At 64.7% G+C, this 115,071-nt stretch carries 93 protein-coding genes and 2 tRNA genes (2 of these 95 running past the window's edge); 53 read left to right on the top strand and 42 right to left on the bottom strand.

The window, feature by feature from the left end; all coding sequences use genetic code 11:
• On the bottom strand, positions 1-2,634 hold the 5' portion of the coding sequence (locus tag H3H51_RS01985) for a bifunctional diguanylate cyclase/phosphodiesterase (protein ID WP_183087336.1). Its footprint begins 69 nt before the window's first position; the window shows 2,634 of its 2,703 coding nt (coding positions 1-2,634); it begins with the start codon at positions 2,632-2,634; its stop codon lies beyond the left edge, outside the window.
• A 79-nt stretch (positions 2,635-2,713) separates the two neighbouring features.
• Between H3H51_RS01985 and H3H51_RS01980 the strand changes: the two genes are divergently transcribed.
• The gene (locus tag H3H51_RS01980) at positions 2,714-3,244 is read left to right on the top strand and encodes a hypothetical protein (RefSeq protein WP_235981268.1); all 531 of its coding nucleotides are present in this window, start codon (positions 2,714-2,716) and stop codon (positions 3,242-3,244) included.
• Between the two features lie 451 nt (positions 3,245-3,695).
• Here H3H51_RS01980 and aceF read toward each other — a convergent pair whose 3' ends face one another.
• Positions 3,696-5,360 carry a dihydrolipoyllysine-residue acetyltransferase gene (gene aceF, locus H3H51_RS01975; RefSeq protein ID WP_183087335.1) on the bottom strand — a complete coding sequence of 555 codons (1,665 nt, stop codon included), beginning with the start codon at positions 5,358-5,360 and terminating at the stop codon, positions 3,696-3,698.
• An 11-nt stretch (positions 5,361-5,371) separates the two neighbouring features.
• Complete coding sequence (gene aceE / locus H3H51_RS01970; RefSeq protein ID WP_183087334.1) at positions 5,372-8,017, bottom strand: pyruvate dehydrogenase (acetyl-transferring), homodimeric type; 2,646 nt, start codon at positions 8,015-8,017, stop codon at positions 5,372-5,374.
• 242 nt (positions 8,018-8,259) lie between these two features.
• On the opposite strand from aceE, the gene glnE reads away from it, so the two are divergent.
• The 13 genes from glnE (at position 8,260) to H3H51_RS01905 (ending at position 24,123) form a co-directional block, all read left to right on the top strand.
• Positions 8,260-11,166 (top strand): bifunctional [glutamate--ammonia ligase]-adenylyl-L-tyrosine phosphorylase/[glutamate--ammonia-ligase] adenylyltransferase, encoded by a 2,907-nt coding sequence (glnE, locus tag H3H51_RS01965; protein WP_183087333.1) that lies wholly within the window; start codon positions 8,260-8,262, stop codon positions 11,164-11,166.
• A 60-nt stretch (positions 11,167-11,226) separates the two neighbouring features.
• Complete coding sequence (locus tag H3H51_RS01960; protein WP_183087332.1) at positions 11,227-12,150, top strand: branched-chain amino acid transaminase; 924 nt, start codon at positions 11,227-11,229, stop codon at positions 12,148-12,150.
• A gap of 115 nt (positions 12,151-12,265) precedes the next feature.
• A complete protein-coding gene (waaF, locus tag H3H51_RS01955) occupies positions 12,266-13,300 on the top strand; it encodes a lipopolysaccharide heptosyltransferase II (RefSeq protein ID WP_183087331.1) in 1,035 nt (344 codons plus the stop codon).
• 1 nt (position 13,301) lies between these two features.
• The gene (gene waaC / locus H3H51_RS01950; RefSeq protein ID WP_183087330.1) at positions 13,302-14,303 is read left to right on the top strand and encodes a lipopolysaccharide heptosyltransferase I; all 1,002 of its coding nucleotides are present in this window, start codon (positions 13,302-13,304) and stop codon (positions 14,301-14,303) included.
• A complete protein-coding gene (locus H3H51_RS01945) occupies positions 14,303-15,424 on the top strand; it encodes a glycosyltransferase family 4 protein (RefSeq protein WP_183087329.1) in 1,122 nt (373 codons plus the stop codon). Before waaC ends, H3H51_RS01945 begins: the two co-directional genes overlap by 1 nt.
• 139 nt (positions 15,425-15,563) lie before the next feature.
• Positions 15,564-16,379, top strand: a complete 816-nt coding sequence (rfaP, locus tag H3H51_RS01940) for a lipopolysaccharide core heptose(I) kinase RfaP (RefSeq protein WP_183087328.1) — start codon at positions 15,564-15,566, stop codon at positions 16,377-16,379.
• Positions 16,376-17,113, top strand: coding sequence for a lipopolysaccharide kinase InaA family protein (locus H3H51_RS01935; protein WP_183087327.1), 738 nt, complete (start codon positions 16,376-16,378; stop codon positions 17,111-17,113). Before rfaP ends, H3H51_RS01935 begins: the two co-directional genes overlap by 4 nt.
• Entirely contained in the window at positions 17,110-17,853 is a 744-nt protein-coding gene (locus tag H3H51_RS01930) for a lipopolysaccharide kinase InaA family protein (protein ID WP_183087326.1), read from the top strand. Before H3H51_RS01935 ends, H3H51_RS01930 begins: the two co-directional genes overlap by 4 nt.
• Positions 17,853-19,274: a lipopolysaccharide kinase InaA family protein gene (locus H3H51_RS01925; protein ID WP_183087325.1), complete on the top strand. Its 1,422-nt coding sequence runs from the start codon at positions 17,853-17,855 to the stop codon at positions 19,272-19,274. Before H3H51_RS01930 ends, H3H51_RS01925 begins: the two co-directional genes overlap by 1 nt.
• A 198-nt stretch (positions 19,275-19,472) precedes the next feature.
• Positions 19,473-21,227 carry a carbamoyltransferase family protein gene (locus H3H51_RS01920; RefSeq protein WP_183087324.1) on the top strand — a complete coding sequence of 585 codons (1,755 nt, stop codon included), beginning with the start codon at positions 19,473-19,475 and terminating at the stop codon, positions 21,225-21,227.
• Entirely contained in the window at positions 21,214-22,134 is a 921-nt protein-coding gene (locus H3H51_RS01915) for a glycosyltransferase family 2 protein (RefSeq protein WP_183087323.1), read from the top strand. Before H3H51_RS01920 ends, H3H51_RS01915 begins: the two co-directional genes overlap by 14 nt.
• On the top strand, positions 22,134-23,270 hold the full coding sequence (locus H3H51_RS01910) for a glycosyltransferase (protein WP_183087322.1): 1,137 nt from the start codon (positions 22,134-22,136) through the stop codon (positions 23,268-23,270). The genes H3H51_RS01915 and H3H51_RS01910 overlap by 1 nt, the downstream gene beginning before the upstream one ends.
• On the top strand, positions 23,263-24,123 hold the full coding sequence (locus H3H51_RS01905) for a glycosyltransferase (protein WP_407926453.1): 861 nt from the start codon (positions 23,263-23,265) through the stop codon (positions 24,121-24,123). The genes H3H51_RS01910 and H3H51_RS01905 overlap by 8 nt, the downstream gene beginning before the upstream one ends.
• On the opposite strand, the gene H3H51_RS01900 is transcribed toward H3H51_RS01905, so the two are convergent.
• The 3 genes from H3H51_RS01900 to H3H51_RS01890 are packed head-to-tail and all read right to left on the bottom strand — an operon-like array spanning position 24,109 to position 26,578.
• A complete protein-coding gene (locus H3H51_RS01900) occupies positions 24,109-24,732 on the bottom strand; it encodes a CatB-related O-acetyltransferase (protein WP_183087320.1) in 624 nt (207 codons plus the stop codon). The two genes, H3H51_RS01905 and H3H51_RS01900, sit on opposite strands and share 15 nt — an antisense overlap.
• Positions 24,729-25,397, bottom strand: coding sequence for a lipopolysaccharide kinase InaA family protein (locus H3H51_RS01895; RefSeq protein WP_183087319.1), 669 nt, complete (start codon positions 25,395-25,397; stop codon positions 24,729-24,731). Before H3H51_RS01895 ends, H3H51_RS01900 begins: the two co-directional genes overlap by 4 nt.
• Positions 25,394-26,578: an O-antigen ligase family protein gene (locus tag H3H51_RS01890; protein ID WP_235981267.1), complete on the bottom strand. Its 1,185-nt coding sequence runs from the start codon at positions 26,576-26,578 to the stop codon at positions 25,394-25,396. Before H3H51_RS01890 ends, H3H51_RS01895 begins: the two co-directional genes overlap by 4 nt.
• Before the next feature lie 111 nt (positions 26,579-26,689).
• Here H3H51_RS01890 and msbA point away from each other — a divergent pair, with 111 nt between their 5' ends.
• Positions 26,690-28,516 carry a lipid A export permease/ATP-binding protein MsbA gene (gene msbA, locus H3H51_RS01885; protein WP_183087318.1) on the top strand — a complete coding sequence of 609 codons (1,827 nt, stop codon included), beginning with the start codon at positions 26,690-26,692 and terminating at the stop codon, positions 28,514-28,516.
• 37 nt (positions 28,517-28,553) lie between these two features.
• Complete coding sequence (hldE, locus tag H3H51_RS01880) at positions 28,554-29,981, top strand: bifunctional D-glycero-beta-D-manno-heptose-7-phosphate kinase/D-glycero-beta-D-manno-heptose 1-phosphate adenylyltransferase HldE (RefSeq protein WP_183087317.1); 1,428 nt, start codon at positions 28,554-28,556, stop codon at positions 29,979-29,981.
• Positions 29,982-30,026: 45 nt separating this feature from the next.
• On the opposite strand, the gene H3H51_RS01875 is transcribed toward hldE, so the two are convergent.
• The 4 genes from H3H51_RS01875 to H3H51_RS01860 form a co-directional block, all read right to left on the bottom strand.
• On the bottom strand, positions 30,027-30,932 hold the full coding sequence (locus H3H51_RS01875; RefSeq protein WP_183087316.1) for a metal ABC transporter ATPase: 906 nt from the start codon (positions 30,930-30,932) through the stop codon (positions 30,027-30,029).
• A 187-nt stretch (positions 30,933-31,119) separates the two neighbouring features.
• Entirely contained in the window at positions 31,120-31,938 is an 819-nt protein-coding gene (locus H3H51_RS01870) for an aldo/keto reductase (protein ID WP_183087315.1), read from the bottom strand.
• Positions 31,935-33,110, bottom strand: a complete 1,176-nt coding sequence (locus H3H51_RS01865) for an NAD(P)/FAD-dependent oxidoreductase (protein ID WP_183087314.1) — start codon at positions 33,108-33,110, stop codon at positions 31,935-31,937. Before H3H51_RS01865 ends, H3H51_RS01870 begins: the two co-directional genes overlap by 4 nt.
• Positions 33,111-33,163: 53 nt before the next feature.
• A complete protein-coding gene (locus tag H3H51_RS01860) occupies positions 33,164-33,496 on the bottom strand; it encodes a DMT family transporter (protein ID WP_183087313.1) in 333 nt (110 codons plus the stop codon).
• A gap of 84 nt (positions 33,497-33,580) precedes the next feature.
• On the opposite strand from H3H51_RS01860, the gene H3H51_RS01855 reads away from it, so the two are divergent.
• On the top strand, positions 33,581-34,465 hold the full coding sequence (locus H3H51_RS01855) for a LysR family transcriptional regulator (protein WP_183087312.1): 885 nt from the start codon (positions 33,581-33,583) through the stop codon (positions 34,463-34,465).
• A 33-nt stretch (positions 34,466-34,498) separates the two neighbouring features.
• Positions 34,499-35,779 (top strand): lipid IV(A) 3-deoxy-D-manno-octulosonic acid transferase, encoded by a 1,281-nt coding sequence (gene waaA, locus H3H51_RS01850; RefSeq protein ID WP_183087311.1) that lies wholly within the window; start codon positions 34,499-34,501, stop codon positions 35,777-35,779.
• Here the strand turns inward: waaA and H3H51_RS01845 are convergent.
• Both H3H51_RS01845 and H3H51_RS01840 read right to left on the bottom strand, forming a co-directional pair.
• Positions 35,735-36,292, bottom strand: coding sequence for a metal-dependent hydrolase (locus H3H51_RS01845; RefSeq protein WP_183087310.1), 558 nt, complete (start codon positions 36,290-36,292; stop codon positions 35,735-35,737). The two genes, waaA and H3H51_RS01845, sit on opposite strands and share 45 nt — an antisense overlap.
• Positions 36,289-37,806: a histidine kinase gene (locus tag H3H51_RS01840; protein ID WP_183087309.1), complete on the bottom strand. Its 1,518-nt coding sequence runs from the start codon at positions 37,804-37,806 to the stop codon at positions 36,289-36,291. The genes H3H51_RS01845 and H3H51_RS01840 overlap by 4 nt, the downstream gene beginning before the upstream one ends.
• A gap of 168 nt (positions 37,807-37,974) precedes the next feature.
• Between H3H51_RS01840 and serB the strand changes: the two genes are divergently transcribed.
• Complete coding sequence (serB, locus tag H3H51_RS01835) at positions 37,975-39,189, top strand: phosphoserine phosphatase SerB (protein ID WP_183087308.1); 1,215 nt, start codon at positions 37,975-37,977, stop codon at positions 39,187-39,189.
• A gap of 54 nt (positions 39,190-39,243) precedes the next feature.
• Here serB and H3H51_RS01830 read toward each other — a convergent pair whose 3' ends face one another.
• The 6 genes from H3H51_RS01830 to H3H51_RS01805 all read right to left on the bottom strand — a co-directional run bounded on the left by H3H51_RS01830 (position 39,244) and on the right by H3H51_RS01805 (position 47,587).
• Complete coding sequence (locus H3H51_RS01830; protein ID WP_183087307.1) at positions 39,244-41,313, bottom strand: EAL domain-containing response regulator; 2,070 nt, start codon at positions 41,311-41,313, stop codon at positions 39,244-39,246.
• Positions 41,314-41,382: 69 nt separating this feature from the next.
• Complete coding sequence (locus H3H51_RS01825; protein WP_183087306.1) at positions 41,383-43,197, bottom strand: molecular chaperone; 1,815 nt, start codon at positions 43,195-43,197, stop codon at positions 41,383-41,385.
• Between the two features lie 151 nt (positions 43,198-43,348).
• Positions 43,349-44,320 carry an HPP family protein gene (locus tag H3H51_RS01820; RefSeq protein ID WP_183087305.1) on the bottom strand — a complete coding sequence of 324 codons (972 nt, stop codon included), beginning with the start codon at positions 44,318-44,320 and terminating at the stop codon, positions 43,349-43,351.
• Positions 44,320-45,180, bottom strand: a complete 861-nt coding sequence (gene asd, locus H3H51_RS01815) for an archaetidylserine decarboxylase (protein WP_183087304.1) — start codon at positions 45,178-45,180, stop codon at positions 44,320-44,322. The genes H3H51_RS01820 and asd overlap by 1 nt, the downstream gene beginning before the upstream one ends.
• A 19-nt stretch (positions 45,181-45,199) precedes the next feature.
• Positions 45,200-46,015, bottom strand: a complete 816-nt coding sequence (locus H3H51_RS01810; RefSeq protein WP_183087303.1) for a rhodanese-like domain-containing protein — start codon at positions 46,013-46,015, stop codon at positions 45,200-45,202.
• 51 nt (positions 46,016-46,066) lie between these two features.
• A complete protein-coding gene (locus H3H51_RS01805; RefSeq protein ID WP_183087302.1) occupies positions 46,067-47,587 on the bottom strand; it encodes an HDOD domain-containing protein in 1,521 nt (506 codons plus the stop codon).
• Between the two features lie 120 nt (positions 47,588-47,707).
• On the opposite strand from H3H51_RS01805, the gene motA reads away from it, so the two are divergent.
• Complete coding sequence (gene motA, locus H3H51_RS01800; protein WP_183087301.1) at positions 47,708-48,559, top strand: flagellar motor stator protein MotA; 852 nt, start codon at positions 47,708-47,710, stop codon at positions 48,557-48,559.
• 5 nt (positions 48,560-48,564) lie between these two features.
• Entirely contained in the window at positions 48,565-49,614 is a 1,050-nt protein-coding gene (gene motB / locus H3H51_RS01795; protein WP_183087300.1) for a flagellar motor protein MotB, read from the top strand.
• A 61-nt stretch (positions 49,615-49,675) separates the two neighbouring features.
• Here the strand turns inward: motB and rsgA are convergent, their stop codons facing one another.
• Entirely contained in the window at positions 49,676-50,707 is a 1,032-nt protein-coding gene (gene rsgA, locus H3H51_RS01790) for a small ribosomal subunit biogenesis GTPase RsgA (protein ID WP_183087299.1), read from the bottom strand.
• 104 nt (positions 50,708-50,811) lie between these two features.
• Between rsgA and H3H51_RS01785 the strand changes: the two genes are divergently transcribed.
• Together H3H51_RS01785 and orn are read left to right on the top strand one after the other, a co-directional pair.
• Positions 50,812-51,582, top strand: a complete 771-nt coding sequence (locus H3H51_RS01785) for a class I SAM-dependent methyltransferase (RefSeq protein WP_183087298.1) — start codon at positions 50,812-50,814, stop codon at positions 51,580-51,582.
• Between the two features lie 38 nt (positions 51,583-51,620).
• Positions 51,621-52,166, top strand: a complete 546-nt coding sequence (gene orn, locus H3H51_RS01780; RefSeq protein ID WP_183087297.1) for an oligoribonuclease — start codon at positions 51,621-51,623, stop codon at positions 52,164-52,166.
• 70 nt (positions 52,167-52,236) lie between these two features.
• Here the strand turns inward: orn and queG are convergent, their stop codons facing one another.
• On the bottom strand, positions 52,237-53,301 hold the full coding sequence (gene queG / locus H3H51_RS01775; RefSeq protein WP_183087296.1) for a tRNA epoxyqueuosine(34) reductase QueG: 1,065 nt from the start codon (positions 53,299-53,301) through the stop codon (positions 52,237-52,239).
• A gap of 64 nt (positions 53,302-53,365) precedes the next feature.
• Between queG and H3H51_RS01770 the strand changes: the two genes are divergently transcribed.
• From H3H51_RS01770 to H3H51_RS01710, 13 genes are all read left to right on the top strand, one after another.
• Positions 53,366-54,865: an NAD(P)H-hydrate dehydratase gene (locus tag H3H51_RS01770; RefSeq protein ID WP_220790800.1), complete on the top strand. Its 1,500-nt coding sequence runs from the start codon at positions 53,366-53,368 to the stop codon at positions 54,863-54,865.
• Positions 54,853-55,308, top strand: a complete 456-nt coding sequence (gene tsaE, locus H3H51_RS01765) for a tRNA (adenosine(37)-N6)-threonylcarbamoyltransferase complex ATPase subunit type 1 TsaE (RefSeq protein WP_183087295.1) — start codon at positions 54,853-54,855, stop codon at positions 55,306-55,308. The genes H3H51_RS01770 and tsaE overlap by 13 nt, the downstream gene beginning before the upstream one ends.
• A 16-nt stretch (positions 55,309-55,324) precedes the next feature.
• Positions 55,325-56,788, top strand: a complete 1,464-nt coding sequence (locus tag H3H51_RS01760) for an N-acetylmuramoyl-L-alanine amidase (protein ID WP_183087294.1) — start codon at positions 55,325-55,327, stop codon at positions 56,786-56,788.
• The gene (mutL, locus tag H3H51_RS01755) at positions 56,785-58,662 is read left to right on the top strand and encodes a DNA mismatch repair endonuclease MutL (RefSeq protein ID WP_183087293.1); all 1,878 of its coding nucleotides are present in this window, start codon (positions 56,785-56,787) and stop codon (positions 58,660-58,662) included. The genes H3H51_RS01760 and mutL overlap by 4 nt, the downstream gene beginning before the upstream one ends.
• Positions 58,663-58,696: 34 nt before the next feature.
• A complete protein-coding gene (gene miaA, locus H3H51_RS01750; RefSeq protein WP_183088009.1) occupies positions 58,697-59,665 on the top strand; it encodes a tRNA (adenosine(37)-N6)-dimethylallyltransferase MiaA in 969 nt (322 codons plus the stop codon).
• Positions 59,666-59,769: 104 nt separating this feature from the next.
• Positions 59,770-60,024, top strand: coding sequence for an RNA chaperone Hfq (hfq, locus tag H3H51_RS01745; RefSeq protein ID WP_183087292.1), 255 nt, complete (start codon positions 59,770-59,772; stop codon positions 60,022-60,024).
• 12 nt (positions 60,025-60,036) lie between these two features.
• Complete coding sequence (hflX, locus tag H3H51_RS01740) at positions 60,037-61,338, top strand: ribosome rescue GTPase HflX (RefSeq protein ID WP_183087291.1); 1,302 nt, start codon at positions 60,037-60,039, stop codon at positions 61,336-61,338.
• Between the two features lie 96 nt (positions 61,339-61,434).
• Positions 61,435-62,577: an FtsH protease activity modulator HflK gene (hflK, locus tag H3H51_RS01735; RefSeq protein ID WP_183087290.1), complete on the top strand. Its 1,143-nt coding sequence runs from the start codon at positions 61,435-61,437 to the stop codon at positions 62,575-62,577.
• Positions 62,577-63,446: a protease modulator HflC gene (gene hflC, locus H3H51_RS01730; protein WP_183087289.1), complete on the top strand. Its 870-nt coding sequence runs from the start codon at positions 62,577-62,579 to the stop codon at positions 63,444-63,446. Before hflK ends, hflC begins: the two co-directional genes overlap by 1 nt.
• Before the next feature lie 111 nt (positions 63,447-63,557).
• The gene (locus H3H51_RS01725; RefSeq protein ID WP_183088008.1) at positions 63,558-63,743 is read left to right on the top strand and encodes a DUF2065 domain-containing protein; all 186 of its coding nucleotides are present in this window, start codon (positions 63,558-63,560) and stop codon (positions 63,741-63,743) included.
• A 35-nt stretch (positions 63,744-63,778) separates the two neighbouring features.
• A complete protein-coding gene (locus H3H51_RS01720) occupies positions 63,779-64,966 on the top strand; it encodes an ATP phosphoribosyltransferase regulatory subunit (protein WP_183087288.1) in 1,188 nt (395 codons plus the stop codon).
• Between the two features lie 55 nt (positions 64,967-65,021).
• Positions 65,022-66,317, top strand: a complete 1,296-nt coding sequence (locus H3H51_RS01715) for an adenylosuccinate synthase (protein WP_183087287.1) — start codon at positions 65,022-65,024, stop codon at positions 66,315-66,317.
• Positions 66,318-66,468: 151 nt separating this feature from the next.
• Positions 66,469-68,403: a methyl-accepting chemotaxis protein gene (locus H3H51_RS01710; RefSeq protein WP_183087286.1), complete on the top strand. Its 1,935-nt coding sequence runs from the start codon at positions 66,469-66,471 to the stop codon at positions 68,401-68,403.
• A 99-nt stretch (positions 68,404-68,502) separates the two neighbouring features.
• Here the strand turns inward: H3H51_RS01710 and H3H51_RS01705 are convergent.
• Positions 68,503-68,589, bottom strand: a tRNA-Leu gene (locus tag H3H51_RS01705).
• A gap of 108 nt (positions 68,590-68,697) precedes the next feature.
• A tRNA-Leu gene (locus tag H3H51_RS01700) sits at positions 68,698-68,784 on the bottom strand.
• Between the two features lie 208 nt (positions 68,785-68,992).
• On the opposite strand from H3H51_RS01700, the gene rnr reads away from it, so the two are divergent.
• The 8 genes from rnr (at position 68,993) to alr (ending at position 77,406) form a co-directional block, all read left to right on the top strand.
• Positions 68,993-71,560, top strand: a complete 2,568-nt coding sequence (gene rnr / locus H3H51_RS01695; RefSeq protein WP_183087285.1) for a ribonuclease R — start codon at positions 68,993-68,995, stop codon at positions 71,558-71,560.
• On the top strand, positions 71,557-72,303 hold the full coding sequence (gene rlmB / locus H3H51_RS01690) for a 23S rRNA (guanosine(2251)-2'-O)-methyltransferase RlmB (protein WP_183087284.1): 747 nt from the start codon (positions 71,557-71,559) through the stop codon (positions 72,301-72,303). Before rnr ends, rlmB begins: the two co-directional genes overlap by 4 nt.
• A gap of 254 nt (positions 72,304-72,557) precedes the next feature.
• Positions 72,558-72,980, top strand: a complete 423-nt coding sequence (gene rpsF, locus H3H51_RS01685) for a 30S ribosomal protein S6 (protein WP_183087283.1) — start codon at positions 72,558-72,560, stop codon at positions 72,978-72,980.
• Positions 72,981-73,008: 28 nt separating this feature from the next.
• Positions 73,009-73,239: a 30S ribosomal protein S18 gene (gene rpsR, locus H3H51_RS01680; RefSeq protein WP_021701047.1), complete on the top strand. Its 231-nt coding sequence runs from the start codon at positions 73,009-73,011 to the stop codon at positions 73,237-73,239.
• 36 nt (positions 73,240-73,275) lie between these two features.
• Entirely contained in the window at positions 73,276-74,157 is an 882-nt protein-coding gene (locus H3H51_RS01675) for a hypothetical protein (RefSeq protein ID WP_183087282.1), read from the top strand.
• Positions 74,158-74,179: 22 nt separating this feature from the next.
• The gene (rplI, locus tag H3H51_RS01670; protein WP_183087281.1) at positions 74,180-74,626 is read left to right on the top strand and encodes a 50S ribosomal protein L9; all 447 of its coding nucleotides are present in this window, start codon (positions 74,180-74,182) and stop codon (positions 74,624-74,626) included.
• A gap of 169 nt (positions 74,627-74,795) precedes the next feature.
• Entirely contained in the window at positions 74,796-76,190 is a 1,395-nt protein-coding gene (gene dnaB, locus H3H51_RS01665; protein ID WP_183087280.1) for a replicative DNA helicase, read from the top strand.
• Positions 76,191-76,329: 139 nt separating this feature from the next.
• Positions 76,330-77,406, top strand: a complete 1,077-nt coding sequence (gene alr / locus H3H51_RS01660) for an alanine racemase (RefSeq protein WP_183087279.1) — start codon at positions 76,330-76,332, stop codon at positions 77,404-77,406.
• Positions 77,407-77,415: 9 nt separating this feature from the next.
• Here alr and H3H51_RS01655 read toward each other — a convergent pair whose 3' ends face one another.
• Positions 77,416-79,329, bottom strand: a complete 1,914-nt coding sequence (locus H3H51_RS01655) for a sensor domain-containing diguanylate cyclase (RefSeq protein ID WP_407926452.1) — start codon at positions 79,327-79,329, stop codon at positions 77,416-77,418.
• A gap of 182 nt (positions 79,330-79,511) precedes the next feature.
• Here H3H51_RS01655 and H3H51_RS01650 point away from each other — a divergent pair, with 182 nt between their 5' ends.
• The 4 genes from H3H51_RS01650 to H3H51_RS01635 all read left to right on the top strand — a co-directional run bounded on the left by H3H51_RS01650 (position 79,512) and on the right by H3H51_RS01635 (position 89,109).
• On the top strand, positions 79,512-81,809 hold the full coding sequence (locus tag H3H51_RS01650; RefSeq protein WP_183088006.1) for a YgiQ family radical SAM protein: 2,298 nt from the start codon (positions 79,512-79,514) through the stop codon (positions 81,807-81,809).
• 453 nt (positions 81,810-82,262) lie between these two features.
• Positions 82,263-85,568 (top strand): transglutaminase family protein, encoded by a 3,306-nt coding sequence (locus tag H3H51_RS01645; protein WP_183087278.1) that lies wholly within the window; start codon positions 82,263-82,265, stop codon positions 85,566-85,568.
• Positions 85,569-85,690: 122 nt separating this feature from the next.
• Positions 85,691-88,198, top strand: coding sequence for a circularly permuted type 2 ATP-grasp protein (locus H3H51_RS01640; RefSeq protein WP_183087277.1), 2,508 nt, complete (start codon positions 85,691-85,693; stop codon positions 88,196-88,198).
• Entirely contained in the window at positions 88,195-89,109 is a 915-nt protein-coding gene (locus H3H51_RS01635) for a transglutaminase family protein (RefSeq protein ID WP_183087276.1), read from the top strand. The genes H3H51_RS01640 and H3H51_RS01635 overlap by 4 nt, the downstream gene beginning before the upstream one ends.
• Positions 89,110-89,295: 186 nt before the next feature.
• On the opposite strand, the gene H3H51_RS01630 is transcribed toward H3H51_RS01635, so the two are convergent.
• The 15 genes from H3H51_RS01630 to H3H51_RS01560 form a co-directional block, all read right to left on the bottom strand.
• Entirely contained in the window at positions 89,296-90,387 is a 1,092-nt protein-coding gene (locus H3H51_RS01630; protein ID WP_183087275.1) for an endonuclease NucS domain-containing protein, read from the bottom strand.
• A gap of 37 nt (positions 90,388-90,424) precedes the next feature.
• Positions 90,425-92,128 (bottom strand): restriction endonuclease subunit S, encoded by a 1,704-nt coding sequence (locus H3H51_RS01625; protein WP_183087274.1) that lies wholly within the window; start codon positions 92,126-92,128, stop codon positions 90,425-90,427.
• Entirely contained in the window at positions 92,125-93,594 is a 1,470-nt protein-coding gene (locus H3H51_RS01620; protein ID WP_183087273.1) for a type I restriction-modification system subunit M, read from the bottom strand. The genes H3H51_RS01625 and H3H51_RS01620 overlap by 4 nt, the downstream gene beginning before the upstream one ends.
• Before the next feature lie 11 nt (positions 93,595-93,605).
• Positions 93,606-94,331, bottom strand: coding sequence for a hypothetical protein (locus H3H51_RS01615; protein ID WP_183087272.1), 726 nt, complete (start codon positions 94,329-94,331; stop codon positions 93,606-93,608).
• Positions 94,321-94,881 (bottom strand): MarR family transcriptional regulator, encoded by a 561-nt coding sequence (locus H3H51_RS01610; protein WP_328803608.1) that lies wholly within the window; start codon positions 94,879-94,881, stop codon positions 94,321-94,323. The genes H3H51_RS01615 and H3H51_RS01610 overlap by 11 nt, the downstream gene beginning before the upstream one ends.
• 78 nt (positions 94,882-94,959) lie before the next feature.
• Complete coding sequence (gene hsdR / locus H3H51_RS01605; RefSeq protein WP_183087271.1) at positions 94,960-97,338, bottom strand: EcoAI/FtnUII family type I restriction enzme subunit R; 2,379 nt, start codon at positions 97,336-97,338, stop codon at positions 94,960-94,962.
• A gap of 151 nt (positions 97,339-97,489) precedes the next feature.
• A complete protein-coding gene (ppa, locus tag H3H51_RS01600; protein ID WP_183087270.1) occupies positions 97,490-98,017 on the bottom strand; it encodes an inorganic diphosphatase in 528 nt (175 codons plus the stop codon).
• A 77-nt stretch (positions 98,018-98,094) separates the two neighbouring features.
• A complete protein-coding gene (locus H3H51_RS01595; RefSeq protein ID WP_183087269.1) occupies positions 98,095-98,934 on the bottom strand; it encodes a M90 family metallopeptidase in 840 nt (279 codons plus the stop codon).
• Between the two features lie 4 nt (positions 98,935-98,938).
• Entirely contained in the window at positions 98,939-99,598 is a 660-nt protein-coding gene (locus tag H3H51_RS01590) for a DedA family protein (RefSeq protein ID WP_183087268.1), read from the bottom strand.
• 108 nt (positions 99,599-99,706) lie between these two features.
• Positions 99,707-100,162, bottom strand: coding sequence for a GNAT family N-acetyltransferase (locus H3H51_RS01585; protein WP_183087267.1), 456 nt, complete (start codon positions 100,160-100,162; stop codon positions 99,707-99,709).
• Between the two features lie 161 nt (positions 100,163-100,323).
• Positions 100,324-101,844, bottom strand: coding sequence for an acetaldehyde dehydrogenase ExaC (gene exaC, locus H3H51_RS01580; protein ID WP_183087266.1), 1,521 nt, complete (start codon positions 101,842-101,844; stop codon positions 100,324-100,326).
• A gap of 120 nt (positions 101,845-101,964) precedes the next feature.
• A complete protein-coding gene (locus tag H3H51_RS01575; RefSeq protein WP_183087265.1) occupies positions 101,965-103,125 on the bottom strand; it encodes an iron-containing alcohol dehydrogenase in 1,161 nt (386 codons plus the stop codon).
• A 13-nt stretch (positions 103,126-103,138) separates the two neighbouring features.
• Positions 103,139-104,527 (bottom strand): aldehyde dehydrogenase family protein, encoded by a 1,389-nt coding sequence (locus tag H3H51_RS01570; RefSeq protein ID WP_183087264.1) that lies wholly within the window; start codon positions 104,525-104,527, stop codon positions 103,139-103,141.
• 32 nt (positions 104,528-104,559) lie between these two features.
• Positions 104,560-105,927, bottom strand: coding sequence for a glutamine synthetase family protein (locus H3H51_RS01565; RefSeq protein WP_183087263.1), 1,368 nt, complete (start codon positions 105,925-105,927; stop codon positions 104,560-104,562).
• Between the two features lie 134 nt (positions 105,928-106,061).
• Entirely contained in the window at positions 106,062-107,546 is a 1,485-nt protein-coding gene (locus H3H51_RS01560) for an amino acid permease (RefSeq protein WP_183087262.1), read from the bottom strand.
• 461 nt (positions 107,547-108,007) lie between these two features.
• On the opposite strand from H3H51_RS01560, the gene mpl reads away from it, so the two are divergent.
• The 3 genes from mpl to H3H51_RS01545 all read left to right on the top strand — a co-directional run bounded on the left by mpl (position 108,008) and on the right by H3H51_RS01545 (position 110,465).
• The gene (gene mpl, locus H3H51_RS01555) at positions 108,008-109,360 is read left to right on the top strand and encodes a UDP-N-acetylmuramate:L-alanyl-gamma-D-glutamyl-meso-diaminopimelate ligase (RefSeq protein ID WP_183087261.1); all 1,353 of its coding nucleotides are present in this window, start codon (positions 108,008-108,010) and stop codon (positions 109,358-109,360) included.
• 129 nt (positions 109,361-109,489) lie between these two features.
• Positions 109,490-110,119, top strand: coding sequence for a flavin prenyltransferase UbiX (gene ubiX, locus H3H51_RS01550; protein WP_183087260.1), 630 nt, complete (start codon positions 109,490-109,492; stop codon positions 110,117-110,119).
• Positions 110,120-110,192: 73 nt separating this feature from the next.
• On the top strand, positions 110,193-110,465 hold the full coding sequence (locus H3H51_RS01545; protein WP_183087259.1) for a YceK/YidQ family lipoprotein: 273 nt from the start codon (positions 110,193-110,195) through the stop codon (positions 110,463-110,465).
• Between the two features lie 33 nt (positions 110,466-110,498).
• On the opposite strand, the gene H3H51_RS01540 is transcribed toward H3H51_RS01545, so the two are convergent.
• From H3H51_RS01540 to H3H51_RS01525, 4 genes are all read right to left on the bottom strand, one after another.
• Positions 110,499-111,110, bottom strand: coding sequence for a class I SAM-dependent methyltransferase (locus tag H3H51_RS01540; protein WP_183087258.1), 612 nt, complete (start codon positions 111,108-111,110; stop codon positions 110,499-110,501).
• Between the two features lie 3 nt (positions 111,111-111,113).
• A complete protein-coding gene (locus H3H51_RS01535; RefSeq protein WP_183087257.1) occupies positions 111,114-111,755 on the bottom strand; it encodes an oxidoreductase in 642 nt (213 codons plus the stop codon).
• A 67-nt stretch (positions 111,756-111,822) separates the two neighbouring features.
• The gene (locus H3H51_RS01530) at positions 111,823-113,547 is read right to left on the bottom strand and encodes a C13 family peptidase (protein WP_183088004.1); all 1,725 of its coding nucleotides are present in this window, start codon (positions 113,545-113,547) and stop codon (positions 111,823-111,825) included.
• A gap of 83 nt (positions 113,548-113,630) precedes the next feature.
• Positions 113,631-114,086, bottom strand: coding sequence for a MaoC family dehydratase (locus tag H3H51_RS01525; protein ID WP_183087256.1), 456 nt, complete (start codon positions 114,084-114,086; stop codon positions 113,631-113,633).
• A 162-nt stretch (positions 114,087-114,248) separates the two neighbouring features.
• Here H3H51_RS01525 and H3H51_RS01520 point away from each other — a divergent pair, with 162 nt between their 5' ends.
• Positions 114,249-114,611, top strand: a complete 363-nt coding sequence (locus H3H51_RS01520) for a CidA/LrgA family protein (RefSeq protein WP_183087255.1) — start codon at positions 114,249-114,251, stop codon at positions 114,609-114,611.
• Positions 114,608-115,071 carry the 5' portion of an LrgB family protein gene (locus H3H51_RS01515; protein WP_183087254.1) on the top strand. Its footprint extends 253 nt past the window's final position, so 464 of the gene's 717 nt are visible here — the first part of the coding sequence; it begins with the start codon at positions 114,608-114,610; the stop codon falls past the right edge of the window. Before H3H51_RS01520 ends, H3H51_RS01515 begins: the two co-directional genes overlap by 4 nt.

Raw genomic sequence — 115,071 nt, 5'->3', positions numbered from 1 at the left:
GTCGAACAGGAAACCCTGGCCGACGTCGCAATGGTGCTTGCGCAGGAAGGCCAGCTGGGCCGCCGTCTCGATGCCTTCGGCGACCACCTTGAGGCGCAGGTTGTGGGCCATGGCGATCACTGCGGCGGTGATTTCCATGTCGTCCTGGTTCTCGGGGATGTCCTTGATGAAGCTGCGGTCGATCTTGATTACGTCGATCGGGAATTTCTTCAGGTAGCTGAGCGACGAGTAGCCAGTGCCGAAGTCGTCCATCGCCAGGGTCAGGCCCAGGGCCTTGAGCCGTGCGACCTGCTGGCGGGTGTCGTCGCTGCCTTCGAGCAGCAGGCTTTCGGTGAGCTCCAGCTCCAGCAGGTGCGGCGGCATCTGCTCCTCGTCGAGGATTGCGGCGATCGAGCCGACCAGGTCGGGGTCGGTGAACTGCTTGGGCGACAGGTTGATCGCCACCTGCACCTGGCCCATGCCGCGTGCGGCCAGCTCCTGGCTGGCGCGGCAGGCCTGGCGCGCGACCCATTTGCCGATCGGGATGATCAGGCCGGTTTCCTCGGCGACGCTGATGAACTGGTCCGGGCTGATCATGCCCTTGTCCGGGTGCTGCCAGCGCAGCAGGGCTTCGAGGCCGGTGAGCTGGCCGGTCTTGAGGCACAGCTTGGGCTGGTAGTAGACCTCCAGCTCGTTCTGGGTCAGTGCGCGGCGCAGGTTGTTCTCGACGAACAGCTTGTAATGCGCCTCGGCATTCAGCGCCTCGGTGAACAGCTGGACCTGGTTCTTGCCGTTGGCCTTGGCCTTGTGCAGCGCCAGGCCGGCGTGCTTCATCAGGGTGTGCGGGTCGGCGCCGTGCTCGGGCGCGCAGGCCACTCCGACCGAGCCGGTGACGTTGATCAGCTGGTTGTCGACGAACAGCGGCTTGTCCAGGGTCTGCAGGATTTCCGCCGCCAGGCGCAGGCCGCCCTGTTCGTCGGCGCCGTCGAGCAGTACGGCGAATTCGTTGCTGGCGAAGCGCGCCAGGCAGGTGTTGCGCTTGAGGCTGTTGCGCAGGCGCCGCGCCAGGCTCATCAGCAGCTTGTCGCCGGTCTGGTGGCCGAGGCTGTCGTTGATCCGCTTGAAGTTGTCGATGTCCACCAGCAGCAGGCAGAAGCCCTGGCCATTGGCGCGGGTGAAACGCTCTTCCAGGCTGCGGATGAAGTACGGGCGGTTGCCCAGCCCGGTGAGGTTGTCGTTGTAGGCCAGGCGCTCGATGCGCTGCTGGGCCAGCTTGCTCTGGGTGATGTCTTCGTAGATGCCGATGTAGTGGGTCAGCTCGCCGTCATCGTTGTACACCTTGGACAGCGACAGCTGGCCCCAGTACGGCTCGAGGTTCTTGCGCCGGCTGCGGAACTCGCCCTGCCAGCTGCTGCGCTCGGCCAGGCTGGACTGCGGGTCGAACAGCAGGTCGCCGAGGTTTTCCAGGGCCGGCAGCTCGGACAGGCGGCGGCCGCAGACATCGTCCGCGCTGTACTGGGTGATCGAGGTGAAGCTCGGGTTGACGTAGTCCACCCGGCCGTCGCGGTCCACCAGCAGGAAGGCGCTGGCGCTCTGCTCGACGGCGCGCTGGAACAAATGCAGGGCGCTGGTGGCGGTGCGCCGCTGCTGGTTGCTCATGACCTGGGCGAACTGGTCGGCCAGCTCGCCGGCGAAGGCCACTTCATCGGTCTGCCACACGCGCGGCGCGCCGACGTGCTCCAGGCACAGCACGCCGACCACCTCGCCGCCAATGCGGATGCTGGCGTCGAGCAGGGCGACGATGCCTTGCGGCTTGAGCAGTTGCTGGGTCAGTTCGCGGGTGCGCGGGTCTTTCTGCGCGTCGTGGGCATCGATGGCGCGGCCGCCGTGCAGGGCATCCAGGTAGCGCGGGAAGCGCCCGGCGTCGATGCGTGCAGGCAGCTCGTGACGGTCGATGTCGCGGCGGTACAGGGCCACCGGTTCGAGCATTTCGTCATCCAGCAGCCAGATGCTGGCGCGGGCGACGTCGTAGGCTTCGCTGGCGGCCTGGGTGATCAGCTCGGCGGCTTCGCGCAGCGGGTCGCTGGCGCTGTAGCGATGGCGCGCCAGGCGCACGATCAGGCTCTGCTGGGCGCGCGAGCGGATCAGGTGCTGCAGGTGTTCTTCCTGGGAACGCTGATACAGCTCCAGGGACGCCTGCAGCTTGGTGTTCTGCACTTCGAGGTCATGCTGGCGCTGCGTCACCTGCTCGCCATCCTCGTGGCTTGGGGTGACCAGCAGGTAGCCGCGCAGCAACTGGCGGCCATGCAGCTGATAGGGCTCGCCGACTTCCAGCAACTGCAGCGCGCCGTCGGGTGCATGCAGGCGGTAGTGCACGCTGTAGTGCCCGTGCTGGGCGACCTGCTGCTGTACCTCATCGTGCAGCCGGTAGCGGGCTTCCGGCTCCATCAGGCTGGCGAAGGGCGAGTCGATCAGGGCGCACAGGTCGCTGGCGGCGACGCCAAGCTGGCGTTCGCAGGCAGGGTCGAGGAACAGCAGGCTCCAGCTCGGTTCGTTCAAGCGCTCGAAGCGCAGCATCCCGAGCCGTGAGGGCACTGGCAACTGCGTCACAACCTCGGCCGCCGTACGGCTGGCGGCATCGGGATGGCTTTTCATCGAACGACTGGCTTCCAGTATGCTGCTGCAGCGGGCAGGTATTGCCCATGACATCAATCAAGTTCGGCAAGGGTGCATCATGCGGCTGGGACTGACAAGAAGACTGAGCGGGTTGTTGCTGTTGGTGGCGTTGGGCGGCGTGGCTGCTACACCGGTATTGGCGGAGCAAGCCCAGCTGAGCGGGGAGGAGCAGGCGCGTTACCTGGCCGAGCTCAAGCGACTTTATCTGACCAAGAACGAGCGCACGGCGCTGCTGGCGCACAGCAATGCGCTGCTCGACACCTATGCGCTGACGGCCGCCTACCAGGTCGGCAAGACCCAGCGCAGCGACCTGCGCTACCAGCTCAGCGTGGCCGGGCCGGGTGAACTGGTGGTGCGCGAGGAATCGCGGGCGCAGCAGGGCATGGCCCTGGCGGTGCGCAACCAGAAACTCTCGGTATTCGGCCTGGACCCCTACATCCATTACGACTGCCCACCCAGCGGGATCGTCTGCACCCTGCAGAATCCGGCCGATGGCAGCCCGTGGATCAGCGTGCTGCGTGATCACCAGGGCGCGGCGGACCTGGCCAAAGCGATCAGCTTTCTGATTCGCAATCTGCAGAAGAGCTGATTGGCAGCTGGGTGAGGGGCCCCGTTTTGGCGGGGCTTTTCTTTATTCGCAGGTGCTTCGGTCTGGGCGTAGGAGGGGCCTTGGCCGCGATTGCGGGGCCGCAGCAAGGTCGCGGCCAAGGCCCCTCCTACGTTGTTTACGCTCCTGGTCAGTCTGAGCTTTTCCCTGGCCCATAAAAAAGGCTATGTCCCAATAGCGTGTTGCCCCTCGCTCGCTCAGCACCGAGCTGGATTCCCGCCTGCGCGGGAATGAGAGGTAGGGGGTTGTGGCACATCGTCGTCCCACCCACTCCGTCATTCCCGCGCAGGCGGGAATCCAGAGGCATTCGGCAGCACGGGAGGCGGCTCGTTAGATGACGCAACACGCTATTGGGACATAGCCATAAAAAAGCCCCGCCAAACGACGGGGCCGAGGGGGCGGAGGCCAGCGGCCTCCAGGCACAGCGTTTGAATCAGAGCAGCATGGTGCGGATGTCGCCGAGCACCTCGCCCAGGCGCTTGGTGAAGCGCGCGGCGGCTGCACCGTTGATTACCCGGTGGTCGTAGGACAGCGACAGCGGCAGGGTCAGGCGCGGCTGGAAGACCTTGCCGTCCCATACCGGCTGCATGGTTGCCTTGCTCACGCCGAGGATCGCCACTTCCGGTGCATTGACGATCGGCGTGAAGCCGGTGCCGCCAATGTGGCCGAGGCTGGAGATGGTGAAGCAGGCACCCTGCATATCGTCAGCCGAGAGCTTCTTGGTGCGCGCTTTTTCCGCCAAGGCGGCGGCTTCGGCGGCCAGTTGCAGCAGGCTCTTCTGATCGACGTTCTTGATCACCGGCACCAGCAGGCCGTCCGGGGTATCGACGGCGAAGCCGATGTGCACGTATTTCTTGCGGATGATCGCCTTGCCGCTGGGGGCCAGCGAGCTGTTGAAGTCCGGCAGTTCCTTGAGCAGGTAGGCGCAGGCTTTCAGCAGCAGTGGCAGCACGGTCAGCTTGACCCCGGCCTTTTCCGCCACGGCTTTCTGCGCGACGCGGAAGGCTTCCAGCTCGGTGATGTCGGCGTTGTCGAACTGGGTCACGTGCGGCACGTTGAGCCAGCTGCGGTGCAGGTTGGCGGCGCCGACCTGCATCAGGCGAGTCATCGCCACTTCTTCGATTTCACCGAACTTGCTGAAATCGACCGCCGGGATCGGCGGGATACCGGCTCCGCCGGTTGCGCCAGCGGCTGGCGCTTCCTTGGCCTTCTGCATCATGGCCTTCACGTAGGCCTGCACGTCTTCCTTGAGGATGCGGCCCTTCGGCCCGGTGCCGGTCACGGCAGCCAGTTCGACGCCAAATTCCCGTGCGGTCATGCGTACGGCAGGGCCGGCATGCACCTTGGCACCATCGCGCTTGGGCGCGGCAGCAACGCTGGCGGCTGCGGCTGCCAGTGAGGCAATCGCGCTGACTTCGGCGACAACGGCGGGGTGAGCGCCTTCTGGCACTTTGTGTACATCACTGGCGGCAGCCGGTGCAGCGGCTGCGGGTGCAACTGCCGGAGCGGCTGATGCGCCTGCGACTTTCAGTTTGAGGATGAAGTCGCCGGTGCCAACTTCGTCTTCCAGTTTGACGCCGATGCTTTCCACCACGCCGGCAGCCGGCGAGGGGATTTCCATGCTGGCCTTGTCCGACTCCAGGGTGATCAGCGACTGGTCGGCTTCGACCGTATCGCCGACCTTGACCAGGATTTCGATGATCTTGGCTTTACCGGTCGAGCCGATATCCGGCACATGAATGTCCTGCACGCTGCTGCTTGCCGCAGCGGCGGGCGCGGCAATTGGGGCTGGCGCTGCAGCAGCTTGTGGCGCGGCGGCCGGAGCCGGGGCGGCAGCAGGCGCTGCGGGTGCTGCGGCTGCGGCCCCCTCGACTTCCAGCTCGAGCAGTTCGTCGCCTTCTTTCAGGCGATCGCCCAGCTTCACTTTCAGGCTCTTCACCACGCCGGCTTTCGGCGCGGGGATTTCCATGCTGGCCTTGTCCGATTCCAGGGTCAGCAGGCTCTGGTCGGCCTCGATGCGGTCGCCAACCTTGACGAACAACTCGATAACTTCACCCTCACCGCTGCCGATGTCGGGTACGCGAATCAATTCACTCATCGTTTCGCTCCTTAGCAGTCCAGTGGGTTGAGTTTGTCGGGGTTGATGCCGAACTTGACGATGGCCTCGGCCACGATCTTGGGTTCGATATCACCGCGGTCGGCGAGGGCTTCCAGCGCGGCCAGGACGACCCAGTGGCGGTCCACTTCAAAGAAGTGGCGCAGCTTCTTGCGGCTGTCGCTGCGGCCGAAGCCGTCGGTGCCCAGAACCTTGAATTCCTTGCTCGGCACCCACTGGCGAATCTGTTCGGCGAACAGCTTCATGTAGTCGGTGGAGGCGATCACCGGGCCTTTACGGCCGCTGAGGCACTCTTCGACGTAGGTCTGCTTGGGCTTCTGGCCCGGGTGCAGGCGGTTGCTGCGCTCCACGGCCAGGCCGTCGCGGCGCAGTTCGTTGAAGCTGGTGACGCTCCACACGTCAGCGGCGACATTGAACTCGTCACGCAGGATCTTCGCCGCCTCGCGCACTTCACGCAGGATGGTGCCGGAACCGAGGAGCTGCACGTGGTGCGCGGCTTCCTTCTTGTCTTCTTCGAGCAGGTACATGCCCTTGATGATGCCGGCCTCGACACCTTCCGGGATGGCCGGCTGCTGGTAGGACTCGTTCATCACGGTGATGTAGTAGAAGACGTCCTGTTGCTCCTCGGTCATCTTCTTCATGCCGTCCTGGATGATCACCGCCAGCTCATAGCCGTAGGTCGGGTCATAGGTGCGGCAGTTGGGGATGGTCGCGGCCAGCATGTGGCTGTGGCCGTCTTCGTGCTGCAGGCCTTCGCCGTTGAGCGTAGTGCGCCCGGCGGTGCCGCCGATGAGGAAGCCACGGGTGCGGCTGTCGCCGGCAGCCCAGGCCAGGTCGCCAATGCGCTGGAAGCCGAACATCGAGTAGAAGATGTAGAACGGCAGCATCGGCTGGTTGTGGCTGGAGTACGAAGTGCCTGCGGCGATGAAGGAGCTCATGGCGCCGGCTTCGTTGATGCCTTCTTCGAGAATCTGACCCTTCTTGTCCTCGCGGTAGAACATCACCTGGTCTTTATCCACCGGCTCGTAGAGCTGGCCGACCGAGGAGTAGATGCCCAACTGGCGGAACATGCCTTCCATACCGAAGGTACGGGCTTCGTCCGGGATGATCGGCACGATGCGCGAGCCGATGTCCTTGTCCTTGACCAGCTGCGCGAGGATGCGCACAAAGGCCATGGTGGTGGAGATTTCACGGTCGCCGGAGCCGTCGAGGATGGCCTTGAGGGTGTCCAGTGGCGGCGTCGGGATGCTGAAGCTCTTGGCGCGGCGCTGCGGCACGAAACCGCCCAGCGCGGTGCGGCGCTCGCTCAGGTAGCGCGCTTCGGCGCTGCCTTCTTCCGGCTTGAGGAACGGCAGGCTTTCCAGCTCGTCGTCTTTGACCGGGATGTCGAAGCGGTCGCGGAACTGCTTGAGGCTGTCGACATCGACCTTCTTGGTGTTGTGCGCGGTGTTCTTCGCTTCACCGGCGCCAGTGCCATAGCCCTTGACGGTCTTGGCCAGGATCACGGTTGGCTGGTCCTTGTGGTTGACCGCCTGGTGGTAGGCCGCATAGACCTTGTACGGGTCGTGACCGCCGCGGTTGAGCTTCCAGATCTCGTCGTCGGACAGGTCGGCAACCATCGCCTTGAGTTCCGGCGAGTTGAAGAAGTGCTCACGGACGAACGCGCCGTCCTTGGCCTTGTAGTTCTGGTATTCGCCGTCGATGACTTCGTCCATGCGGCGCTGCAGGATGCCGTCGACGTCCTTGGCCAGCAGTGGGTCCCAGAAACGGCCCCAGACCACCTTGTTGACGTTCCAGCCGCCACCACGGAACACGCCTTCGAGTTCCTGGATGATCTTGCCGTTGCCGCGTACCGGGCCGTCGAGGCGCTGCAGGTTGCAGTTGATGACGAAGATCAGGTTGTCGAGTTTCTCGCGGCCCGCCAGGGAGATCGCGCCGAGGGATTCCGGCTCGTCGCACTCGCCGTCGCCCATGAAGCACCAGACCTTCTGCTTGCCGGCCGGGATGAAGCCGCGCGCTTCCAGGTACTTCATGAAGCGCGCCTGGTAGATCGCCTGGATCGGGCCCAGGCCCATGGATACGGTGGGGAACTGCCAGAAGTCCGGCATCAGCCAGGGGTGCGGGTAGGACGACAGGCCTTGGCCATCGACTTCCTGGCGGAAGTTGTTCATCTGCTCTTCGCTGATGCGACCTTCCATGAACGCACGGGCGTAAACGCCGGGGGAGGCGTGGCCCTGGAAGAAGATCAGGTCGCCGCCGTGATCCTCGGTGGGGGCCTGGAAGAAGTAGTTGAAGCCGATGTCGTACAGCGTCGCCGAGGAGGCGAAGCTGGAAATGTGACCGCCCAGGTCGGAGTCTTTCAGGTTGGTGCGCATGACCATGGCCAGCGCGTTCCAGCGCACCAGCGAGCGAATGCGGCGTTCCATGAACAGGTCGCCAGGCATGCGTGCTTCGTGGGTCAGCGGGATGGTGTTGCGGTACGGCGTGGTGATCGCATACGGCAGCTGCGAGCCACTGCGGGTGGCCAGCTCACCCATGCGGGTCATCAGGTAGTGGGCGCGGTCTTCACCCTCGTTATCGAGGACGGACTCAAGGGCGTCCAGCCATTCCTGGGTTTCGACGGGATCGAGGTCTTGCATGGCTTGCTCCAGGGCGGAAAGGCTTCCAGAATCGGAAGCCTGGGCTCGTGCACGCTTTTTGGGCGGGCATCGTTGAAGTCGTTTCGGCCGGGGTTCTACCGGCGGTCTGTAGTTTTACTACAAAAAGACGGCCAATGCAGCGCCTGGGACACATTCTTTAGTAGTAAAACTACATTGCCTGAACGCTGGAACGCGCCTCCTGCCTGCGGCACGCGGCGCCTTTCCGCTCCCAAGGATAGACCATGAGCCTGCCGCCACTGGCCGCCCTGCCGACCTCTTTGCAACCCCTTGCCGAGCGCGCCCGCGCCTTGCCATTGCCGGCCGACTGGCCTGCTGCACGGCAGGACGCGCTGCTGCGCGTGTGCGCTGCCAGCGACTTCGTTTACGAACAGGCGGTGCGCGATGCCGAGCTGTTGCCGAGCCTGGCCAGCAGTGGCGAGCTGGAGCGCGCCTTCGCCGCTGGCGAGCTGCGTGGCCAGTTGCAGGCGCTGCTGGCCGACTGCGCCGACGAGGATGAACTGGGGCGGCGGCTGCGGCGTTTCCGCAATCGCCAGCAGGTGCGCATCGTCTGGCGCGACATCACCCGCCAGGCTGACCTGGGCGAGACCTGCCGCGATCTGTCCGACCTGGCCGACGCCTGCATCGACCTGGCCTATGCCTGGCTCTATCCGCGTCACTGCACGCAGTTCGGCACACCGATCGGTCGGCGCAGTGGCCAGGCGCAGCACATGGTCATCCTCGGCATGGGCAAGCTCGGCGCCCATGAACTGAACCTGTCCTCGGACATCGACCTGATCTTCGGTTACCCCGAAGGCGGCGAGACCGAGGGCGTGAAGCGCTCGCTGGATAACCAGGAGTTCTTCATTCGCCTGGGCCAGCGCTTGATCAAGGCGCTGGACACCATCACCGCCGAAGGCTTCGTGTTCCGCGTCGACATGCGCCTGCGCCCCTACGGCTCGTCGGGCGCGCTGGTGCTCAGCTTCAATGCGCTGGAGCAGTACTACCAGGATCAGGGCCGCGACTGGGAACGCTACGCGATGATCAAGGCGCGCGTGGTCGGCGGCGATCAGGAGGCCGGCAAGCAATTGCTGGAGATGCTGCGGCCCTTCGTCTATCGGCGCTACCTGGACTTCTCCGCCATCGAGGCGCTGCGGGCGATGAAGCTGCTGATCCAGCAGGAAGTGCGGCGCAAGGGCATGGCCGACAACATCAAGCTCGGCTCCGGTGGCATTCGCGAGATCGAGTTCATCGCCCAGGCTTTCCAACTGATCCATGGTGGTCGCGACCTCAGCCTGCAGCAGCGACCGCTGCTCAAGGTGCTCGCCACCCTGGAAGGGCAGGGCTACCTGCCGGCACCGATCATCGACGAGATGCGCCAGGGCTACGAATTCCTGCGCTACACCGAACACGCCCTGCAGGCGATTGCCGACCGGCAGACGCAGATGCTGCCGGACAACGAGCAGGATCGCGCGCGCGTCGGCCTGATCATGGGCTTCGATTCCTGGGCGGCGTTCCATGAGCGCCTGATGTACTGGCGCGGACGCATCGAATGGCACTTTCGCCAGGTCATCGCCGACCCCGATGAAGAGGAAGGCGGGGTGGCCGAAACCTGCATCGGTGGCGAGTGGCTGCCGCTGTGGGAAGAGGCGCTGGACGAGGAAATGGCCGAGCGCCAGCTCAGCGAGGCCGGCTTCAATGCGCCGGGCGCGGCGCTCAAACTGCTGGTCGACCTGCGCAGTGGCTCCCAGGTGCGCACCATGCAGCGCCTCGGTCGCGAGCGCCTGGATGCCTTTATCCCGCGCCTGTTGGCGCAGGCCGTGGAACACGCCAATCCGGACCTGGTGCTGGAGCGCGTGCTGCCGCTGGTGGAAGCGGTGGCGCGCCGCTCGGCCTATCTGGTGCTGCTCAGCGAGAACCCCGGCGCGTTGCAGCGCCTGATTACCCTGTGCGCGGCCAGCCCGTGGATCGCCGAGCAGATCAGCCGTTTCCCGCTGCTGCTCGATGAGCTGCTCAATGAAGGGCGGCTGTTCAGCCCACCGTTGGCGCCGGAGCTGGCGGCCGAGTTGCGCGAGCGGCTGACACGGATTCCCGAGGACGATCTGGAACAGCAGATGGAAGCCCTGCGCCACTTCAAGCTGGCCCACGGCCTGCGCGTGGCGGCCTCGGAAATCGCCGGTACCTTGCCGCTGATGAAGGTCAGCGATTACCTGACCTGGCTGGCCGAGGCGATTCTCGACCAGGTGCTGGCCCTGGCCTGGCGCCACACCGTGGCCAAGCACGGGGCGCCAAAGCGCGCCGACGGCAGCCAGTGCGATCCGGATTTCATCATCGTCGGCTACGGCAAGGTCGGCGGCCTGGAGCTGGGCCATGGCTCGGACCTGGATCTGGTGTTCATCCACGACGGCGATTCGCAGGCCGAGACCGATGGCGCCAAGCCCATCGATGGCGCGCAGTTCTTCGCCCGTCTGGGCCAGCGCATCATTCACCTGCTGGCGACCCAGACCACCTCGGGCCAGCTGTATGAGGTGGACATGCGCCTGCGCCCGTCCGGCGCTTCCGGCCTGCTGGTCAGTTCCCTCGGCGCGTTCGAGCGCTACCAGCAGGGCGAGGCCTGGACCTGGGAGCACCAGGCGCTGGTGCGTGCGCGGGTGCTGGTGGGTTGCGCGCGGGTAGGCGCGGCCTTCGAGCAGGTGCGCGCCAATGTGCTTGGCCGCGAGCGCGATCTGCCCACGCTGCAGGCCGAGGTCAGCGAGATGCGGGCGAAGATGCGCGACAACCTCGGCAGCCCGGCAACCGCCGCCGGCACTGGGGCGAATGCCTTCGAGGCGAGCACTTCCTTCGATCTGAAGCAGGATGCCGGAGGTATCGTCGATATTGAATTTATGGTGCAATACGCGGCCCTGGCGTGGTCGCGGCAACACCCGCAACTGCACCGCTACACCGACAATATCCGCATCCTCGACGGCTTGCGCGATGCCGGGCTGATGCCCGCCGCCGACGTCGAGTTGCTGCAGGAGGCCTACAAGGCCTACCGCGCAGCCGCTCACCGCCAGGCCCTGCAAAAAGAGCCAGGCAAGGTCGGCGGCGAGCAGTTCGAAAGCGAGCGGCGCAGCGTGATGCGCCTGTGGCGCGAGCTGGGCCTGAGCTGAGCCGGCGCGGCTGGATGAACAAGTCGAACACTGACCGAGACGAATGAGGAGTAGGCAACGATGTCGATGGCCGATCGTGATGGCGTGATCTGGTATGACGGCGAACTGGTGCAGTGGCGCGAAGCGACCACCCACGTGCTGACCCATACCCTGCACTACGGCATGGGCGTGTTCGAGGGCGTGCGCGCCTACAACACCCCGGATGGCACCGCCATCTTCCGCCTGCAGGCGCACACCGATCGCCTGTTCGACTCGGCCCACATCATGGGCATGAAGATCCCTTTCACCAAGGAAGAGATCAACGAAGCCACCCGCGCCGCCGTGCGCGAGAACAACCTGGAAACCGCCTACATCCGCCCGATGGTGTTCTACGGATCGGAAGCCATGGGCCTGCGCGCCACCGGCCTGAAGACCCAGGTGATCGTCGGTGCCTGGCACTGGGGCGCGTACATGGGTGAAGAGGCGCTGAAAAGCGGCATCAAGGTGCGCACCAGCTCCTACACCCGTCACCACGTCAACATCTCGATGACCCGCGCCAAGGCCAACGGCAACTACATCAACTCGATGCTGGCCCTGCAGGAAGCCATTTCCGGCGGCGCCGACGAGGCCATGCTGCTGGACCCGGAAGGCTACGTGGCCGAGGGTTCCGGCGAGAACATCTTCCTGGTCAAGAACGGCGTGGTGTACACCCCGGAAGTGACCTCCTGCCTGAACGGCATCACCCGCGACACCATCCTCACCCTCGCCGCCGAGCTGGGCATCCAGGTGGTCGAGAAGCGCATCACCCGTGACGAGGTGTACATCGCCGACGAGGCCTTCTTCACCGGCACCGCCGCTGAAGTCACGCCGATTCGCGAAGTCGACGGCCGCAGCATCGGTATCGGCAGCCGCGGCCCGGTGACCGAGAAACTGCAGAAAGCCTATTTCGACCTGGTGACCGGGCAAACCAGCGCGCACCCGGAGTGGCGCACGCTGGTCAAGTGAAGTGCCTGCGCCGCACCGAGCTGATCGGCGCGCGCGGCCTCGCATGACGGTGAACGAACTTGAACAAGGCAGTGACGGGGAGGCGTGAGCCTCCCTGGTCATTTCCGGAGCTGTGATGAAAATACTGATCGTTGGGCCCAGCTGGGTCGGTGACATGGTGATGGCGCAAACCCTGTTTGCCTGCCTCAAGCAGCGTCATCCGGGGTGCGAGATCGACGTGCTGGCACCCGAGTGGAGCCGGCCGATTCTCGAGCGCATGCCCGAAGTGCGCGCCGCCCTGAGCTTCCCGCTCGGCCACGGCGTGCTCGACATCGCCAGCCGCCGGCGCATCGGCAAATCCCTGGTCGGCCAGTACGACCAGGCGATCCTGCTGCCCAACTCGCTGAAATCCGCCCTGGTGCCGTTCTTCGCCGACATCCCCACGCGCACTGGCTGGAAGGGCGAGATGCGCTACGGCCTGCTCAACGACATTCGCACGTTGGACAAAGAGCGTTACCCGTTGATGATCGAGCGCTTCATGGCCCTGGCCTACGAGCCGGGCGCCGAGTTGCCGCAACCTTATCCGCGCCCGGCGCTGCAGATCGACGAGGCCAGCCGCGCCGCTGCCCTGGGCAAGTTCGGCCTGAGCCTGGATCGCCCGGTGCTGGCGCTGTGCCCCGGCGCCGAGTTCGGCGAGGCCAAGCGCTGGCCGGTCGAGCACTACGCCAAGGTCGCCGAGATCAAGATTCGCGCGGGCTGGCAGGTGTGGCTGTTCGGCTCGAAGAACGACCATCCGGGCGGCGAAGACATCCGCAACCGGCTGATCCCCGGGCTGCGCGAGGAAGTGATCAACCTGGCCGGGCAGACCAGCCTGGCCGAGGCCATCGACCTGATGTCCGCTGTGGGTGCCGTGGCCTCCAACGACTCCGGTCTGATGCACGTGGCCGCTGCGCTGAACCGCCCGCTGGTGGCCATCTACGGCTCGACCTCGCCACAGTTCACTCCGCCCCTGGCCGACCAGGTGGAAATCGTCCGCCTGGGCCTGGACTGCAGCCCGTGCTTCGACCGCACCTGCCGCTTCGGCCACTACAACTGCCTGCGTGAGCTCAAGCCGCGCCCGGTGATCGAGGCGCTGAACCGCCTGGTCGCCGATCCGGTCGAGGTCGAATAGTTTGCGGGTACTGCTGATTAAAACGTCATCTCTCGGCGACGTGATCCACACCCTGCCGGCGCTTACCGATGCGGCGCGGGCAATTCCCGGCATCCAGTTCGACTGGGTGGTGGAAGAGGGCTTCGCCGAGATCCCGGCCTGGCACCCGGCGGTGGCCCAGGTGATTCCAGTGGCCATTCGCCGCTGGCGCAAGAACCTCTGGCAAACCATCAGAAACGGCGACTGGAAACGCTTCAAGCAGCGCCTGGGCGAAACCCAGTACGACCTGGTAATCGATGCCCAGGGCCTGCTGAAAAGCGCCTGGCTGACCCGTTACGTCAAGGCGCCGATTGCCGGCCTGGACCGGGACTCGGCACGCGAGCCGATTGCCTGCCGCTTCTACGATCGCCTGTATGCGGTCGCCAAGGACCAGCACGCCCTGGAGCGCACCCGCCAGCTGTTCGCCCAGGCGCTGGGCTACCCGTTGCCGGCCGGCATCGGCGACTACGGCCTGGATCGCCAGGCGATGGCGGGCGCCCACACGGCGCCGTACCTGTTGTTCCTGCATGGCACCACCTGGGCCAGCAAGCACTGGCCGGAAGCCGACTGGCGGGCGCTGGCCGAGCAGCTCAGCGCGCAAGGCTGGGCTGTGCGCCTGCCGTGGGGCAATGAGGCGGAAAAGGCCCGCGCCGAACGCATCGTCGCCGGCCTGGCCAACGCTGCCGTGCTGCCCAAGCTGAATCTCGCCGGGGTGGCCAAGGTCATCGCCGGCGCCACGGCCTGCGTGGCGGTGGATACCGGCCTCGGTCACCTGGCCGCGGCGCTGGATGTCCCGACTATTTCCCTGTACGGCCCGACCTTGCCCGGCCGTGTCGGCGCCTACGGCCGTGGCCAGGTGCACCTGTGCGCCAGCGGCCCGGACGCAGGCCGTGGCGACCGCCACAAACCCTGTTTCGACGGGCTTCACGCCGAGCGCGTGGCGACCGAATTGCAGGCCCTGTTAATGAGCATGGAGACCGTCTGATGCAATTGGCCTTCGTCCTCTACAAGTATTTTCCCTATGGCGGCCTGCAGCGCGACTTCCTGCGTATTGCCCTGGAGTGTCAGCGGCGTGGCCATGCCATCCGCGTCTACACACCGATCTGGGAAGGTGAAGTGCCGGCCGGTTTTGACGTGCGCGTGGCGCCGATCAAGGCCCTGTTCAACCATCACCGCAACCAGCGCTTCTGCGCCTGGCTGGCCGCCGACCTGGCGCGCGACCCGGTAGACCGCGTGGTCGGCTTCAACAAGATGCCCGGCCTGGACGTCTACTACGCCGCCGATGGCTGCTACGAGGACAAGGCGCAGACCCTGCGCAACCCGCTGTACAAACGCTGGGGGCGCTACAAGCATTTCGCCGACTACGAGCGGGCGGTGTTCGCTCCCGAGTCGAAGACCGAAATCCTGATGATTTCCGAAGTGCAGCAGCCGCTGTTCATCAAGCACTACGCCACCCCGGCCGAGCGCTTTCACCTGCTGCCGCCGGGCATCGCCGCCGACCGCCGCGCACCGGCCAATGCCGGCGAGATTCGCGCCGAGTTCCGCGCCGAGTTCAAGCTGAGTGACGACGACCTGCTGCTGGTGCAGATCGGCTCCGGCTTCAAGACCAAGGGCCTGGACCGCAGCCTCAAGGCCCTGGCTGCCTTGCCGCGCGAGTTGAAGTCGCGCAGCCGCCTGATCGCCATCGGCCAGGACGACCCGCGCTCGTTCCAGCTACAGGCCCGGGCGCTGGGTATCTCCGATCAGGTGCAAATCCTCAAGGGCCGCAGCGACATCCCGCGCTTCCTGCTCGGTGCCGACCTGCTGATCCATCCGGCCTACAACGAGAACACCGGCACCGTGCTGCTCGAGGCCCTGGTGTCCGGCCTGCCGGTGCTGGTCAGCGATGTCTGCGGCTATGCCCACTACATCGCCGAGGCGGATGCCGGACGCGTGCTGCCTAGCCCGTTCCAGCAGGAGGCGCTCAATCGCCTGCTCGCCGAGATGCTCGCCGATGACGCCGGCCGCGCGCAGTGGGGGCGTAACGGCCTGGCTTTTGCCGACACGGCGGACCTGTATTCCATGCCGCAACACGCGGCCGACGTGATTCTGGCGGAGCGGGCATGAGCGCTCTTGATCATGTAGGAGCCAGCTTGCTGGCGATGCTTTTGTGCTGGCTGGATCGCCAGGCAGTAGCCGTTCCCTACGGCTTACTGCATTTCCCACATCCATGTGGGGCACAAGCGCGCTCCTACAAGGAGGCCGCATGCCGCTGATCCTGGCCGAGCCGTTCAAGTCCCTGTGGCAGGGCAAGGACCCGTTTACCGAGGTCGAGGCCCTGCAGGGCCAGGTTTACCGCGAGCTGGAGGGGCGGCGCACGCTGCGCACTGAAGTCGCCGGGCGTGGTTATTTCGTCAAGATCCACCGCGGCATCGGCTGGGGCGAGATCGTCAAAAACCTGCTCAGCGCCAAGCTGCCGGTACTCGGCGCGGCCCAGGAGTGGCTGGCGATCCAGCGTCTCACCGAGGTCGGCGTAGCGACCATGACCGCCGTGGCCTACGGCGCACGCGGCAGCAACCCGGCGGCGCAGCACTCGTTCATCGTCACCGAGGAGCTGGCGCCGACCACCGACCTCGAGCAGTTCAGCCTGAACTGGCGCGAGCAGCCGCCCGAGCCACGCCTCAAGCGTGCGCTGATCAATGAGGTGGCGAAGATGACCGGCGACATGCACCGCGCCGGGGTCAATCACCGCGACTGCTACATCTGCCACTTCCTGCTGCACACCGACAAGCCGGTGACGGCGGACGACTTCCGCCTCTCGGTGATCGACCTGCACCGCGCCCAGGTACGCAGCGCCACGCCGCTGCGCTGGCGCAACAAGGACCTGGCCGGCCTGTATTTCTCCGCGCTGCAGATCGGCCTGACGCGTCGCGACAAGCTGCGCTTTCTGCGGGCCTATTTCCACCAGCCGCTGCGCGACATCCTGCGTGATGAGGCGCGTCTGCTGGCCTGGCTGGAGCGCAAGGCGGAGCGCTTGCTGGAGCGCTATCAGCGCAAGTACGCCGGTGGAGGGGACGCATGACGGGCTGGAAACTGGCCGCTGGCCTCGATGCTGAAGTGTGCGAACGCTTTGCCGACCTGGACCAGGTATTCGCCGCCGAAGGGCAGTGGATCACGTCCGACCCGCTGTCCGAGGTGCTGCGCGTCGAGTGTGCCGGGGTGGCGTATTACGTCAAACGCTACTGGGGCGCAGGCAAGGGCTTGCGGCGCTATATCGGCCGGCCACGGGTCAAGGCCGAATGGCAGAACCTCAAGCACTTTGCCAAGTGGGGCATCCCGACCGCGAGCATCGTCGGCTATGGCCTGGAGCGCCGTCATGGCGCCTTCGCCCGTGGCGCGCTGATCACCCGTGAGCTGGAAAACACCCTGGACCTGGCGCAGATGGCGGCCGCTGGCGATCCACGCCTGCGCGACCGGCACTGGGTCGCTGCCGTGAGCGAGCAGCTGGCCACGGCGACCCGCACGCTGCATAAGCACCACTTCGCCCATAACGACCTGAAGTGGCGCAACCTGCTGGTCAATGACCGGCGCGAGCTGTTCTTCATCGATTGCCCGACCGGCACCTTCTGGTGGGGGCCGTGGCTGAGTTACCGGATCATCAAAGACCTGGCCTGCCTGGACAAGGTGGCGAGCAAGACGCTGTCTCGTACCCAGCGCCTGCGCTTCTATTTGCAGTACCGCAAGCGTGATGCCCTGAGTGCCTCTGGCAAGCGTCAGGTGCGGCGCATCATCAAGTTTTTCGAGGGGCGGGAATGAAGGATTTCATGGCGGCGGAGGATCGCGAGATCCTCGTCCGGCACGGGCTGGCAGATTTCGACGCGTTGTGGAACCTGCGCCTGGAAGCGGTCGACGAGCCGAATGTCGAGCGTGGTGGCTGGAGCAGCGTCTACCGCCTGGACCTGGGCGAGGCGGCTTACTACCTCAAACGGCAGAGCAACCACCTGGCCCGTAGCCTGCAACATCCGCTCGGCGAGCCGACATTTGCCCGCGAGTTCCGCAATATTCAGCGCTACCGGGAGCTGGGCATCCCCGCCTTGCAGGCGGCTTTCTTCGCCGAGCGGCAAGTGCCTGGCGAGCAGCGCGCAGTCTTGCTGACCCGCGCACTGGATGGCTGGCAGGACCTCGATCAGTGGCTGCAAGGCTGGGCCACGCTGGCCGCCGATGTGCGTCTGGCGATCCTCAAGGCTTGCGGTGAGCTGGCCCGCCGCCTGCACTCGGTTGGGCAGATGCACGGCTGCTTCTATCCCAAGCATATTTTCCTGCGCGAGACGCCCAACGGCTTCGCCGCGCAATTGATCGACCTGGAAAAGACCCGGCCGCTGCTGTTCGGCCAGCGTGACCGGATCAAGGATCTGGAGCCGCTGCTGCGTCGCGCCAATGCCTGGAGCGAAGCCGACGTGCGTGAACTGCTGGCTACCTATCTGGATGACAGCGACGACCTCGACCGCTGGTGGCAGCGCCTCGGCGCCCGCCGGCGGCGCAAGGAAATACGCTGATGCGCCTGGCCCAACTGGTCGAGGCCGGGCGCACGCCTGGCCTGCCGCTGCGTCTTGACCTGGCCGGCGAAACCTTGGAGCTGCAACGCCTGCTACGCGTGTTACCGGGGCAGCGTTATGTCGGCCTGGCCCTGTGGCGCGGCCGCCCGGTGCTGGCCAAGCTGCTGGTCGGCGCCAAGGCCGAGCGGCATTTCCAGCGCGAGCTGGAGGGCGTGCGCCTGCTTGCCGAGCAAGGGCTGTGCACGCCTGAGTTGCTCAGCGAAGGCATTGTCCCGGGGCAGGGTGGCTGGTTGCTGTTCGACTACCTGGACGATGCACAGAGCCTGGCGGACAGCTGGCGCGAGGTCGAAGCCCAGGCGCCGCTCAGTGCCCCGCAGCAGGCGGTACTTGGCGAGGCGCTGGGCGCCATCGCCGGCCTGCATGCGCGGGGTTTGTGGCAGTCCGACCTGCATCTGGACAACCTGCTGCGCCACGCCGGCCAGCTGTACCTGATCGACGGTGGCGGGGTGCGTGCCGAGCAGGCTGGCCAGCCGCTGTCACAGGCGCGCGTTCTGCAAAACCTTGGGGTGTTTTTCGCCCAGTTACCGGCTGTGCTGGAACCCCATCTGGAAGAGTTGCTTGTGCATTACCTGCTGGTGAATGGCGAACACGGCATTCCCCTGGAACTGCTGCAGGTGGAAGTCAACCGGGTGCGGCGCTGGCGTCTTGGCGACTTCATGCGCAAGGTGGTGCGTGATTGCAGCCAGTTCAGCGTGTTTCGTGGTGCCTCCAGGCTCTGCGCCGTGGTCCGCGCGGAGCAGCCGGCTCTCGCGCCGCTGCTGGCAGATCCTGATGCGGCCCTGGCCCAGGGGCGCAGCCTCAAGCAGGGCGGCACGGCGACCGTGGCCGCGGTCCGTATCGGCGATCGCCAGGTCTTGCTCAAGCGCTACAACATCAAGGGCTGGGCGCATTGGCTCAAGCGCTTCTGGCGCCCCAGCCGCGCCTGGCACAGCTGGTGCGAGGGCAATCGCCTGGCGTTCCTCGGTATTGCCACCCCGCAGCCACTGGCCGTGCTGGAGCGGCGCTGGTGCTGGCTGCGCGGGCGTGCCTACCTGGTTACCGCCTACTGCGAGGGCGAAGACCTGATCGCGCGTTTCCAGCCCTATCTGAACAGTGCGCCGCCAGAGGCCGAGCTGCTGGCGCTGGATCAACTGTTCGCTGCCCTGCTGCGCGAGCGCATCAGCCATGGCGACTTCAAGGGTCACAACCTGTTCTGGAGCGAGGGGCGCTGGACCCTGATCGACCTCGATGCCATGCAGCAGCACCGCAGCGCGCGCAGCTTCGCCCGCGCCTACGCCCGCGACCGTGCGCGGTTCCTGCGCAACTGGTCGCAGGAGTCGGCGCTGTATCGCCTGCTGGACGAGCGCCTGCCCGTCCTCTGAAGGGTTCAGCACCGCTAGCTGGCGCCCGCGCCGGTATAGCAGATGCGCCCCGAGGGCAGGGCTGCCCGGCGGCTTACTCTCGGGCTGAAGCAGCGGCTATAATCCCCCGCTTTGTTTGGGCGAGCCCGGCCAGTGGTCTGGCTCGCCTCCCACTCCCGTGGCGGCCGTATGTCGCCCTCTGTTACGAGAGGCTTTCCCGTGGCTCTGACGATTCTTGGCTTGTCTGGCGCCCTCAGTCACGATCCATCTGCCGCGCTGTATATCGACGGCAAGTTGATCGCGGCCGTCGAAGAAGAGCGCTTCGTGCGCGACAAGCACGCGAAGAACCGCATGCCCTACGAGTCGGCCAAGTTCTGCCTGGAGCAGGCTGGGATCAAACCGTCCGACGTCGACGTCGTGGCCATTCCGTTCGCCCCGATCAGCATCTTCGAGAAGGCCCGCTGGCAGTACGCCAAGCGCTACTGGTACGCGCCGGATCGCGCCCTCGATGCGATCCTGATGGGTAATCGCCGCTACAAGCGCTACTACAAACATATCCAGTGGTGTCTGCAGCAACTCGGCTTCGACCTGAAGAAGATCAAGATCGAGCCGGTCGAGCACCACCTCGCTCACGCCGCCAGCGCCTACCATTGCTCCGGTTTCAGCGAGAAGACCGCGATCCTCGGCATCGACGGCAAGGGCGAGTACGCCACCACCTTCTTCGGCTACGGCGAGAACGGCAAGATCCACAAGATCAAGGAATTCTACGACCCGGATTCGTTGGGCGGCCTGTACGGCGCGATCACCGAGTTCCTTGGCTTCGAGATGCTAGACGGCGAGTTCAAGGTCATGGGCATGGCCCCTTACGGCGATGCCAGCAAGTATGATTTCTCGCGTCTGGCCAAGTTCGAGAACGGCGAACTGGTGATCAACACCGAGTATGCCAACGTCATCGGCCTGCGCCGCTATAAAGAAAACGGCAAGGGCTTCTACTTCTCCAAGAAGCTGATCGAGTGGCTGGGGCCGAAGCGTCAGGGCGATATCGCCGATGACCCTTACATCCACTACGCCGCCAGCATGCAGGCGCTGTTCGAGAAGCTGGCGCTGCAGATGATGGAGCACTACCTGGGTGACATCATCCGCGAGACCGGCAAGATTGCCTTCGCTGGCGGCTGCGCGCTCAACGTCAAGCTGAACCAGAAGATCATCGCCCGCGATGATGTGAAGGAACTGTTCGTCCAGCCGGCTTCCGGCGACGCCGGTACCGCGGTCGGCGCGGCTGCCTACGTCTCGCACCAGCGTGGCGTGCCGGTGGAGAAGATGGAGCACGTTTACCTCGGCCCGTCTTATTCCAACGAAGATGTGATCGCCGCCTGTGCTCGCCACCCGAGCAAGCCGGTATTCAAACGCATCGACAATATGCCGCAGCGCATCGCCAAGATCATGGTCGACGCTAATCCCGTGGCCTGGTTCCAGGGCCGCATGGAGTTCGGGCCGCGTGCCCTCGGCGGTCGCTCGATCATCGGCTGCCCGAGCGTGCCGGGCGTGGCTGACCGGATTAACGAGCAGATTAAGTTCCGCGAGCGCTGGAGGCCTTTCTGCCCGTCGATGCTCGACACCGTCGGCCCGCAGATGCTCAAGGTCGACCACCCGAGCCCGTTCATGACCTTCACCTTCGAAGTCAATGAAGAGTGGAAGACCCGCGTCGGCGAAGTGGTGCACGAAGACGGTACCTCACGCGCCCAGGTGCTCAAGCGCGAATACAACCCTCGCTACTACGACATGATGCTGGAGCTGGAAAAGCTCACTGGCAACGGCGTGTCGCTGAACACCTCGCTCAACCGTCGTGGTGAGCCGATGATCTGCTCGCCGACCGACGCGCTGAACATGTTCTACGGCTCCGACCTGCAGTACCTGATCATGGAAGACATCCTCGTGGTCAAGGACGGCAAGGACTGGTATGACCATGTCTGAGAGGCCGCAGCTGAGCGTGGTGATCCCCGCGTATAACTATGCGGCGACGGTCACCCGTGCAGTCGAGTCAGTGCTAGCCCAGCTGCACGAGGCAAGTGCTGAACTTCTGGTGATTGATGATGGGTCGACGGACCAGACGCCTCAGGTGCTAGCCGATTTGCAGGCTCGTTTTCCTGGCACTTTCCGGGTGCTGCGCAAGGACAACGGTGGTCTGTCGTCGGTGCGTAATCGTGGGATCGACGAAGCTCGTGGTGACTTCCTGATCTTTCTTGATGCGGATGATGAGATGGCGCCAGGTGCACTCCAGACCTTGTCAGAACATCTCAAGTCAAACCCTTCGAGCAAAATGATCATTGGCGGGCACTGGTCTGTGTTCGCGGATGGCAAGCGTGCCCTTCATCAGCCTCCCGTGCTGTCAGAGTCACCCTTGGCGCGGGTGCGTGATTACCTGATCGACAAGCGTATTGCCTTATCCAATGGTGCCTGCGCCATGCACCGGGACGTTTTCGAGCCCGGACGCTACCCAGAGAGCTTTCGCAGTGCGGAAGACATCCCGGTCTTTGCCCAGGTGCTGGGTAACTACCCTTGTACGGTGCTGGCGCAGCCGCTGGCACTGATCCACAAGCATGACGACAGCCTGCGCCACCAGTTCCAGCACGCCAAGGCTGGCGGGCTGGCACTGGTCGATGAGGTGTTCGCCTCGCAGCGTCTGGGGCCTGAGTTTCAGGTACTCAGGGCGGCCTTCTACGCCCAGCGCAGCCTGTCGCTGTTTCGCAGCGCCTATCTGGCGGGCGATCGTGCGGCAGCCAAGCAGTTCTTTCGCGCTGCTGTGCGCCAGGACTGGCGCGTGCTGTTCAAATTGACCTATGCACGCAAGGCGCTGCGCGTCTGGCTGGGGTTGGCGTGATGAGTGGCGTGATCAAGGTTCTGCAGCTGCAGGCGCGCTACAACGTGAATGCTTCCGATCTGGCCGAACAGGTCATTCAGGGGCTGCCGGCCGAGCGCTATGAAGTGGTCACCGGCTTTCTGCGTGGTCGCCCCGAGGCCGGTGAGCCGGAAAGCCGAGCTGCCCGCTCGGTGTACTTCGGCTTCTCTCAGTCGTCCCTCAAGGGGCTGCGTCTGCGTGCGCTGTGGCGCCTTTACCGGTTTTGCCGTGCCGAGCGCTTCGATGTGGTCATCGCGCACCGCTTCAAACCGATGAACATGCTGATGATCCTCAACCTGCTGCTGAAGATTCCGGCCTGTATCGGCGTGCAGCATGGCATCGGCGACTTCGATCGACGCTACCGCTGCCGTGAGGCGCGTACGCTGCTGCGGCCCAACTGGCGGGTGGTCGGGGTGTCGCGGGCGGTGCGGGATTACCTGCTGGGTTGTGGCGCGGGCTTCACGCCGGGCAACACGCTGCAGATCAACAATGCCATCGATATCGTCCGTGCCGAGAGTTTGCAGCATGCGCCGCAGCAGGCGCGGCAGGCGCTCGGCCTGGCGCCCGAGGCGTTCGTGTTCGGCACGATCGGTCGACTGGTGCCGGTCAAGGGACATATCCAGCTGGTCGAGGCCTTCGCCATGCTGGCCGGGGAATTTCCCCAGGCGCAGGTTGCCATCATCGGCGAGGGGCGCTCACGCGCCGAACTGGAGGCAGCCATCGCTCGTCACGGCCTGCAGGGGCGGGTGCATCTGCTCGGCGAGAAGGCCGATGCATTGCAGTATGTGCGCGGCTTCGACGCCTTCGTCATGCCCTCGCTGAGTGAGGGGCTGCCGCTGGCGCTGCTGGAGGGCATGAGTGGTCACCTGCCGGTGCTGGGCTCGGATATCGACAGTCTGCGCTCGATTCTCGAGGATTGTGGTGGGCGTATTTTCACCTCCGGACGTCCGGCGGAGCTGGCCGTACGTCTGCGGGAAATCCTCGCGCTGACGCCGCAGGCGCGGGCAGAGGAAGGTGCCAGGGCTTATGAGTACCTGTGTCGTGCCCACGCGGTGGAGGATTTCCGCCGTTACTACCGTGAGCTGATCGAGCAGATGCTGGAGGTTGGCGGTGAGTGAGCAGCCGCTGGTCAGCGTGATCATCGCGTCCTACAACCACGCGCCCTATATCGAGGCCGCCATCGAGAGCGTGCTCAACCAGAGCTACCCCACAGTGGAGTTGCTGGTGGTTGACGACGGTTCCAGCGATGACAGCGTCGAGCGCATCCAGGCGCTGCAGCGTCGCCATGGGTTCGACTTCCGCGTCCAGGCCAACCAGGGCCTGGCACGTACGCTCAACGACTGCATCGCGCGCGCGCGCGGCAGCCTGATCGCGCCGTTCGGCTCGGATGATGTGATGCTGCCGGCGCGCCTGGCCACGCAGGTGGCGTACCTGCAGGGCAAGCCGGAGGTCGGCATCTGCGCGGGCAACATCGAGCAGATCGATGCTGCTGGCGCCGCGCGGCCCCGGCGTGATCGTGGGCGCGAGTTTCGGCGCCTCGATTTCGAGGCGATTTTTCAGGGCGATCAGGCCGGTGCGCCGGCTCCGACATTGCTGTTCCGGCGCGAGGCGCTGGAGCGGGTGGGGGGGTTCGACCCCAGCATTCGTCTGGAGGATCTGCTGGTCGAACTGAAGATCACTCGGGCGGGCTACTTCATCGACGTGCTGCCGGATGTCCTGGCCCGCTACCGCGTGCATGGCACGAACACCTACAAGAACCGGCGTTTCATGATCGAGGCGGTCATGGCCACCTATGCGCGTTTCGACGACCACCCGGCCTATCCCGAGGTCTGCGCGCGTTTCCTCAACTCCATGCTGCTCAAATGCGCGAGTGACGACAAGGCGCTGGCGCGCGAGCTGCTGCGCCAGATTCCGCTGCGCTACTGGAGCGCCAAGACCCTGCGAGCGCTGGGACGGCTACTGTTCGCCTGAACGCTGGCGGGCAAACTCGATGAATGCGTCGATTTGCGCCGAACACAGGCGCGGCGCCGCTTGGCGCACCTCCTGCTCCGGCCAGTCCCACCATGCAATTTGCAGCAAGGCCGCGCGCTGTTCTTCGCTGAAACGCCAGCGCACAAGCTGCGCGGGGTTGCCCGCCACCACGGAGTAAGGCGCGACATCACGGCTGACCACGCTGCCAGCGGCGACTACCGCACCGTGGCCGATTTTTACGCCTGACAGGATGATGCTGTTGGAGCACAGCCAGACATCGCTGCCGATTTCCACGTCGCCACGGGTGCCGCCGTAATCGGTGATCTGCGCGGCTTCCTCGATGAATACCGGGAAGGGAAAGCTGCTCACCCAGTCGATTCGGTGGTGGCCGCCGAGGTAGATGTGCACGTCGCCTGCGATGGAGCTGTAGGCGCCAATGCGCAGTGTCGAGCCTTCGTTCCAGTCATGCACCTCGGGCATGCCATAGGTGCCCGTGCCCATCTGGTAAGTCGGATAGCGGGCGCTGAACTTGGCCTTGGCCCGGTGCAGTTTGGGCGGTTTTGGCGGCTTGCTTAGCGCCTGGCGCAGGCGCTTCAGTAGCGCTTTCACTGTGAGGCTCTGGCCAGCAAGCGCCGCAGCGCGTTGCCAAGTTGGGTGCCGGCGCTGTTGCCGCAGCGCTGGCAATAGCCGGCCAGCAGTGCGTCACGGTGCAGTTCGGCCAGCCAACTGCGGTCCTCGGCGTAGCGCAGCATGTGCTGCAGGTTGCGCTGGCGCTTCCAGTTGGACAGTGGTCCCTTGCCGATCTGCATGTCGGACAGGTCGATCAGGCCGAAGCTGCCATCCGGCAAGGCCAGCACATTGCCCAGGTGCAGGGAGCGGAAGTAGACGCCCTGCTCGTGCAGTTCGCCGAGGAACTTGCCGAAACGCTGCACGTCCTGCGCGCGCGCTTCTGCGCCGAGGTCGCGCCAGCGCTGGCGCAGGGTTTCGCCGGGCAGCGGTTGGTAGCGCACGGCGTTGAGCTTGCGTTGAGGGATAAGCAGCAGCTCGCTGATGTGCGGCGCGCAGATGCCCAATGCCTGCAGGCGCTGTGCGTTGCGCGCGAACAGCTTGGCTGGAAGAGCCCATAGCGCCGATGAGAGCAGGCGCTTGCGCCGGTAAATCTTGAGGAAGTCGCCATCGCGTAGGCGGGCCACCTTGAGGCCGTAGCCATCTTCTTCGATGGTTTGTGCGCCTTCGAGCAGGTGGTCGAGCTCCAGCTCGCTAAGGGTTCTCATTGTTGCGGCTGGCCTCGTTGGCTGATCGACAGGGCGGCAATCAGTGCCAGGGGAATCCAGATGATGAACCAGCTTTCGTTGGGCCGCGCGAGGAAGCTGCTGCCTTCGGTCAGGCCGGCGGCCACGCCGTAGATCAGTAGCGCGCAGGCAATCTGGAACTTAGGCAGGTGCCGCAGTTGCAGGCAGCGCACCAGGCCCAGCAGGTGCATGACTGACCACACTGCCAGGCCGATCATGCCGAGCTCCAGTAGCACCGCCAGCCCGACGTTGTGCGGGTCGCTCAGCAGGTTGCGGCGGCCTGGGATATCGAACACGAAGCGGCTGTCATAGCCATGTCCCGTCCAGAGGGCTTCAAGCGCCTTATGCAGGGCTTCGGCCCAGAGTTGGGGGCGATACGATGCGCCGCGCTGTAGCAGGAATTGGGGTTCGAGCAGCAGCCCCAGCAGCCCCAGCAGCATTACGACGAGCAGCAAGGCACCGGCACGGCGCCATGTGAACAGCAGCATCCCGATACAGACAACAATCATGGCCATCAGTGGGGTGCGCGAGCCCGTGGCCAGGCAGGCGGCCAGCAGTGGCAGGGCTGCCAGCAGGGGCTTCCAGAGATGTTGCTCGCTGCCGCTTAGCCAGCGAGCGACCCAATAGGCGAGGAAAAAACCGAGTACGTGAGAGGTCAGCAGGGCGTTGCGCAGCGCGCCGAGGCCCGTCATGCGTGGCTCCTGCTGGGTGATGAGGAAGTGCGTAACGCTGACCAGTGCTGCCAGGCTGGCGAAGACAGCCGTGCCGTGTAGCGCCTTCATCAGCAAGGCCTGGTCGCGCACGGCAATAAGCGTGCAGCCGGCAAACAGCATAAAGACATACAGCGGCCGCTTGGCCAGGCTGGCGCTGGCCGAGTCGGATGTGCTCCAGAGCAGGCTGACCAGCAGCCAGCCAGCCAGGGCCACGAAGGCTAGCACCATGGGCTCGCGCAGCAATCGACCGGTAAGCCGCGGATTCAGCAGTAACCCCAGCAGCGCTGGCGCGGCAAAGGCCGAGTAATACACCTTGCTGTAGACACTGGAATCCGGCAGCCAGAATAGCCCGGTCAGCAGCAGCACGTAGCCGGCCACCAGCCAGTACCTACTGATGAGTTCGTTCAGGCGCGTGAGGGCAGAGTGCAAGAGGGAAAGGGGGCGTTGCATCAGCGAGCTGCGGGTCAGTGGAAGACGGGGGATTCTAAAGCCAATTGGCCCGAGGGGGCAGGGGCAATGTGATAGGCTTCCACGCTTTCGACACTGTTGGTGCGTTTCTCTATGCCTTCTCAGCACGCCTCCGCTTCCGAAGCTTCCAGCATGCGCATTTATCTCCGTCTGTTGGGCTATGTGAAGCCGTATATCGGCATGTTTCTGCTCAGTATCCTGGGCTTCCTGATTTTTGCATCGACCCAGCCAATGCTGGGTTACATCCTCAAGTATTTCGTCGACGGCCTGTCCAATCCCGAGGCCAGCTTCTTCGCCGGTATACCTTATCTCTCCGAGATTCCTTTCCTGGCTCAGTTGAATCTGCTGCTGACCATCCCGCTGATGATCGTGCTGATTGCCTTGTGGCAGGGGCTTGGCTCCTACCTGGGCAACTACTTTCTGGCCAAGGTCTCGCTGGGGTTGGTGCATGACCTGCGCCTGGCCTTGTTCGACAAGTTGCTGGTGCTGCCCAATCGCTACTTCGACAGCCACAACTCCGGCCATCTGATCTCGCGCATTACCTTCAACGTGACCATGGTCACCGGCGCCGCCACCGATGCGATCAAAGTGGTGATTCGCGAAGGCATGACTGTGATCTTCCTGTTCGTCACCCTGTTGCTGATGAACTGGAAGCTGACCTTGGTGATGGTCGCCATCCTGCCGCTGATCGGCCTGATGGTGACTAGCGCCAGCCGCAAGTTCCGCAAGCAGAGCAAGAAGATCCAGGTGGCGATGGGCGATGTGACCCATGTCGCCTCAGAGACCATTCATGGCTATCGGGTGGTGCGCAGCTTCGGTGGCGAGCGGTACGAGTCGGAGCGTTTCAGTGCGGCGTCGATCGACAACACGCACAAGCAGCTGCGCATGACCAAGACCGGTGCGATCTATACCCCGATGCTGCAACTGGTGATCTACAGCGCCATGGCGGTGCTGATGTTCCTCGTGCTGTTCATGCGTGGGGATGCGTCGGCGGGTGATCTGGTGGCCTACATCACCCTGGCGGGCTTGCTGCCTAAGCCGATCCGGCAGCTCTCGGAAGTCAGCTCGACCATCCAGAAGGGCGTCGCAGGCGCCGAGAGCATCTTCGAACAGCTCGACGAGGCCGCCGAGGTCGACAGTGGCCAGGTCGAGAGCGAAAGGATCAGCGGCCGACTGGAAGTGCGCAACCTGAGCTTCAGCTACCCCGGTAGCGAGAAGGCGGTGCTCGACGACATCAGCTTCACCGTCGAGCCGGGCCAGATGATCGCCCTGGTGGGGCGCTCTGGCAGTGGCAAGTCGACCCTGGCCAACCTGATTCCGCGTTTCTATCACCATGAGCACGGCTCTATCCTGCTCGATGGCGTGGACGTCGAGGATTACAGCCTGCGCAACCTGCGCCGGCATATCGCGCTGGTGACCCAGCAGGTGACGTTGTTCAACGACAGCGTGGCCAACAACATCGCCTACGGCGATCTGGCCGGTGCGCCGCGCTCGGCGATCGAGGCGGCGGTGGAGGCGGCTTACGCCAGTGAGTTCGTCACCCGCTTGCCGCAAGGCCTGGATACCCAGGTTGGCGAGAATGGCGTGCTCCTTTCCGGTGGCCAGCGCCAGCGCCTGGCGATTGCCCGTGCGTTGCTCAAGGATGCGCCTGTGCTGGTGCTCGACGAGGCCACTTCGGCGCTCGATACCGAGTCCGAGCGGCATATCCAGGCGGCGCTTGATCGCGTCATGAAGGGGCGCACGACGCTGGTCATCGCGCATCGTCTGTCGACCATCGAGAAGGCCGACCTGATTCTGGTGATGGAGCAGGGGCGCATCGTCGAGCGCGGTACCCATGCCGAACTGCTGGCGGGCAACGGTCATTACGCCCGTCTGCATGCAATGGGCATGCAGGAGAGCGCACCGGTGCAGCCGGGCTGATAGACTAGGCGCCGTTATTTCTGTGCCCGGAGTCCCCATGAAGCTGTCCATGCCCCGTTACGATCAAGCCCCCGTTCTGGTGGTGGGCGATGTCATGCTCGACCGTTACTGGCATGGCGGCACCTCACGGATTTCTCCGGAGGCGCCGGTGCCGGTGGTCAAGGTCGAGCAGATCGAGGACCGTCCGGGCGGCGCGGCCAACGTCGCGCTGAACATCGCCGCGCTGGGCGCCCCGGCCTTGTTGGTTGGCGTCACCGGTGAGGACGAGGCGGCCGACAGCCTGGTCGACAGCCTCAACGCGGCCGGCGTGCAGGCCAACTTCCAGCGCATCGAGTCGCAGCCGACCATCGTCAAGCTGCGGGTCATGAGCCGTCATCAGCAACTGCTGCGCATGGACTTCGAAGAGCCCTTCAACACCGACGCGGCCGCCCTGGCGCGTGATGTCGAGCGTTTGCTCGACGGGGTCAAGGTGCTGGTGCTGTCGGATTACGGCAAGGGTGCACTGAAGAACCACCAGACGCTGGTGCAGCTGGCGCGGGCCAAGGGCATCCCGGTACTGGCCGACCCCAAGGGCAAGGATTTCTCCATCTACCGTGGCGCCAGCCTGATCACCCCCAACCTCAACGAGTTCGAGACCATAGTCGGGGCGTGTGCCGACGAGGCCGAGCTGGTGGCCAAGGGCGCCAAGCTGATGCGCGAGCTGGAGCTGGGCGCGCTGCTGGTGACCCGTGGCGAGCACGGCATGACCCTGCTGCGCCCGGATCACGGCCCACTGCACCTGCCAGCCCGCGCCCGTGAAGTGTTCGACGTGACCGGTGCCGGCGACACGGTGATTTCCACCCTGGCCGCCAGCCTCGCCGCTGGTGAAGACCTGCCGCATGCCGTGGCCCTGGCCAACCTGGCGGCTGGCATCGTGGTTGGCAAGCTGGGTACCGCGGCGATCAGTGCTCCCGAACTGCGCCGTGCGGTGCAGCGCGAGGAGGGTTCCGAGCGCGGCGTGCTGGGCCTGGAGCAGTTGCTGGTGGCGGTCGAAGATGCCCGTGCCCACGGCGAGAAGATCGTTTTCACCAACGGCTGCTTCGACATCCTGCATGCTGGCCACGTGACCTATCTGGAACAGGCGCGGGCGCAGGGTGATCGGCTGGTGCTGGCGGTCAACGACGACGCCTCGGTCAGCCGCCTGAAGGGGCCGGGCCGGCCGATCAACTCGGTGGACCGGCGCATGGCCGTGCTCGCCGGGCTTGGTGCGGTGGACTGGGTGGTGAGCTTCAGCGAAGACACCCCGGAAAACCTGCTGCGTGCGGTGCAGCCGGATGTGCTGGTCAAGGGCGGCGACTACGGCATCGAAGGCGTGGTCGGCGGTGATATCGTCCGCGCTTACGGCGGTGAGGTGCGTGTGCTGGGCCTGGTGGAAAACAGCTCGACCACCGCCATCGTCGAGAAGATCCGCAGCAAGAACAGCTAAACCAGCACCTGTGGCGTGCGGCCTTGCCTGCACGCCACAGGTGCCTCAGCCGAAGCGCCGACGTGGTTGCTTCTCTTCCACGCCCTGGCGTGCCAGCCAATCCTTCCAGCTGATGCGCTCGTCGCGCACCAGCCAGCCGTCCTGCTCGGCAAAACTCTCCGATAGCCACAGCCCACGGGTGCTGACCGGTTGCAGGCTGCCCTGGTGCAGGCGCAGCAGTTCACCGCGTGGCCGGCCCTGCTGCAGCGGCAGCAGGTAAATGTCCGGGCGCCGCCGTTCCAGGCGGGCGATCAACTGACCGTCTTCCAGGCACTCGTCGACGTGGAACAGGCTGGGCTGGCGGCATTCCTTGGGCAGTTCCAGGCGCAGGTCGTAGACTAGCTGCAGCGAAGCCGTGGGCAGGTGCACGTAAGCGTGCGGGCGTTCGATCAGGGTCAGGTTGCCGCATTGCACCGGGCGTGCGGCGCCGGACAGCGGGCTGAGGCGAAAATGGCTGCTCTCGCGGTAGCGCAGGTTGCGCTGGTAGGGCGTGGGTAGCCAGGTGTCGCCGAAGCGGCCGCCGAGCCAGCCGTCGGCGGTTTCGATCAGGCATTCCTCGGCCACTTCCTGGATCGCGGTGAGCAGCGGCAGGTTCAGCTCATGGGCTGGCACGTAGCCGGAGATCAGCTTGAGCACCACGTCGCCACGATCCGGGCGGCGCTGGCGGACCAGCAACAGGTAGTCGCGGCCCTGCCAGTTGAGGGTTAGGCGTACCGAGACGCCCAGGTTGGCCAGTTCGACGGCGAAGTGCTGGTTGCCGGCGACCTCGATCGGGCGGCGGCGTTCGAGCATCTGGGTGAAGTTCAGTGGCAGGCCGAGGCTGCGGTAGTTCAGTCCTTCCGGCCCGGCTTCGACATACAGGGGCAGGGTCTTGAAGGCGCTGGGGTCTTTGCGCGCGAGCAGTCTCGACATGGGGGCTCCTGTTGCGGAGCTACCGGGCCTGAGAGCCTGTTCACGATCTTTTGGACTAGAGCCAGACAAGGTAAAACAGGCGAGGAAGCGGAGTTTACGAGCTGTAAATGAGCATTCCGAGCCTGTTTTTAACGCGGTATGGCCGACGGACAGGAGATCGTGAGCAGGTTCTGCGGCTGGCAGCTGTTTATCGGAGCTTTGCAGTGTAGTCCCTGATCACGGCCGCGGCGGTGGCTGCATTGGTAGCCAGGTGTTGCGGGTTGATGGTGCCGACGATGGCGCTGCTCACGCCGGGCTGGCCAAACACCAGCTCGAAGCTGGCGCGCACCGGGTCCTGGCCTGGCGCCAGGCAGGCATGGCCGCTGGCCAGGGCCTTTTTGATCAGGATGGCCTTGCCGTGGGTGGCGGCGTGTTCGATCACCGCTTGTTCGCCCTGTTCGGCGAGGTTGTAGGTGACCATCGCGCAATCGCCCTGTTCCAGGGCAAGCAGGCCGCCGGCGACCGTCTTGCCGGACAGGCCGAAGGCGCGGATCTTGCCCTCGGCCTTGAAGGCGGCGAGTGTTTCGTAGATGCCGCTGTCCTGCAGGATGCTCAGGTCGTTGCCGTCCGAGTGCACCAGCAGCAGGTCGATGCAGTCGGTTTCCAGGCGCTTGAGGCTGCGCTCCAGCGAGCGCCGCGCATGGGCGGGGCTGAAGTCGAAGTGCGACAGGCCGGCGACGAACTCTTCACCAACCTTGCTGACGATCACCCAGTCCTGGCGCTGGCCGCGCAGCAGCGGGCCGAGGCGCTCCTCGCTGACGCCATAGGCCGGCGCCGTGTCTATCAGGTTGATGCCCAGTTCGCGGGCCTGGTTGAGCAAGGCGAGGGCTGCGGCATCATCGGGAATGCTGAAGCCATTGGGATACTTCACGCCCTGGTCGCGGCCGAGCTTGACTGTGCCCAGGCCCAGCGGGGAAACCCGCAGGCCGGTGTTGCCGAGGGGGCGATGCAGGTCGTGCAGGCTCATGGCAGCAGCTCGTCCCATACCGGGCGTGCCAGGGGCGGGCGTGGCAGCTCGGGCAGGCTTGGGTGGGAGGCAGGGCGAATGCCATCGCGTTGCAGGGCGGCCAGCACGCGATCGCTGAAGTCCGGCGCGAGGGCCAGTTTGGTGGGCCAGCCGACCAGCAGCGTGCCCTGTTCGGCGAGGAAGGCGTTGTCCGGGCGCACCAGGCCGGATTGGGCTGGTTCGGCGCGGTCGACGCGCAAGGTGGCCCATTGGGCGCTCGACAGGTCGACCCAGGGCAGCAGGTTGCCCAGCTCCTTCTGCGCGGCAGCGATCTGCGCGGCTTCGTCACGGGCCACGCCGTCGGCTTCGGCGATGTCGCCACCGAGGTACCAGACCCACTGGCCGTCAGCGGCCGGGTGGCTGGTCACGGTGATGCGTGGCTTCGGCCCGCCGCCCAGGCAGTGGGCGTACAGCGGTTTCAGGCTCGGCCCTTTGACCAGCACCATGTGCAGCGGGCGCAGTTGCTGAGCGGGCTGTGCCAGGCCGAGGCTGGCCAGTAGTTCAGCGTTGCCCTGGCCGGCGCTGAGCACCACGCGCTGGGCGCGGATCTCGCGACCATCGACGCACAAGCCGGCCAGCTCGCCGTTGTCGTGCAGCGGCGCGATTTCCTGGCCACTGAGCAGGCTGTCGCCGGCCAGCTCGGCCAGGCGCGCGATCAAGCTGGGCACGTCGAGCACCAGCTCGGCGAGGCGATAGACCTTGCCCTTGAATTTGGGATGCTGCAGGGCCGGTGGCAGCTGCTCGCCCTTGACCTGGTCGACCCGGCCGCGCACCGCCTTGCTGGCGAAGAAGCTGGTCAGGTTGCCGGCCAGGCTACCCGGCGACCACAGGTAGTGGGCCTCGGAGAGCAGGCGGGCGCCGCGCAGATCCAGCTCGCCCTGGCCGTCGATGGCCTCGCGCCAGCGCGGCGGCATGTCTGCGATGGCTTCGGAGGCGCCAGTCAGTGCGCCATGCAGGGCGTACTTGGCGCCGCCGTGGATGATGCCCTGCGACCTCACGCTCTGCCCGCCGCCCAGGGTGGCGTTTTCCACCAGCACGGTGGCGAAGCCCTGCTGGCGCAGACGGGCATTCAGCCAGAGGCCGGCGATACCACCGCCTACGATCAGGACATCGGTGCTGAGAGCTTGGGACATGCGCGGGGCTCGCTGGAAAAAACAGGCGCGCAGTATAACGCGGTGATTGCCGCTCAGTGCCCGGTGCTGGCGGAGAACAGCTGGATCACCACCACGCCGGCGATGATCAGGGCCATGCCGAGCATGGCGGGCAGGTCCAGGCGCTGCTGGTAGAGGAAGGTGGCCGCGATGCTCACCAGCACGATGCCGAGGCCGGCCCACACGGCATAGGCGATGCCCACCGGGATGGTCTTGATCACCAGGCTGAGCATCCAGAAGGAAATGGCGTAGCCGACCACGACCAGCACCAGGGGCAGCGGCTTGTTGAAGCCGTCGAGCGCCTTCATCGAGGTGGTGGCGATGACTTCGGCGGTGATGGCGACGGCAAGGTAGAGATAGCCGGTCATGGTGGTACTCCTGTTGGGCTGCAGGCCATTCTAGGTGTTGTGCCGATGGGATAAAGTCATTACCTATCTGTAATGGAGATGGGTATGCAGTGGAACCTTGAACAGATCCGCCTGTTTGTCAGTGTCGCCGAGGGGCAGTCCTTTTCTGCGGTGGCGCGGCGCCTGCAGCGCGCACAGTCGGCGGTGAGCACGGCCATTGCCTTGCTCGAAACCGATCTGGGCGTGCTGTTGTTCGAGCGCAGCAGCGGTCGTCAGCCACGCCTGACGGCGGCCGGGATGTCGTTGCTGGAGGAGGCGCGCGAGGTGTTGCGCCAGTGCGAGCGCCTGGAGGGGCGGGCGTTGGGCCTGGTGTGTGGCGAAGAAGTGCGCCTGCGCCTGGCGCAGGATGAGGCGATGCCGTATCAGCCAGTGCTGGACAGCCTCGAGGCCCTGGCCCAGGCCTTCCCCCTGCTGGAGGTGCAGCTGGCCAGCGGCGCCCAGGGCGATGTCGCGCGCAAGTTGCTGGAGCGGCGGGCCGATCTCGGCCTGTTGTTTCACCACGAGCAGATGCCCGACGCCCTGGAGCGGCAGCGCCTGGGCACCATCGAGATGGTCACCGTGTGTGGCGCCGGGCACCCGCTGGCGTCCATGGGCCTGGTCGATCGTCGCGAATTGGCCCGCCATCGCCAGGTGCTGATGGCGCCGCAGGACAGCCATTACCCCGGCGGCGAGCAGATCAGCCCCGCGGTCTGGCGTACCGACAGCTTCTACGCCATGGCCGAGTTGCTCATGCGTAATCTGGGCTGGGCCTGGCTGCCGCGCCATGTGGTGCAGTACCCGACCTACCAGAGCCAACTGGTGGAGTTGAGCAGCGACTGGACACCGCCACCGCTGGTGGTGGAACTGGTGTGCCGGCGCGATGAGGCGCTGGGGCCGGCGGCCTTGTGGCTGGCTGCTGCCTTTGCCGAGCACTTGCAGGCGGCGGGCTGATTGGCCCGAACCTCTCTGATAAGCTGCGCGCCCATGAACAGACGCCTCTATACCCTGATCCTGCACCTGGTCCTGCCAGTGATTTTCCTGCGCCTGCTGTGGCGCGCCTGGCAGGCGCCGGCCTACGGTCGGCGCATTGGCGAGCGTTTTGCCTTCGGCTTGCCGGCCTTCAAGCCGGGCGGTATCTGGGTGCATGCGGTGTCGCTGGGCGAGAGCATCGCCGCGGCGCCGTTGATCCGCGAACTGCTGGCGCGTTATCCGCACCTGCCGATCACCGTGACCAGCATGACGCCGACCGGTTCGGAGCGGATTCAGGCGCTGTTTGGCGACAGGATCCAGCACTGCTACCTGCCCTATGACCTGCCCTGGGCCTGCGCGCGCTTCTTCGAGCGGCTGCAGCCACAGCTGGCGGTGATCATGGAAACCGAGTTGTGGCCCAACCATATCCACCAGTGCGCCAGGCATGGGGTGCCCGTGGTGCTGGCCAATGCGCGCTTGTCCGAACGCTCGGCGCGCGGTTATGCCAGGTTCGCCAAGCTGACTGCGCCGATGCTGGGCGAGCTGAGCCTGATAGCCGTGCAGACCGAGACGGAAGCCGAGCGTTTTCGCCAGCTGGGCGCGCGGCCCGGCTGTGTCGAGGTGACCGGTTCGATCAAGTTCGACCTCAGCGTGGATCCCGAGCTGTTGCAGCGCGCGGCCTTGCTGCGCGAGGAGTGGCAGGCAACGCAGCGCCCGGTGTGGATCGCCGCCAGCACCCATGCCGGCGAGGACGAAGTGATCCTCGCCGCGCATCGCCAGTTGCTGGTGCAGCAACCGCAGGCGCTGCTGATTCTGGTGCCGCGCCATCCGGAGCGTTTCGACGCGGTAGCCGAGCTGTGCCGCAAGGAAGGTTTTGCCACGGTGCGCCGCTCCAGCGCCCAGGCGGTCGATGCGCAAACAACGGTGCTGGTGGGCGACACCCTGGGCGAGCTGCTGTTTCTCTACGCCCTGGCCGACCTGGCCTTTGTCGGCGGCAGCCTGGTGGCTAATGGCGGGCACAACCTGCTGGAGCCGGCGGCGCTGGGCAAGCCACTGCTGAGTGGGCCGCACCTGTTCAACTTCCTCGAGATTTCGGCCCTGTTGCGTGAGGCCGGTGACCTGCGTGAAGTGCACGACAGCGACGAACTGTTCGCCGCGCTGCAGCAACTGTTCGCTGAGCCCGATCTGGCCCGGCGCATGGCCGAGGGTGGGTTGGGCGTGCTGCGCGCCAATCAGGGCGCCCTGGCGCGCTTACTCGCCGGGTTGCAGCGCCTGCTGCCGCCGCAGGCGCCATAGCGCCCGCAGGCTGATCCCGCTCAGCGCCAGGAGCAGGCAGGGCAGCCATACCCAGCGCGCCTCCGAGGCCAGCACCAGCAGGCCGCGCTGGGTGAAGAAGCCATTGACGAAGGGCGACACGGCAATCGGTCGCCAGGGCAGGAAGAAGCGCTGCTCGCTCCAGGGCCACAACCAGGCCACGCCCAGACCGCCGTTGGTGGCGGCATCCAGCAGGCTGTGGGAGGCGGTTGCCAGGCCGATCCAGACCAAGGCCTTGAACGGCCCGCAATCAAGCAGGCGACAGCCCAGTGCGCCCAGCAGTCCGCACAGGCCGGCAAACAACAGGGAATGACTGAAGCCGCGATGGCCGAAGGCATCGGCGTAGGCAATGCCCAGCTTGAAGGCCAGGACGTCGGCATCCGGCAGGCAGGTGAACAGCAGGCTAGCCAGCAGCAGGCGCGGTGGCACCCGCTGCGAGCCCAGGGCCAACCCGAGCGCGAGAATCGGCAGCGGGTGGCTGATCAGGGTGGTCACGGCTGTGGCGTGTGCTCGTGCATACGCGCCAGTTGGCGCTCCAGTAGCGACGGGTAGGGCTCGAGCAGGCGCTCGACGCAGCTCGCGCCTTCCGGGCTGGCGATCGGGCGAATACGGGCGCAGGCGCGTACCTGCGCATCATCGCCAATCGCGCGTTGCACCAGCAGCAGGTTGCGGCTGTGCTGCGACAGGGCCAGGGCATCCTGTGCGGCGTCGCTAAGCAGGACTTCGGCCTGGCTGGTCGGGATCGGCTGGTCGCTGTGGGTCAGGCCGAGTTGCAGTTGCAGGGTGATGCCGCTATCGGCCACCTCGATCTGCAGGGCATGGCCGAGGGCGCGCATCAGCTCGCCGCAGCACAGGGCGTGGGTCAGGTAGTCCTCACCGCTCTGGCTGCTGCTGAACAGCATCAGGCTGCTGCCGTCGTTGAGCGTGTAGAGCTTGCCCTGGTACAGCGCGGCGGCCTGCTCCAGGCAGTCGCGATAACGCTGCAGCAACTCCATCAGGCGCGAGCGCGGCAGGTGACGCAATTGCTCCTGGGCACCGAGCTGGATCGCCAGCACCGCACTCAATACCGGCGCGGCCGGTGGTGCTGGCGGTGCGCTCGGGGTGATTTCGTCGAGGTCGCTGAACGGATCGTCGTCGACCCGGTGCTCGGGTTCGCGCTCGTCGTAGGACTCGTCGTAGCCGATGTCGTCGGCGTCGAAGGCCGGCTCGCGCAGGTTGGGCACGTCGAAGGAGGGCTCGTGCTCGTCGAGGTACGGGCCGTGGTCGTCTTCGTCTTCGGCGTAGTCGTCGCTGGGCTGCGGCTCAGGCTGCGGCTTTTCCGGTACCAGGCGGGCCTGGAGCTGGCGGGCCAGATCGCCGATTTCGTCCTGGCGCCCGGCGCCTGGGGCCGGGTCATCCGGGTCGCGCAGCCACAGGCGCAATTGCAGCAGCGGGGTGGAGATGTGCCGGCCGAGGCGCAGGCTCAATGACATGGCCAGGGCCAGCAGGATCAGGCTGAGCAGCCCCATGCTCTGTAGGCTGATGGTCATTGGCTGCTGGAACTGCTGCATGTCGAGGCTGATGCGCAGCTGCCCGGCGATCACTTCCTGGAAGGTGATGGGCGTCGAGTAGAGGCCTTCGGTATCGCCCAGCAGGCCCTGGCTGGGGCGCGAGCCGGCTTCGGCGAGGATGCGGTTGTCCACGCTGTAGATGGCGGCGTGGGCCACTAGCGGGTTCTTCACCAGGTTGCTGAGCAATACGTTGAGGCTGAGGATGTCGTTGGACACCAGCAGCTCGGTGGCGGACGCCGCCGTTTGCACGGTCAGGCTCTGGCCGAGGGCGTCGGCCTGCTGCTGCATGGCCTGCTTGAACTGCATGCCCATGACCCAGGCGTAGATCACCAGGGCCAGTGCAACCAGCAGCAGGCTATGACTGGCGATACGCAGCGCCAGCGGCACACGGCGCTGGCGCAGGGCATTGAACAGCAGGAGGAAGAAATTGTCGGGTTTGACCTGAACGGGCCGGTTCACAGCGCGCGGCTCTTCTGAATTGGATTGCCGCGCAGTATAACCACGCCCCCCATGCGGGCAAAGCGCCGCCCGTGCCCTGGCAGGGGGGAAACTGGTTAGAATGTGCGCCTTTCGATGGGCCGCAGTGCCCTTCTGCCGACTTTAACTGCCAGCCTGGGAGTGAACGCCTTGCGCGAAATCGTCCTGATCAACATCACCGGGGAAGATCGCCCGGGTCTGACCGCGGCCATTACCGGCGTGCTGGCCCAGGGCGGGGTGAATATCCTCGACATCGGCCAGGCGGTGATCCACGACACCCTGTCGTTCGGCATCCTGGTCGAGATCCCCGATACCGAGCAGGCTTCGTCGGTGCTCAAGGATGTGCTGTTCACCGCCTACAAGCTGGACCAGCAGGTGCGCTTCACCCCGGTTTCCGAGTCCGATTATCAGCAGTGGGTCGGTGGCCAGGGCAAGCCGCGCTACATCGTCACCCTGCTGACGCGCAAGGTCACCGCCGAGCAACTGCAGCGGGTCAGCTCGATCACCGCCAAGTACGGCCTGAATATCGACCATATCGATCGCCTGTCCGGGCGCATGCCGCTGGACACTCCGGCCGACCAGGGCAAGGGCTGCATCGAGTTCTCCGTGCGCGGCGAGCCGGCCGATGCCGTGGCGCTGCGCGCCGAGTTCCTCAGCGTGGCCCAGGAGCTGAACGTCGACATCGCCTTCCAGCGCGACTCGCTGTTCCGCCGTAATCGCCGCCTGGCGGTGTTCGACATGGACTCGACGTTGATCGAGGCCGAGGTCATCGACGAGCTGGCCAAGGCCTACGGCGTGGGTGAGCAGGTCTCGGAAATCACCGAGCGGGCGATGCGCGGCGAGCTGGATTTCCGTGCCAGCTTCAAGGAACGCATGGCGCTGTTGCAGGGCCTGCCGGAAACCGTGCTGGCCGATATCGGCGCCTCGCTGCGCCTGACCGAGGGTGCCGAAGTGCTGTTCGCCGAGCTCAAGCGCCTGGGCTACAAGACCGCAATTCTCTCGGGTGGCTTCACTTACTTTGCCAAGCAGCTGCAGGCCAAGCTGGGCATCGACTACGTGTTTGCCAACGAACTGCAGATCGTCGATGGCAAGGTCACCGGCGTTGCGGTCGAGCCGATTGTCGATGCGCAGCGCAAGGCCGACCTGCTGCGTGAGCTGGCGGCAAAAGAGGGGCTGCGCCTGGAGCAGACCATTGCCGTCGGCGACGGTGCCAACGATCTGCCGATGCTCGGCCTGGCCGGGCTTGGCGTGGCCTTCCGTGCCAAGCCGCTGGTCAAGCAATCGGCCAAGCAGGCGATTTCCACCCTGGGCCTGGACGGCATTCTCTACCTGCTGGGCTTCCGTGATCGCGACGGTCACGACTGATTTTCGCCAGCCACAAAAAAGCCCCGCATCTGCGGGGCTTTTTGTTGGGAGCGTTTACTCGTCGCCGGCGGAGAAGTCGTAGTCCATCGACTGGCTCGGCCCCTGCAGGTAGTGACCCTGGATGTAGTTGACCCCGGCCTGCCACAGCGTGGCCAGCACGCTGGCGCTCTCGACGTACGGCACGATGGTCAGCTTGGCCTGGGCGTGCAGGCTGGCCAGCAGGGTCTTCAGGGTTTCCTGGTTGTCCGCGCTGGACAGCTCCTGGGAGAACGAGCCGTCGACTTTGACGAAGTCCACGTTCAGGTACTTGAGCGTGTTGAACGGGTTCAGCGCGCAGCCAAACTGGTTCAGGGCGACCTTGCAGTGCAGCTCTGCGAGGCCTTGCGTCAAGGCCTTGGCCTGCTTCAGGTAGGCAATCGCATCCGGCTCGCTGATCTGGAACACCAGGGCATCCGACGGCAGGCGCGCGGCTTTGAGTGCCACGCTGAGCCATGGCAGCAGGGTCTGGTCCTGCAGGCTGTTGCTGGTCAGGTGCACGAACAGGCGGGTGCTGTGGCCCTTGCTGCGGTGTTCGGCGAGCAGCTTGATCGAGTTGAGGATCACCCAGCGGTCGATCTTCTCGGCCAGGCCGGCATCGCGGGCGGCGTTCATCACATCGCCGGTGGGGACGTCTTCGCCTTGCGGGTTGAGCAGGCGCAGCAGCACTTCATAGTGCTCGTCGCTGTCGCCGCGCAGGCTGATGATCGGCTGGAACAGCAGGCGGAAACTGTTGTTGTCCAGCGCCTGCTGGATCATCGCGATGATGTTGCCGCGGTTGGCGGCAGCAGCCAGCTCATCGGCCGGATTGAAGATCTTGATCGCGTTGCCATCGGCGATGTCGTCGGCGCAGCGGTGTGCGCGGTCGATCACGTCCTGGGCCTTGCTGGTCTGCTCGCCAAGCCCGGCGACGCCAATCGACAGGGTGGTTTGCACGGTGCGGCCGCTGATGTCGAACATGTGCCCTTCGGCTTTCTTCAGCAGCGCCGCCAGTTGCTCGCGGGTCTGCTCGGGGAGCAGGTCGGGCAGCAGGGCGGTGAACACGTCGTCACCGAAGCGTGCCAGCGGCGTGCCGGCGGGGAAGTGGTTGCGCAGCAGGTTGGCCAGGTCGGTCAGGAGCATGTCGATGCCCGCCAGGCCGACTTCGCCAATCGCCTCGCTGTAACGGTCGACGCGGATGTAGGCCAGGCTGGAAACCTGGTTGGTGGTCACCGCGCGTTGTGCGGCACCATCCATCAGCTCGAGGAAGTGCGGGCGGTTGTACAGGCCGGTGACCAGGTCCTGGCTGCTGATTTCACGCAGCTTCTCTTCCAGCTCGGCGTTGTCGGCCTCGGCGCGGATCACCACCTGGATGCACGGCTCGCCATCGTAGGTCGCCGGGGAAAAACCCATGCGTGCCGGGAAGCGTTGGCCGTTGGCCTTGACCCCGGCGCAGGCCAGTTCGGCACTGCCTTCGGCGCTCGAGTAGTTCTTCAGGAAGTCCTTGAACGCGGCCTGATCTTCGCTGGCGATCAGGTCGATCATCGGCATGCCTTCCAGTTCGTCACCATCCTCGTAGTCGAACAGCTTGAGGTAAGCGCGGTTGGCATAGATGTGCATGCCGTCGTGGACATAGGTGATAGCGTCGACGGAGCTGTCCAGCAGCAGCTGGCAGCGCTTCTCTGCTTCACGCAGGGCGACCTCGGCGCTGCGGCGGGCGCGGCGCTCCTCGAGGTTGGCCAGTTCGCGGTTGGCCACCAGAATCAGGCGCTCGTCTTCACCCTGGGGCAGGGCATCCTGGGCGCCGAGCATCAGGGCTTCGGTGATGGCGTCGGAGTCGTTGCCGTCGATCAGCTGGATGAACGGAATGTCCTTGGCCTGGCGGCGGATGGCGGTGATCGCTTCGTTCGGTTCCAGGTGTTCGCTGCTGGGGGCACTGATCAGCAGGTCCCAGCTCTGTTGCAGGGCTTCGGCGAGGTTGTCGCTGGAGGTGATGCGGTGAACGCGGGTCGCCCTTCCGGCATTGCGGAACAGGCTGACCAGGCGCTCGGCCTCGTTCTGCGAATCCTCAAGGATCAGCAGGCGTATGGTTTTTTTTTCGATGGCCATGGGGGTGTAATGCTGTGAATGCGCCGAAGAACGGGCGTAAAAAGGCGACAAATGGTCTGTTTTTGCAATCTACAGCGACTTCCAGAGTGAGTCAAAGTCTTCCTCGCCGCCCTTCTCTGGGCTTTTCCCGGCTGTGACCGGCATCGCGCTTGGCTCGCCACTCTGATCCAGGCGACGGTACTCGAACTGGCTGAAACTGCCGGTGCTGGTCTGCCGGCGACTCAATACGGCGCGCAGTTCTTCACCATGCAAGTTGATCATCACCTTGTTGCTTTCCTGGAAGGGAATGCGTGGCGTGATCAGGCTGGCCGGGCGCGAGATCACGCGGATTTCCGGCAGCAATAGGGCGCGCAGATACTGGCTGCTCTGCTCGTTCTTGCGCACCAGTTGCAGGCCGCAGGGTTGGGCGTGCGGGGCAATCAGTTCGATGCCCATTTGTGTGCCGCCGCCGCGCACCTGGCGAATCCAGCGCACCACGGCCACGCTCCAGGTCTGCTCGGGGCTGTCCTGGATACCCAGCAGCTCACCCGCCTGTAACTGGCTGGGGACTTCTTTCGGCCAGCTCAGGCAGTAGCCGCCAGGGCTGTGGTTGACGATCGGCACGTCGAAGGTCGGATAGCTCTCCACCGCTTCGGCAGGGGCGGCATCGCCGGGCTTGTGGGCGCCCTTGTACTGGATTTCCTCCAGCGGCATGCCGTGTTCCCACTGGGTTTCGCGCTGGGCGTCGAAGGCGATGGACCAGACGTCCGAGGCGCTGCCGCCCACTTTGCCAGGCTTGAACTGGGCGCTTTGAATCGCTTCGGGGCGCTGCAGGACTTCGGCGAACACCTGGTTGCCGGCCAGGTAGTAATGCACCGCCGACATGCCGATGCACAGGTTCAGGCTGCCGCGTCCGGGATTGCGCTGAAAGGTGCGCTCGGCGATATCGCCCCAGGCCGAGCTGAGGTGTTGCAGCAGGTCGATGCTCATGCCGTCGGGCACATGCAGGCGGCGCGGCTCCTTGCTGTCTTCGGGGAGCAGCAGGTGTTCCTTGATCGCATCGACCAGCGCGTGCGGATCCAGGCCCAGCAGGTTGTGCAGCTCGGTCTCGGTGAACAGCGACTTGTAGCGCGGCGGGCCATCCTGCTGCGGAGAAATGACGAACAGGCTGTAGGGCTCGTCCGCGGCATGCAGGCTGGCCAGGGTGCTCCAGCTTTCCAGTGCCTCGGCCAGGCGCGCGATGCTGCTCTGGCGCATCTGGTTGCAGCGTGAACAACCCAGCAACAGCGCGGCGATGTAGGTCTGCTCGGGGCTCAGGCTCTTGCCGTTGCGCGCCAGGCTGTCGGACACCTGGGCGTTCTGCAGGTTGTGCTGGCGGGCGATGCGATAGAGCTGGTGGAGCTCCAGCCAGAGGCCTTCCGGCACCGGGCAGTACAGTTGGCTGGCGCGCACCAGTGGGCCGCACAGGCTGTGGATGGCGCGTTGCAGGGCGACCGCCAGGAGCTGGATGCGGTCCTTGCTCAGGCGCGGCGCTTCCTGGGTGATGATCAGCTTGTAGCCGATGGCCAGGTGGTTCTGCAGGGCCTGGCAGAGGTTGGCGACCTTGCGCGGGCGTTCGTCGAGGACGATCGACTGGTTGAGGAAGTGGCGTTCCAGGTGGCGGCAGACGAAGGCCACTTCCGGGCGCACCAGTTCGAGCAGTTGCAGGCGGTTTTCGCTGGTGGTGCTCAGTTGGTTCAGCTCGACCAGGCTCTGGTACAGCTGGCGCGCAGTTTCACCGATGTTGGCCTTGGGCAGGCCGGCGATCCAGCGCTTGAGCTCGCGCGGGGAAGCATCACAGAAGGACAGACTCTGCTTGTCGGGGGTGGGGACGCGTAATAACAGATGGGGACTCTGTTTATCCATAACCGGGGTTGTATCCGTAACAGGCAGGCTGAGCGCTTCAGGGCGGGAGGCTTTCGGCAACTCTAGCAGTATCCCGCCTGGGCCGCAGCCTTGAGCTTGTCTAGAGGAGTATCGGTTCTGACACTATTGGTGGAGGGATGTTCCAGATGGGTCACATGCCCGAAGCGGCGCTGGCGACCGATTCGTCCGGGCTGACGCGTATCCATCCATCCCCCTGACGCGCTACTGCGCTGGCGGCCCAACTGGCCATGTCCTGGCGCCGGCAAACGCCGGTATTGCCCAGGCCCGAGCCGGCCACCACCTTGTAGATCACCTGGTCGCGCAGGCCGCGCCCGCTCTTGCCGGCGGCGTCGATGACCTGGCGCACTGCCCAGGCATCGCCGGGCAGGGCGTTGCTGTAACAGGCGCCGAGGAGGATGTCGGCGGCGACAAGGCGTTTCGCCTGGGCGTGTTGCTGGGCCAGTTGCATGACTTCCAGCAGGTCGTCGAAGCGAATGTCCAGGTAGGAGTCGACCTGGCGCAGTGCGTGGTAGAAATCTTCCGGGCTCAGCCCGCCCGGATTGGCCAGCGGCTGCGGTTGGCGCGCCAGTGCCGCCGGATAGCGGCGCCAGGGAAACAGGCAGTTGAACAGCACGGCAACCAGCAGAATGATCGCGACGTTGAGCAGCACCGGGCTGAGCACGAAGGCAAAACCCAGGTCATGGATGGCCGTGCCGCCAATTACCGCGCTGAGTGCCGTGGCCCCGCCGGGTGGATGGATGCAGCGGGCGTACTGCATGGCCAGGATGGCCAGTGCCACAGCCAGCGCCGGGGTGACGGGCGAGTCCGGCAGCAGTTGCTGGCAGGTCACCCCGACCAGCGCCGACAGGCCGTGCCCGCCGATCACCGCCCAGGGCTGCGACAGCGCGCCATGCGGTACCACGAACAGCAGCACGGCGCTGGCGCCCATTGAGGCCACCACCCAGAAGGCGGCTTCGCTCGGCAGCAGCCAGTGGGTGACCGCGTAGATCAGGCCGATTCCGACGAAGGCACCCAGGGTCGCCAGGTACTTTTCCAGGTGGCTGGTGGAGTCGGCACCCCAGCCCAGCAGGCGTTGGCAGTACTGCCAGAAACCGCCCTGCATCAGCTGCGTGGTTGTGCCAGGGCCTGGCCCATGCGCACCGGGCTGCCGGCGACCAGGCCTTCGGCCCACTGCACCTGCTGCGGGCCGAACAGCACGATGGCGGTGGAGCCGAGTTTGAAGCGACCCAGCTCGCCCCCTTTGACCAGTTCGATGGCGGCGCGCGCGGCGTCATCGTAGCGGGTGGTCTTCAGTTCGCGCTTGGGCGGGGTGATCAGGCCGGCCCAGACGGTTTCGATACTCGCCACGATCATCGCGCCGACCAGCACCACGGCCATCGGCCCGCGCTCGGTATCGAACAGGCAGACCACGCGCTCGTTGCGGGCGAACAGTTCGGGGACGTTTTCCGCAGTGGTCTGGTTGACCGAGAACAGCCGGCCCGGCACGTAGACCATTTCCTTCAGCGTGCCGCCCAGGGGCATGTGCACGCGGTGGTAGTCCTTGGGCGACAGGTAGATGGTGGCGAAGTCACCGCCCATGAATGGCGCGGCGCGCTCGGCGTCGCCACCGAGTAGTTCCAGCACGCTGTAGCTGTGGCCCTTGGCCTGGAAGATGCGGCCTTGCTCGATCGGACCGAGCTGGCTGACCGCGCCGTCGGCCGGGCAGAGGATGGCGCCAGGCGCCTCATCCAGCGGGCGGGCACCGTCTTTCAGGGCGCGGGTGAAGAACGCGTTGAAGTGCTCGTAGGCCGTCAGGTCTTCGACCTGGGCCTCGCTCATGTTGACCTGGTACTGCTTGGCGAACCAGCCGATCAGGCGGTCCTTGAACCAGGCGGCGCGGCACTCGGCGGCAAAGCCGATCAGGCGCGACAGCAGGTGGTGGGGCAGCAGGTACTGGCTGAGGATGAACAGACGTTGTTTCATGGGTTTTCCTTGAAGAAGCTTAAATCTCGACCGGCATGTCGGGGTGGTTGCCCCATTCGGACCAGGAGCCGGCATAGGCCTTGACCCGTGGATAGCCGAGGGCCTTGGCCACTACATAAGTGAAGCCGGAGCGACGGTGGGTCTGGCAGTGGGTGATCACTTCCTTGTCCTTGCTGATGCCCAGGTCTTCCAGGACCTGTGCCATGTCGTTGCGAATACGCAGGCCGTTCTGTCGGTCCATGCCGGCGGTCCACTCGAAGTGGACGGCGCCGGGAATGTGCCCGCCGCGTGCCGAGAGCACTTTCTCGCCGCGGTATTCGTCGGCGCCACGGGCGTCCCAGATCGCCAGATCGGCGGCGCCGAGACGGCTGTGCAGGTACTCGCGGCTGGCGGTGGGTTCGTCGTGCAGGGTCAGTGTCGGCATACCGCTGGCTGGCGCAGGGCTTTCCTGGCTGAGTTCGCGACCTTCGCCGAGCCAGGCCTGCAGGCCGCCATTGAGGAAGTGCTGGCGGCCGTGGCCGATCAGGTCGAGCAACCAGATGAAGCGCCCGGCCCAGCCACCGCCTTCGTCGTCGTAGACCACATAGACGGCGTCCGGGTGATGGCCCAGCTCACCGAACAGGGTTTGCAGCTGGGCTAGCTCGGGTTGCAGGCCTGGTGCCGGCGCTTGGCCGAGTTGGGTGCGCTTGCTGTCGACCCACCGGGCCCCGGGGATGTGCCCTTCGGCATAGCGGGCGGCACTGCTCAGGTCGACGAGGATCAGCTCCGGCGCCTGCAGGCGTGCAGCCAGCTCGGCCGGCTCGATCACCAGGGGCAGATCAGAGAAGGCGGACATGCGAAGCCTCCGGAAAGTCAGAAAGGGGCGGATTGTAGCGGAAAACGCGACTCAGGCGCCGCGCTTGGCGAAGCTGCCCAGGGCGCGCTCGATGCATTGCACGGTCTTGCCGAACACCTGCAGTTGCGCGTCGCTGAAGGGGGCGCCGTTCTGATCGGCGACCAGCAGCATGACCACCCGGCCATTGCTGGCCAGTGAGCGCAGCAGCAGGTGCTCGCTGGGGAACAGGGCTTTCAGGCTGCCCGGCAGCAGGGCGGAGAACTGCGCGATATTGGCCGGGGTCAGGCGCAGCTGTCCGGCTTGCCCGAGCAGGCGGCGCAGGACCTGGCTGTGTGCCGGGTCGAGGCGCAATTGCGCGGCGTCCGCTGGCAGGCCAGTGCTCTGCTGGGCGATCAGGCGTGTGTGGTTGCGGTCGGCCAGCAGCAGCAGGGTGCGCGGCATGCCACCGGCTTGCAGGGCCTGACGCGCCGCATCGGTGAGCTGCACGACGTTGGCGAAGGCCGAGGGCTCGGCCAGCAGGCGCGTGCATTGCTGCTTCCACTGGGCCAGGGCATCGCTGTTCGGCAGGGCGGGTGCCGCCTTGGGCTGCAGATGGCAGGCGTCCCAGGGCCAGAGCAAGGCTTCGGCCGGATGCCACAGGCCGGGCTGGGCATGCTGGCGCGCGCTCACTACCGCCTGCTGGTGGATCAGCTGCTGCAGTTCGCCGACCGTGGCCTGCAGGTACAGTCCGGTCAGGCGCTGCCAGCGCAAGCTGTGTGGGCAGCCCCAGCTGTGGTGGCTGGACAGGGCCAGGCCGTTGGCCAGCAGGATGCTGTTGGACGGCAGGGTCAGCCAGCGCCGCAGGTTGGGGTCGGCATCCAGCAGTTGCTGCTGGTGCAGCGGGTGTTCGTTGTCGCGGGCAAGGTGCAGGGCCTTGACCAGTAAGCGGCGGTCTTCCACCAGCAGGCGGTAACCCTGGACGATCCACTCCGGCAGGCGCCAGTGCCGCGCCAGTGCCAGGCACAGTTGCAGCAGGGGCACGCCGAGCAGTTCGCGCTCCACCCGCGCCGCCGGCTCGCCTCGGCGCAACACACGCTCTTCCCAGGCCTCGAAGAGCTCAGGGTGAGCAAACGCCAGGGGCCATAGCGGCGCGAGGAACAACAGGCTGCCCCAGTGGATTTCCTGCCACAGCCGCGCCAGGCGGCCGGCAAACAGGCCGCTGGCCTGCTGCGAGGCGTGCAGGCTGATCAGCTGCAGCTGCCCGAGGGCGGGCGGCAGCTCATCTTCGGGCACCGCCGGCATCTGTGCGAGCAGGGTCTCGGTGCGCTTGAGGCCCAGGCGATTGAGCGCCATCTCCAGGCTTTCGGCCGGTTCGCTGAAGCCACTGTTGCTGCGATTGGCTTCGCGCAACAGGGTCAGGGCAATCGCCGGGCTGTTCTGGATCTGCTCGGCGATATCGCGCAGCGAGCGGCGGCTGTCGACCAGGTAGCGCCGCACCAGCTCCTGCTGGCTGCTGGCAATCGGCAGGCGAACGCCATCGAGCTGCTGCAGCCAGCCGTCGAGCGTGCGTGGTACGGGCTTTTGAGTGGGCATGTAGGTTGAGCCAAACTGGCTTTTCGCCTTTACTGCCTATAGTCTGGCGCAATACTTCCGATAAATAGAAGGGTTGTTTTACATAACCCTCTCGACTCACCTTTTAAGCTCATTCCCCCTATGGCAAAAATCCTCGGCATTTTGGTCGTATTCGGCAGCGTGCTCGGCGGCTTCATTCTGTCGGGCGGCAAGTTCATGGCGCTGATCCACCCCTTCGAGGTGATGATCATCGGCGGCGCTGCACTGGGTGCCTTCCTCCAGGCGAACCCGGGCAGCACCTTCATGACCGTCTTCAAGAAGTCCTTGAAGATGTTCAGCTCGCGCTTCACCCATACCTTCTACCTGGAGGTGCTGAAGCTGCTCTACGAGATCCTCAACAAGAGCCGTCGCGAAGGCATGATGGCCATCGAGGCGGATGTCGAGGACCCCAACGCCAGCCCGATCTTCAGCAAGTACCCGGCCGTGCTCAAGGATCCGCACATGACCGCGTTCATCTGCGATTACCTGCGCATCATGTCCTCGGGCAACATGGCTCCCCATGAGCTGGAAGGCCTGTTCGACATGGAGCTCAATGGTCTCAAGGAAGAACTCGAGCACCCCTCCCACGCCGTGGCCAAGGTGGCGGACGGCATGCCGGCCATGGGTATCGTCGCCGCCGTACTGGGTATCGTGATCACCATGTCGATCCTCGCATCTGCGGATAACGCGCAGATCGGCGAGAAGGTCGGCACCGCGCTGGTCGGTACCTTCCTCGGTATCCTGGCCTCCTACGGTTTCTTCGGCCCGCTGGCCGATGCCTTGGGACACGATGCCAAGGAAGAGCTGAACCTGTACGAAGCCATCAAGGCGACCCTGGTGGCGTCGGCTTCCGGCATGCCGCCGACCCTGGCCGTGGAGTTCGGGCGCAAGGTGCTGTTCCCGGCGCATCGGCCGAGCTTCAGCGAGCTCGAACAGGCCATGCGCGGTAGCTAAGGGCCATGGAAAACAACCAGCCAATCATCGTCAAGCGGGTCAAGAAGATCGCCGGCGGCCACCATGGCGGCGCCTGGAAGATTGCCTTCGCCGACTTCGCCACCGCGATGATGGCGTTCTTCCTGGTGATGTGGCTGATGAGTTCGGCCACGCCGGAGCAGAAGAAAGCCATTTCTGGCTATTTCCAGGACCCCATCGGCTACACCGAGAGCGCCAGCCCCTACGTCATCGACCTCGGCGGTACGCCGACACCGGCGCCGGATCGCACCCTCAATCCCGAAATGAAAGACGCGCCTGACGCTCAGGAAGCTTCGGTCGACGCCGAAGATACGCCCGAACAATTCGAGGCCAAGCAGGCCGAAAAGCTCGCCGAGCAGGTTGAGCAAGAGCGTCTCGAGATGCTCCTGCAGGAGCTGCAGACCAAGGTCGACGAGAATCCGCAGCTGCAGAAATTCAAGGACCAGATTCTCTTCGAGATCACCCAGGACGGCCTGCGCATCCAGATCATGGATGCCGAGAACCGGCCGATGTTCGACCTCGGCAGCGCGCGCCTGCAGCCGTATTTCGAGGACATCCTGCTGATCCTCGCCGAGACCATCAAGGAAGTGCCGAACAAGATCAGCGTCAGCGGCCATACCGATGCCAAGCCGTTCGCCGGCCAGGCCGAATTCGGCAACTGGGAGCTGTCGGCCAACCGCGCCAACTCCGCACGGCGTGCGCTGGTGGCCGGTGGTTATCCGGATGAGCGCGTGGCGCGGGTGGTTGGCTATGCCTCCTCGGCCCTGTTCGATCGCAACGACCCGCTCAATCCGGTCAACCGGCGCATCGATATCATCGTCCTGACCAAGAAGGCCCAGCGCGCCATCGAGGGCTCCCAAGGCGTCGGCGGCTCGGGTGATGCCGAGTCAGGTACGCAAGGGGCTCCTGTCATCGAAGGGCTGCCGGCTCCCGCCCCTACGCCGGACCCGAATGCGCCGGCGCAGTCGCGCGAACTGCGTGAGAAGCTGAACATCTTCGAGGATGGCGCGCTCAAGTTCGACGAACCCAAGGAATAGCCCAGCCCACAACGCACAAGGCCGCGATCATCGCGGCCTTGTCGTTTCTGCGTAGTGAGGTTTAGTACTCGGCGGTTGGCAGGCTGGCCAGAATATGCCGGTAGCTGGCCATGCGCTGCGGCTGGATGCGCCCGTCTTCCAGGGCCTTGATCAGCGCGCAGCCAGGTTCGCGGTCGTGCTTGCAGTCGCGAAAGCGGCAGGTGCCGAGCAGGTCGCGGAACTCGATGAAGCCGGCTTCCACATCATCGCGACTGACGTGGCCGAGGCCGAATTCGCGGATGCCGGGGGAGTCGATCAGCTCACCGCCGCCAGGGAAGTGGAACAACCGCGCGGTGGTGGTGGTGTGGGTGCCTTTGCCGGTGACTTCCGACAGCGGCCCGACGCGGGTGTCCACGCCCGGCAGCAGGCTGTTGACCAGCGAGGACTTGCCGACCCCGGACTGGCCGACGAACACACTGACGTGGCCGTCCAGGCGCTTCTGTAGCGCATCCATGCCGGCGCCTTCGTGGGCCGACACTTCCAGCAGCGGGTAACCCAGCTGGCGGTAGGTCGTGAGCAGGCCGTTGAGGTGCTCGGCGTTTTCCTCGTCGACCAGGTCAGCCTTGTTCAGCAGCAGTTGCGGCTGGATGCCTGCGTGCTCGGCGGCAATCAGGTAACGGTCGATCAGGTTGGCGTGGGCGTGCGGCAGCGGGGCGAAGACGATGACGATCAGGTCGACGTTGCCGGCCACCGGCTTGAGCACGCCGCGCATGTCCGGGCGGCACAGCTCGGAAGTGCGTGGCAGCTGGGCGACGATCACGCCATTGCCCTGGTTGCCGGCGCGCCAGACCACGCGATCACCGGTAACCAGGGCGGGCAGGTTGGCGCGCAGGTGGCAGCGCTGAACCTGGCCGGCCAGTTCGCCTTCCAGCGCCTCGACCTCGACCTGGACGCCGAAGTGGGCGATCACCAGGCCGGTTTGCTCCGGGCCGAGGTCGCCGCCTTCCAGCTCTTCGAGCATGCGCGATTCACGCTTGGCGGCGCGGGCAGCACGCTCTTCCTGAACTTTGTCGATGCGCCAGTTCTGGCGGCGGGTGAGTTGGCGTTTGGCCATGACCTTTCCGGGGGGAGAAAACGGCCGCGAGTTTAGCACGCGGCTGGCTGTGGCCGGGCGGGAACTGGTACAACGGCAGCCATTGCTTCCGACGACGAGCTGTCATGTTCGAATTGCTGCGCTCCCGCTACCCGGCCTTGCTGGCGCTGCTGGCCCAGATCCTGGCGCTGGCCATCCTGGCTGGGCTGGTGCTGATTCTGGCGCAGTTCGCTGGCTGGCGCCTGACGCCCTGGGCGGCGGTCGTGCTGCAAGGCGTGTTGGCAGCAGCGCTGGGCCATTGGCTGGGGCTGCGACGCTGGTGGCTGCCGCTCAACCTGGCTTTCGCCCCCGGCCTGCTGGCGTTGCAGTCGGGGCAGTGGCCAGCCTGGTGGTTCCTCGTCGCCTTCCTGGTGTTGCTGCTGATCAACTGGAACAGCTTTCGCGAGCGCGTGCCGCTGTACCTCAGCGGCGCGCGCACCCGCCAGCGTCTGAGCGAGAGCCTGAGCGGGTTGCCGGCGGATTTCCGTTTCATCGACCTTGGCTGCGGCCTCGGTGGCACCCTGGTGCAGCTGGCTCGCGACTACCCGAATGCCCGCCTGCATGGGGTGGAGACCGCGCCGCTGGTGTTTCTTTGCGCCTGGCTGCGTTGCCTGCCGTATGCCAATTGCCAGGTGCGCTACCGCAGCCTGTGGCGCGAGACGTTGACCCAGTACGACGTGGTGTACTGCTTCCTGTCGCCGGCGCCGATGCCGGAGCTGTGGCAGAAGGCCCGGCGCGAAATGCGGGTGGGCAGCCTGTTGATCAGCAATACCTTCGAGATTCCCGACGTGCCAGCGCAGGAGGTCATCGCCCTGAATGACTGGCGCGCTTCGCGTCTGCTGTTCTGGCGGCTATGACGGGCTAAACTGGCGGTTCGTACCAAGGAGCTTCGACCATGCCGCAGAATCCCAACAACCTGATCTGGATCGACCTGGAAATGACCGGGCTGGAGCCGGAGACGGACGTCATCATCGAGATGGCCACCATCGTCACTGACAGCGACCTCAACATTCTTGCCGAGGGCCCGGTGATCGCCGTGCACCAGAGCGACGCGCTGCTGGCCGGCATGGACGAGTGGAACACCCGCACCCACGGCGAAAGCGGCCTGACCCAGCGTGTGCGCGAGAGCAAGGTCGGCCCGGCCGAGGCCGAGGCGCAGACCATCGCCTTTCTCGAACAGTGGGTGCCGAAGGGCACGTCGCCGATTTGCGGCAACAGCATCGGCCAGGATCGGCGCTTCCTCTACAAGTACATGCAGAACCTCGAAGCCTACTTCCACTACCGTTACCTGGACGTGTCGACCCTGAAGATCCTCGCTGGCATGTGGGCGCCGCAGGTCAAGGACTCCTTCCAGAAGCAGGGCACCCACCAGGCCCTGGACGATATCCGCGAGTCGATCGCCGAGCTGAAGCACTACCGTCAGCACTTCCTCAAGGTCTGATACCTGCCTGTAGGAGCGAGCTCTGCTCGCGAAGCCTTACGCTGCCAATATTCGCGAGCAGAGCTCGCTCCTACGGCGCTCCGTGGCGCGCCAGCGCCCACTCGACATGCTCGCGCACCAGTGCAGACGAATGTTCGCGGCGCGCCTTGAGCGCCTCCAGTACCGGAATGCTCGATGGCGCATTGCCCAGGCCGACGGCCAGGTTGCGCAGCCAGTTCTCGTAGCCGGTGCGGCGCAGCGGCGAGCCTTCGGTGCGGCTGAGAAACTCGTCTTCGCTCCATAGGAACAGTTCGGCCAGCGAGCTGTTGTCCAGCCCATGACGGGGCTGGAAGTCCCCCTGGCTGGTGGGGCGGGCGAAACGGTTCCACGGGCAGACGATCTGGCAGTCGTCGCAGCCGAATACGCGGTTGCCGATCAGGCTGCGCAGCTCCAGGGGAATCGCGCCTTTCAGCTCGATGGTCAGGTAGGAAATGCAGCGCCGCGCGTCCAGCACATAGGGGCCGACGAAGGCGTTGGTCGGGCAGATGTCCAGGCAGGCCGTACAGCGCCCGCAGTGTTCGCTGGCGTGCGGGTCGTCCACCGGCAGCGGCAGGTCGACGAACAGCTCGCCGAGGAAGAACCAGCTGCCGGCCTTGCGATTGAGTACCAGGGTGTTTTTGCCGATCCAGCCGAGCCCGGCTTTTTCTGCGATGGCCTTTTCCAGTACCGGTGCGCTGTCGACGAAGGCGCGGTAGCCGAACGGGCCGATGCTCGCCTGGATGCGTTCGGCCAGTTGCTGCAGGCGTTTGCGGATCAGCTTGTGGTAGTCGCGGCCCAGCGCGTAGCGCGAGACGTAGGCGTGCTCGGGCTGGGCCAGGCGCTCAGCCATCTGCGTGTCGCCGGGCAGGTAATCCATGCGCAGCGAGACCACGCGCAGGGTGCCCGGTACCAGCTCGTCCGGGTGCGAGCGCTTGCTGCCGTGGGCGGCCATGTAGTCCATTTCGCCTTGGTAGCCGGCGTCCAGCCAGCGCTGCAGGTGCTGCTCGTGCTCGCCCAGCTGCACGTCAGCGATACCCACCTGCTGAAAGCCCAGCTCGCGTCCCCAGTCCTTGATGGACTGCGCGAGTTCGGCGAGATCGAGAGCGTTGCTGGGCATGGCAGGGGGAAACCGCAGGCGAGGTGGGTATAATTCTGCCAGACCCAGCCCGAATCGCCGAACCATGCCTGCAATCCACGACGATCTGCCCCCGCCTTTGTACACCGCCGCCCAGGTCCGTGAGCTGGATGCGCGCCTGATTGCCGCCGGTACGCCCGGTTTCGAGCTGATGCAGCGCGCCGCCCACGCCGCCTGGCGGGCCCTGCGCCGGCGCTGGCCGGATGCCGGGGCGATCAGCGTGCTGGCGGGAGCAGGCAACAATGCCGGTGATGGTTATCTGATCGCCGCCCTGGCGCACAAGTCTGGCTGGGCCGTGCAAGTGCTGACGGTCAGCGAGCCGGGGCAGTTGACCGGCGATGCGGCGCAGGCTTTTGCCGAAGCGCAGGCAGCCGGGGTGTCGATCAGTGCGCTGGGCGATGCCAGTGAGTTGCGCGGCGTGCTGGTCGATGCGCTGCTCGGCACCGGTTTTCACGGCGCCTTGCGCGCGCCATACGCGGCGGCCATCGAGCGCATCAACGCCACTGGCCTGCCCGTGCTGGCGGTGGACATTCCGTCCGGGCTGCATGCCGACACCGGCCAGGTCGAGGGGAGCGCCGTGTGCGCCGATCTGACTGTGAGCTTTATCGGTCTCAAGCTCGGCCTGTTTACGGGTGATGCGCCGGATTGGGTCGGCGAGCTGGTGTTCGATGACTTGCAGGCCGATCCGCAGCTGGTCGCGCAGCAGCCCTATGCGGCGTTGCGCCTGGCGGGTGCGGCGCTGCCGCAGTTGGCCCCGCGCTCGCGTACCGCGCACAAGGGCTTGTTCGGTCACGTGTTGGTGATTGGTGGCGATCGTGGCTTCGGCGGCGCGGCGCTGCTGGCGGCGCAGAGTGCCTTGCGCAGTGGCGCCGGCCTGGTCTCGCTGGCGACGCGCGGCGAGCATGTGGGCGCCAGCTTGGCGCGCTGCCCGGAAGTGATGTGCACGGCGACCGACTCCACCTATCAGCTGCCGACCCTGTGCGATCAGGCCGATGTGCTGGTGGTCGGTCCTGGTCTCGGCCAGCAGGCCTGGGCGCGCAGCTTGCTCAGCGCAGCGGCGGCCAGCCCGCGGCCGCAGGTGTGGGATGCCGATGCACTCAACCTGCTGGCGATGGGCGCAGTCAAACTGCCGGTCGACAGCGTGCTGACCCCGCACCCTGGCGAAGCGGCGCGGCTGCTCGGTTGCAGCAACGCAGCAGTCCAGGCCGATCGACCTGCGGCGGCGCGGGCGTTGGCCGAGCGCTACCAGGCCGTGGTGGTGCTCAAGGGCGCCGGCAGCCTGGTCGCTGCGCCGGATGGCCGTCTGCTGCTGTGTGATCGCGGCCACCCAGCCATGGCCGGCGCCGGCCTGGGAGATGTGCTGGCCGGGCTGATCGGCGCCCTGCGCGGTCAGGGTCTGGCGGCATTCGAGGCTGCTGCGCTGGGCGTCTGGCTGCACGCCAGCGCCGGCCAGCAGTTGGGTGCAGGCGGGCGCGGCCTGGTGGCCAGCGATCTGCTGCCAACCATTCGTCAGTTGTTAGAGGATCAGTGCCCATGTCAGCGTTAACTCTGTATGCCGAGGGCGAAGAGGCCATGCTGGCGCTTGGGGCGCAGTTGGCCACGCTGACCGACGGTCGCGGCATCATCTACCTGCATGGCGATCTGGGTGCCGGCAAGACCACCCTGTCGCGCGGCATCGTGCGCGGTTTTGGCCATGTTGGTGCGGTGAAAAGCCCGACCTTCACCCTGGTTGAGCCCTACGAGATCGGCACCAGCCGGGTCTTTCACTTCGACCTGTATCGCCTGGCCGACCCCGAGGAGCTGGAGTTTCTCGGTATCCGCGATTACTTCGACGGTGACGCCCTCTGCCTGATCGAGTGGCCGCAGCGTGGTGCAGGCGTTTTGCCAAAGGCCGACCTGACCATTACCATAAGCCCGCAAGGCGCCGGCCGTGCGCTGCTGTTGCAGCCGCACAGTGCCCGTGCTGAAGCTTGGTGTGCTGCCTTATAAGAGTCTGTATATAAAAATGGGGAAAGGTATGCGCCTGCGTGCGCTGTTTGGCGGGATCGGAATTGTGCTGGCCACCCTGGCCGCCGATGTGCTGGCCGCCACGGAAGTGCGCAGCGTGCGCTTGTGGCGCGCGCCGGATAACACCCGCCTGGTGTTTGACCTGTCCGGCCCGGTGCAACACAGCGTGTTTACCCTGGCTGCCCCCAATCGCATCGTCATCGACGTCAATGGCGCGCAGATGTCCGCGCCGCTGGACAAGCTGTCGCTGAGCAACACGCCGATCACCGGCATTCGCTCGGCGCAGCGCACTCCGACCGACCTGCGCCTGGTCATCGACCTGTCGGCCATGGTCACGCCGAAGAGTTTCACCCTGGCGCCCAATCAACAGTACGGCAACCGCCTGGTGGTTGACCTCTACGACCAGGGCGCGGCAGATGATTCGCCCAGCGCGCCGGTAACGCCGCCAGCTGCCACTCTCGGCGGCACCTCGCAGGCTTCTGTGGTGCCGGTAGTGCCCGTCACGCCGAGCCCGCAGCCGAACACGCTGCCGCCGGCTCCTGGCGGCAAGCGCGACATTGTGGTGGCCATCGACGCCGGCCACGGCGGCGAAGACCCTGGCGCCCTCGGCCCCAATCGCAGCGTGTTCGAGAAGAACGTGACCCTGGCCATTGCCAAGGAACTGCAGCGGCAGATCAATGCCGAGAAGGGCTTCCGCGGCGAGCTGGTGCGCACCGGCGACTACTTCATCCCGCTGCGCAAGCGCACCGAGATCGCCCGCAAGAAGGGCGCCGACCTGTTCGTTTCCATTCACGCCGACGCCGCGCCGAGCCGCAGCGCGTTCGGCGCCTCGGTGTTTGCCCTGTCGGAGCGCGGCGCGACCTCGGAAACTGCGCGCTGGCTGGCCGACAGCGAGAACCAGTCTGACCTGATCGGTGGTGCCGGCAACGTCAGTCTGGACGACAAGGACCGCATGCTGGCTGGCGTACTGCTCGACTTGTCGATGACCGCCTCGCTGTCGTCCAGCCTGAATGTCGGGCAGAAGGTGCTCAGCCACGTGGGCGGAGTCACTCCGCTGCACAAGCGCCGGGTCGAACAGGCCGGCTTCATGGTGCTGAAATCCCCGGACATCCCGTCGATCCTGGTGGAGACCGGTTTCATCTCCAACCCCAATGAGGCCAAGAAACTCGCCAGCAGCGGCCACCAGCAGACCCTGGCGCGCTCGATCACGGCCGGCGTGCGCCAGTTCTTCCAGCAGAATCCACCGCCGGGCACTTACATTGCCTGGCTGCGCGACTCGGGCAAGATTGCTCCCGGCCCGCGTGATCATGTGGTCAGCTCCGGCGAGAGCCTGGCGCTGATCGCCCAGCGCTACCAGGTCAGCCTGTCGGCGCTGCGCAGCGCCAACGCGCTGAAGACCGACACCATCAAGGTCGGCCAGACCCTGAACATCCCGGCCACGGCGCTGGCGGCCCAGCCATGAGTGGCGGTGCGCGCATCCAGCTGCTGAGTCCGCGGCTGGCGAACCAGATTGCTGCCGGCGAGGTGGTCGAGCGGCCGGCTTCGGTAATCAAGGAGCTGCTGGAAAACAGCCTGGATGCCGGTGCTAGGCGCATCGACGTAGAAGTCGAACAGGGTGGCATCAAGCTGCTGCGCGTGCGCGACGACGGCGGTGGTATTCCTGCAGACGACCTGCCGTTGGCCCTGGCGCGCCATGCCACCAGCAAGATTCGCGAGCTGGAAGATCTGGAAAGCGTGCTCAGCCTGGGCTTTCGTGGTGAGGCCCTGGCCTCGATCAGCTCGGTCGCGCGTCTGACCATGACTTCGCGTACCGCCGACGCCGAGCAGGCCTGGCAGGTAGAAACCGAAGGCCGCGACATGGAGGCGCGGGTGCAGCCCGCAGCGCATCCGGTTGGTACCTCGGTGGAAGTGCGCGACCTGTTCTTCAATACCCCGGCGCGGCGCAAGTTCCTGCGTGCCGAGAAAACCGAGTTCGATCACCTGCAGGAAGTCATCCGGCGCCTGGCTCTGGCCCGCTTCGACGTGGCCTTCCATCTGCGCCATAACGCCAAGACGGTGTTCGCCCTGCACGAGGCGCCCGACGAGATCAGTCGCGCCCGGCGCGTGGCCAGCGTATGCGGTCCGGCGTTCCTCGAGCAGGCGCTGCCGATCGAAATCGAGCGCAGCGGCTTGCGTTTGTGGGGCTGGGTTGGCCTGCCGACCTTCTCGCGCAGCCAGGCCGACCTGCAGTATTTCTACGTCAACGGCCGCATGGTGCGCGACAAACTGGTCGCCCACGCGGTGCGCCAGGCCTACCGTGACGTGCTGTTCAACGGCCGTCACCCGACCTTCGTGCTGTTCCTCGAAATCGACCCCAGCGTGGTCGACGTTAACGTGCACCCGACCAAGCACGAAGTGCGTTTCCGTGACAGCCGCATGGTCCATGACTTCCTCTACGGCACGCTGCATCGCGCTCTTGGCGAAGTGCGCCCGGAAGACCAACTGGCTGCGCCGGCCGCGGTCAGCCAGATGGTGCGCCCGACTGGCCAGGCTGCCGGTGAGTTCGGTCCGCAAGGCGAAATGGGCCTGGCGGCCAACATGCTTGAGCAGCCGGCGGCACCGTCGTCCATCTGGCGCTCGCCCGGGGCGGGCTATCAGGCGCCGCGCACTGAGTCCTCGCTGCCGGCTGCTGAGGCGCAGGGCGCCTATCGCGAGTATTTCGCGCCGCTCGGTGAGGCGGCCCCTGCTGCGCTGCCTCAGGCCCAGGGCGATATTCCGCCGCTGGGCTATGCCCTGGCCCAGCTCAAGGGGGTGTATATCCTCGCCGAGAATGCCCAGGGCATGGTCCTGGTGGACATGCATGCGGCCCATGAGCGGATTACTTACGAACGCCTGAAAACCGCCATGGCCAGCGAAGGCCTGCGCGGCCAGCCGCTGCTGGTGCCGGAGTCCATTGCCCTGAGCCAGCGCGAGGCGGGTTGCGCGGAAGAGCACGGTAGCTGGTTCCAGCGTCTGGGCTTCGAGCTGCAGCGTCTCGGCCCGGAAAGCCTGGCTATCCGCCAGACCCCGGCGCTGCTCAAACAGGCTGAGGCTACTCAGCTGGTGCGTGATGTGCTTGCCGATCTGCTCGAATACGGCACCAGTGACCGCATCCAGGCCCACCTCAATGAGCTGTTGGCGACCATGGCCTGCCACGGCGCGGTGCGTGCCAATCGGCGCCTGACCCTGCCGGAAATGAACGGCCTGCTACGCGATATGGAGCAGACCGAGCGCAGTGGCCAGTGCAACCACGGTCGCCCGACCTGGACCCAGCTCGGCATGGATGACCTGGACAAGCTCTTCCTGCGCGGTCGCTAAGTCGCTCTGCCTGCGCCTGGAGCGCCTGTTTCCGATGTCTGCATTGCCTCCTGCAATCTTCCTGATGGGCCCGACCGCCGCCGGCAAGACCGATCTGGCGCTGGAGTTGGCGGACGCGCTGCCGTGCGAGCTGGTCAGCGTGGATTCGGCGCTGATCTACCGGGGCATGGACATTGGTACGGCCAAGCCGGATCGCGCCACGCTGCAGCGCTATCCGCATCAATTGATCGATATCCGCGATCCGGCCGAAAGTTACTCGGCGGCCGAGTTCCGCACGGATGCCCTGGCGGCGATGGCTGATATCACTGCGCGCGGGCGCATTCCGCTGCTGGTCGGCGGCACCATGTTGTATTTCAAGACATTGCTCGAGGGGCTCGCCGATATGCCCAGCGCCGACCCGCAAGTGCGCGCCGAGCTGGAAGCGCGGGCCGCGCTGGAGGGTTGGGATGTGCTGCACCGCGAGCTCGCGGAGGTCGATCCCGACTCGGCTGCGCGTATTCACCCGAATGACCCGCAGCGGCTGATTCGGGCGTTGGAAGTCTATCGCCTGAGTGGCGAGAGCATGACGGCCCATCGCCAGCGCCAGGCCGCGCAAAATAGCGGGTTAGAGGCCCCGGGAATGGCACATTTGCCTTATACTGTGGCGCAATTCGCCATAGCTCCGACGCAGCGACAGGTGCTTCATGCGCGTATCGCGCAACGTTTTCACCTGATGCTGGAACAGGGCTTCGTCGAAGAGGTCGAAGCGTTACGTCTGCGGGGCGACCTGCATGCGGGATTGCCGTCGATTCGCGCGGTGGGCTACCGCCAGGTGTGGGATTACCTGGAAGGGCGCCTCGGCCGCGAGGACATGGCGGAACGGGGGATCATCGCCACACGCCAGCTGGCCAAGCGTCAGTTCACCTGGCTGCGTGGCTGGACGGCGCTGGAATGGCTGGATAGCCAGGCCAATGACAATCTGTCTCGAACCTTGAAATACCTTAAGGCGGTCACCATATTGTGATGAGGCCCGCCAATTCGCCGTCTATCCTTGGTTTTCAAGGCTGATTCGGCATAAGACGCCATTTTTGCATTACTACTTTTTTGACCCCTACAGGAGTGCGGCATATGTCAAAAGGGCATTCGCTACAAGACCCTTACCTGAATACCCTGCGTAAGGAACGCGTCCCGGTTTCCATCTATCTGGTCAACGGCATCAAGCTGCAAGGCCAGATCGAGTCCTTCGACCAGTTCGTGATTTTGCTGAAAAACACTGTCAGCCAGATGGTCTACAAACACGCCATTTCTACTGTAGTGCCGAGCCGTCCAGTGCGACTGCCGAGCGCTACCGAGGGCGAGCAGGCCGAGCCGGGCAACATTTGACGGGAGTTTGCCTTGTTCTTTGAGCGCCACGGTGGTGGTGAGCGGGCCATCCTCGTTCACCTGGAAGGTCAAAGTCCCGAGGCGCGCGAAGACCCGCAGGAGTTCCGCGAGCTGGCGTTGTCTGCCGGTGCGGATGCGGTAGCGTTCGTCAATGTGTCGCGCCATATGCCGACCGCCAAGTATCTGGTCGGCAGCGGCAAGGTCGAAGAGCTGCGCGACCGGGTCAAGGCCGAAGCGGCTGATCTGGTCATCTTCAACCACACCCTCACGCCCAGCCAGGAGCGCAACCTTGAGCGCGCCTTCGAGTGCCGGGTGCTTGACCGTACCGGTCTGATTCTCGACATCTTCGCTCAGCGCGCGCGCACCCATGAGGGCAAGCTGCAGGTCGAACTGGCCCAGCTAGACCACATGAGCACGCGGCTGGTGCGTGGCTGGACTCACCTTGAGCGCCAGAAGGGAGGTATCGGCCTGCGTGGCCCGGGTGAGACCCAGCTGGAGACCGACCGCCGTCTGTTGCGCGTGCGCATTCGCCAGATCAAGCAAAAGCTGGAGAAGGTGCGCAGTCAGCGCGAGCAGGCGCGCCGTGGGCGCAAGCGTGCGGATATCCCTTCGGTGTCGCTGGTCGGCTATACCAACGCCGGTAAATCGACCTTGTTCAATGCCTTGACCACTTCCGAGGTCTACGCCGCCGACCAGCTGTTTGCCACCCTCGATCCGACCTTGCGCCGGCTTGAGCTGGATGACCTGGGGCCGGTGGTGCTGGCTGATACCGTGGGCTTTATCCGTCACCTGCCGCACAAACTGGTCGAGGCGTTTCGCGCCACGCTGGAAGAGTCGAGTAATGCGGACTTGTTGCTGCATGTCATCGACGCCCACGAGCCGGAGCGCGATCAGCAGATCGAGCAGGTCATGGCGGTGCTCGGCGAAATCGGCGCCAATGAGCTGCCGATGCTCGAGGTGTATAACAAGATTGATTTGCTCGACGGCGTTGAGCCACAGATCCAGCGTGATGGAGACGGCAAGCCGCAGCGGGTCTGGCTGTCGGCGCGCGATGGCGTGGGCATGGAATTGTTGCGCCAGGCTGTGGCCGAGTTGCTCGGCGAAGACATGTTTGTCGGCACCTTGCGCCTACCGCAACGCTTGGGCCGGCTGCGTGCCGGTTTCTTTGCGCTGAACGCGGTACAGGGCGAGGAGCATGACGAGGAAGGTGCGGTGCTGTTGGCCATTCGCTTGCCGCGTGTCGAGCTGAATCGGCTGGTCAGTCGCGAAGGTATGCAGCCGCAGGAATTCCTCGCGCAACACACTTTGCAATAAAGCCCGCACCGTCGCTTTTGCGGCGGACGGCAGGCATTCTGTAGCATGGGCCGGCGCGCCGTGGGCGCGTCTTTGCTTTATCAGATGGAGAGCGCTATGGCTTGGAATGAGCCGGGTGGCAACTCGAACAATCAGGATCCCTGGGGCGGCCGCAAAGGCGGTGGTCGACAGGGCCCGCCGGATCTCGACGAAGCCTTCCGCAAGCTGCAGGAGAGCCTTAACGGCATTTTCGGTGGCGGCAAGAAACGTGACGGGGTCCAGGGTGGCGGTTTTGGCCTGCTTGGTATCGGTCTGCTCGTGCTGCTGGCGGTCTGGCTGTGGAATGCCGTTTATATCGTCGATGCTCAGGAACAGGCAGTGATCCTGCGCCTCGGCAAATACCACGAGACTGTGGGGCAGGGGTTGAACATCTACTTCCCGCCGTTCGACACCAAGTTCCAGGAGAACGTTACCCGTGAGCGGACCTTCTCCAAGCAGGGGCAGATGTTGACCGAAGACGAGAACATCGTCGAAGTGCCGCTGACCGTGCAGTACAAAATCAGCAACCTGAAAGACTTCGTGCTGAACGTCGATCAGCCTGAGGTGAGTCTGCAGCACGCGACCGAGAGCGCGCTGCGTCACGTAGCCGGTTCCACCTCGATGGATGAGGTGATCACCCTGGGTCGTGAACAGATGGCGCTGCAGGTCAGCAAGCGTCTGCAGGACTTCCTCGACAGCTACGGTACCGGGATCATCGTGACTCAGGTCAACATCCAGCGCGCCACGGCTCCGGCCGAGGTCAAGGATGCGTTCGATGACGTGATTCGTGCCCGTGAAGACGAGCAGCGCGAGAAGAACCAGGCGGAAACCTATGCCAACGGCGTGGTGCCTGAGGCTCGCGGTCAGGCCCAGCGTGTCATCGAGGATGCCAACGGTTATCGCGATGAGGTGGTGGCGCGCGCCCAGGGTGAGGCGGATCGCTTCACCAAGCTGGTTGCCGAATACCGCAAGGCTCCGGAAGTGACGCGTCAGCGCCTCTATCTGGACACCATGCAGCAGGTTATGAGCAACACCAGCAAAGTGCTGGTTACCGGCAAGGATGGACAGAGCAACCTGCTTTATCTGCCGCTGGACAAGATGATCGAAGGTCGCACCGGTGGTGCAGCAAATGCTGCCGCGCCAGCCGCAAGCGGCGATGCGACCACGCGGATCGTGGGCGGGCTGGAGCAGCGTGACCTGCGTTCAAGGGAGAGCCGCTGATGAGCAATAAATCGCTGTTTGCCCTGATCGGAGGGTTGGTTCTTGCTGTGTTGGCGTGGAATTGCTTCTACATCGTCAACCAGACGGAAAAGGCCGTGCTCTTGCAGTTCGGTAAGATCCAGGACGCCGATGTACAGCCGGGTCTGCATGTGAAGATTCCTGGCGTCAACAAGGTGCGCAAGTTTGATGCGCGCCTGCTGACCCTGGAGTCGCCGATTCAGCGCGTGCTGACGTTGGAGAAGAAAGCGGTGATGGTCGATGCCTATGCCAAGTGGCGGGTGGCGGATGCCGAGCGTTTCTACACCGCGACTTCCGGCGAGAAGCAGATTGCTGACGATCGCCTGTCGCAGCGCCTGGTCTCGGCATTGTCGAACCAGTTCGGTACCCGCTCGCTGCACGAAGTGGTGTCCGGTGAGCGTGATGCGCTCATGGCTGCCATTACCAAGTCGCTCAACGGCATGGCGCAGAAAGAGCTGGGTATCGAGGTGGTTGACGTCCGGGTCAAGGCTATCGACTTGCCCAAAGAGGTCTATCGCAGCGTATTCGACCGTATGGGTTCCGAGCGTGAGCGTGAGGCGCGCGAGCACCGCGCCAAGGGCAAGGAGCTGGCTGAGGGTATTCGTGCTGACGCCGACCGGCAGAAGCGGGTGATCCTCGCTGAGGCCTATCGCGAGTCTGAAGAAGTACGCGGTGATGGCGATGCCAAGGCTGCGGCCATCTACGCCAAGGCCTACGGTCAGGATGCTGAGTTCTATGCATTCCACCGCAGCCTGGGCGCCTATCGCGACAGCTTCTCGAGCAAGGGCGATGTGATGGTGCTGGATCCGGACAGCGAATTCTTCCGCTACCTGAAGAACTCCAAGCCTTGATCTTGCGCACCCCGGCGTGGCCGTTCGGCCCGTCGGGGTGACCGTCAGGGAAAACGTGTTATCATGGGTCAGCCGGGTAAAAAGCCCGGCTTTTTTGCGTCTGCGGGAATCATGTTGCAGGAATTTGGCATTGCGTTGTGCCTGATGTTGGTGCTGGAAGGCGTCTTGCCCTTCCTCTATCCGCGACGTTGGCGCGGAGCGCTTGCGCAGCTGGTACAGCTGCCTGATCGCCACCTGCGCCTGATTGGGTTGGCCAGCATGCTGCTGGGGACCGCCCTCCTGTATCTGCTTCACTGAAGGCTTGCCGCCCGGACCGAGAGGGGAATGGCGAAATGGCAACGGTAGACCGCTGGCTGCTGCCAGATGGCATCGAAGAAGTTCTGCCGCCGGAAGCGGCGCGCATCGAGGCGGCACGCCGCCAGGTGCTGGACCTGTTCCAGCGCTGGGGTTACGAGTTTGTCGTGACGCCGCACATCGAATACCTCGAATCCCTGCTCACCGGAGCTGGCCAGGATCTGGATCTGCGCACCTTCAAGGTGACCGACCCCGAATCTGGCCGCCTGATGGGCTTTCGTGCCGATATCACGCCACAGGTGGCGCGCATCGACGCCCACACCCTGCGTCGCGAAGGGCCGAGTCGGCTGTGCTATGCCGGTAGCGTGTTGCACGCCAAGCCGCGTGCGCTGTCCACCTCGCGCAGCCCGATCCAGTTGGGTGCCGAGCTGTATGGCGATGCCAGCCCTGCTAGCGATGTAGAAGTGATCAGCCTGATGCTCGATATGCTCGAGCTGGCGAATGTGCCGGATGTGCACATGGATCTCGGGCATGTCGGCATCTATCGCGGCCTGGCGCGTGCCGCCGGGCTATCCGGCGAGGTCGAGCAGCAGTTGTTCGACGCGCTGCAGCGCAAGGCCGTGGATGAAGTGGCGGCGCTGACCGAGCATGTCGAGCCGACTCTGGCCTCCATGCTGCGCGCGCTTGCCGAGCTGTGTGGCGGTCGTGAAGTGCTGGAGCTGGCGCAGGCCTGCCTGGTCGAGGCGCCGGCCGAAGTGCATGCTGCGCTTGATGAGCTGGTAGCGATTGCCGACGAGCTGGAGCTGCGCTTCCCGGAGCTGCCGCTGTACTTCGACCTCGGCGAGCTGCGCGGCTATCACTATCACACCGGTGTGGTGTTCGCGGCCTTCGTGCCGGGTGTTGGCCAGTCCATCGCCCAGGGCGGTCGCTATGATGACATTGGTGCCGATTTCGGCCGGGCGCGCCCGGCCACTGGTTTCTCCACTGACCTGAAGACCCTGGTGACCCTAGGGGATATGCAGGTCGACGAGCCGGTCGCCGGTATCTGGGCGCCGGACAGCCACGATGTCTATCTGTGGCAAGCCGTGCAGCGCCTGCGTCGTGAAGGCGTACGCGTGGTGCAGGCATTGCCTGGGCAGGAAATCGCCGCGGCGAGCGAGGCTGGTTGCGACCGCCTGCTGCAGCTGCGCGACGGGCGTTGGCAAGTGGCGCCGCTGGCGTCCTGACGAGTTTTCCGCCGGCTGCGGCCGGCATCGAGCTTCCGCAAAGAGGAAAAGTGTTATGGGTAAGAATGTCGTGGTCCTGGGCACCCAGTGGGGTGATGAGGGCAAGGGCAAGATCGTCGATCTGCTGACCGAGCAGGCGGCTGCGGTTGTGCGTTATCAGGGTGGCCACAATGCGGGCCACACCCTGGTGATCGATGGCGAGAAGACCGTGTTGCACCTGATCCCGTCCGGCATCCTGCGCGAAGGCGTGCAGTGCCTGATTGGCAACGGTGTGGTGGTCGCCCCCGACGCCCTGATGCGTGAAATCGCCAAGCTGGAAGAGAAGGGTGTGCCGGTGCGCGAGCGCCTGCGTATCAGCCCGTCCTGCCCGCTGATCCTGTCCTATCACGTGGCGCTCGATCAGGCGCGTGAGAAGGCCCGTGGTGACGCCAAGATCGGTACCACCGGTCGTGGTATCGGCCCGGCCTACGAAGACAAGGTGGCCCGTCGCGGCCTGCGTATCGGCGACCTGTTCCACCGCGAGCGCTTCGCCGCCAAGCTCGGCGAGCTGCTGGACTACCACAATTTCGTGCTGGTCAATTACTACAAAGAGCCGGCGGTCGACTTCCAGACCACGCTCGACGAGTGCATGGCCTTTGCCGAACTGCTGCGTCCGATGATGACCGACGTTACCGCTGACCTGCACGAGCTGCGTCGCGCGGGCAAGGACATCATGTTCGAGGGCGCGCAGGGTTCGCTGCTGGATATCGACCACGGTACTTACCCCTACGTCACCAGTTCCAACACCACTGCTGGCGGCACGGCCACCGGCTCCGGTTTCGGGCCGCTGTACCTGGATTACATCCTCGGTATCACCAAGGCCTACACCACGCGTGTCGGTTCCGGTCCGTTCCCGACCGAACTGTTCGACGAAACCGGTGCATTCCTCGCCAAGCGCGGCCACGAGTTCGGCTCGACCACCGGTCGTGCTCGTCGCTGTGGCTGGTTCGATGCCGTGATCCTGCGTCGCGCCATCGAGATCAACAGCATCTCCGGCCTGTGCCTGACCAAGCTGGACGTACTCGATGGCCTGGAAACCATCAACATCTGCACCGGTTACAAGGACGCCCAGGGCGTGCTGCTGGTCGATGCGCCGACCGACGCCGATAGCTATATCGGTCTGCAGCCGGTGTATGAAGTGCTTTCGGGTTGGAGCGAGTCGACTCTGGGGGCGAAGAGCCTTGAGGAGCTGCCGGCTGCCGCGCGCGCTTACATCAAGCGTGTAGAGGAGCTGGTCGGTGCGCCGATCGACATCATCTCCACCGGGCCGGATCGCAACGAGACCATCGTGCTGCGTCATCCCTTCGCCTGAGTCCTCGGGTGAACACAAAAGGCCGCTCTCGAGCGGCCTTTTGCTTTTGTGCCAAAGCTGTCTGGCTGGCCTATACCTTGCTTTGAGTTACAGCTTTGCAATCCATGGTCGATGCAGTGACATGGATAGCTCTGGCGGAAGGAGTTGAGCAGTGTCCGTTCTATTTTCGTTGTTACGCAGTCGCTTGCTGCGGCCGGTGTTTATCGCGCTGGGTGTCGCCATGTTGGTGCAGGTCGGCCTGGCGGTATGGCTGACGCGCGCGACCGTCGACGACCTGGTGCAGGACCTGACTCAGCGCCTCGGTGGTGAAAGCGAGCGCCTGGCTGGTGAGCTGGGCAAGGCTGAGCGCGAGATGAGTGATGGCCTGGCGGCCTTGTCGGCCAATACGCGCGAGCGCCTGGGTGGTGGCCTGACCAGTCAGCTGAAGGGTGAGCAGGTGCAGTTGCGCCAGGTGCTGGAGGAGAACCTTAAGCAATCCGGCAACTCCATGGCGCAGCTGCTGGCTGGCGTGGCGCCCAAGGCCATCTGGGATAACGACGTGCCTGCGCTGACTGCCTTCACGCGCATTGTCCAGCGTGATCCGGCAGTGCTGTTTGCCGTGTATTACGACGCTCAGGGGCAGCGCCTGACCCGCAACTTCAATCGCAGCAGTCAGCAGGTGCGTGACTTGGTGGCGGCCGGGCAGGGCAAGACGCCGCTCGAGCGCCTGGTGGATGCGGCCTCGCGTGATGCGCGGGTGCATATGGTTGAAGTCGAAATCAACCCGATGGGCGCGCCGATCGGCAAGGTCCAGCTGGGGCTTTCTCTGGATGGCGTGGAGAAGGAATTGGCCGCTCTGGACGGGCGCTTCGCCACGCTGGTCGGCAATGCGGGCGAGTTGGTCGACAGCAGTCTGGCGGGTGCGGCGCAGGAAAGTACCAGAGCGCTGCAGCAGCGTCTGAAGCTGGCCGAAAAGGCCACTCAGGATATGGCCGAAAATGGCAGTGAGACGGTGCAGAAGGCGGCCGAGAGTTTGCGGTGGCGGATTGCCGTTGGGCTGCTGGTGGTCGGAGTGCTGGCCTTGGTTGCGGTGGCGCTGGTGCTGGGCTGGCGGGTGCTCAGTCGCCTGCAGTTGTTGATCGCCGCCTTGAAGGATCTGGCGGCGGGTGAGGGCGACCTGACACGCCGTGTGCAACTGGATAGTGACGATGAAGTCGGCGACATGGCCGATGCGGTCAACCGGTTCATCGCCAAGCTGCAGCCGATTGTGCGTGAGGCGGGCGATGTGGCCCTGCGTACCGGCGAAGAAATACGTAGCCTGGCGCAGCGCAGTGCGGCGGCCGAAGCGGCTTCCGCGCGGCAGCGTGACGAGGTGGCGGGCAGCCTGCGTGCGCTGGAGGATATGGCGGGCGCGGCCCAGGCGGAAAGTCAGGCAATGCATGATGCTCAGCAGCGGGTTGCAGCGATTCGCCAGGCAGCGCACGAGAATGCGGCGATTGCCACCAAGGTGGGTGGGCTGATTGAGGCGCTAGTGGCTCGGGTGGACAGCGGCTCGGCGGTGATCGAGCGCCTGGCGCGGCAGAGTGAGCAGATCGAAGTGGTGCTCACGGTTATTCAGTCCATCGCCGAGCAGACCAACCTATTGGCGCTGAACGCGGCGATCGAGGCAGCGCGTGCGGGTGAAAGCGGGCGCGGTTTTGCCGTGGTGGCGGACGAGGTGCGGGCGCTGGCCAGCAAGACTCAGCAATCCACGGGCGATATTCAGGCGCATATCACCGCATTGCAGCAGGGCGCGCGTGAGGCGGTGGCGGTTATCGGCCAGGCGGGCGAGCAGGCGGCGCAGGGAATGCAGGCATTGCGCGACAGTGCGCGTCTACAGCAGTCGGTGCAGGCTTCGGTGGATGAGGTGCATGGCGCCATCGATACCGCCAGTCGGGCGGCGGCGCATCAGGCTGAGGGTGCGAGTGCGGTGCGCGGGCGGGTCGAAGTGATTCATGCCGAGGCGCAGCGTGCGGCGCGTGAAGTCAGCGAGACGGCAGCCAGTGGTCGGGTGCTGGATGGGCTGGTGGCCCAGCTCAAGGCCAGCTTTGCTCAATTCAAGGTCTGATGGCGTAGAGGCGAGCTTGCATGAGCTCGCCTCTATCTGCGGTTTTCAGAGGCCAGAAAAGACAAAACCGAGCCAGGGGCTCGGTTTTGTCTTGAAGAGTGGTGCCCAGGAGAAGACTCGAACTTCCACGGTGTTGCCACCGCTAGGACCTGAACCTAGTGCGTCTACCAATTCCGCCACCTGGGCACATTGCGATAATTGCTCATCGACTTTTTGCAGCGGCTACCGATTGGTCGGTACGGCGTTGCTGCTCCGTGAAAACGAAACCGAGCCATCGGCTCGGTTGCTGAATAATGGTGCCCAGGAGAAGACTCGAACTTCCACGGTGTTGCCACCGCTAGGACCTGAACCTAGTGCGTCTACCAATTCCGCCACCTGGGCACGGGAAACGATGATTGCTCGGCGTTTCCGTGGTACAACGTCTCAGCAACGTTGTGGGCGCGAATAATACGGGCGGCCTTTTTTCTTGTAAACCCCTGATGGCAAAAAAATTATTGTCGTTGGAAAAGCTGACCCTCGATGCCGTTTCGCGCTTCAATAGGCACATGGCACACACATCTATATATAAGCGTAAAGGTAATTTCACTTAATGGCCGATTGGCAATCCCTCGACCCTGAGGCCGCCCGCGAGGCGGAAAAATACGAAAATCCCATCCCCAGCCGTGAGCTGATTCTGCAGCACTTGTCCGAGCGTGGTTCGCCCGCTGCTCGTGAAGAGTTGCTGGCCGAGCTGGGTCTGACCACCGAAGACCAGGAAGAAGCCCTGCGTCGTCGCCTGCGCGCCATGGAGCGTGACGGTCAACTTATCTATACCCGTCGCGGCACCTATGCGCCGGTGGACAAGCTCGACCTTATCCGTGGTCGCGTCAGCGGTCACCGTGATGGTTTCGGCTTCCTGGTTCCCGATGACGGCAGCGACGACCTGTTCCTCAGCCCGGCGCAGATGCGCCTGGTCTTCGATGGCGATCGCGTGCTGGCACGGGTTGCCGGCCTGGATCGGCGAGGTCGCCGTGAAGGCGCCATTGTTGAAGTGATCGAGCGTGCGCACGAGACCATCGTCGGTCGCTACTTCGAAGAGGCCGGCATCGGCTACGTCGAGGCCGACAACCCGAAGATCCAGCAGGAAGTGCTGGTCACGCCGGGGCGTGCTGGTAATGCCAAGGTCGGTCAGTTCGTCGCGATCAAGATCACCCACTGGCCGACTGCGCGCTTCCAGCCGCAGGGCGATATTGTCGAGGTGGTCGGCAACTACATGGCTCCGGGTATGGAAATCGACGTTGCTCTGCGCAGCTACGATATTCCGCATGTCTGGCCCGAGGCTGTGATCAAGGAAGCGCGCAAGCTCAAGCCCGATGTGGAAGAAGCGGATAAAGAGAAGCGCGTCGACCTGCGTCATCTGCCGTTCGTGACTATCGATGGTGAGGACGCGCGCGACTTCGATGACGCGGTTTATTGCGAGAAAAACAGCAGCGCCTGGAAGCTGTTTTCTGGTGGCTGGAAGCTCTATGTCGCCATCGCTGACGTGTCGCACTACGTCAAGGTCGGTTCGGCGCTGGATGAAGAGGCGACCAAGCGCGGCAACTCGGTGTACTTCCCCGAGCGCGTCGTGCCGATGCTGCCGGAGGAGCTGTCCAACGGCCTATGCTCGCTGAACCCGCATGTCGATCGCCTGGCCATGGTCTGCGAAATGACCATGTCCAAGGCCGGCAAGCTGGTCGATTACCAGTTCTACGAAGCGGTGATCCACTCACATGCGCGCCTGACCTACAACAAGGTCAGCTACATGCTGGAGCAGCCGAAGAGCAGTGAAGGCAAGTCCCTGCGTACGGAGTACAAGGAGGTGCTGCCGCACCTCAAGCAGCTGTACTCCCTGTATCAGGTGCTGCTGGCTGCCCGTCACGAGCGCGGCGCCATCGATTTCGAGACCCAGGAAACCCGCATCATCTTCGGCTCCGAGCGCAAGATCGCGGAGATCCGCCCGACCCAGCGCAACGATGCACACAAGCTGATCGAGGAATGCATGCTGGCGGCCAACGTCGCCACCGCGCAGTTCATGAAGAAGCACGAAGTGCCTTCGTTGTACCGCGTGCACGACGGTCCGCCGCCGGAGCGCCTGGAGAAGCTCAAGGCCTTCCTTACCGAGCTGGGCCTGGTGCTGCACAAGGGCAAGGAAGGTCCGTCGCCGAAGGATTACCAGAAGCTGCTGCAGAGCATTCGCGAGCGGCCGGACTTCCACCTGATCCAGACCGTGATGCTGCGCTCGCTGAGCCAGGCGGTGTATAGCGCCGACAACAACGGTCACTTCGGTCTCAACTACGAAGCCTATACCCACTTCACTTCGCCGATCCGTCGCTACCCGGATCTGCTGGTGCATCGTGCCATTCGCAGTGTGATCCGCTCCAAGATGGACACCCCGCATGTGCGGCGCGCCGGTGCGGTGAGCATGCCCAAGGCGCGTATCTATCCGTACGACGAGGCGGCGCTGGAGCAGTTGGGCGAGCAGTGCTCGATGACCGAGCGGCGCGCTGATGAAGCAACCCGCGACGTGGTCAACTGGCTCAAGTGCGAGTTCATGAAGGATCGCGTCGGCGAGACGTTTGAGGGTGTAATCACGGCGGTGACCGGTTTCGGTCTGTTCGTCGAGCTCAAGGACATCTATGTCGAAGGTCTGGTGCATGTCTCGGCCTTGCCGGGCGACTACTACCACTTCGATCCGGTCCACCATCGTCTGGCTGGCGAACGCAGCGGGCGCAGTTTCCGTCTTGGCGACAGCGTGGAAGTGAAGGTCATGCGCGTCGATCTCGACGAGCGCAAGATCGACTTCGAGATGTCCCAGGCAGCTATCGATGCGCCAGTCGGGCGCAAGCGCAGCGGCGCGCGTGGCGAGCCGGCGGCCGAGAAGGCGTCGGCTGACAAGGGTGCTCGTCGTGGCAAGAGTGCGACCGGTGCCGTTGCTGGCAATACGGACGTGCAGAAGAGCCGCGACCTGAAGAAGGCGCTGCTGTCGGGCGCCAAGTCGGGTGGCAGCAAGCCTGCCGCGGGTCGTGCGTCGGATGGTGCGGCGAAGAAAGCGCCGAGCCATCGCAAGGGCGCTCCGAAGGCAGGCTCTGCGCCGGCTGCCGCGAGCAAGTCTCGTCAGCGCAAGGCCAAGCCATGAGTCAGCTGGAAAAAGTCTACGGCGTGCACGCCGTAGAGGCCCTGCTGCGTCATCACCCGAAGCGGGTCAAGCAGCTCTGGCTGGCCGAGAGTCGGCAGGACCCGCGCGTGCAGGTGCTGCTCGAACTGGCCGGGCAGAATCGAGTGCCAGTGGGGCAGAAAGACCGGCGCGAGCTGGATGAGTGGGCCGAGGGCGTGCATCAGGGGGTGGTGGCGGAAGTCAGCCCCAGTCAGGTGTGGGGCGAGGCGATGCTCGAGGAGTTGCTCGACCGCCGTGACGGTCCGCCGTTGCTGCTGGTGCTGGATGGGGTGACCGATCCGCACAACCTGGGCGCGTGCCTGCGTACCGCTGATGCGGCGGGTGCGCTGGCGGTCATCGTGCCCAAGGACAAGTCGGCGACCCTCAATGCGACCGTGCGTAAAGTCGCCTGCGGCGCTGCCGAAGTGATTCCGCTGGTTGCCGTGACCAACCTGGCGCGTACCCTGGAGAAGCTCCAGCAGCGTGGCCTGTGGGTGGTCGGCACTGCCGGCGAGGCTGAGCAGGACGTCTATCAGCAGGACCTGACCGGGCCGATCGTGCTGGTCATGGGCGCGGAAGGCAAGGGCATGCGGCGCCTGACGCGTGACCTGTGCGACTACTTGGTCAAGCTGCCGATGTCCGGCAGCGTCAGCAGCCTCAACGTGTCCGTGGCGACCGGCATCTGCCTGTTCGAAGCTGTGCGTCAGCGCCAGGCCAAGCGCTAGCTCGTCGCGAGATCGTGCTTGGAAAGCCGGCGCCTCAGGGCGCCGGTTTGCGTCGCGCCGGCTATTTTTGGCGGGCTTGCGCTGTTCAAATAATCACCAGTTCGCCTTGCGCCCGGCAGGGGGCTTCTCTAGAATGTCGCCCCTTGCTGTGACGGCAGGCGTTTGCGCGCCCACCGCCCGGCAAGATCAAACGAGTCATTCACTCCTTGCCTGACCATCTTTTGTTGGCAGGCTACAACCCGTAAGGAGCATTCATGCGTCATTACGAAATCATCTTTCTGGTTCACCCGGACCAGAGCGAGCAAGTCGGCGGCATGGTCGAGCGTTACACCAAGCTGATCGAAGAAGACGGCGGCAAAGTACATCGTCTGGAAGATTGGGGCCGTCGCCAACTGGCTTACGCCATCAACAATGTTCACAAGGCTCACTACGTGATGCTGAACGTTGAGTGCAGCGGCAAAGCCCTGGCCGAGCTGGAAGACAACTTCCGCTACAACGATGCCGTGATCCGTAACCTGGTCATCCGTCGCGACGAAGCCGTTACCGGCCAGTCCGAGATGCTCAAGGCTGAGGAAAACCGCAGTGAGCGTCGTGAGCGTCGCGATCGCGTTGAAACCGACTCCGCCGAAGGCGAAGACGGCGACAACAGCGACAGCAACGACAACGCTGACGAGTAATCCACGGATCTATTGAGGAGCCACTGTCATGGCACGTTTTTTCCGTCGTCGTAAGTTCTGCCGTTTCACCGCCGAAGGCGTGAAAGAGATCGACTTCAAGGATCTCAACACCCTGAAGGCCTACATCTCCGAAACCGGCAAGATCGTTCCTAGCCGTATCACCGGTACCAAGGCCAAGTACCAGCGTCAGCTGGCTGTCGCTATCAAGCGCGCCCGCTACCTGGCCCTGCTGCCCTACACCGACAGCCACGGCCGTTGATAACAGTCAGTCGACTGAGTAGTAAGGGATAACCGCATGCGTGCCTTGGCTGAGTTGATCATGCGCGGCCGCATGCAGGCCACCCTGGTGGTGGTCGGTTCGGCGGCAGTGCCGCTGTTGTTCTGGTTGAGTGCCGCTGCCAGCTGCCTAGTGCTGCTGCGGCGGGGTCCGAAGGATGCCATTGGCATCCTTGCCTGGGCGATGTTGCCGGCTCTGGTCTGGTGGCATTTCGGCGAACCGCGCACCTTGATGGTGTTGCTGGGCTCGCTGGGGTTGGCGCTGTTGTTGCGCGCCGGCCACTCCTGGGTACGCGTGCTGCTTGGCAGCATGGCGTTGGGCCTGGTGTATGGCGTGGTTCTGGGGGCGGTGTTCCGCGAACCCATCGCGGATCTGGCTGGCGAGCTGCATAAGCTCATGCCGCAGATGCTCGAAGGGGTCTACCAGCAGTTTTCGGTAGATGAGCGAGCGCGCCTGGAGGCACTGATTGCACCGGTACTCACCGGTTTGATGGCGGCGCTGCTGCAGATCGTCAGCCTGCTGTGCCTGATGCTTGGGCGCTACTGGCAGGCGGCGTTGTACAACCCGGGTGGTTTCGGGCGCGAATTCAGCGCCTTGCGACTACCGCCGGCACTGGCCTTCGGTCTGTTGCTGGTCATGCTCATCGGCCCGAATCTCGGGGTTGAGCTGGCCATGCTGACGCCGCTGTGCAGTGTGCCGCTGGCGTTTGCCGGGCTGGCTCTGCTGCACGGATTGGGCTTGGCCCGGTTCTGGCTGGTGGGGCTGTACGTGGCGCTGCTGCTGTTCATGCAGCTGATTTATCCGTTACTGGTGGCCGTGGCCATCGTCGACAGTCTGATTGATTTTCGTGGTCGCCTGGCGCGCAAGAACGGCGCCGGCTCCGCGAACGGTGAAGGTTAAAAGTTCAAGAGGTAAGACCCAAATGGAAGTTATCCTGCTGGAAAAAATCGCCAACCTGGGCAACCTGGGCGATAAGGTCAACGTCAAAGCTGGTTACGGCCGTAACTACCTGCTGCCGCAGGGCAAAGCTACCGCTGCTACCGCTGAGAACGTTGCTGCGTTCGAAGTTCGTCGCGCTGAACTGGAAAAGGCTGCTGCCGAGAAGAAAGCTTCTGCTGAAACTCGCGCTGCCCAACTGGCTGAGCTGGAAGTGACCATCACTGCCACCGCTGGCGACGAAGGCAAACTGTTCGGCTCCATCGGCACCCACGACATCGCTGATGCCCTCACCGCCGCTGGCGTTGAAGTGGCCAAGGCTGAAGTTCGTCTGCCGAACGGCACCATTCGCCAGGTTGGCGAATTCGACGTAGCTGTGCACCTGCACACCGACGTTGAAGCAACCGTCAAGGTTGTTGTCGTAGCTGCATAAGTCAGCCGACTTGCGGGCTTGCGCTGACGCGCAGGCCTGCTGACAATCGGGCACGTCATTGCATCTGCAGTGCCGTGCCCGTTTTCATTCTGGAAGAGCCTTTTGCAAAGCGCGTTTGCGCCCAGAGCCCCCTTTGCAAAAGCGTTCGCGCATTGGAATCACAGGTGCCATGAACGACATCAGCGTCCCTCAACAGTACGATCTGGAAACCGCCGCACTCAAAGTGCCGCCACATTCGATCGAGGCCGAACAGGCCGTGCTGGGTGGCCTGGTGCTGGACAACAATGCCTGGGAGCGGGTGCTCGATCAGGTATCCGATGGCGATTTCTATCGGCATGACCACCGCTTGATCTTCCGCGCCATCTTCAAGCTGGCCGAGCGCAACTCGCCGTTCGACGTGGTGACCCTGGCCGAACAGCTGGACAAGGAAGGCCAGTTGCCGCAGGTCGGCGGCCTGGCCTACCTCGGCGAGTTGGCCAAGAACACCCCGTCGGTGGCCAACATCAAGGCCTATGCGCAGATCATTCGCGAGCGCGCCACCCTGCGCCAGCTGATAGGCATCAGTGCGGATATCGCCGACAGTGCCTATGCGCCGCAGGGGCGTACCGGTGAGGAAATCCTCGACGAGGCCGAACGCCTGATCTTCCAGATCGCCGAAGCGCGGCCGAAGACCGGCGGTCCGGTGGGCATCAACGACATCCTGGTCAAGGCCATCGATCGCATCGACTCGCTGTTCAACAACGGCGACGCGATCACCGGCCTGTCTACCGGTTTCGGCGACCTGGACAACCTGACCAGCGGCCTGCAGCCGGCCGACATGGTGATCGTTGCTGGTCGTCCCTCCATGGGTAAGACCACGTTCGCCATGAACCTGGTGGAAAACGCCCTGATGCGCAGCGACAAGGCGATCCTGGTCTACTCGCTGGAGATGCCGTCGGAATCTATCGTTATTCGTATGCTCGCTTCGCTCGGTCGCATCGACCAGACCAAGGTCCGTGCCGGCCGCCTGGACGACGACGATTGGCCACGCCTGACCTCGGCGGTCAACCTGCTCAACGACCGCAAGCTGTTCATCGACGACACCGCCGGCATCAGCCCGTCGGAGATGCGTGCGCGCACCCGGCGCCTGGCCCGCGAGCACGGCGAGATCGGCCTGATCATGGTCGACTACCTGCAGCTGATGCAGATCCCTGGCTCCAGCGGCGACAACCGGGTCAACGAGATCTCCGAGATCTCGCGCTCGCTCAAGGCCCTGGCCAAGGAATTCAACTGCCCGGTGATCGCCCTGTCGCAGCTCAACCGGGGGCTGGAGCAGCGGCCGAACAAGCGCCCGATCAACTCCGACTTGCGTGAATCCGGGGCAATCGAGCAGGACGCCGACATCATCATGTTCGTTTACCGGGACGAGGTGTATCACCCCGAGACCGAGTACAAGGGCGTTGCCGAGATCATCATCGGCAAGCAGCGTAACGGCCCACTGGGCACGGCGCGGCTGGCGTTCCTCGGCAAGTACTCGCGTTTCGAGAACCTGGCACCGGGTACCTATCAGTTCGACGAGGAATAACTCGTCAGGCTGTAACCCGTAGTGCTTCTACGGGCTGGTTCACACCGGCGCAGTGTCCTACGCCATGGCTCAGATCAATGAAAGCGGGCGCCCAGCGGTTAAGATGGGCGCCCGTTTTCGTTTACCCGGAGCCTGTGTCATGCGTCCTCTAGTCGCCACCATCGATCTGGCCGCCATTCGCCATAACTACGCGCTGGCCAAGCGCTGCGCGCCGGGTCGTCAGGCGTTTGCGGTGGTCAAGGCGAATGCCTACGGGCATGGCGTGCGCGAAGTGGTCACGGCGCTGCATGACGAGGCTGACGGCTTTGCCGTGGCCAGCCTGGAAGAGGCGGCCGAGGTGCGTGCGCTGCATGGCGAGGCGCGCATCCTGCTGCTGGAAGGCTGCTTCGCTGCCGAGGAGCTGCCGATCGCCGCGCAGCTACGCCTGGATATCGTCGTGCAAGGCGCCGAGCAGGCGGCCGCGTTGCTGGCGGCAGCGTTGCCGCAACCGTTGAATGTCTGGCTCAAGCTGGATTCCGGCATGCATCGCCTGGGCCTGTCGCCGCAGGCGGTGCGCGACTGGCATGCACGCCTGCGCAATGCGCCGCAGGTCGCCGAGCTGAACCTGCTCAGCCACTTCGCCTGCGCCGATGAGCGCGCCCATCCGCTGATCGAGCAGCAGGTGGAAGTATTTCTCGATCTGCTCGACCTGGATTTTGACCAGCGTAGCTTGGCCAACTCCGCCGCCCTGCTGACCATCCCCGCCTCGCACATGGACTGGCTGCGCCCCGGCATCATGCTCTACGGCGCCACGCCGTTTGCCGATCTTTCGGTGCTCGAACTGGGGTTGAAGCCAGTGATGAGCCTGACGGCGCAGCTGATTGCCGTGCGCGACGTGGCGGTGGGCGAGAGCGTGGGTTATGGCGCGAGCTGGGTGGCCGAGCGGCCCTCGCGCATCGGTACGGTCAGTTGCGGTTATGCCGATGGCTACCCACGGCATGCGCCGAGCGGTACGCCGGTGCTGGTGGATGGGCAGCGTGTCGAGTTGGTCGGGCGGGTGTCGATGGACATGCTGGCGGTCGATCTGACCCACCTGCCGGATGCGCAGGTCGGTGCTGCGGTGGAGCTGTGGGGCGCGTACCTACCGGTCGACGAGGTGGCCCAGGCCGCCGGCACGATTGGCTACGAGTTGCTGACCAAGGTCACGGCGCGGGTGCCGCGCCGCTACCTGGCTTAGCGCCTCGCTTCAGATCAGCCCGCTGGGCACTTTCAGTACGTCCAGTTCCAGACAGGCCTGCTGGCTGAGCTTGCCGTCGCTGCCCTGCATCACGTAACCCGAGCGTCCCTGTTGTTTGGCCTGGTACAGCGCCTCGTCGGCGGCCTTGTACAGGCTGGCGAACTGCTGTGCGTGCTGCGGGTACAGCGCGGCGCCGAGGCTGATGGTCACGGTCAGGCGGTTGGCGCCATACAGCACCGGTTTGGCCAGCTCGCAGAGCAGGCGTCCGGCGATTTCCTGGGCGTGTTGCTGGGCATCGGCGCCACAGATCAGTACGGCGAACTCATCGCCACCCAGGCGCGCGACCATGTCGTTGGCGCGCACATGCTCACGCAGGCGCTGGCCGATGCTGCGCAGCAACAGGTCGCCGGCATCGTGGCCGTAGCGGTCGTTGATCGGCTTGAAGTGATCGAGGTCGATCAGGATCAGCACTACCGATTCTTCGCGGCGCTCGGCATCTGCCAGCGCGGTTTCCGCGCGCTCGATCAGGTAGCGGCGGTTGGGCAGTTCGGTCAGTGGATCGTGGAAGGCCGCATGTTGCAGTTCCAGCTCGCGTTCGCTGAGGCGCTGGTTGGCCTGGGCCAGTTCGGCGGTGCGTTGCTTGACCGCGCTTTGCAGCTCGTCGGCGCTGGTCTGCATCTGCGCCAGGCGCGCGGTTTTCTCGCGGTCAGCCTGCACCAGGGCTTCGCCTCGCTCCTGCTTGAGCATCTGGATGCGGTAGGCCAGGGCGAAGGAGAACAGGATCGACTCGGCGGCCACCGACAGGGGGAAGACATAGGCGTTCCAGGTGGCCGGTTGCACCAGGCCGGTGGCGCGCATCAACGCCAGGCTGATGCTGCTGAGGATCAGGCCGTAACCGCAGAGGTAGAGCAGGGCGGGGAAGTAGCCCTGGCGCCAGCGGATCACAGCGGCACCGAGCGCGGCGGGGATGCTGGTCAGCGACAGCAGGGCGATGATCCAGGCGGCGGCGTAGCGTTGGTCCAGGCCTTCGAGGCCGATCGCCAAAACGTAGCAGACACAGGCAAACGTCAGCAGGTGGTGGGCCCAGCGCACATGGCGGCGGGTCTGCAGCAGGGTCTGGGTGAAGCGGCAGGCGCAGAAGCCCCAGATCGAGGGCAGGGTGACGCGATCCAGCCAGAACGGTACGGGATTGTCTGGCCACAGGTGCTGGAAGCCATGTCCACTCATGCTGAGGATCATCAGCAGGGCGCCGGCGGTGGTCAGCACGTACCAGAAGTAGGCCGAGTCGCGCAGGCTGAAGAAGATGAACAGGTTGTACAGCAGCAGGGCGGCGATGATGCCGTAGACCACGCCCAGGGCGAGGTTTTCATCGGTCGCTACCTGGGTCAGGTCATCCAGCTGCCAGATGCGCAGGGGAAAGGAGTTGCCGGCCGGGTCGTAGCTGCGCAGGTAGAAGGTCTGCGGCGACTCGCTCAATGCCGGCAGCTTGAACAGCATGTGGCGGTAATCGTGGTCACGGCCGGCGGCGTAGCTGACGCGCTCGCCGGACTCGTGCGCTTGCCAGCCAGCGGCGCCATTGGGCTGGTACAGGCGCAGGTCGAGCTGGGTCACCGAGCCGACTTCCAGCCACCACTGTTGTGGCGCTTCTCTGGCCGCTTGCAGGCTGACCTTGATCCACCAGGGGTTGCGCGTCTGCCCGACCGAGGCACGGCCGGCGGCGGGAACGAAGCGCTGTTGCACGGCCGGGTCGGCCATGTCGGCGATGTCCAGCGTGCCGCTGGGGTCTTCCAGCAGCTCGATATGTTTGTTCAGCGACTGCCCGCTGCTGCCTTTGTGCAGCAGCACGGTGTCGGCAAAGGCTTGGCCGGCCAGGCTCAGCAGGCACGCGACCAACAGCAGCGCTTGCAGGGAAATGCGTCGCACCGTTACGGCTCCTTGTACACGGCTCCTGGCCGGGCTGATTTCTTATCTGGGCGAGTATAGCCGTGAGTGTGATCTCAAATCCCGTGCTCTGTCGGGGGCACAGCGACTGAGCGTGCTACTCGGACTCTGTACATTTTTTGTGCTATATTCCGCGCCCCTGAAATTCCATGCTGGTCATCCCGATGCAAGCCGCCAAGCCGCTGTTCGACTATCCCAAGTACTGGGCCGAATGTTTCGGGCCCGCGCCTTTCCTGCCGATGAGCCGGGAAGAGATGGATCAGCTTGGCTGGGATTCCTGCGACATCATCATCGTCACCGGCGATGCCTATGTGGACCATCCGTCCTTCGGCATGGCGATCATCGGCCGGCTGCTGGAATCGCAAGGTTTCCGCGTCGGCATCATCGCCCAGCCGAACTGGCAGTCGAAAGACGATTTCATGAAGCTTGGTGAGCCGAACCTGTTCTTCGGCGTCGCCGCCGGCAACATGGACTCGATGATCAACCGCTACACCGCCGACAAGAAGATCCGCTCCGACGACGCCTACACTCCGGGCGGCCTGGCCGGCTCGCGCCCGGATCGCGCCAGCCTGGTGTACAGCCAGCGCTGCAAGGAAGCCTACAAGCACGTACCGATCGTGCTCGGCGGTATCGAGGCCTCGCTGCGCCGTATCGCCCATTACGATTACTGGCAGGACAAGGTGCGCAACTCGATCCTGATCGATGCCTGCGCCGACATCCTGCTGTACGGCAACGCCGAACGCGCCATCGTCGAAGTGGCCCAGCGCCTGTCGTTCGGCCAGAAGATCGAAGAGATCACCGATGTGCGCGGCACCGCGTTCATCCGCCGCGATACGCCGCAGGGCTGGTACGAAGTGGACTCCACCCGTATCGATCGTCCGGGCAAGGTCGACAAGATCATCAACCCGTACGTGAATACCCAGGACACTGCCGCCTGCGCCATCGAGCAGGAAAAAGGTCCGCAGGAAGACCCCAACGAGGCCAAAGTCGTCGAGCTGCTGCCCAGCCCGAAGATGACCCGGGCCAAGACCGTGATCCGCCTGCCGTCCATGGAAAAGGTGCGCAACGACCCGGTTCTCTACGCCCACGCCAACCGCGTGCTGCACCTGGAAACCAACCCGGGCAACGCCCGCGCGCTGGTGCAGAAGCATGGCGAGGTGGATGTGTGGTTCAACCCGCCACCCATCCCGATGACCACCGAAGAGATGGACTACGTGTTCGGCATGCCCTATCAGCGCATCCCGCACCCGGCGTACGGCAAGGCGAAGATCCCGGCCTACGAGATGATCCGTTTCTCGGTCAACATCATGCGCGGCTGCTTCGGCGGCTGCACCTTCTGCTCGATCACCGAGCACGAAGGGCGGATCATCCAGAACCGCTCGGAAGAGTCGATCATTCGCGAGATCGAAGAGATCCGCGACAAGGTGCCGGGCTTCACCGGGGTGATTTCCGACCTCGGCGGGCCGACCGCCAACATGTACCGCATCGCCTGCAAGAGCCCGGAAATCGAATCCGCGTGCCGCAAGCCGTCGTGCGTGTTCCCCGGTATCTGCCCGAACCTGAACACCGACCATTCGTCGCTGATCCAGCTGTACCGCAGTGCCCGCGCGCTGCCGGGCGTGAAGAAAATCCTGATCGCTTCCGGCCTGCGCTACGACCTCGCCGTCGAGTCGCCGGAGTATGTGAAGGAGCTGGTCACCCACCACGTCGGTGGCTACCTGAAGATCGCCCCGGAGCACACCGAGGAAGGTCCGCTCAACCAGATGATGAAGCCGGGCATTGGCAGCTATGACAAGTTCAAGCGCATGTTCGAGAAGTACTCGAAAGAGGCGGGCAAGGAGCAGTACCTGATCCCGTACTTCATCGCCGCCCACCCCGGTACCACCGACGAAGACATGATGAACCTGGCCCTGTGGCTCAAAGGCAACGGCTTCCGTGCCGACCAGGTGCAGGCCTTCTACCCGTCGCCGATGGCCACTGCCACGGCCATGTACCACTCGGGCAAGAACCCGCTGCGCAAGGTCAGCTACAAGAGCGACGGCGTGACCATCGTCAAGAGCGAGGAGCAGCGCCGCCTGCACAAGGCCTTCCTGCGTTATCACGATCCGAAAGGCTGGCCGGTGCTGCGTGAGGCGCTGACCCGCATGGGGCGCGCTGATCTGATCGGGTCGGGCAAGAACCAGCTGATCCCGCTGCACCAGCCGGCGACCGACAGCTACCAGAGCGCGCGCCGGAAGAACTCGACGCCGGCCGGTAGCCACAAGGTCGCCAAGGAAACCACCAAGATCCTCACCCAGCACACCGGCCTGCCGCCGCGCGCCACTGATGGCAGCAAGCCGTGGGACAAGCGCGAGGAAGCCAAGGCCGCCGCCCAGGCGCGCAACAAGGCTGCGGCCAAGGAGCGCGCGGACGAGAAGAAGGGCGGCAAGAAGAAGCCTGCGCCGAAGTACGCGCCGCGCTGAGTGTTAGAGGGTTCCCGCGCCGAGCGTGGGAGCGACCAAAGACACTGCCGGTAAGCCTGTGATGGTGGTGTCGCACCGTGGCCCAACCCTCTTCCCCGTCGTCCCCGCGCAGGCGGGGACCCAGAGGGCTCGACTCGACTCGGTAAGGCAAGGGGCGCGGCGCTGCCTGTGCTGGATCCCCGCCTTCGCGGGGATGACGGGCTGGAAAACCTGGCTGCACTATCCATCAATCACGAAGACGCAGTTTGTAGGCGGCTGATGGTGGGCGCGCGCGGCGAAGCCCGACGGTGGCCGCGCGGCCAGGCGCCTTTTCTGTGCGTCGCCGCTCCCCGCTGTTGGGCGTCGCCCTGTTGTGGTGCTGCACCTGCCCTACAGCCCGCTGAAACCGTGCAAAGGCTACTGGCATAACTCTTGCGCAGCTCAGGTATCGCCCTGGCTTGCAGGAGGCCCGCCGTGTCGATTCATGTCGCACTGCATCACGTTACCCATTATCGCTACGATCGCCTGGTCAACCTCGGCCCCCAGATCGTGCGCCTGCGTCCAGCACCCCACAGCCGTACGCGCATCCTCTCCTATGCCCTCAAGGTCGAGCCGGGCGAGCACTTCATCAACTGGCAGCAGGACCCGCAGGGCAATTACCTGGCGCGCCTGGTGTTCCCGGAGAAGACCCGCGAGCTGAAGGTCTCGGTGGACATGGTCGTCGAGATGGCGGTGTTCAACCCCTTCGACTTCTTCCTCGAACCCTATGCCGAGGAAATCCCCTTCACCTACACCGCCGCCGAGCGCTTCGAGCTGGCGCCCTATCTGGTCAAGCGTCCGGCCCGGCCGGAGTTTGCCCGCTACCTCGAAGGACTCGACCTGAGCACCAAGCGCAGCGTGGATTTCCTCGTCGCGCTGAACCAGAAACTGTCCACCGACATCGCCTACCTGATCCGCATGGAACCAGGTGTGCAGAGCCCCGAGGAAACCCTGATCAAGGGCTCCGGCTCGTGCCGCGACTCGGCCTGGCTGCTGGTGCAGATCTTCCGTCATATCGGCCTGGCGGCGCGCTTCGTCTCCGGTTACCTGATCCAGCTCACTGCCGATGTGAAGGCGCTGGACGGGCCGTCCGGCACTGACGTCGACTTCACCGACCTGCACGCCTGGTGCGAGGTCTATCTGCCGGGCGCCGGCTGGATCGGCCTCGATCCGACCTCCGGGCTGTTCGCCGGCGAAGGCCATATCCCGCTGGCCTGCAGCCCGGAGCCCTCGTCGGCGGCGCCGATCAGCGGAGCGGTAGACGAGGCGGAAGTCGAGTTCGGCCACGAGATGCGCGTCGAGCGGGTCTGGGAGGCGCCGCGCGTCACCCAGCCTTACAGCGAGGAGCAGTGGCAGGAAATCCTCGCCCTCGGTGAGCAGATCGACATCGAACTGCAGGATCAGGACGTGCGCCTGACCATGGGCGGCGAGCCGACCTTCGTCGCCATCGACTACCCCGACGCCGCGGAGTGGAATACCGCAGCCCTCGGCCCGAACAAGCGGCGCCTGGCCGCCGAGCTGTTCCACCGCATGCGCAGCCACTACGCACCGAATGCCCTGGTGCACTTCGGCCAGGGCAAGTGGTACCCCGGCGAGCAACTGCCGCGCTGGTCGTTGAACTGTTTCTGGCGCAAGGATGGCGAGCCGATCTGGCAGGACCCGGCGCTGTATGCCGACGAAACCCGCTACTACGGCGCCGATGCGCGCCTGGCCGCACGCTTCCTGGCGACCCTGGCCGGGCACCTCGGGGTTTCCGCCGAGCATGCCTTCCCGGCCTACGAGGACTGGCTCTATTACCTGTGGCGCGAGCGCAAGCTGCCGGGCAACGTCACCCCGGACGATCCGCGCCTGGCCGACCCGCTGGAGCGCGACCGCCTGCGCAAGGTGTTCAGCCGCGGCCTGGGCGAAGTGGTCGGGCATGTCATCCCCCTGGCCCGCAGCCTGGACGGCGAGCAGTGGCTGAGCGGTTCCTGGTACCTGCGCGAAGAACACTGCCGGCTGCTGCCGGGCGACTCGGCGATGGGCTACCGGCTGCCGCTGGATTCGCAGCCCTGGGTCGCCGAGTCCGATTACCCCTACGTGCACGCGGCCGACCCCAACCAGGCATTCCCCGTGCTGCCGGCGCAGTCGCAGATCCAGGCGCAGCTGCGCATGCCGTTGTTCCCGCAGAAACACGCCGAAGATGATGACTGGCAGGACCCGGCGCCGGAGAAATTCGAGTCGGCCACCGACATCGTACGCACCGCCTTGTGCGCCGAGCCGCGCGACGGCCGCCTGTACCTGTTCATGCCACCGCTGGAGCGCCTGGAGGATTACCTCGAGCTGGTCGCCGCCATCGAGTCCACCGCCCGCGAGCTGCGTTGCCCGGTGTTGATGGAAGGCTACGAGCCGCCCAGCGATCCGCGCCTGAGCAACTTCCGCGTCACCCCGGACCCGGGCGTGATCGAGGTCAACATCCACCCCTCGGCCAACTGGGGCGAGCTGGTCGAACGCACTGAATTTCTCTACGAGGCGGCACGGCAGACGCGCCTGACCAGCGAGAAATTCATGATCGACGGGCGCCACACCGGCACCGGCGGCGGCAACCACTTCGTCCTCGGCGGCGCCACCCCGGCGGACTCGCCCTTCCTGCGCCGCCCGGACCTGCTGCGCAGCCTGATCAGCTACTGGCACAACCACCCATCGCTGTCCTACCTGTTCAGCGGCCTGTTCATCGGCCCGACCTCGCAGGCGCCACGGGTCGACGAGGCGCGCAACGATGCCCTCTACGAACTCGAAGTGGCCTTCGCGCAAATGCCCGAGCCGGGCCACGAGTGCCCGCCCTGGCTGGTCGACCGCCTGCTGCGCAACCTGCTGGTGGACGTCACCGGCAACACCCACCGCGCCGAGTTCTGCATCGACAAGCTGTATTCGCCGGACAGTGCCAGCGGCCGCCTCGGCCTGCTCGAACTGCGCGCCTTCGAGATGCCGCCCCATGCGCGCATGAGCCTGGCCCAGCAGGTGCTGCTGCGTGGCCTGGTGGCGCATTTCTGGGACGAGCCCTACCAGCCGCCGAAGCTGGCGCGCTGGGGCACCGAGCTGCACGATCGCTTCCTGCTGCCACACTTCATCGAGCAGGACTTCAACGATGTGGTGCACGAACTCAATGCCTGCGGCTACCCGGTGCGCGCCGAATGGTTCGCGCCACACCTGGAGTTCCGCTTCCCCAAGGTCGGCGACTATCAGGTCAAGGGCATCGGCCTGGAGCTGCGCCAGGCCCTCGAACCCTGGCATGTGCTGGGCGAGGAGGGCGCCCCCGGTGGCACCGTGCGCTACGTCGATTCGTCGCTGGAGCGCATGCAGGTACGCCTCGACGGCCTGGCCCCGGATCGCTACGTACTGACCTGCAACGGCGTACCGGTGCCGCTGCGAGCCACCGGCAAGGTCGGCGAGTTCATCGGCGGCGTGCGCTACCGCGCCTGGCAGCCGCCGAACTGCCTGCAACCGACCATCGGCGTGCACGCGCCGCTGGTGTTCGACCTGGTGGATACCTGGATGAACCGCTCCCTGGGCGGCTGCCAGTACCATGTCGCCCACCCCGGCGGGCGCAACTACGACACCCTGCCGGTCAACGCCTACGAGGCCGAAAGCCGGCGCCTGGCGCGCTTCTTCCGCCACGGCCATAGTCCGGGTGTGCTGACGGCAGTGCCGCCAATCAACAATAATGAACTGCCGATGACCCTGGATCTGCGGCGGGTGTGATCCCGCCTGGGGCGCGCGCCCTGTAGGCGCCAGCTGGCTGACGATCCCGGTGACGACACCGCAGATCGCCAGCCAGCTGGCTCCTACACAAACAGAGCCCAGTGCCTATTACCGAGCCTGCCATGTCTGACCTGCTTGCCGACTACCCGCACCCCGATGCGGCTTATCACGAACTGCTCGATGCCAAGGGCGGCGTGCGCCCGCATTGGCGTCGCCTGTTCGACCAGTTGCAGCGCAGCAGCCCGGCGCAATTGCAGCAGCGCCAGGACCTGCTGACCCGGCAGATCCAGGAAAACGGCGTGACCTACAACGTCTACGCCAACCCGGACGGCGCCGATCGGCCGTGGGAGCTGGACCTGCTACCCAACCTGATCCCGGTCGAGGAGTGGCAACAGATCGCCGCCGGCGTGGCCCAGCGTGCCGGCCTGCTGAACAGCGTGCTGGCCGACCTCTATGGCCCGCAGCAGCTGATCGCCGATGGCCTGCTGCCGCCCGAGCTGGTCTTCGGTCACGACAATTTTCTCTGGCCGTGCCAGGGCGTGCAGCCACCGGGCGGCACCTTCCTGCACCTGTATGCGGTGGACCTGGCGCGTGCGCCGGACGGCCGCTGGTGGGTCACCGCCGACCGCACCCAGGCGCCCTCGGGCGCCGGTTATGCGCTGGAGAACCGGCAGATCATCTCGCGCGCCTTTCCCGAGCTGTACCGCGACCTGCGCGTGCAGTACCTCGGCGGCTTCTTCCGCACCCTGCAGGACACCCTGGCACGCCAGGCCCCGGCCGAAGGCGAGACGCCGCTGGTGGTGCTGCTGACCCCGGGGCGCTTCAACGAAAGCTATTTCGAACACCTGTACCTGGCGCGCCAGCTCGGTTATCCGCTGGTGGAAGGCAGCGACCTGACCGTGCGCGACGCCACCGTCTACCTCAAGACCCTGGCCGGCCTGCGCCGCGTGCATGCGGTGCTGCGCCGCCTGGATGATGACTTCTGCGACCCGCTGGAGCTGCGTACCGACTCCGCCCTCGGCGTGCCCGGCCTGCTCGAAGCGGTGCGCCAGGGTCGCGTGCTGGTGGCCAACGCCCTCGGCAGTGGCGTGCTGGAGTCGCCGGGGTTGCCGGGTTTCCTGCCGGCGATCAGCGAGAAACTGCTCGGCGAGGAACTGCTGCTGCCGTCCATCGCCAGCTGGTGGTGCGGCGAGCCGCCGGTGCTGGACGAGGCCCTGGAAAAGCTCGATGAGCTGCTGGTGCGGCCGAGCTTCCCGTCGCAAAGTTTTGCCCCGCTGTTCGGTCGCAACCTCGATACCGCCCAGCGCGAGGAACTGGCCGAGCGTCTGCGGGCGCGCCCCTACGCCTATGTCGCCCAGGCCCTGGCGCAGCTATCGCAGGCGCCGATCTGGCAGGCCGACGAGGGCAGTGGCGAAGCCGGTCGCCTGCAACCACGGGCGATTGGCATGCGTGTATTCGCCGTGGCCAGTGCCGACGGTTACCGGGTAATGCCCGGCGGCCTGACCCGCGTGGCCGCCGATGCCGACGCCGAAGTGGTGTCGATGCAGCGCGGCGGCGCCAGCAAGGACACCTGGGTGCTTGGTGAGCGGCATGCCGGTGGTGAGCCCTGGCAGTGGTTGCGACCGTTGGGCGTGGCCGACCTGGTACGCAGCGACCCCTTCCTGCCGTCGCGGGTGGTGGAAAACCTGTTTTGGTTCGGTCGCTACAGTTCGCGCTGCGAAGACGGCGCGCGCCTGCTGCGCATCATGCTGGCGCGCTATGTCGATGATGACGATGACCCGCAGGCCCTGCAGACCGCCCTGGCCCTGGGCGAGCGCCTCGGCCTGTTGCCGGACGCCGGCAGCGGTGAGCTGGAGGAGCGTCTGCAGGAAGCCCTGCTCGGCGAGGAGTGGCCGGCCAGCCTGCGTGCCAACCTGCAGCGCCTGCAGTGGTCTGCCGGCAGCGTGCGCGGCAAGCTGTCCCAGGCCAACTGGCAGGCTCTGCTCGAATTGCAGCGCGAGGCGCAGAGCCTGGAGGCGCAGCAAGCCGATTTCGGCGACCAGCTGGAGTTTCTCAACCGCCTGCTGATGTCGCTGGCGGCGCTGGCGGGTTTCGCCCTCGATGACATGACCCGCGACGATGGCTGGCGCTTCCTCATGCTTGGTCGCTGCATCGAACGCCTGCAGTTCCTCGCCGAAAGCATCGCCGAATTCCTCCGCAGCCTGGCCGTACGTGACCAGTCTGCACTGGAGTGGCTGCTGGAACTGGGCAACAGCAGCATCACCTACCGCACCCGCTACCTGGCCTCGGCACAGCTGATCCCGGTGCTCGACCTGCTGCTGCTCGACGAACAGAACCCGCATTCGGTGATCTTCCAGCTGCGCATGCTGCTGCGCTCGCTGCGTCGCCTGCACGAGAGCTTCGATTTTGTCAGCAACAGTCGCCTGCCCGAACTGGAGCGCAAGTTGTCCGCCTTCAACCTCGGCAGCCTGGAAAACCCGCTGTTCGGCCAGTCCGGCATCCGCGCCGTGCTCGGTGGCCTGGCTGACCTGCTGCTGCAGATCGTCGACGGCGCCGGGCAGGTTTCCGATCAACTGGCACTGCGCTTTTTCGTGCACGTAGACGCCAGCCAGCGGACACTCTCGTCATGACGTTCGCTTCCTACCAGATCATCCACGACACCCACTACCGCTACTCGGCGCCGGTATCCCTGGCCCAGCAGTTGGCCCACCTGTGGCCGCGCGAGTGCGCCTGGCAGCGCTGCGGCGAGCGCCAGTTGCACGTCAGCCCACAGCCGACCAAGCGCCAGGATGGCGTGGACGTGTACGGCAACCCGCTGACCCGCCTGGCCTTCGAGTGCCCACATGACGAGCTGCGGGTCAGCGCGCGCCTGCGCATCGACGTGCTGGCCCGGCCCAACTTAGACCTGGCGGACTCACCCGCCTGGGAAGACGCCTGCACGGCGTTGCGTTACTCCGGCCAGCCACTCAGCGCCGAAGTGCTGGAGGCCACGCGCTACCGCTTCCAGTCGCCCTATGTGCACCTCAAGCAGGCCTTCGCCGCGTTCGCCGCCGACTGCTTCCCGCCAGGGCGGCCGTTGCTGGTGGCGGTGCGCGCACTGATGCAGAAGATCTTCGACGAATTCACCTTCGACGACGAAGCCACCCAGGTGGCGACGCCACTGCTGCAGGTGCTGGAAGAGCGTCGCGGGGTGTGCCAGGACTTCGCCCACCTGATGCTCGCCTGTCTGCGCTCGCGCGGCCTGGCGGCGCGCTACGTCAGCGGCTACCTGCTGACCCAGCCGCCACCCGGCCAGCCCCGGCTGATCGGCGCGGACGCCTCGCACGCCTGGCTCGCCGTGTACTGCCCGCGTCAGGGCTGGGTCGACTTCGACCCGACCAACAACCTGCTGCCGGCGCTGGAGCACATCACTCTCGGCTGGGGTCGCGACTTCGCCGACGTGTCGCCCCTGCACGGGGTGATCCTCGGCGGCGGCACCCACGACCCGGACGTGCGGGTAACGGTGATGCCGCTGGGTGAGTCGCTGCAGTCTGTTGGCTGAGTCGTCGAAGCCAGCCCCAAGCTCGGCCCTGCCCAACTGATGGGGCTTGCCTCCCTTCTCCCTTTGGGAGAAGGGCCGGGGATGAGGGAATCCCCGGCCACTCGAAATAACTGTTGCCCAACGCTCCTCCTCCCAACCCTCTCCCGGAGGGCGAGGGGACAAAGCCAGGAGCCTGCCGCCGTGCGCTCAGCTTCTGTCGAATAACGGGAATCGCGCTTTCAGCCGCTCAATCGTCCAGCGCCACTTGGGCGTAGTTGGGCGGCAGACGGTGTTCTGGTTGCCGAACAGGCCGACTTCCTTGATTGCCTGCTCGACCGGCACGGTTTGCAGCCATTCCACCGCCACAAAGTATTCGCACAGCTCCGGGTCGTTGACGTGCTCGGCGTGGTAGTTGCCGCGTGTAGCCGCTTGCAGTACCGGCACATCCAGGCCGTTCAGTTGCACGGTGAAGTCAGCTGCAGCGGTGGCCAGGCCCGTGACCCGGCCTACGCCGACATAGCCCTGCTGCGGAATATTGACCCACACCCGGTCGCCGGGCGCGAGCATCCTCAGGCTGTTGCTGTACCAGGTGCCGCCACCGCCACAGATAAAACCGAACGCCACGGCATCCGCCCAGGAGCGTTGTTCGAGATCGCCAAAGGAACAATAAAACTCACCATTCCACGGCTCACTCGGACCGTCGCTGTGGGTGTTGCTGGCATTGGCCTGGGTTTCCACCGGGTCGAGCAGCCAGGAGCGGCTGATCAGCAGTTGCTCACCCTGCTGGAACACCTGAAAGCACAGCACGTTGATGGCGATATCGCGCTCGCTGAGGTAGGCCACAATGCGCTCGGTGCTGGCATCCAGCCCGGACGCGACGATGATGATCTGGTGGCTCTGGTTGAGCGCCTCCTCATCCAGCGGCAGGCCGAAGTAGGCCTGAAAGTCCGCCGCCAAGTCGGCATTCTGACGATAGCGTTTGTAGATGGCGGCAATATCCTCGGCGGCCAGTTTCTCCACCCACGAGGCATAGTCCAGCGCCTGCGCCACCACATCACGCGGCGTTCGGTCACGCTTGAGCTCGATCAGCACCAGGGATGCATCCGGCGCGATGGCCAGCAGATCGATCCGCCCACCCAGCCCGGTGCTTTCCTGGCGGCCAATCAGCATCCACTCCTCCGACAGCAGCCGTGGCGCCGTCACGATCATGTCTTCCAGCAACTGCTCGCTGGGCAGGATGCACTCACTCAGCTGGCCGGGTTGGCCGCCTACCGTCCAGATTTGCGTCTTGATGGGCATGGCTATGTCCTTGGCTCAAATGCTGTGCAGGCTGCGCCTAGGCGACCGCCTGCTCGACCAGGGTGCTGGCCAGTTGTTCGTTGAGTTGGCGGGCCTGGGTTAGGTGGGTTTTGAGTTGGTCGCAGAGGGCCATTAGCTGATCGACTTTGGCGACAATGCGGTGTTGTTCGGCTAGAGGCGGCCAAGAAAAAAGGAACTCAACAACCTGGGATTGGTTGATGAACGGCTGGTCAGATCCTTGTAGGCTCTCATTCAGTTTGCCAATGAATAAGTGGGACTGCAGATAGTAATAAAAATACTTAGACTCAACGGATGAGTCGTAGAAGCTAAACCTTCCAACTCTCTGATACAAAATCGCAGGAAGATCTTCTTCAGAGATAATGCAAACCTTCATCTTGCCATTAAGCAATGGCCTATTAAGTGCTATTAGGACGTCACCATCTTTGAGTACAAGCTCTGGGTATTCATTGAGATAATTTTCCGGGAGGAAATTTTCAATTTCCCACTTTGTATGCCCAAGACTTACGTTTGCTATTTGAAAAAGCCTAGCGCCATGAAGTGAGTACTCTTCCGCTTTAAAGCCTTTCCCTGATGTTAAAGATAATATCTCCCCAAGGCGCACCCACTCCCACGTATCTGGAAGTTCAAACGGTTTTTCCTCTTCGGCAACTTCAGCCTTCGCCTTCTGCTTCTTGATTTTCCCCTCAGCAAATAGCCGAACCTTTTCTTCGGCAATGCGCTTGAGCAACTCACTGGCCGGCTCATCGCTCGGATCTTGCGGCACCAGTTTGCCCATCACGGCCAGTTGCAGCAGGGTTTGCTTGAGGGCGTCGATGCTGGGTTCGGTGGTGAAGAGGGTGTGGAAGTGTTCAGCCAGGCGTTGCCAGTTGGTGGCGAAGTCGGTGGCGTCGCTGGCTTGGGTCAGGCTGTCGAGCAGCGCTTGCACCAGTTGGGCGTGGGCGTTTTCGGCGTATGCCTGCTGGGCTTCCAGGCGGTCGCACAGGGCCATCAGCTCATCGACTTTGGCAACGATGCGGTGTTGTTCGGCGAGCGGCGGAAGACTAACTACAGAGTTATTAATTTCCTCGGTGCTTACATTCGATATGACTGATCCTGATGCTTGTTCAATCTTCTCTTGGGCCTGAGTAACAAGAAGCATGCAGATGTACTGGGCTGACACCTGATGGAGAGTTATCTTTCCCACTCGTTGATTAAGCAAAAAGCTCTCGCTTGACCGGTTAAATGCCAGTTTCACATCTCCAGTCATTGAGATCACAAGTTCGCTAGGTTCAACAAAGTATCGGCTATCAATTTCAGATAGCTTCTCCCTTGGGAATCTGACCATTCCATCAGTGGAGATAAAGCCTTCTCGCTTCACATCGCCTATTCGAATTACGCCAACTCCTTCCTCTTGGAAGTCATGGCTTTTAAAGGCATAGCCATTTGTAAATGTTTGGATCTCTCCAAGCCTTACCCACTTCCATTCAGGGGGGAGTTCAAATAGTTGCTCTTGTTCGGAAATCTCAGGCAAAGGTTTCTGTTTCCTGAGCTTCCCTTCCGCCACCAATCGCGCCTTTTCCTCGGCAATCCGCTTGAGCAACTCACTGGCCGGCTCATCACTGGGATTTTGCGGCACCAATTTGCCGCGCACCGCCAGCTCAAGAATCAGCTCGCGCAGCTTCTTGATGCCATTCGGCGCACCGGCCAGCAGCGGTAGGTTGTCGGTGAGCAACGCCGTCATGCCTGGTGCTCCAGGGCTTCCGCCAGCACCGCCTTGAGCTGATCGCGCAGGTCGCTGATTTCGCCCTGCAGCGTGGCGTAGTTACGCAGCAACTCGTCCGGGTCGTGGCTGACTTGTTCGCCAATATGCGGGTTCTTGCAGTCCAGGTTCCAGTTGCGTGCTTGCAGCTCTTCGACGCTGATCTTCCAGGCGTATTCGTGTTCCACCCGCGCGGCAAAGCCATCGCCCTCGTTGCCCCACCAGGCTTGTTCCACGGCAAATTCTTCGATACGCATGGGGCGGGTCTTGGAGTAGTTCTTCACACCGGCTGGGTACTGGTGCTCGTAGAACCACACCTGTTTGGTCGGCGTGCCCTTGGTGAAGAACAGCAGGTTGGTCTTGATGCCTGTGTAGGGGTTGAACACGCCGTTGGGCAGGCGAACGATGGTGTGCAGGTTGCACTCGGTCAGCAGCTTTTCCTTGATGCGGCTTTTGATGCCTTCGCCGAACAGGAAGCCATCGGGCAGCACCACGGCGGCGCGGCCGCCATCCTTGAGCAGGTGCATGATCAGCACCAGAAACAGGTCGGCGGTTTCGCGGGTGCGGAAGGCGGCGGGGAAGTTGGTTTCGATGCCGTCTTCTTCCATGCCGCCGAACGGCGGGTTGGCGACGATGCAGTGCACGCGCTCGCTCGGGCCCCAGCTGATCAGCGGTTTGCTCAGGGTGTTGTCGTGGCGGATCTGGCTGGGCACCTCGATGCCGTGCAGGATCATGTTGGTGGTGGCCAGCAGGTGCGGCAGCGGCTTTTTCTCCACGCCGAAGATGCTGGCTTGCAGAGTGCGTTCGTCCTCGGCGGTGTTTACATAGCGGCTGCGCTTGTGCTCGATGGCGCAGGTGAGAAAGCCACCGGTGCCGCAGGCCGGGTCCATGACCTTCTCGTCCAGCTTGGGGTCGACCATGCGCACCATAAATTCGGTGACCGGGCGCGGGGTGTAGAACTCACCAGCGTTACCTGCGTTCTGCAGGTCGCGCAGCAGTTGCTCGTAGAGGTTGCCGAACTCGTGGCGCTCCTGGGCCTTGTTGAAGTCCACGCCTTCCTGAATCTTGTTGATCACCTGGCGCAGCAGCTGGCCGGACTTCATGTAGTTGTAGGCGTCTTCAAACACGCTGCGCACCACAAAGGCGGACGGCGTGTTGCTGTATTCGTGCAGGTTCTGCAGCTGGGGGAACAGGTTGTTGTCGATGAAGTCCTTCAGCGCATCGCCGGTCATGCCTTCCGGGTCGGCAGCCCAGGTGCGCCAGCGGCAGCTATCGGGGATGGGCGAGCGGTAGTTGTCGTCCATCAACTCCCACTCTTGTTCGCGGTCATCGAAGATCTTCAGGAACAGCAGCCAGACCAACTGGCCGATGCGCTGGGCGTCGCCATCGACGCCGACGTCTTTGCGCATGATGTCCTGGATGGATTTGATGGTTGAACTGATCGACATAAGGGTTTCCGTTATTGCTGGGCCGGAGGCACAGCGATGGCCTCCAGGCGCTGAAAAATGAGTTCTTCGCGTGCCTGCTGCTGGCGGGCGGCGGATTGCACGGCGTAAGCGAAGTCGCGGTGGCTGAGCAGCGCGCTGATGGCTTGGGCGATGTAGTGACGCAGGGGCGGCTCGGCCTGGGCCAGTTCGGCGTGCAGGCTGTCGCGGCCGTCGACCACGGCGAGGATGTCTTCGATATCGCGGCTGGCCAGCGGATCATTACGCCCGCGGCCGCGATAGGCTTCCAGCTTGGTGGCGAGAAAGTAGCTGGGCGTGACGACGCGGATCAGCGTGCCGGACGGCAGGGCGTGATCGGCTGCGCTGTGCAGGGCGTCGCGGTACCAGCGGTTGGTGAAGTTGAGGATGTCTTCGTCGTCGGGCATGAAGTCGACCAGCAGATCACGGCCGGTCAGCGCATTGGGCAGGCGCATGCGGCAGATGATTTCGTCATCCGGGGATTCGCGAAAACCGCGCTGGCGCAGCTCGGTGAGCAGGCGCTGCCATTTGCCGTAGCCGAGGACGTGGACGATGACGTCGACATCCTCGGTAAAGCGCACCGCCTCGCGGGCGAAGGCATCGGTAATCAGCAGCGCGGTGGTGCAGCCGCCGACAAAGGCGACCTGGCGCAGCAGCTCCGGCCCCAGGGCATCGGCCACGGTTTGCAGCATCTGCTCCTGGATGCGCCACTCAGCGGCCATCGGACGCGCCTCGCAGCTGTTGCTCCAGCAGGGTTCTGGCCAGGCTGGCTTCGCGTTCGTTTCCCAGGCGAATGGCGTCCACCAGGGCGAGCATGGCGTAGAGCGCCGCATCCTGGCGCGCCGCACTGGGCGCGCTCTTGAACAGCGGTTCGATGGCCTGGCCCATGTCGCTGCCCTGGGCATCTTCCCAGACCGGGATATGTTCACCAGCCGACAGCAGCTGGCCGGCCAGCACCGGCGCGGCATGCGCGGTGGCCAGGCCGCGCACGATCGGCCCCGGCCGAACCGGGAAGACGTACTTGAGGCCGTGGCCGAGGAATTCGTTGAGGGCGCGGGTGTTGGTGCGCGGGATGCCGCTGCCGCGCTCCAGCTTGGCCAGGCCGGCAGCAATGCAGCGGTTGAGCGCATTGCTGACTTCGGACTTGCTGATGCCGGTGGACTGTTCCAGCGCACGCATGGAGAAGTGCTCGGCCGCTTGTTCGGCAGAATGCTGCTGGTTCTCCAGGCTGGCCAGCTTGAGCAGCAGCAGGATGTCTTGGCCTTTCATCATGGAATATCGTCTCCGTCCACTGTCTATGGACAAAGGACAGTCTGGTGGCCCGGCCGGTTTGCTGTCAACGCTCGCCGGTCAGGCGCTTATCTCGCGGCTGTAGAGCTGGTCTTCCAGCTCATGAATCGCTTGCTGGTAGCCGGGTTTGCCGCCAAATGCCTTGACCAGCTCGATGGGCGCGCCGATCTGGCTGAACGGGTCGATCCTGAGGATCTGCATGTCTTCGATGCTCTCGATGCCGGTGTCGGCGTACTTGTCGAGCAGTGCCTCCAGCACCTGGCGGGCAGCGCCGGAATACTTGGCGAAGTAGTTGCGCTTCTTCACCTGCTCGGCGCGCTCTTTGCGCGACAGGGCCGGCTGGTCGAAGGCGACGTGGCAGATCAGGTCGAACGGGTCGAGCGGCTTGCCCTGTTTCTTTTCCACTTCCTCGGCCAGGGCTTCCCACATCACGCCCTGGGCGGCCATTTCATCGATGATGGCCTTCTTCTGCTCGGCATCGCTCCAGCGGCGCAGGAAATCCTCCAGCGAAGTGAACTGCTTGTGCACGCAGGCGCGGGTGTAGTCGTGCAGCGACTCGGTGATCAGCCGGCCATCCGGGCCGTAGTACTGCACGCGCTCGGCGATGACGTAGATCGGCAGGTTGTCGATGACGTACTTGATGCGCTTCTTGCCGCCATCTTCGCCGGTGAACTCCAGGTCGTCGGCCTCAGCATCGGTGCCGGCGACGATGCCGTCCTCATCTGCCAGCGGGCTGTCCGGTGGCACGGGCGAGTCATCCACATCCGGCGCATAAACTACCACCGGGTCACCATCGAAGGCCGGGTCGGCAAACAGCTCGGTGGCCTTCTTGAAGTCCATGATGGTGAACCAGTACTTGCCGAAGTCTTCGTTGATGCGGGTGCCGCGACCGATGATCTGCTTGAACTCGGTCATCGACCTGATGTGCTGGTCGAGCACGATCAGCTTGCAGGTCTGCGCATCGACGCCGGTGGTCATCAGCTTGCTGGTGGTGGCGATGACCGGGTAGCGCAGTTCCGGGTTGATGAAGTTTTCCAGCTCGGCCTTGCCTTCCTGTTCGTCGCCGGTGATGCGCATGACGTACTTGCGGTTCTCGGCCACGCGCTCGGGGTTTAGGTTGACCAGGGCCTGGCGCATGCGCTCGGCGTGGTTGATGTCGTCGCAGAAGACGATGGTCTTCTGGAACGGGTCGGTAGCCTTGAGAAACTCGGTGACCTTCTGCGCCACCAACTGGGTGCGTGCCTCGATGACCAGGGTGCGGTCCATGTCCTTGAGGTTGTAGATGCGGTCTTCGATCAGCTCGCCATTCTTGTCGAGCATGCCCTTGGGCGGGCGCCAGCCTTGCAGGTCTTTGTCGAAGTCGATGCGCACCACTTTGTAGGGGGCGAGGAAGCCGTCCTCGATGCCCTGCTTCAAGGTGTAGCTGTACACCGGCTCACCGAAGTAGGTGATGCTGGACACCTCCTTGGTTTCCTTCGGAGTGGCGGTGAGGCCGACATGGGTGGCGCTGGAGAAATAGTCGAGAATCTCGCGCCAGGCGGAATCCTCGGCGGCGCTGCCACGGTGGCATTCGTCGATCACAATCAGGTCGAAGAAGTCGCGAGTGAACTGCTTGTAGACGTTCATCTCTTCTTCGGCGCCGGTTACGGCCTGGTAGAGCGACAGGTAGATTTCGTAGGATTTGTCGATCTGGCGCTTGGCGATTTTGGTCATCGCCGGGCCGAAGGGCTTAAAGTCACCGGTTTTGGTCTGGTTGACCAGGATATTGCGGTCAGCGAGGAAGAGGATGCGTTTCTTCTGCTTCGACTTCCACAGCCGCCAGATGATCTGGAAGGCGGTGTAGGTCTTGCCGGTACCGGTAGCCATGACCAGCAGCACGCGGTCCTGGCCCCGCGCTACCGCCTCAACGGTGCGGTTGATGGCGTTCATCTGGTAATAGCGCGGCATGCGCCCGGAGCCGTCGTCGTAGTACGGCGCTTCGATGCGCTGCTGAGCGGTGTTATCCAGGCCTTTCCACTGGCAGTAGCGCTGCCAGAGTTCTGCGGGGCTGGGGAACTGGTCGAGGCTGAGTGCCGTTTCTACCTGGGCGCTGGTGCCAGTGCGATCGTGGAACAGAAAGCCATCGCCATTGCTGGAGAACACGAAGGGCACATCCAGCGCCTCGGCATAGCCCAGGGCCTGCTGCATGCCGGAGCCCACGGACTGCTTGTTGTCCTTCGCCTCGATCACGGCAAGCGGCAGGTTGGCCTGGTGGTAGAGGATGAAGTCGGCGCGGCGCGATTCGCCACGGCTGTGCAGCTTGCCGCGCACGATGATGCGGCCCTTGGTGAAACTGACCTCCTCGCGCACCTGCTTGAGCATGTCCCATCCGGCCTGCTGAATGGCTGGGGCGATGTACTTGCTGCAGATGTCTCGTTCGGAGAGCGACTTCTTATCCATGCTTCCTGCTTCCCTGGGACTCGCCGTGGACTTTACCAGACTCTGAAAGCTCTACACGCGGCCCTCGGTGCGTGCCTTCTGGCGCTGGCATGACAAATCGCAGGCAATAAAAAGGCCGGCTTGTGGCCGGCCTTCAGGGGGTGGTATTGGCTTATTTTTGGTAAGCCGCAACCGCCTTCAGAATGTAATCACGGGCTTCGTCAGCGTTGCCCCAGCCTTCGACCTTGACCCATTTGCCCTTCTCGAGATCCTTGTAGTTCTCGAAGAAGTGCTTGATCTGCTCGATCAGCAGCGGGGGCAGGTCTGTGTATTCCTGGACGTCTTTGTAGATGACGCTCAGCTTGTCGTGCGGTACGGCGATCAGCTTGGCGTCGCCGCCGGCTTCGTCGCTCATGTTCAGCACGCCAACCGGACGGCAGCGGATGACCGAGCCCGGGGCGACTGGATACGGGGTCACGACCAGTACGTCGAGCGGGTCGCCGTCGTCGGCCAGGGTGTGCGGGATGAAGCCGTAGTTGGCCGGGTAGAACATCGGGGTGGCCATGAAACGATCGACGAACAGGCAGTCGGTGTCGTGATCGATTTCGTATTTGATCGGCGCGTGGTTGGCCGGAATCTCGATGGCGACGTAGATGTCGTTCGGCACGTCTTTGCCGGCCGGGACTTTGCTGTAGCTCATGGTGGACACCCCAGGGTTGGGCCAAAAAAGTGGGCGGATTATAGGCACATTCGGCGGGCGTTACTACGCCCGGTTGCTCAGCCTTTGGTCGTGTCGTGCGCAGCGCCGGGGTGGCCCCGATAGTCGGTGTGCTCGGTTTGCAGGCGCTGCAGACGCGCCAGCGGGTCCTGGCGGTAGAAGGCCTGCAGCTGCGTGTAGACCGCCGGGAAGGCCTCGGCCAGCAGGTCCGGGGCGCTGAAGAAGTATTCGCTGGTCACCGCGAAGAACTCTGCCGGGTTTTCCGCGGCGTAGGGATCGATGGCGGTTTCTGCCTCGGGATTGGCGTCGAGGATGGCGTTCAGCGCGTCGTAGGCGCCTTGCATGGCGCTGGCCCAGTCCTCGATGCGCATGCTGCGGTGCAGCGGTGGCAGGCCGTTGGCGTCGCCATTGAGCATGTCCAGCTTGTGCGCCAGTTCGTGGATCACCAGGTTGTAGGCATCCCAGCCGCCGCTGCTCTGCACACCTGGCCAGGCCAGGATTACCGGGCCTTGTAGCCAGGCCTCGCCGCTGTGTTCGGCGTCCCACTCATGCTCGACGCCACTGGCGTCGCGGTGGCGCTGTGGGCTGAGGAAGTCGTCGGGGTAGAGAACGATTTCATGGAAGCCCTGGTACCAGTCGAGATCGGCCAGGTGCAGCAGCGGCAGTTCGGCCAGGGTCGCCAGGCTCAGGCGGTCTTCCAGGCTCAGTTCCACGCCGGGCAGCGGGCTCAGGTGTTTCTTGTGCAGGAACAGCACGGCGCGCTGGAACAGGCGCTGCTCTTCGGCTTCGCTGAGGCCGTCGAGAATCGGCAGGCGCTGGCGCACCGTGGCCCAGTGCAGCGTGCTGTAGGGCGCGCGGGCGAGGATGCGGCGCTGGCGCCAGGCGCGGAACGACCACATGGGCTCAGCCGACCTGCTTGGCTTGGCTGCGCTCGCCGGAAAAGCGGTGGCGCAGCGCCGCCGCCAGCATCGGCACCAGCGACAGCAGGATGATGACGATGATCATCACGGTGAGGTTCTGCTTGATGAAGGGCACGTTGCCGAAGTGGTAACCGAGGGTGATCAGGCCGCCGACCCAGACCAGGGTGCCGGCGACGCTGAAGGCAAGGAAGCGCGGGTAGGGCATCTTCGCCATGCCGGCGACGAACGGGGCGAAGGTACGCAGGATCGGCAGGAAGCGCGCCAGGGTCACGGTCTTGCCGCCGTGGCGCGCATAGAAGTCGTGGGTGCGCTGCAGGTAGTCGCGGCGGAAGATCTTCGAGTCGGGATTTTTGAACAGCTTTTCGCCGCTGGTGCGGCCGACCAGGTAGTTGAGGCTGTCGCCACTGATGGCCGCGACCATCAGCAGGCCGGCGAGAACGAACGGGTCCATGCTGCCGGAGGCGCACATGGCGCCGGCGATGAACAGCAGCGAGTCGCCGGGCAGGAAGGGCGTCACCACCAGGCCGGTTTCACAGAAGATCACCAGAAACAGGATGGCGTAGATCCAGGGGCCGTAGTTGCTGACCAACAGGTTCAGGTAGCTGTCGAGGTGGAGGATCAGGTCGAGCAGGTTGTGTTCCATTACGCACCAGGCTGGATTCCGGGCGCGCAGTATAACGGCCGGGGCCAGGCAGCGGCGATCAAGGCTGCCGAGCGGCTGAGGCGCTGGGCAGCCGACGCGAGGAAGCGCTTAGTCGTCGGTGAGCGGCAGGACGAAGTTCTTGAACTCGGTGTCTTCGCGAAAGCCGATCGACTCGTAGGTCTTGTGCGCGGTCTCGAAATTGACGCTCGAAGCAACGCGCATACGCACCGCATTGGTGCTTTTGGCCATCTGCTTGGCGGTTTGCAGCAGGCGGTCGGCGACCAGCATGCGGCGGGCGTCCTCGGCGACGAAGATGTCGTTGAGGATCCACACGCGCTTGAGCGACAGCGACGAGTAGCTGGGGAACAGCTGGCAGTAACCCAGGGCCTTGTCCTCGTCATCGGCCAGGGCCAGGTAGATCACCGACTCCTTGCGCTTGAGGCGGGTCTCGAGAAACTTGCGCGAAGAATCCGGAAAGGGCAGCTCACCGTAGAACTCTCGGTACTTGATGAACAGCGGGGTCAGCAGGTCCAGGTGCTCCAGGGTGGCTTGGACGATGCGCATGGCGGGCCTCGAGGTCTGTGGAATGGCAAGACTGGCTTGCAGATGCTGTGCCAGTGGTCAGGTCCGATGCTGCCCAAAGCCGCTGGAAAGCGCAATCCAAGCAAGCGTTTGATTTCAGCGAATGCCGCGCAGGGCTTGTTCCTGCGCGGTTGGTGGGGCTGTTAAAAGAAGCCGAGTGGGTTGATGTCGTAGCTCACCAGCAGGTTTTTGGTCTGCTGGTAGTGGTCGAGCATCATCTTGTGGGTTTCGCGGCCGACGCCGGATTTCTTGTAGCCACCGAAGGCGGCGTGCGCCGGGTACAGGTGGTAGCAGTTGGTCCACACGCGTCCGGCCTTGATCGCCCGGCCGACGCGGTAAGCGCGGTTGATGTCGCGGGTCCACAGGCCGGCACCAAGGCCGAACTCGGTGTCGTTGGCGATGGCCAGGGCTTCTTCCTCGTCCTTGAAGGTGGTTACGCCGACCACCGGGCCGAAGATTTCCTCCTGGAACACACGCATCTTGTTGCTGCCCTTGAGCAGGGTCGGCTGGATGAAGTAGCCGCTGGCCAGGTCTCCGGCGAGTTTCTCCACGCCGCCGCCGGTGAGCAGTTGCGCGCCTTCTTCCTGGGCAATCTTCAGGTAGCTGAGGATCTTGTCGAACTGCTGCTCGGAGGCCTGGGCGCCGACCATGGTTTCGGTGTCCAGCGGGTCGCCGCGCTTGATCGCCTGAACCTTCTTCATCACCACTTCCATGAAGGCCGGGTAGATGGATTCCTGCACCAGGGCGCGCGAGGGGCAGGTGCACACTTCGCCCTGGTTGAAGAAGGCCAGCACCAGGCCCTCGGCGGCTTTCTCGATGAAGGCCGGCTCGGCCTGCATGATGTCCTCGAAGAAGATGTTCGGTGATTTGCCGCCCAGTTCGACGGTGGACGGGATGATGTTCTGCGCCGCGCACTGGAGGATGTGCGAGCCCACCGGGGTGGAGCCGGTGAAGGCGATCTTGGCGATGCGCTTGCTGGTGGCCAGGGCTTCGCCCGCTTCCTTGCCGAAGCCTTGCACCACGTTGAGCACGCCGGCCGGCAGCAGGTCGCCGATCAGCTCCAGCAGCACGCTGATGCCCAGTGGCGTCTGCTCGGCCGGCTTGAGTACCACGCAGTTGCCGGCGGCCAGGGCGGGGGCGAGTTTCCAGGCGGCCATCAGCAGCGGGAAGTTCCACGGGATGATCTGCCCTACCACGCCCAGCGGCTCGTGGATGTGATAGGCCACGGTGTGTTCGGTGATCTCGGCAGCGCTGCCTTCCTGGGCGCGGATGCAGCCGGCGAAGTAGCGGAAGTGGTCGGCGGCCAGCGGGATGTCGGCATTCAGTGTCTCGCGCACGGCTTTGCCGTTGTCCCAGGTTTCGGTGACGGCGAGCAGCTCCAGGTTGGCCTCGATACGGTCGGCGATCTTCAACAGGACCAGCGAGCGGTCCTGGACGGAGGTTTTGCCCCAGGCATCGGCTGCGGCATGGGCGGCGTCCAGGGCCTTGTCGATGTCTTCGGCCGTGGAGCGGGGGAATTCGGCAATCGGCTGGCCGGTGATCGGTGAGGTGTTGGTGAAGTACTGGCCTTTGACCGGGGCGACGAACTCACCACCGATGTAGTTGCCGTAGCGCGCCTTGAAGGACACGACGGCGCCGGGGGTTCCGGGTTGGGCATAAATCATGATGGCTCTCCAGGTTCTTGTCGTTATGCGCATGCGCGCCGGGGGCGTTCATCAGGTATAGAGCACGAGGGCAGGCCTGCCAGGAAAAGCACCGTTGGCGGATGAAGCGCAGGCTCGGTGCTAGAGCTTTCCGTGCAGGGCCGCGGTGAAGATCTGGGTGACATCGGCCTCGGTCAGCGGGCGTGGGTTGCCGCCGGCGGACGGATCGACCACCGCCATCTGCGCGATCAGGATGGTGTTGCTGTCATCCACACCCAGCTCGGCCAGGCTGTGTGGCACGCCGGTGTCGGCGCGTAGCTGCATGACCAGGGCGAGGAAGCTGTCGAAGCCAGGGTTGGCCAGGCCCAGGTAGGCGGCCAGGCGGGTGATGCGCTCTTCGATCAGGCTGCGGTTGAACTTCAGCACGTAGGGCATCAGCGTGGCGTTGGTCATGCCGTGGTGGGTGTCGTACAGCGCGCCGATCGGGTGAGCCAGGGCGTGCATGCCGCCGAGTCCCTTCTGGAAAGCGGTGGCGCCCATGGCGGCGGCGGCGAGCATGTCGGCGCGCGCGTCGAGATCATCCGGCTGGCGTACGGCACGGACCAGGGCGCCTTGCACCAGGCGCATGCCTTCCACGGCCACGCCGTCGGCCAGCGGGTGGAAGCCCGGTGCGCAGTAAGCCTCCAGGCAGTGGGAGAAGGCATCCATGCCGGTGCCTGCGGTGATGAAGGCCGGCATGCCGACGGAGAGCGCCGGGTCGCTGATAACGATCTTGGGCATCATCAGCGGGTGAAAGATGATGCGCTTGGTGTGGCTGCGTTCGTCGGTGAGGATGCCGGCGCGGCCGACTTCCGAGCCGGTGCCGGCAGTGGTCGGCACGGCGATCACCGGGGCAATGCCGCGCGGGTCGGCGCGGGTCCACCAGTCGTCGACATCCTCGAAGTCCCAGACGGGACGGGCCTGACCGCTCATGAAGGCGATCAGCTTGCCCATGTCCAGGCCGCTGCCGCCGCCAAAGGCGACCACGCCGTCGTGCTTGCCGGCGCGGTAGGCCTCCAGCCCGGCCGTCAGGTTGCTTTCCACCGGGTTGGGTTTCAGTTCGCAGAACAGTGCGGCGCCGAGCCCGGCGGCCTTCAGCGAGTCGAGGGCGGCGAGGGTGATCGGTGCGCTGCCCAGGCCACGGTCGGTGACCAGCAGCGGGCGCTGCATGCCGACGCTACGACACAGTTCGGGCAGCTCCTTGATCCGGCCGACGCCGAAGCGTACCGAGGTCGGGTAGTTCCAGTTGGCGGTCTTGCTCATGGCTGACTCCTGGTCAGAGCTGATGGCGCAGGTGAAAGGACTTGGGCCGGGTCAGGTGTTCGTAGCCGAGGCAGGACAGGCTGGCGCCACGCCCGGTGTGCTTGACCCCGGTCCAGGCCAGGGCCGGGTCGAGGTAGTCGCAGCGGTTCATGAACACGGTGCCGGTATCGAGCTGCTGGCCGAGGCGCTCGGCGGCGTCCAGGTCCTCGCTCCAGATCGCCGCGCTGAGGCCGTAGGGGCTGTCGTTCATCAGGGCGATGGCCTGTGCGTCGTTGTCCACCGGCATGATGCCGACCACCGGGCCGAAGCTTTCCTCACGCATCACCGCCATCTGGTGATCCACCTGCACCAGCACCTGCGGCGCCATGTAGGCCGTACCGGGGGCGTCGGCGGCGAAAATCTTGGCGTCGATCAGCGCCTTGGCGCCCTTGCCCTTGGCTTCGGCTATCTGTCCGCGGACGAACTCGGCGGCGCTGCTGCGCACCAGTGGGCCGAGGGTGGCGGCCTCTTCCAGCGGGTTGCCCAGGTTGTACTGTTTGGTCAGCTCGACGAAGCCGTCGACGAAGGCCGGATAGAGTGCCTTGTCCACATAAATGCGCTCGATGCCGCAGCAGCTCTGCCCGGAGTTGAAGAAGCTGCCGTCCACCAGGTTTTCCACGGCGTGGGCCAGGTTGGCGTCGGCCCGCACATAGGCCGGGTCCTTGCCGCCCAGCTCCAGACCGACGCCGATGAAGTGCCCGGCGGCGGCGCTTTCGATCAACCGCCCGCCGGCCACCGAGCCGGTGAAGTTGACCTGCTGCACCTGCCCCGAGGCAATCAGGGTGGCGGTCTGGCCGTGGTCCAGTACCAGGTTGCGGAACAGCCCGTGCGGCAGGCCGGCACGCTCGAAGGCCAGGGCGAAGCGCTCGCCGACCAGCAAGGTCTGGCTGGCATGCTTGAGCAGCACGGCGTTGCCGGCCATCAGCGCCGGGATGATGGCGTTCACGGCGGTCAGGTAGGGGTAGTTCCACGGTGCAATGACCAGCACGGTGCCCAGCGGCTCGCGGCGGATGTAGCGGCGAAAGCCGTCCTTCGGCGGCGGCACCACATCGGCCAGGGCGCGGGCGGCGATGCCGATCATGTAGCGGGCGCGCTCCTCGAATCCGCGCAGTTCGCCGGCGCCGTAACGCACGGGGCGGCCCATCTGCCAGGCCAGTTCGGGGGCGATCTCCGCGCTCATGGCCTGCATGGCGTCGACCGCCTTCAGGCAATAGCTGGCGCGTTGTTCGATGCTCAGCTCGCGCCAGGCGCGCTGGGCTTGCTGGGCTTCGCTCAGGGCCCGTTCCAGCTGGCTTGAGCTGGCGCAGGGGCGTTCGGCATACAGGCTGCCGTCCACCGGGGAAATCAGGCGAATGGTGTTCATCGGACCTCCTCTTATTGTTGTTCGCGGGGTGCCTAGTAGCGCTCGAAGCCGCGGCGCAGCTCCCAGTCGGTCACCCGGCGGTCGTATTCGGATTGTTCCCAGCGCGCGGTATGCAGGTAGTGCTCGACCACTTCGTCGCCCAGCGCGTTGCGCAGCAGTGTCGAGCGATCGAGGGCGCTGGCGGCGTCGCGCAGGGTCTTGGCCACTTCCGGCAGCTCCTCATGCTCGTAGGCGTCACCGGAGAAGGGCGCTGGCAGCTCCAACTGCTCGTCGATCCCGGCCAGGCCGGCGGCGATGAGTGCGGCATAGGCCAGGTAGGGGTTGAGGTCGGCGCCGCCGATCCGGCACTCGATGCGGATGCCCTTGCTGCCCCCGCCGCACAGGCGGAAGCCGGCGGTGCGGTTGTCGTTGCTCCACACCGCACGGGTGGGGGCGAAGGTGCCGGCCTGGAAGCGCTTGTAGGAGTTGATGTAGGGCGCCAGGAAGTAGGTGATGTCGCTGGCGTACTTGAGCTGGCCAGCCACCCACTGGCGCATCAGCGTGGACATGCCGTGCTCGGCTGCGGGGTCGTAGAACAGCGCCTGGCTGCCGTTGAGGCTGAATAGCGAGTTGTGGATATGGCTGCTGGAACCGGCCAGGTTGTAGTTCCACTTGGCCATGAACGTGACCGCCTTGCCCTGCAGCAGGGCGATTTCCTTGCAGGCGTGCTTGATGATGCTGTGCCGGTCGGCCATCACCAGGGCCTCGGCGTAGCGCACGTTGATCTCTTCCTGGCCCGGCCCCCATTCGCCCTTGGAGTTCTCCACCGGGATGCCGGCAGCTTGCAGGTGCTTGCGGATGGCGCGCATCACTGGCTCCTCGCGGATGGTCTGCAGGATGCTGTAGTCCTCGATGTAATAACCGGCGGTCTTGGGGTTTTGGTAGTGCTGGTTGTGGATGGCCTCGTAGCTCTGGTCGAACAGGTAGAACTCCAGCTCCGAGGCGAACATGCCCTGGTAGCCGCGTTCGGTGAGCCGGGCGATCTGCCGCTTGAGCATGCCGCGCGGGCTGTGCGGCAGGTCCTGGTGGTGATGGTCCTGCACATCGCACAGCACCAGGGCCGTGCCTTCCAGCCAGGGCACCACGCGCAGGGTGGACAGGTCGGGCTTGAACACGAAGTCGCCATAGCCCTGCTTCCAGCTGGCGGCGGCGTAACCGGGTACCGGTTCCATGTCGATGTCGTCGGCCAGCAGGTAGTCGCAGCCGTGGGTTTCCTCATAGGCGCTGTCGAGGAAGAACTCGACCTGGAAGCGCTTGCCGATCAGGCGCCCCTGCATGTCGACCATGCAGGCCAGGACGGTGTCGATTTTGCCGGCCACGGCGAGTTCGCGCAGGCCAGTGAGCGTGAGGTGGGCAGTCATCCGTAATCACTCCGGAAAATCCGGGGCTGCGGCGTGTCGGCGGTATGGCGGCAGGAGCGGGCGCGCAATAGTCATGTGCACCCGCTCCTGCCTGTTCTCGCGCTCGCTCGCGAGCCCCGGAACAGGTCTAGGGCTTAGTTGTTTTTATCTTTCTCGCGTTGCTGCATGGCGAACTCCTCTTCGGGCGAGAGGATCAGGCGATGGCGACCGATGATGGCGAAGTACAGGATGCCGAGGGCGAAGAACGCCGCCACCCAGAACACGCCGATGGTGTAGGCCGGGTCACCGGTGAGCTGGTAGTACAGGGTCACGGCGGCGATCAGCATGGTCAGCATGGCCCCCGGTACGCCCAGCGGGCTGCGGTAGGGACGCTCGATGTTTGGCAGGTTCTTGCGCAGCAGGATGAACGACAGCGCCTGCATGAAGTAGGAGAACATCGCGCCGAACACCGCCATGTTGAGCAGGGTGCCGCCAATCACCGCGCCACCCTTTTCCTCACCGAAGATGAACCACAGCGCCATCATCACTGCCAGGGCCAGCAGGCTGCCGCCGATCATGGCCACGTGTGGGGTCTTGCGCTGGCCGTGGGTCACCGACAACCAGGGCAGGAAGTAGCCGGCGCGGCTCAGCGAGTACACCTGGCGACCCATGGCGAAGATGATGGTGTGGAAGCTGGCGATCAGGCCGAGCACCGCCACCAGGGCCAGCAGCTTGGCGATGTTGTCGCCGTAGATTGCCTTGAAACCATCCAACAGCGGCTCGCCCGAGGAGCCCAGGGCGAAGGAGCCGACGCCGCTGGTGGCCGGGTTGAGCCAGAGGATCATGAACGCCGAGAGCATCAGGGTGAACATGCCGGCGATGATGCCCCGGGGCATGTCGCGCTTGGGGTCGACCGATTCTTCGGCGGCCAGCGGCAGCTGCTCGATGGCGAGGAACAGCCAGACGGCGAACGGCAGCGACGCGAGGATGCCGACCCAGCCCTTGGGCAGGAACGGTCCGCCGCCCTCGGGGAGTTCGACGCCATCGGCGCCGACGTTCATCGCGTAGCGGGCGAAGTCGATGTGCGGCAAGGCGCTGAACCAGAAGGTCACCAGGCAGGCCAGGGCGAGCAGGGTGACCACCAGGGTGACCTTGAATGACAGCTCGACGCCGATCACGTTGAGCCAGACGAAGGCCAGGTAGAAGCCGATCCACCACAGCGGCTGGTACTCGCTTGGCGTGCCGAAGATGCTGCTCATGTAGCTGCCGATGAAGAACACGATCACCGCCGGGGTGAGCACGTATTCGACGTTTTCCGCCAGGCCGGTGAGGAAGCCGCCCCAGGGGCCCATGGCGCTACGGGCGAAGGAATAGGCGGCGCCGGTGTGGGGCAGGGCCGGGGACATTTCTGCCAGGGAAAAGGTCAGGCCCAGGTACATCACCGCAATGATGATGGCGGCGATCAACATGCTGCCCCAGCCATTGGCCAGGCCGAAGTTCCAGCCGGAAAAATGCCCGGAAATCACCGCGCCGACGCCCAGCGCCCAGAGCGACCAGACCCCGGCATAGCGGCGCAGGCCGCGCTTCTCGAAGTAGGCCTGATCGACCGTTGTGTAACTCACTCCCGATTGCTGTTTCATGTCCCTCTCCTGCATTCGCGTTGGCTTGAGTTCTTGTAGAAATTGCCTTGCTGTCGACGGGATGGAGCACAGCTGCCAGCGGGGAGCGCGGGGGAAGGGATTGGGCGTAGCGGATCGTGGAGCGGCGCAGGCCGTTCCGTAGGCTGATCACCGCGAGAGGGAAAAGCGCCTCGCCGGGGCTGCTGGCTGTTCCTTCGGATACCAAAGAACGACTCCTTGGTTCGGCTGAACTGCAGACAAACGCGCAATCGCTAGCAGGTAAGAGCCGGTTCGCGATCGGATGGACCTGAACTGGCTTGCGGGCATGAACGGCGAGTGAACCTCATGCCGCCCGAGTGGTCTCGGGACACTGCAACTCTAGTCGATAAATCCCGGGGCAGCCCGCGCTCGGGAGATGGGCGCCGCTGTGCTAACCTGCGGCCAGTTCTGCCGGGGCATCCCGGCTTGTTTCGAGGTCATCGATGCACATCCATATTCTCGGTATTTGCGGCACCTTCATGGGCTCTCTGGCGGTGCTGGCGAAAGAGCTTGGCCACCGCGTTACCGGCTCCGACGCCAATGTTTATCCGCCCATGAGCACCCAACTGCAGGCTCAGGGCATCGAACTGATGCAAGGCTACGAGCCGGCCCATCTGCAGCCGGCGCCGGACCTGGTGGTGGTCGGCAATGCGCTGAGTCGTGGCAACCCGGCGGTGGAGTACGTGCTCAACCAGGGCCTGCCCTATGTCAGCGGCCCGCAGTGGCTGGCCGACCATGTACTGCAAGGCCGCTGGGTGCTCGGCGTGGCCGGTACCCACGGCAAGACCACCACCACCAGCATGCTGGCCTGGGTGCTGGAGCATGCCGGCATGAGCCCGGGCTTTCTGATTGGCGGTGTACCGCAGAATTTCGGTATTTCCGCGCGCCTGGGCGGTACACCGTTCTTCGTGGTTGAGGCCGACGAGTACGACAGCGCCTTCTTCGACAAGCGCAGCAAGTTCGTTCACTACCGCCCGCGCACGGCGATCCTCAACAACCTGGAATTCGACCACGCGGATATCTTCCCGGATCTGGCCGCCATCGAGCGACAGTTCCACCACCTGGTGCGCACCGTGCCGGGCGAGGGGCTGGTGATTCACCCGCAAGCCGAAGAGGCGCTGGCGCGGGTGGTCAAGATGGGTTGCTGGACGCCGGTGCAGACCACCGGTGACGGCGGGCAGTGGCAGGCGCGCTTGCTCAGCGAGGACGGCTCGCGCTTCGAGGTGATCTTCGGCGGCAAACCCGAAGGCATCGTCGAGTGGGACCTCACCGGCCAGCACAACGTGGCCAACGCCCTGGCTACCCTGGCCGCGGCGCGGCATGTCGGCGTGGTGCCGGCGCTGGGCATTGCCGGCCTCTCCAGCTTCAAGAGCGTCAAGCGGCGCATGGAGAAGGTCGCCGAGGTCAACGGCGTGACCATCTATGACGACTTCGCCCATCACCCGACCGCCATCGCTACCACCCTCGACGGCCTGCGCAAGCGCGTGGGCGATGCGCCGGTGATTGCGGTGATCGAGCCGCGCTCCAACTCGATGAAGCTCGGCGCCCACCGCGACGGTTTGCCGGACTCGGTGGTGCAAGCCGACCAGGTGTTCTGGTACGCGCCAGCCAACCTGGGTTGGGACCTGGCGGGCACGGTGGCTGGCTCAACGGTGCCCACCGTCGTGTGCGACTCGCTGGAAGGCATTATCGCCGGGGTCAAGGCCATGGCGTTGCCCGGCACCCAGGTGGTGGTGATGAGCAACGGCGGCTTCGGCGGCCTGCATGGCAAGCTGGCGCAAGCGCTGGCTGAATAGATAGTTGACCCCTCTCCCGCCGGGAGAGGGCTGGGGTGAGGGCTGGGCAACTCGGCGTTGCCTGTACGTCCCTCACCCCAGGCCCTCCCCCAGGGGGAAAGGGGAACAAACACTCCGAGGAGTTCGCCCATGAGCGGTCCCGAACGCATTACCCTGGCCATGACAGGCGCTTCCGGCGCCCAGTACGGCCTGCGCCTGCTCGACTGCCTGGTGCAGGAAGAGCGCGAAGTCCACTTCCTGATCTCCAAGGCCGCGCAACTGGTGATGGCCACCGAGACCGATGTCACCCTGCCGGCCAAGCCGCAGTCCATGCAGGCATTCCTCAACGAATACACCGGCGCCGCGCCCGGGCAGATCCGCGTCTACGGCAAGGAAGACTGGATGGCGCCGCCAGCGTCCGGCTCCGGTGCGCCGAGTGCGATGGTGGTCGTGCCGTGCTCGACCGGCACGCTGTCGGCGATCGCCACCGGCGCCTGCAACAACCTGATCGAGCGCGCCGCCGACGTGGTGCTCAAGGAGCGTCGCCAGTTGATCCTGGTGCCGCGCGAGGCGCCGTACTCCAGCATTCACCTGGAGAACATGCTCAAGCTGTCCAACCTTGGCGTGACCATCCTGCCGGCGTCCCCCGGCTTCTATCACCAGCCGCAGACCCTGGATGACCTGATCGACTTCGTCGTGGCGCGCATCCTCAATTGCCTGGGCATTCCCCAGGACATGCTGCCGCGCTGGGGCGAGCATCACCTGTCCAGTGAAGACTGAGCCCGTAGGAGCGAGCTCTGCTCGCGAACCGGAGCGCCGCCAACGCTTCGCGAGCAGGGCTCGCGCCTACGCGGTGTGTGTGGCGCTGTTCGGTTTGCTGCCGGGCTGCGCCAGCGTGCGTACCCTGGATGCGGCCAAGCCTGGCGCGCCGGTGGTGTATGCCGGCACGCGGCTGGACTGGTATGCGTTGCAGGGTGGCTGTTGCCCGCGCGACCGTTTCGGTGCCGAGGCGCCGAAGTATGCGGGCTTCGATCTGCCGGCCAGCGCGTTGCTGGATACCCTGTTGCTGCCGCTCTCGCTGGCCACTGCGCTGGGCATCGGGCTGGGTATCAGCGGCGGCAATTGAGTGCCTCCGGGCGGATGACCGTTCTGTGAGCCGCTACTGCGCCCAGCCGTACCAGACCCAGGTCATTGGCCGCGGGCCCGGCAGGTAGCCAGCCTTGATTTCCTTGATCTGAAAACCTCCGGCTTTGAGCAGTGCGGGAATGTCGCGGTTGAGGTGGCAACCGCCGGCCAGGGGTTTCCACAGCGGCGTCAGGCGATCCTGCCACAGGCGTACCTGCGCATCCGGCGCACGGCCATGCTCACTGAACAGCAGCTTGCCGCCGGGCTTGAGCACCCGGCGCATTTCCAGCAGGGCGGCCAGCGGGTCGGGGATGGTGCACAGGGTGAAGGTGCAGACGATGCTGTCGAAGCTGGCGTCGGCGGCCTGGATCTGCCCCAGCTCCAGGGCAATCATTTCCACTGGAATGTTGATCTGCGCCGCGCGCTGGCGGGCCAGGGTCTGCATCTGTGCGGCGGGGTCGACGCCGACGATGGCACTGACCTTCTGCGCATCGTAGAAACTCAGGTTGAGTCCGGTGCCGATGCCGATTTCCAGCACCCGGCCCTCGGCCAGGGGCACGACCTTCGAGCGGGTCTTCATTACCTGGCCCATGCCGCAGGCGAAATCGATCAGGCGCGGCAGGATGTGCTGGTCATAGAACTGCATGGTTCAGCGCCCCAGTCGGCGCAGTTCGTCCGACTCCACCACGCGCACGCCGTCGCCTTCTTCCAGCGCCAGGCGCCACAGGGCACGGGCCAGGGTGGTGGCTTCGATGCCGCGGTATTTGCCGGGCAGCCAGCGCATGAAGGGCGCAGCAAGTTGTTCGCCGATGCGGAATTCGCTGCGTGAGCCGAGCAGCAGCGACGGCCTGGCGATGGTCAGTTGGGGCCAGTCCTGCGCCTGCAGGGCCTGTTCCATATCGCCCTTGACCCGGTTGTAGAACACCGAGGCGTTGGCGTCGGCGCCCAGGGCGCTGATCACCAGCAGGTGGCGGGCACCCATCTCGCGGGCGCGGCGGGCGAAGGCGAGGACCAGGTCATGGTCGATGGCGCGAAAGGCGTCCTGCGAGCCGGCCTGCTTGATGGTGCTGCCCAGGCAGCAGAACGCAGTGTCGACCTGGCCTTGCAGTTGGGGCAGCAGCGCGGCCAGCTCACCCACCGGATTGTCCAGGTGCGGGTGTTCGGCCAGGGGACGGCGGCTGGGTGCCAGTACGCGGCTGATGGTGGGTTCGTTGAGCAGGCGATCGAGCAGGTGCTCGCCGGTGAGGCCGGTGGCGCCTGCAAGCAGGATGTGCTGGGGCGTCAGATACATGTGTGTGTCTCCGCTGATACAGCCAGCTTAGATCGGTTTGTTCCCGCCAGCTTGTCGGCGCAGCGGCTCATGGGGTTTTCTCCTGCCCGGCCGTGGCAGCGGTCAGCGCCTGGCGGGCCTGGCTTTCGCGCAGCTGGCGCCAGTGCTGGAGCACGGCCTTGGGTGCCCACAGTTGCGGTTCGGAAGGCTGGAAATCGTCAGCCTTCTCCTTTTGGGCCACGGTGGCGCTGGCCAGCTCGAAGGCGCGCTGCAGGTCGTCGGTCTCGTTGAAGGCCTCGGCGAACAGGGCGCGGCCGAAGTAGGTGAAGTCATTTTCATCGGCGCAGCCGAAGGACACCCGATCGGCGCGGGAGGCTGTCATCACCAGGGTCTTGTCGTCTTTCAGGGGGGGGATGAAGCCGCCGGAGTAGCAGGCGGAGATCACCACCACTTTGTAGCGATCCTTGAGCGGTTGCAGCAGGCTGGCCAGCTCATCGGCCGGTAGGCTGTCCAGTTGCAGGCGCGGCTGGTCCAGGCTCAGTTGATGGTCGCGCGAGCCGTGGCTGGTCAGGTAGATGAACACCAGGTCTTCGGGGCCGCTGCGTTCGGCCAGGGCGCGCACGGCGCGGGTCAGGCTTTCGCGTGTGGCCAGCGGGCGGTCGGCGAAGTGGTCGCGGTGGTTGCTCAGGGTGATTCCGCCGCGCGCGCCGAAGCGTTCGCCGAGCAGCTTGCTGACGTAGTCGGCCTCGCGCAGGAACACGCTCTGGTTGCCGTCGCCGGCCAGGGTCAGGCTGTACAGCTCGACTTCCGGCGTGGAGGGCGGCAGCTTGGCGATGGCCTGTTGCAGCAATTCGCCTTGCTGGAGCAGGCCCAGCTCAAGTGGGTCGGGCAGCAATTGGCCGGCGCCATCGCGAACCCGCTGCCCGGCCTGCCAGGTGCCTTCGGTCTGCTGGCCGTCGGCGCTGGTGAGGGTGCCGATACCGGCGTATTCGCCGCGGGCGAAGTGCCCTTGGTAGCGGCTGCCGTCGGCCAGGGTCAGGGTGCCTTCGCCGTGGTAGCGCCAGTAGCGGAACTGGCCGCTGTAGCGTTCGCCGTCGCTGCCGAGGTAATCGCCTTTGCCGGTCAGGGCGCCGTCCTTGAACAGGCCATTCCACACATTGCCCTGGCCGTCCTGGTAGCGGCCCTGGCCGTGGAACAGGTCGTTGCGAAACTCACCGCTGTAGGTCTGCCCTTCGGCGCCCTGGTAGATCCCTGGGCCATTGAGTACGCCTTGCTTGAAGGTGCCGCTGTAGCGTTCGTCACCATTGATGCGCATGCCTTCGCCATCCAACTCTCCGCGTTCGAAGTGGCCCTGGTAGCGGCTGCCATCCTCGAACTGGAGATTGCCCTGGCCCTGGTAGCGGTCCTTGCGGAATTCGCCGCGGTAGCTCATGGCGCCTTGTTGCAGGTGGCCTTCACCGTGCAGGCGGCCGAGCTTGAAGCTGCCTTCGTATTGGCTGCCGTCGTTGTAGGTAAGTTTGCCGTGGCCATCGAACAGGCCCTGGTGGAATTCGCCGACGTATTGTTCGCCACCCGAGCCGTGCCACTCGCCCTGGCCTTCGAACAAACCGTCCTTGAACAGCCCCGCGTACCAGCTGCCATTGGCGTAGTCGAGGCGCCCCTGGCCTTGCAGCAGGCCGTCGACCACCTCGCCGCGGTAGCGCCCGCCATCCGGCAGTACCGCGTTTGGTGGCAGCAGTGGTTCGCTATCGCCACAGGCGGCGAGGAGCAGGGCGAGCGTCAGGGGGGCAAGCAGGCGGGGCATGGCAGACATCCGGGTCATGGACATGCGCCGAGTATGCCGAAGTGCAATGAAAACGGGGCGCTATTGCGCCCCGTTTTGTATGGCCGGATGGCTCAGACGAAGCACAGGGAGAGCGACTCGGCGATATACGCCGGCTTCTCCTGGCCTTCGATCTGCAGGGTCGCTTCGACCTTGAACAGCCACTGGCCCGGACGCTTCTCGGTGACTTCGAGCACCTTGGCGGACAGGCGCACGCGCGAGTCGACCTTCACCGGCTGGATGAAGCGCACGCTGTCCAGGCCGTAGTTGACGGCCATCTTCAGGCCTTCAGGGGCGAGCATCAGCTTTTCCATCAGCACCGGAATCAGCGACAGGCTGAGGAAGCCGTGGGCGATGGTGCTGCCGAAGGGGGTGTGCTTGGCCTTGACCGGGTCGACGTGGATGAACTGATGGTCACCGGTGCATTCAGCGAATTGGTTGATGCGGTTCTGGTCGATGGTCAGCCATTCCGAGCATCCCAGCTCCTTGCCTACATAGTCTTGCAGTTGCGATACGGGTACGAGCGGCATAGATCCTCCTTGAGGATGCGAGGTTATTTGTTGTTTTTGAGGATGAACCTGGCTGGCTCTAGATCATCATGAGTGCGCGGGAGGGTCAAGCCTGAGGCGCGCTGTTTATGACGTGGCCTAGGGCGTGGCTATAATGGCCGCGCTTTTATCCGGGAGATTTCCATGCTGTTACGTGGCCTGACCTGGCTGGTGCTGTTCCAGTTGCTGGGCACCGCCCTCAACGTCCTGCTCCTGCCGATGTTGCCGGGACCGATCATCGGCATGCTGCTGTTGTTCGTCTTTCTCCTGCTGCGTGGCGAAGTGGGCGAGCCGCTTAGCGATGCTGCTGCCACGCTGCTGCGCTACCTGCCCTTGCTGCTGGTGCCGCCGGCCGTGGGGGTGATGGTGTATGCCGCGCAGATCGCCGCGGACTTCTGGGCCCTGGTCGGCGCGCTGTGCCTGTCCCTGCTGCTGTCCCTGTTGTTCGTCGGCTGGCTGATGCAGAAACTGATCGAGCGCCAGGCGCGCCAGGAGGAGCAGGCATGAGCCTCGATGCGCATGCCGCCCTGCAGGCGGTGATCCATCACCCGCTATTCGGCGTCGGCATCACCCTCGCGGTGTATCAGTTGGCCCTGGCCGCCTACGAGAAAACCCGCTGGTTCTTTCTGCAGCCGGTGCTGGTATCGATGACTGTTTTGATCGGTGTGCTGCTGGTCAGCGGCCTGAGTTATCAGGAATACCGCAGCAGCACCTTCCTGCTCAGCGTCCTGCTGGGGCCGGCGACCGTAGCCTTGGCGGTGCCGCTGTATCTCAACCTGCGACGGATTCGCCAGTTGTTCTGGCCGGTGCTGATCACCCTGTCTGTGGGCGGCGTGGTGGCCACGGCGCTGGGTGTGGGCCTGGCGTGGCTGTTCGGTGCCGACCACATGATGCTGATGACCCTGGCGCCGAAGTCGGTGACCTCGCCGATCGCCATGCTGGTGGCTGAGCAGATCGGCGGCGTGGC

This window comes from Aquipseudomonas ullengensis (assembly GCF_014174475.1).
Lineage (GTDB): Bacteria > Pseudomonadota > Gammaproteobacteria > Pseudomonadales > Pseudomonadaceae > Aquipseudomonas > Aquipseudomonas ullengensis.
Note: the sequence above shows the minus strand (reverse complement) of the source record. Positions and strands in the feature narration are given on the sequence as shown.

What these genes read in the sequence shown, in the direction of transcription:
- H3H51_RS01980 (WP_235981268.1), top strand. Translation starts at nt 2,714, where the DNA reads ATGCGGCTGGGACTGACAAGAAGACTGAGCGGGTTGTTGCTGTTGGTG.
- aceF (WP_183087335.1), bottom strand. Translation starts at nt 5,360, where the DNA reads ATGAGTGAATTGATTCGCGTACCCGACATCGGCAGCGGTGAGGGTGAA.
- aceE (WP_183087334.1), bottom strand. Translation starts at nt 8,017, where the DNA reads ATGCAAGACCTCGATCCCGTCGAAACCCAGGAATGGCTGGACGCCCTT.
- glnE (WP_183087333.1), top strand. Translation starts at nt 8,260, where the DNA reads ATGAGCCTGCCGCCACTGGCCGCCCTGCCGACCTCTTTGCAACCCCTT.
- H3H51_RS01960 (WP_183087332.1), top strand. Translation starts at nt 11,227, where the DNA reads ATGTCGATGGCCGATCGTGATGGCGTGATCTGGTATGACGGCGAACTG.
- waaF (WP_183087331.1), top strand. Translation starts at nt 12,266, where the DNA reads ATGAAAATACTGATCGTTGGGCCCAGCTGGGTCGGTGACATGGTGATG.
- H3H51_RS01945 (WP_183087329.1), top strand. Translation starts at nt 14,303, where the DNA reads ATGCAATTGGCCTTCGTCCTCTACAAGTATTTTCCCTATGGCGGCCTG.
- rfaP (WP_183087328.1), top strand. Translation starts at nt 15,564, where the DNA reads ATGCCGCTGATCCTGGCCGAGCCGTTCAAGTCCCTGTGGCAGGGCAAG.
- H3H51_RS01935 (WP_183087327.1), top strand. Translation starts at nt 16,376, where the DNA reads ATGACGGGCTGGAAACTGGCCGCTGGCCTCGATGCTGAAGTGTGCGAA.
- H3H51_RS01930 (WP_183087326.1), top strand. Translation starts at nt 17,110, where the DNA reads ATGAAGGATTTCATGGCGGCGGAGGATCGCGAGATCCTCGTCCGGCAC.
- H3H51_RS01925 (WP_183087325.1), top strand. Translation starts at nt 17,853, where the DNA reads ATGCGCCTGGCCCAACTGGTCGAGGCCGGGCGCACGCCTGGCCTGCCG.
- H3H51_RS01915 (WP_183087323.1), top strand. Translation starts at nt 21,214, where the DNA reads ATGACCATGTCTGAGAGGCCGCAGCTGAGCGTGGTGATCCCCGCGTAT.
- H3H51_RS01910 (WP_183087322.1), top strand. Translation starts at nt 22,134, where the DNA reads ATGAGTGGCGTGATCAAGGTTCTGCAGCTGCAGGCGCGCTACAACGTG.
- H3H51_RS01895 (WP_183087319.1), bottom strand. Translation starts at nt 25,397, where the DNA reads ATGAGAACCCTTAGCGAGCTGGAGCTCGACCACCTGCTCGAAGGCGCA.
- H3H51_RS01890 (WP_235981267.1), bottom strand. Translation starts at nt 26,578, where the DNA reads ATGCAACGCCCCCTTTCCCTCTTGCACTCTGCCCTCACGCGCCTGAAC.
- msbA (WP_183087318.1), top strand. Translation starts at nt 26,690, where the DNA reads ATGCCTTCTCAGCACGCCTCCGCTTCCGAAGCTTCCAGCATGCGCATT.
- hldE (WP_183087317.1), top strand. Translation starts at nt 28,554, where the DNA reads ATGAAGCTGTCCATGCCCCGTTACGATCAAGCCCCCGTTCTGGTGGTG.
- H3H51_RS01875 (WP_183087316.1), bottom strand. Translation starts at nt 30,932, where the DNA reads ATGTCGAGACTGCTCGCGCGCAAAGACCCCAGCGCCTTCAAGACCCTG.
- H3H51_RS01870 (WP_183087315.1), bottom strand. Translation starts at nt 31,938, where the DNA reads ATGAGCCTGCACGACCTGCATCGCCCCCTCGGCAACACCGGCCTGCGG.
- H3H51_RS01865 (WP_183087314.1), bottom strand. Translation starts at nt 33,110, where the DNA reads ATGTCCCAAGCTCTCAGCACCGATGTCCTGATCGTAGGCGGTGGTATC.
- H3H51_RS01860 (WP_183087313.1), bottom strand. Translation starts at nt 33,496, where the DNA reads ATGACCGGCTATCTCTACCTTGCCGTCGCCATCACCGCCGAAGTCATC.
- H3H51_RS01855 (WP_183087312.1), top strand. Translation starts at nt 33,581, where the DNA reads ATGCAGTGGAACCTTGAACAGATCCGCCTGTTTGTCAGTGTCGCCGAG.
- waaA (WP_183087311.1), top strand. Translation starts at nt 34,499, where the DNA reads ATGAACAGACGCCTCTATACCCTGATCCTGCACCTGGTCCTGCCAGTG.
- H3H51_RS01830 (WP_183087307.1), bottom strand. Translation starts at nt 41,313, where the DNA reads ATGGCCATCGAAAAAAAAACCATACGCCTGCTGATCCTTGAGGATTCG.
- H3H51_RS01825 (WP_183087306.1), bottom strand. Translation starts at nt 43,197, where the DNA reads ATGGATAAACAGAGTCCCCATCTGTTATTACGCGTCCCCACCCCCGAC.
- H3H51_RS01820 (WP_183087305.1), bottom strand. Translation starts at nt 44,320, where the DNA reads ATGCAGGGCGGTTTCTGGCAGTACTGCCAACGCCTGCTGGGCTGGGGT.
- asd (WP_183087304.1), bottom strand. Translation starts at nt 45,180, where the DNA reads ATGAAACAACGTCTGTTCATCCTCAGCCAGTACCTGCTGCCCCACCAC.
- H3H51_RS01810 (WP_183087303.1), bottom strand. Translation starts at nt 46,015, where the DNA reads ATGTCCGCCTTCTCTGATCTGCCCCTGGTGATCGAGCCGGCCGAGCTG.
- H3H51_RS01805 (WP_183087302.1), bottom strand. Translation starts at nt 47,587, where the DNA reads ATGCCCACTCAAAAGCCCGTACCACGCACGCTCGACGGCTGGCTGCAG.
- motA (WP_183087301.1), top strand. Translation starts at nt 47,708, where the DNA reads ATGGCAAAAATCCTCGGCATTTTGGTCGTATTCGGCAGCGTGCTCGGC.
- motB (WP_183087300.1), top strand. Translation starts at nt 48,565, where the DNA reads ATGGAAAACAACCAGCCAATCATCGTCAAGCGGGTCAAGAAGATCGCC.
- rsgA (WP_183087299.1), bottom strand. Translation starts at nt 50,707, where the DNA reads ATGGCCAAACGCCAACTCACCCGCCGCCAGAACTGGCGCATCGACAAA.
- H3H51_RS01785 (WP_183087298.1), top strand. Translation starts at nt 50,812, where the DNA reads ATGTTCGAATTGCTGCGCTCCCGCTACCCGGCCTTGCTGGCGCTGCTG.
- orn (WP_183087297.1), top strand. Translation starts at nt 51,621, where the DNA reads ATGCCGCAGAATCCCAACAACCTGATCTGGATCGACCTGGAAATGACC.
- queG (WP_183087296.1), bottom strand. Translation starts at nt 53,301, where the DNA reads ATGCCCAGCAACGCTCTCGATCTCGCCGAACTCGCGCAGTCCATCAAG.
- H3H51_RS01770 (WP_220790800.1), top strand. Translation starts at nt 53,366, where the DNA reads ATGCCTGCAATCCACGACGATCTGCCCCCGCCTTTGTACACCGCCGCC.
- tsaE (WP_183087295.1), top strand. Translation starts at nt 54,853, where the DNA reads ATGTCAGCGTTAACTCTGTATGCCGAGGGCGAAGAGGCCATGCTGGCG.
- H3H51_RS01760 (WP_183087294.1), top strand. Translation starts at nt 55,325, where the DNA reads ATGGGGAAAGGTATGCGCCTGCGTGCGCTGTTTGGCGGGATCGGAATT.
- mutL (WP_183087293.1), top strand. Translation starts at nt 56,785, where the DNA reads ATGAGTGGCGGTGCGCGCATCCAGCTGCTGAGTCCGCGGCTGGCGAAC.
- miaA (WP_183088009.1), top strand. Translation starts at nt 58,697, where the DNA reads ATGTCTGCATTGCCTCCTGCAATCTTCCTGATGGGCCCGACCGCCGCC.
- hfq (WP_183087292.1), top strand. Translation starts at nt 59,770, where the DNA reads ATGTCAAAAGGGCATTCGCTACAAGACCCTTACCTGAATACCCTGCGT.
- hflK (WP_183087290.1), top strand. Translation starts at nt 61,435, where the DNA reads ATGGCTTGGAATGAGCCGGGTGGCAACTCGAACAATCAGGATCCCTGG.
- hflC (WP_183087289.1), top strand. Translation starts at nt 62,577, where the DNA reads ATGAGCAATAAATCGCTGTTTGCCCTGATCGGAGGGTTGGTTCTTGCT.
- H3H51_RS01725 (WP_183088008.1), top strand. Translation starts at nt 63,558, where the DNA reads ATGTTGCAGGAATTTGGCATTGCGTTGTGCCTGATGTTGGTGCTGGAA.
- H3H51_RS01720 (WP_183087288.1), top strand. Translation starts at nt 63,779, where the DNA reads ATGGCAACGGTAGACCGCTGGCTGCTGCCAGATGGCATCGAAGAAGTT.
- H3H51_RS01715 (WP_183087287.1), top strand. Translation starts at nt 65,022, where the DNA reads ATGGGTAAGAATGTCGTGGTCCTGGGCACCCAGTGGGGTGATGAGGGC.
- rnr (WP_183087285.1), top strand. Translation starts at nt 68,993, where the DNA reads ATGGCCGATTGGCAATCCCTCGACCCTGAGGCCGCCCGCGAGGCGGAA.
- rlmB (WP_183087284.1), top strand. Translation starts at nt 71,557, where the DNA reads ATGAGTCAGCTGGAAAAAGTCTACGGCGTGCACGCCGTAGAGGCCCTG.
- rpsF (WP_183087283.1), top strand. Translation starts at nt 72,558, where the DNA reads ATGCGTCATTACGAAATCATCTTTCTGGTTCACCCGGACCAGAGCGAG.
- rpsR (WP_021701047.1), top strand. Translation starts at nt 73,009, where the DNA reads ATGGCACGTTTTTTCCGTCGTCGTAAGTTCTGCCGTTTCACCGCCGAA.
- H3H51_RS01675 (WP_183087282.1), top strand. Translation starts at nt 73,276, where the DNA reads ATGCGTGCCTTGGCTGAGTTGATCATGCGCGGCCGCATGCAGGCCACC.
- rplI (WP_183087281.1), top strand. Translation starts at nt 74,180, where the DNA reads ATGGAAGTTATCCTGCTGGAAAAAATCGCCAACCTGGGCAACCTGGGC.
- dnaB (WP_183087280.1), top strand. Translation starts at nt 74,796, where the DNA reads ATGAACGACATCAGCGTCCCTCAACAGTACGATCTGGAAACCGCCGCA.
- alr (WP_183087279.1), top strand. Translation starts at nt 76,330, where the DNA reads ATGCGTCCTCTAGTCGCCACCATCGATCTGGCCGCCATTCGCCATAAC.
- H3H51_RS01650 (WP_183088006.1), top strand. Translation starts at nt 79,512, where the DNA reads ATGCAAGCCGCCAAGCCGCTGTTCGACTATCCCAAGTACTGGGCCGAA.
- H3H51_RS01640 (WP_183087277.1), top strand. Translation starts at nt 85,691, where the DNA reads ATGTCTGACCTGCTTGCCGACTACCCGCACCCCGATGCGGCTTATCAC.
- H3H51_RS01635 (WP_183087276.1), top strand. Translation starts at nt 88,195, where the DNA reads ATGACGTTCGCTTCCTACCAGATCATCCACGACACCCACTACCGCTAC.
- H3H51_RS01630 (WP_183087275.1), bottom strand. Translation starts at nt 90,387, where the DNA reads ATGCCCATCAAGACGCAAATCTGGACGGTAGGCGGCCAACCCGGCCAG.
- H3H51_RS01625 (WP_183087274.1), bottom strand. Translation starts at nt 92,128, where the DNA reads ATGACGGCGTTGCTCACCGACAACCTACCGCTGCTGGCCGGTGCGCCG.
- H3H51_RS01620 (WP_183087273.1), bottom strand. Translation starts at nt 93,594, where the DNA reads ATGTCGATCAGTTCAACCATCAAATCCATCCAGGACATCATGCGCAAA.
- H3H51_RS01615 (WP_183087272.1), bottom strand. Translation starts at nt 94,331, where the DNA reads ATGGCCGCTGAGTGGCGCATCCAGGAGCAGATGCTGCAAACCGTGGCC.
- H3H51_RS01610 (WP_328803608.1), bottom strand. Translation starts at nt 94,881, where the DNA reads ATGATGAAAGGCCAAGACATCCTGCTGCTGCTCAAGCTGGCCAGCCTG.
- hsdR (WP_183087271.1), bottom strand. Translation starts at nt 97,338, where the DNA reads ATGGATAAGAAGTCGCTCTCCGAACGAGACATCTGCAGCAAGTACATC.
- ppa (WP_183087270.1), bottom strand. Translation starts at nt 98,017, where the DNA reads ATGAGCTACAGCAAAGTCCCGGCCGGCAAAGACGTGCCGAACGACATC.
- H3H51_RS01595 (WP_183087269.1), bottom strand. Translation starts at nt 98,934, where the DNA reads ATGTGGTCGTTCCGCGCCTGGCGCCAGCGCCGCATCCTCGCCCGCGCG.
- H3H51_RS01590 (WP_183087268.1), bottom strand. Translation starts at nt 99,598, where the DNA reads ATGGAACACAACCTGCTCGACCTGATCCTCCACCTCGACAGCTACCTG.
- H3H51_RS01585 (WP_183087267.1), bottom strand. Translation starts at nt 100,162, where the DNA reads ATGCGCATCGTCCAAGCCACCCTGGAGCACCTGGACCTGCTGACCCCG.
- exaC (WP_183087266.1), bottom strand. Translation starts at nt 101,844, where the DNA reads ATGATTTATGCCCAACCCGGAACCCCCGGCGCCGTCGTGTCCTTCAAG.
- H3H51_RS01575 (WP_183087265.1), bottom strand. Translation starts at nt 103,125, where the DNA reads ATGAGCAAGACCGCCAACTGGAACTACCCGACCTCGGTACGCTTCGGC.
- H3H51_RS01570 (WP_183087264.1), bottom strand. Translation starts at nt 104,527, where the DNA reads ATGAACACCATTCGCCTGATTTCCCCGGTGGACGGCAGCCTGTATGCC.
- H3H51_RS01565 (WP_183087263.1), bottom strand. Translation starts at nt 105,927, where the DNA reads ATGACTGCCCACCTCACGCTCACTGGCCTGCGCGAACTCGCCGTGGCC.
- H3H51_RS01560 (WP_183087262.1), bottom strand. Translation starts at nt 107,546, where the DNA reads ATGAAACAGCAATCGGGAGTGAGTTACACAACGGTCGATCAGGCCTAC.
- mpl (WP_183087261.1), top strand. Translation starts at nt 108,008, where the DNA reads ATGCACATCCATATTCTCGGTATTTGCGGCACCTTCATGGGCTCTCTG.
- ubiX (WP_183087260.1), top strand. Translation starts at nt 109,490, where the DNA reads ATGAGCGGTCCCGAACGCATTACCCTGGCCATGACAGGCGCTTCCGGC.
- H3H51_RS01540 (WP_183087258.1), bottom strand. Translation starts at nt 111,110, where the DNA reads ATGCAGTTCTATGACCAGCACATCCTGCCGCGCCTGATCGATTTCGCC.
- H3H51_RS01535 (WP_183087257.1), bottom strand. Translation starts at nt 111,755, where the DNA reads ATGTATCTGACGCCCCAGCACATCCTGCTTGCAGGCGCCACCGGCCTC.
- H3H51_RS01530 (WP_183088004.1), bottom strand. Translation starts at nt 113,547, where the DNA reads ATGTCTGCCATGCCCCGCCTGCTTGCCCCCCTGACGCTCGCCCTGCTC.
- H3H51_RS01525 (WP_183087256.1), bottom strand. Translation starts at nt 114,086, where the DNA reads ATGCCGCTCGTACCCGTATCGCAACTGCAAGACTATGTAGGCAAGGAG.
- H3H51_RS01520 (WP_183087255.1), top strand. Translation starts at nt 114,249, where the DNA reads ATGCTGTTACGTGGCCTGACCTGGCTGGTGCTGTTCCAGTTGCTGGGC.